We start from the raw sequence: 113095 nt of genomic DNA on the forward strand, positions 1-113095 counted from the left end.
CCGTGCTGCTCAGCTACATCAAGCACCTGGTGCGTGAAGGCGACATGGAGGATGACCACAAGCTGCTGGCAGCAGCCGACTATCTGAGCCTGTTGGCCAAAGCGCTGATGGACGATATCGAGATCGCCAAGAACAGACAGCGTTGATACCCGTCAGGTAAGCGATTGGAGGCCGCTTTGCGGCTCATCGCCGGCAAGCCAGCTCCTACAGGCCCTGTGGGAGTCGGCTTGCCGGCGATGGGCTGCGTAGCAGCCCTGATAACTAACTGACTGGCATTACCGCAGAGCGCCCTTTCTTACATCAGCTCAAAACGCAAAGCACGAACACCCCAAGGCTCCCCAGAAGCCCTGGAAGTCATTCACCGGCACACTCGAATGCCGCGCCTTTTCATGGCTGTGCGCATGCACCCCGCAAGGCCCGCTGCACTGGTGCACCGTTGCAGCCAGTGATGGCGTACCCACGCGCCAGTGCCCAGGCACCTTGGCCACCGGCGACCACTCCGGCAGCACCGGCACCTGTGGCGGGCCAAGCCTGTCGAATTCGCCAGCGCCGTACACCACCTTGCCGTCAACGATAGTCAGTACCGACTCGATGCCCTTGATCGCCTCTTCATCAACGCTGAAGAAGTCCAGCGACAGGGCCGCCAGGTCCGCCAGCTGGCCAACCTTGATCTGGCCTTTCTTGCCCTGCTCACTGGAGAACCAGGCGCTGCCCTGGGTGAACAGTTGCAGTGCGGTGTCGCGGCTCAGCCCTTCCGGGTACAGCTCCATACCGCCTACGGTCTTGCCGCTGACCAACCAGTACAGCGAAGTCCACGGGTTGTAGCTGGAGACCCGGGTGGCGTCGGTACCGGCGCCCACAGGCACACCCATTTCGAGCATGCGCTTGATCGGCGGGGTCTGCTCGGCGGCCTTCGCACCATAGCGATCGACGAAGTACTCACCCTGGAAGGCCATACGGTCCTGGATGGCAATACCACCGCCCAACGCACGCACGCGCTCGATGTTCTGCGGGGTAATGGTCTCGGCGTGGTCGAAGAACCATGGCAGCCCGTTGAAAGGGATGTCGCGGTTGACCTTCTCGAACACGTCGAGCATGCGCGTGATCGATTCGTTGTACGTAGCGTGCAGGCGGAACGGCCAGCGCTGCTCGACCAGGTGGCGCACCACCGGTTCCAGCTCTTCTTCCATGGTTTGCGGCAGGTCCGGCCGCGGTTCGAGGAAGTCCTCGAAGTCGGCTGCGGAGAACACCAGCATCTCACCGGCGCCGTTATGGCGCAGGAAGTCGGTGCCGCTGTGCAGCTTGACGCTGGAGGTCCACTTCCTGAAGTCGTCCAGCTCTTCCTTGGGCTTTTGGGTGAACAGGTTGTAGGCGATGCGCACGGTCAGCTGGTTATTGTCGGCCAGCTCCTGAATCACCGAGTAGTCGTCAGGGAAGTTCTGGTAGCCGCCACCTGCGTCAATGGCGCTGGTCAGGCCCAGGCGGTTGAGCTCACGCATGAACTGGCGGGTCGAGTTGACCTGGTATTCCAGCGGCAGCTTCGGCCCTTTGGCCAAGGTTGCGTAAAGGATCATCGCGTTGGGGCGGGCGATGAGCATGCCGGTCGGGTTGCCGAACTTGTCGCGCTGAATTTCACCGCCCGGCGGGTTTGGCGTGTCCTTGCTGTAGCCCACGGCCTTGAGCGCGGCGCGGTTGAGCAGTGCGCGGTCGTACAGGTGCAGCAGGAACACCGGGGTATCGGGCGCAGCCTGGTTGATTTCTTCCAGGGTGGGCATGCGTTTTTCGGCGAACTGGAATTCGTTCCAGCCACCGACCACGCGCGCCCATTGCGGGGTTGGCGTACGCGCCGCCTGGTCCTTGAGCATGCGCAGGGCATCTGCCACCGACGGCACACCTTCCCAGCGCAGTTCAAGGTTGTAGTTCAGGCCGCCGCGGATCAGGTGCAGGTGCGAGTCGTTCAGGCCCGGGATAACCGTGCGCTGCTTCAGGTCGATGATCTGCGTGGCAGCACCCTTGTGGGCCATGGCCTCGGCGTCGTTGCCCACGGCAATGAAGCGGCCATCCTTGATGGCTACGGCGGTGGCTGTGGGCTTTTCACGGTCCACTGTATGCAACTTGCCGTTGAACAGGATCAGGTCGGCGGTCATGGAACCTCCTTGGATGGATGCGTGGGCGGAGCCGGCGGCGCCGGTGAAGGGCAATGCGGACCAGAGCGCGCCGGCGGCACCGAGCACGGTACTGGTGGCGAGGAACTGGCGACGGGTCTTGTCGTTGGGGTCCTGGGACATCTTCTTCTCCGTCTGGGTGCGGCGGTGGCTGGGGCAACTGCGGAGCATGCCGGTTCAAGCCTGGCCAGGGATTGCAGGGGTGTGCGGTGGGTTGATGAAGGTTAGCCCTGTTCACATTTTGTGCTGCCGGGGCCGGCGATGGGCCGCAACGCGGCCCCCGCTTATTCAGCGGCTCAGGAACGCCAACAGGTCTTCATTGAGCTGCTGCGCATGGGTCACTGCAAATCCGTGCGGCGCCCCGCTGTACGCCTTCAGCTCAGCCCCGCGAATCAACTCCGCAGCCCGCTTTCCGGTGGTCTCGAACGGTACGATCTGATCGTCGTCACCGTGGATCACCAAGGTCGGCACATCGATCTTGGCCATGTCCGGGCGGAAGTCGGTTTCGGAGAACGCACTCACACAATCCAGCGTGCCCTTGATCGAAGCCATCAGGGCAATGTTCAGGGTCTGCGTCTGCACACCCTGAGACACCTGCTGCCCATGGTTCAGCCCATAGAACGGCGTGGCGAAATCGGCGATGAACTGCGCCCGATCCGCCCGCAGTCCAGCCTTGATGCCGTCAAATACCGAGGTATCGACACCGTCCGGGTTGTCGTCACGCCTGCCGAACACCGGCGTCACCGCGCCCAGCAGCACCAAGCCGGCAACGCGTTCGCTGCCGTGGCGGGCAATGTAGCGGCTGACATCGCCGCCACCCATGGAGAAGCCCACCAGGGTCACGTCGCGCAGGTCGAGGTGCTCGATCAGCTGGGCGATGTCGTCAGCGAACGTGTCGTAGTCATAACCGTTCCACGGCTGGCTCGAACGGCCGAAACCACGACGGTCGAAGGCAATGGCGCGGTAGCCGCGGCTAGCCAGGTACTCCATCTGCGAGTCCCACATGTCGGCATCCAACGGCCAGCCATGGCTGAACAACACGGGCTTGCCGGTGCCCCAGTCCTTGTAATAGATCGAAGTGCCATCGCGGGTAACGAGCGTAGTCATGTCGGTATCTCCTTGAAAGGGTCGAGGTCAAAAATTGATCAGCTGCGCAGCCAGTTGGCGCAGCGACGGGTTACCCACGGCATGATGAAAAACACCACGGGCAGGATGACGAACAGGTTGACGATCAGGTTGCCGGTGATCACCCCGCCCAGTTGTGGGAAGCGTGCGAAAAACGGCGCCAGCAGTTGCGGGATGATCATGGTCATCGGGCAGATCACCAGGTAGGTCAGTAGCGCCTGCTTCCAGCGCGGTGGTTGCGCGGAGGTAGTGCTGGGCGGTGTGAACCAGAACTCCGGGTCTTCGTGCACCTGGGTGTGGTCGCCGCCTTCGAGCAGCGGCAGTACTTCGTTGACCAGCGTCTGGCGCTCGCTGGAGTTGACCCAGGCCTGCAGCAGGCTGGCATCTGCGAAGCGCACCACGGTGGTGAAGTGCAGCCCGCCGTCGTCCGGGCGGATCACATTGACATCCAGGTGCCCCGGCTGCCGCCGTGCGGTGCTGACCGTACGCTTGAGCCAAGCCTCGTAGCTGGCCAGCGCCTGGGCGCGGACCTTGTGCTGGATGACCAGGGTCACCACGTTGCGGTTGTCTTGGAGTGCGGTGTTCATCGGCGTTCCTTGGGATGAGCTTGCCCGCATCCACTGTGCAACAACGGACGGGCGCAGGATTGGATGGGTGTGCTGCCCTGCGCGGGCACCGCTGTCGGTGCCCGGGGCGGTCGGCTTACTTGCCGGCGTTGAAGGCGTTGTAACTGGTCATCAGGTTGCGGTAATCCGGAATGTGGTTGGAGCACAGCGCCGCCAGGCCTTCGACGTCGTTGCGCCAGTCGCGGTGCAGCTCACATGCCACGCCGAACCAGGTCATCAGTTGTGCGCCAGCCTGGCTCATGCGGTCGTGGGCGGCGTCGCGGGTCATGGCATTGAAGGTGCCGGAGGCATCGGTCACCACGAACACCTCGAACTCTTCTTCCAGTGCCGACAGCGCCGGGAACGCCACACACACCTCGGTCACTACACCGGCGATGATCAGCTGCTTCTTGCCGGTGGCCTTCACTGCCTTGACGAAGTCTTCGTTGTCCCAGGCGTTGATCTGGCCAGGGCGGGCGATGTATGGGGCGTCCGGGAACAGTGCTTTGAGTTCTGGTACCAGCGGGCCGTTAGGGCCTTGTTCGAAGCTGGTGGTGAGGATGGTCGGCAGGTTGAAGAACTTGGCCAGGTCAGCCAGGGCCAGCACGTTGTTCTTGAACGCATCCGGCTCGATGTCACGGACCAGGGACAGCAGGCCAGCCTGGTGGTCGACCAGCAGAACGGCTGCGTCGTCTTTGTTCAGGCGGTTGTATTTGAAGTTGGTCATGGTCGTGCTCCTAAGGGTTTTGATGTTCAGTAAGTTGGGTGTTTCGCGTTGATGGGAGAAGATTAAAACCATCACCTTTGGAGCGGTAGATAGTGATTTTTGGCTATAGCGTTCTATTTTGAGAACGATGATCTAGCCGTGGATTTGCCGGCACATTGAAGACGGGTAAGCTCTCGAAGGACTTCCCGAGAGCCGAAGGCGGAGAGTTTTCTCTAGTTTGCGTAGGACGTTTCCCAAAGCATCTTCAAGTGACCTCTAGGCCTATTGCGGGGTGCTAGCTTCCAGGTTTGCCTAGGACCTGGATATGAGTCGCATCAAGATGAATGGCAGAGGCCAAGCACTGGAGGGTGATCGCACCACGACGGGCGCTACCTGCCTTGCCAGCATCGGCAGCTTCCGCGTTGGTGGTCGCCGGGTACTGCGCGAAGGCGACGTGACTACCCCTTGTCCGGCCTGCGACAAGAGCGGCACCATCGTGGAAGGGATGCCAGGGTTCGTGGTTGCTGGCCGGCTGGCCGCAATGGATGGAGCTCGAGTAGCCTGTGGTTGTCCGGATGGATGCCGGGTAATCGCGCCCTTGGGGGATTCCTCCCCGTCCAAGCCAACATCCGTGGCCAGGTCTGCTGAAGCAAGCCCAACACCACATGAAGCGGATTCACTGCCTACTCGCTTCAGACGAAATGTTGCAAGCTCCCCGGTGGATACCTTAGAGCCAGGTTTCTTCATCGTCCCGCGCTGCATGACCTACCAGGAAGTCCTGGTTGAACTCGGCGCTCCGCAGGCCAATCTGCCGCGCTCCCTCCTGGAGCGCCTGAATCCTACCTATCAACAGGGTTTCAAAGCGGGCGAACTATTCATCATTGGCGACGGCCTCAGCCGACCGGTCTGTACGCGCGAAGAGCTGCATGCGATGAGCGCGGCGAAACAGGCGCGGGAGGCGTTGGCAAGCCTGACGCCGGAAGAGGCGGATTTCATGGTGCGGCATCAGGCTGAAATTGCAGGATGGCTCAGTGAAGTGAGCCTCTCAGTCGGAGTGAGCGAAGCGATGATGGCAAAGTCGTTGAGTGACATAAACCACATCTTGCGAAAGATCGAAGAATTGCATCAGCAACAATTTGCCAAGCACGGGCACCTGCGCAGTCGTGAGTTTTTCGCTGAACGTATGAAACTCCTCAAGCAATTAGATACGACCCTGAAAGCGACTGTTCTGAATAAGCGCCTGAACCTTGGCAACTATGAAAGACTGCGTCGGGACTTGGGCATCTCATCAAAAAGTCTGGTTCATCATTGGAGCAAAGCAGGGATACCTGGCCAGATCCCCGGATATTCAACACACCTGGATAAATTGGCAAGCATTTCCAAGTATTTGAAGGCAGGGGGACATATAGGCGTTGCTATTGGAGGTGTTGGCTCGATAGTGAAAATTTCCGATGTATGCCGAGCGGGCGATGCCAGGGCCTGCGAAAAAGTCAAAGTCACAGAGGCAGGGAATTTTTCCGGCGGTTTAGCCGGGGGCTGGGCTGGAGGCCAGGCGGGAATTAGAGCTGCTTTAAAAGTTTGCTGGAGAGTCGGACATCCTAAAGGCGTATTCATATGCGGCATAGCCATGACCGGAGCTGGAGCTTACTACGGCAGCACTAAAGGGATGAAGTATGGCGAGGAACTTGCGGACCTGATCTTCGAGACTTTCCACGATGACTGACACACTCGACGTCAACGTTAGGCTCTTTTTACTGGCATCTCCATTCTGTCTCGGCTTGATCGGGCTTTCATTAGACCTCTATATTGCTTGCAGCCGGGACTTCAAAGTAATGACTTCAGCACTTCAAAGGAGTGATTGTCTACCCTTTGCGAAAGGCCTATGTGGACAGCAAGGCTTAAAATCCAGAGTTCTCATCGTCTCCGCGATATCGAGCGAACTCATGTTCCCTAACGCCAGAATTCGCCGAGGATCACTAGATGCTCAGGACTATCTAGAGTTCCCCAAAGGCCTGAGAACAAGGATGGTCATCGCCGCTTGGTTTAATATAGTTGGCTTCACTTGGCTGATTGTAAATGGCTTCATCCTGTAACCTGTATAAATCGGGAGTGAAAAATATCGAGAACAAGGCAAGCCGTTGTCGAGATCGGTCAACGGCCTGGCACTTCGAATCGAGATCGCCCCATTGCCTGCCACCTCAACCTGCTCTATTACTACGCACAACTCTCCTCACCCCCCCGAGACATCCATGCTGGCGTTCATCCAGTCGTCCCCGTTGTTGCTCGGCACAATCCTGATCCTGCTCGACCTCGTGCTCTGGCAACTGATCCCCCCACAGCGCCGGGCCTGGCGCATCGGCACGCGGTTGTTGACGTTCGTGCTGTTCAGCTGGGTACTGGTGGCCGCCGGCATGAGCCCGCTGCAGCCGCCGCCCTGGGTCGACGATGTGTCGCGCAACCTGATGGCCACGGTACTGGCGATCGGCTGGTGGCTGTTTGGCGCGCGTACGGTGACGGTGGTGTTCGGCCTGCTGCTGGTGGCGCGCGGCAGCCATGGCGGGCGGTTGCTGCAGGATGTGCTGGGGGCGTTGATCTTCCTCGCGGCCGTGGTGGCCGCTGCGGGCTATGTGATGCAGCTGCCGGTGAAGGGCCTGTTGGCCACCTCGGGGGTCATGGCCATCGTCATCGGCCTGGCGCTGCAAAGCACCTTGGCCGACGTGTTCAGTGGCATCGTGTTGAATACCACGCGGCCCTACCAGATCGGCGACTCGATCTCCATCGACGGTACCGAAGGCAAGGTGCTGGACATCGACTGGCGAGCAACGCGCCTGCTCACCGGCTCAGGCAGCCTGGCGGTGATCCCCAACTCGGTGGCGGCCAAGGCCAAGTTGCTCAACCACAGCCGCCCGGCCGATGTGCATGGGGTGTCGGTCAGTGTGGTGGTGCCGGCCAAAGTGCGGCCTAAACGGGTGTTCGATGCGCTGGAAAAGGCGTTGCAGGGCACCAGCGCCATTCTTGCCTCACCCAAGCCGAAGGTGACGGTGAAGGTCTCCACCCTGGAGTCGGTGGAATACGAAGCCAGCGGCTTTGTCGCCGACATGGGCGGCAAGACCGAGGCGCGCAACCAGCTGTTTGACCTTGCACATCGGCACCTGGAGGCCAGTGGCGTGATGTGGAACGTTGACCTGGCCATGCCGCCGCGCAGCCGTCAGCGTGAAGTGCTGGACGAGGTACGGGTGTTCCGTTCGCTGACTGACGAGGAGCGCGATGCCTTGAGCCAGCGCATGACTGCCGTCGAGTACCTGGCAGACCAAGTGATTCTGGGCGTTGGCGAGCATTCCGATCATTTGCTGGTGATCGGTAGCGGGGTGGTTTCGGCGGCGATACGCGATGGCGACAAGTTGCTGGAAGCCGGGCGCATGGGGCCGGGGGAAGTGCTGGGGATCGAGGGCATCATCGATGAGGATGACTCGTTTGCCGAATTCCGTACCCTGACCAGCTGCGTGCTGTATCGCATCGAAAAGGAGCAGGTGCGTAGCTGCCTGGTACAGCGCGGCGAGGTGCAGACGGCGTTGACCAAATTGCAACGGTTCCGACGGCAGAGCCGGGAGTCTTTGTTGCTGCAGAAGCCGACCTTGATCAAGAAAGGTGGCTTCCTCAGCTGGTTGCACAGATAAACTGATTTCCCGCACGGCCTTATTTGTAGGAGCGGCCTTGCGTCGCGAAAGGGCTGCATAGCAGCCCGGGCAATTGCTGCAGCGCCGCTGAATACCTGGGGCCGCTGCGCGCCCCTTTCGCGACGCAAGGCCGCTCCTACAGTCAGTGTCGTGGGACAACCTTACAGCACTACCCGCAAACACTGCCCCGCGTGGTACAGGGAGAACCCGGACTCGTAGAACGCCGTGCGCAACGACGGCGCACTCACCCCGGTCATCGGCGAGAACGGGATCGGCAGGCTATCCGCCTCACCCTTGAGCAGAAACTCGGCGAACGCCCGACCAATCACGGTGCCGGTGGTATTGCCCCGCCCGTTGTAGCCCGTCACCGCGACCAACCCGGGCGCCGGCTCGAACAGGCGCATCAGGTGGTCGGGGGTGAAGTCGATGCAGCCGGTCCAGTGCATCTCCCACTCGACCTTGCCCAGCTCCGGGTAGTAATGGCTCTGGATACGGTCAGCCCAACTGCGCACGAACCACGCAGGCTTGTTATCGACCCGTCCAAGGCTGCCGAGCAGCAGACGGCCTCGATCATCGCGGCGGATGCTGCTGAGCACCGTGCGGGTGTCCCACGAGCCCTGACCATGGGGCAGGACCTTGTCGGCTGCAGCGCCGTGCAGCGGTTTGGAGGCCACCTGATAGTAGTAACCGCGGAAAAACTGCTTTTGCAGGTTGCTCCAGTCGCCCTCGGTGTACGCGCCGGTGGAGATCACGACCTTGTCGGCGCGCACCGAACCGCGTGCAGTCTTGACCCGCCAGGCATCGCCGTCGCGCTCCAGGCCTTCGACGGCCGATTGCTGGAACAGTTTGCCACCCAGGCGCGCAACCGCAGCGGCCAGGCCCTGTGTGTAACCCATGGGGTTGATGGTGCCGGCGCGGCGGTCTAGCAGCGCGGCGGAAATCTTGTCGGTGCCGCAGTATTCCTGGCACTGGGCGCCGGTCAGCAACTCCACATCGGCACCGCGGCGGCGCCACTGTTCATGGCGTGCTTCGAGGTCAGCGATGCCTGTGGCGTTGTGCGCCATGTGCAGGGTGCCTTTGTGCTGTGCCTGGCAGTCGATGCCAAGGCGCTCGATCATGGCGAACACTTCGCCAGGGGCCTCACCGAGCACTTTGTTCAGGCGGCTGCCCTGCTTCTGGCCTAGAGTCGCCTCGACATCGTCGGGGCGGATCCAGGTGCCTGCGTTGACCAGGCCGACGTTGCGCCCGGAGCCGCCGTGGCCGATCTTCCAGGCCTCCAGCAGGATCACCGACTTGCCCTGTTCGAGCAGGTGGATGGCCGCCGAAAGGCCGGTAATGCCGCCGCCGATGACGCAGACGTCGGCCTTGTGTTCACCGGCCAGAGCCTGGGCGGCGACGGTCGGTTGGCTGACGTGTTCCCACAAGCATTGTTGACGCAGTTCGGACATGGCCGGCTCCAGCGATATTGTTCTTGTTGGGGCTGCTGCGCAGCCCTGTCGCCGGCAAGCCAGCTCCCACAAGGATCGCACCGAACCCTGTGGGAGCCGGCTTGCCGGCGAACCGGGGGCAAAGCCCCCGGCCATGCAGCATCAGTCGAACACGATACCCTGCGCCAGCGGCAACTCGCGCGAGTAGTTCACGGTGTTGGTCTGGCGACGCATGTAGCCTTTCCAGGCATCGGAACCCGACTCACGACCACCGCCGGTTTCCTTCTCGCCACCGAAGGCACCGCCGATCTCGGCACCGCTGGTGCCGATGTTGACGTTGGCAATGCCGCAGTCGCTGCCCGAGGCGCTCTGGAAGCGCTCGGCCTCACGGATGTCAGTAGTGAAGATGCACGACGACAGGCCTTGTGGCACTTCGTTGTTCAGGCGCAGGGCCTCTTCGAAGTCATCGTAGGCCAGCACGTAGAGGATCGGCGCGAAGGTTTCATGGCGCACCACATCGCTCTGCGCGGGCATCTCGGCGATGGCCGGCGAAACGTAATAGGCGTTCGGGAACTGGTCGGCCAGCTGACGCTCGCCACCGAATACCTGGCCACCCTCGTCGCGGGCCTTGGCCAGCGCGCCCTGCATGGCATCGAACGACAGCTTGTCGATCAGCGGGCCCACCAGGTTGTCTTTGCGTGGGTCACCGATGCGCACTTTGCCGTAAGCCGCTTTGATGCGGGCAACCACTTCGTCCTTGATCGAGCGGTGCACGATAAGGCGGCGCAGGGTGGTGCAGCGCTGGCCGGCGGTGCCAACAGCGGAGAACAAGATGCCACGCACGGCCAGGTCCAGGTCGGCGCTCGGCGCCAGGATCATGGCGTTATTGCCGCCCAGTTCCAGGATGCTGCGGCCGAAACGGGCAGCAACGCGCGGGCCGACTTCACGGCCCATGCGGGTGCTGCCAGTAGCGCTGACCAGCGGCACGCGCGGGTCATCCACCAGGGCTTCGCCGGCTTCGCGGCCACCGATGACCAGCTGTGCCAGGCCAGCCGGGGCATCGCCAAAGGCTTTCAGGGCTTTTTCGAACAGCGCCTGGCATGCCAGCGCGGTCAGCGGGGTCTTCTCGGAAGGCTTCCATACCACCGAGTTACCGGCCACCAGGGCCAGCGCGGTGTTCCAGGCCCATACGGCAACCGGGAAGTTGAAGGCGCTGATCACGCCGACCACGCCCAGCGGGTGCCAGCTTTCACGCATGTGGTGGCCAGGGCGCTCGGACGCGATGGTCAGGCCGTACAGCTGACGTGACAGGCCAACGGCGAAATCGCAGATGTCGATCATTTCCTGGACTTCCCCCAGGCCTTCCTGAGTGATCTTGCCAGCTTCGATCGACACCAGTTCGCCCAGGTCGGCCTTGTGTTCACGCAGCACTTCACCGAACAGGCGCACCAGTTCGCCACGGCGCGGGGCCGGCACGCTGCGCCAGGCTTCGAAGGCACTCTGCGCCTGGTCGATGCGGGCGGTGGTCTCGGCCTTGCCAAGCAGTTTCACCGAGGCGATCTGGCTACCGTCGATCGGGGTGTGAACAGGGTAGTCGCCCTGGGTGTAAGCCGTGGCGGCAACGCCAAGGCGCTCGAGCAATCCAGCAACCATTGTGCTTCTCCTACATCGGGTGATGGGGTGGAAAAATGATGTGGATCAGTATTAATCCGATCACACCAGTGCAACAAACGACCTTTATTCCGCATATCATTCCGTCAGGTAATGATTTGAGCCGCAGAGACCGCTATGTCCAAACGCCTGGTGCCTTCCATGACCGCCCTGCAGTGCTTCGAAGCTGCAGCCCGCCACCTGAGCTTCACCCGTGCCGCCGAAGAGCTGCACCTGACCCAGAGCGCGGTCAGCAAGCAGGTCGCACAGCTCGAAGAAATGCTGCGCCACCACCTGTTCCTGCGTATCCGCCGGCGCTTGCAATTGACCCCCGCCGGCAGCCTGTACCTGGCCGAGGTCAACAAGATTCTCACGCAGGTGGACATGTCCAGCCGCTATGTCCTGACCTATGGCGAGCAGACCGAGATATTGAAGGTAGCCACTCAACCGAGTTTTGGCGTGCGCTGGTTGATCCCGCACCTCAAGGGCTTCGGCAAGCGCCACACGAACATCCACCTGGACATCCGTAACGAGATGGAGCCGTTTGCCTTGCTGCAGGGATCGGCGGATGTGGTGTTTTTCTATGGGCAAGGCACCTGGCCGGGGGCAACCTGCATCGAGCTGTTCCGCGAGGAGGTGGTGCCGGTGTGTGCGCCGGAGCTGCTGGCCGGGCGCACGCTGGGCGATGCTGCGGAACTGGCCGACCTGGTGCTGCTGCAAAGCACGTCGCGGCCGGAGGCCTGGCATGAGTGGTTCTTGGAGCTGGGTTTGCAGAGCGTCAGCGCCTATCACGGGCCGCGCTTCGATACGTTCTATATGGCGTTGAGCGCAGCGCAGGCCGGGTGCGGGGTGGCGCTGGTGCCACGCTATCTGGCGGCGAAGGAATTGAGCGAGGGTAGCCTGGTCATTCCTTGGAATCATGCGATGAACAGTGCCGGGGCGCATTACCTGGCGTATGCCGAGCATGCGGCGGAGGTGCCCAAGGTGCGGGCATTGGTGGAATGGATTCATGAGCAGCTTCAGGCTTGAGATTGCCGGGGCCGCTTTGCGGCCCATTCGCGACACAAGGCCGCTCCTACAAACAGCAGGAGCGGCCTTGTGTCGCGAATGGCCCTGAAGATCGATCAAAAAAGGAATGACACAGCCACTTTTTTTCGCTTGTGGCCATAGTGCATTCCCAGCTTTCATGTAAGCGTCCGAACCCAACCAGGAAGCTAGCGATGCCCGCCCACGATTTCGTCAGCCCCGACAGCATCCGCGCGCAGTTCTCTGCCGCCATGTCGCTCATGTACAAACAGGAAGTGCCGCTGTACGGCACGCTGCTGGAGCTGGTGAGCGAAATCAACCAGCAGGTCATGGCCCAGCAGCCAGAGGTGGCCCAGGCCCTGCGCTGGACCGGCGAGGTCGAGCGCCTGGACCAGGAGCGCCACGGCGCCATACGCGTCGGCACAGCACAAGAGCTGGCCACCATCGCCCGGTTGTTCGCGGTCATGGGCATGCAACCGGTCGGGTATTACGACCTCAGCAGCGCCGGCGTGCCTGTGCACTCCACTGCGTTTCGCGCCGTGCACGAACAGGCACTGCACATCAGCCCGTTCCGCGTATTCACCTCACTGCTGCGCCTGGAGCTGATCGACAATCCCGCACTGCGTGAGTTGGCACAGACCCTCCTGGCCAAGCGCAAGATTTTCACCGCCCGCGCCCTTGAGCTGATCGCCCAGTGCGAGCGCGATGGCGGCCTGAACGCGGCCGACGCCGAAGCGTTCGTGCAGCAAGCCCTGCATACCTTCCGCTGGCACCAGGATGCCACGGTCACCGCCGAGCAGTACCAGCAGTTGCACGACCAGCACCGCCTGATCGCTGACGTGGTGGCGTTCAAGGGGCCGCACATCAATCACCTGACCCCGCGCACCCTGGACATCGATGCGATCCAGTTGGGCATGCCGGCCAAGGGTATCCCGCCCAAAGCCGTTGTCGAAGGCCCGCCCACTCGCCGCCACCCGATCCTGCTACGCCAGACCAGCTTCAAGGCACTGCAGGAGAAGGTTGCGTTCAGTGACCAACACGGTAGCGAAGGCAGCCACACCGCACGTTTCGGCGAGATCGAGCAGCGCGGCGCGGCACTCACGCCCAAAGGCCGGCAGCTGTATGACAAGCTGCTCGACGCTACCCGTGCGGCCTTGGGCGGTGCACCGGCCGAGGCCAATGCCGAGCGCTACATGGCACTGCTAAAAGAGCAGTTTGCCGAGTTCCCGGATGACCTGGCGCAGATGCGTGAGCAAGGGCTGGCGTACTTCCGCTATTTCGCGACCGAAAAGGGCCTGGCTGCACGCGAGCAGGCTGATCGCCCGACCACTTTGGAGGGTTTGATCGAGGCGGGCCATGTGCACTTCGAGGCGCTGGTCTACGAGGACTTCCTGCCGGTGAGTGCCGCGGGGATCTTCCAGTCCAACCTGGGTGACGATGCCCAGGCGGAGTATGGCAGCAACGCCAACCGCGAGGCCTTCGAGGCGGCGTTGGGGCTACAGGTGCAGGATGAGCTGGCGTTGTATGCGCAGAGTGAGAAACGCTCGTTGCAGGCTTGTGCGCAGGCGTTGAACCTGGCGTTGGGGTAAGGGTCAGGATTGTTGGGGGCGCCTTGCGCCCCTTTCGCGACACGAGGCCGCTCCTACCGGGGGGGTGTAGCAGCGGCCCCTGGGGTTTCAACGAAACCGATCGACTTCCTGGCGCAACTGCGCCGCCAGCCCTTCCAGCTCTTTGGCGGTAAAGGCCAGCTCATTGGCCACGTCACGCTGTTCGCTGTTGGCCTGGGCAATGCTCTGCAGGTTGCGGCTGAGCACGGTTGCGGTGCTGCTTTGTTCCTGGGTGGCAGTGCTGATCACGGTAAACTGCTCACCCGCGACGCGGCTTTGCTCGTCAATACGCGCCAGCGCCTCGGCCACCTTGTCGTTGCGTGCCAGGCCTTCCTGCATCAACTGATTGCCCTGCTCCAGGGTGCTGATGGCATGGCCGGTCTGCTGCTGGATACTGGCGATCATCACGGAGATTTCATCGGTCGCTTGACGCGTACGGGCTGCCAGGCCACGTACCTCGTCAGCCACCACGGCAAATCCACGGCCCTGCTCCCCTGCGCGCGCCGCTTCGATGGCCGCGTTGAGCGCCAGCAGGTTGGTCTGTTCGGCAATGGCGGTAATCACCCCGACAATGCCGCCGATTTCCTGGGAGCGTGCACCCAGTGTGTCCATCACGGTTGCAGTGCCACCCAGTGCCTCGGCGATCTGGCGCAACGAACTCGACGCTTCATCCATCGCGCTACGGCCAATACGGGTCTGCTGGGCATTGTCACGGGCCATGCGCTCGGTGCCCGCCATGTTGTCAGCGATGTTCATCGAGGTGGCGCTGAACTCCTCTACCGCACCGGCCATGCTGGTGATTTCGCCGGACTGCTGGTCCATGCCTTCGCAGGCACCGGCCGACAGGCCAGACAGCGAGCGGGCGCGGCCGCTGACCTGCTCGGAGGCCCCGCGAATGTGTTCGACCATGGTCGCCAACGCTTCGCCCATCTTGTTGAAGCTGCGTGCCAGTTGGCCGATCTCGTCATGGCTGGTCACGGCCAGGCGGGCGCTCAGGTCGCCTGCGCCCAGCGCCTCGGCCTGGCGCACCAGGTCATCCAGCGGGCGCAACTTGCGGCGCAACAGCCACAGCGTGGCGGCCACTGCCAGCAACATCGCCAGCAAACTGCCGATGGCCAGGCGCAAGCCAACATCCCAGGTCACCGCGCGGATTTCTTCCAAGGGCATGCTGGCTACTACCGTCCAAGGGCCTTCGGCAAAGGGCGCAGAAGCGCTGTACAGAGGCTGGTCGGCATTGGCCGGGGGTACCAGCCACTTGCCCTGCTCGTCGCGCAAGGCCAGCGAGCCGGTATCGCCAATACGGAAGCGCTTGAGGTTGGCGAACTGCGCGTTCTGCGCGTCGGTATAGTCGAAGCCAACGAACAGCACCGCGATCACCCGCCCGCTGCCATCAGTCACCGGCACATAACGGGTCATGTAATTGCGCTCGAACAGCAGGGCACGGCCGACGTAGGTCTGCCCAGCCATCAGTTTCGCGTAGGCCGGGTGCTGGCGGTCGAGCTGGGTGCCGATGGCCCGGCTGCCATCCTGCTTTTTCAGGTTGGTGCTAATGCGTACAAAGTCGTCGCCGCTGCGTACGAACAGGGTCGCTACCCCTGCGGTCATCTGCTGAAATTCATCGACCTGCTGGAAGTCGTTGTTGAGCAGGTGATCACCCAGGTACAGCGCCGGTGTGGCCTGGCCGGCCACCTGCACGGTTTCTCCGGCATGCAGCGACAGCCCCGAAACGAAGCGGCGCTCGAACAGGCCGCTCAGGCGCTGGGTGTTGTCCTTGAGCGAACCGTGGAAGGTTTCAAGCTGATCGGCCAACAGTCGCGCTTCACTGGCCAGGTGTTCCTGGCGAGTGGTGAGGTTGGCGTCGTCCAGGGAACGCAGGGCGAACAGAGTACTGCCGGTGATCACCAGCGCCAGCACGATGGCGAGGGCGATACCAAGCTGCGAGGCGATTCGGGCACGCGGTTGAGACATGGGAAGCTCCTGGCAGGCGGCCCGGATCATCCTGATCACCCCGACCGACCGCTGTTGTCAACGGAGAATCGCGCCCTCTTCCGGGACGCTGGTGCAACTAGATCGGCGTCGCTGGCAAATACTTGAGTGTCGGACCCGGATATTCGCAAACGTTTTCTTCGTCTGCACCGCCCCACCTGTAGGAGCCGGCTTGCCGGCGACAGGGCCAGTGCAGGCAATCAAATAGCCGGCAGGATGTGCACAGCCGGCAAATTCACCGCCTGCGCCTCTTCCTGCAAAAACACGCTCAACCGCCGCAACCGCTCACCACCCGGCCGGGTCCGCGGCCACACCAGGTAATAATCCATGCCGCTGGGCACCGCCGTCGGCCATGGCAGGCTCAAACGACCATGCGCGACATCTTCGGCGACCATCAGCAGGTCACCCATGGATATCCCGTAGCCACGCGCCGCCGCGATCATCCCCAGTTCCAGCGTATCGAACACCTGCCCACCCTTGAGTGAAACAGTGTCTGCCAGCCCCATGCGCTCCAGCCATTCGCGCCAGTCACGCTTGTCGGGGGTCGGGTGCAGCAGTTCGATCCCGGCCAGCCGGCGTTCGTCCAAAGGGCCTTCCTTGAGCAGCTCGGGCGCGCCCACCGGGATCAGTAGCTCGGAAAACAGCCGGCGTACCTCCCAGTCCGGCGGAAAAACGCCGTCACTGAGCAATACCGCGCAGTCGAAAGGTTCCTGGTTGAAGTCCACGTGGTCGACGTCCATCCAGGCGCTGGTCAATTGCACTTCATTGCCCGGCTGCAAGTGCCGGAACTGGCTCAGGCGCGCCAGCAGCCAACGCATGGTCAGCGTCGACGGCGCCTTCATGCGCAATATGTCGTCCTCTCCGCGCAAGGTGTCGCACGCGCGCTCCAGCGCGGCAAAGCCCTCACGCACGCCGGGCAGCAGCACCCGCGCGGCTTCGGTCAATTGCAGGCTGCGGCCGCTGCGGATGAACAGGCGGCAGGCAAAGTGCTCCTCCAGGGTACGGATGTGTCGGCTGACCGCACTCTGGGTGATCGAAAGCTCCTGGCCGGCACGGGTGAACGAGCTGAGCCGGGCGGCGGCTTCGAATGCGCGCAGCGCATACAGCGCAGGCAGCTGACGGGACATATGGCACCTGCATACGGGGCAGAGAAGGAATGCGTAGAATCATATATGCATGAGTTCAACTCATGCCAATCATCGTTTTTATCCTTTTGTGCAAAGTTGACCGAAGCCTCAGAATCGTCCCTCGCTCACAGAGTCGGAAGGACCGCCCCCATGCACGTTGCGCCCACCACAGAACTCAAGGCTTTGCTGCGCCTGGCCGGGCCGCTGGTTGCCTCGCAGTTGGCGCACATGCTGATGGTGCTGACCGACACCCTGATGATGGCCCGCATCAGCCCCCAGGCGCTGGCCGGCGGCGGGCTGGGGGCGGCGAGCTATTCGTTCGTGTCGATCTTCTGCCTGGGGGTAATCGCCGCGGTCGGTACCTTGGTGGCGATCCGCAAGGGTGCCAATGACATCGAGGGCGCCACCCGGCTGGCGCAAAACGGTTTGTGGCTGGCCTGGGGGCTGGCGCTGGTGGCCGCACTGGCGCTGTGGAACCTGAAACCGGTGTTACTGCTGTTCGGCCAACAGCCTGAAAACGTTGCTGCGGCCACCGAGTTCCTTACCTTGTTGCCACTGGCGTTGCCGGGCTACCTGACTTTCATGGCCCTGCGCGGCTTCACCAGCGCCTTGGGCCGCTCGACCCCGGTGATGGTCATCAGCCTGGTCGGCACGGTGCTCAACTACCTGTTCAACGTCGCACTGATCGAAGGCATGTTCGGCCTGCCCAAGCTTGGCCTGATGGGCATCGGCCTGGTCACCGCCGTGGTGTCGATGGGCATGGCCATCGCGCTGGCCTTGTACATCCGCTGGCACCCGGCTTACGCGGCCTACCCACTGCGCAAGGGCCTGTCGCGCCCTTCGCTGCCAGCCTTGCGCGAGCTGTGGCGCCTGGGCTTGCCGATCGGGGGCACCTACATGGTAGAGGTCGGCCTGTTCGCCTTTGCCGCCCTGTGCATGGGGGTGCTTGGCAGCACCGAGCTTGCGGCCCACCAGATTGCCCTGCAGATCGTTTCGACCGCGTTCATGGTGCCGACCGGGCTCTCGTATGCAGTGACCATGCGGGTAGGGCTGTATTACGGTGCCGGCAACCTGCTGGCGGCGCGCAGTGCCGGGCGGGTAGGCATCAGCTTTGGCGCGCTGATCATGTTCGCCTTCGCGGCACTGTTCTGGCTGCGCCCGGAGATGCTGGTGAGCCTGTTCATCGATGGTGATGATCCGGCGTTTGCGCCGATCTACCAGTTGGCGGTGAGCTTGCTGATGGTGGCGGCGTGGTTCGAGCTGTTCGATGGCGTGCAGACCATAGCCATGGGCTCGATCCGTGGGTTGAAGGACGCCAAGACCACCTTCCTGATCGGGCTTTGCTGCTACTGGCTGGTCGGAGCGCCGAGTGCGTGGTTGCTGACCTTCAACCTGGGTGGCGGCGCGGTCGGTGTGTGGTGGGGCCTGGCGTTGGGGCTGGCGTGTGCTTCGGTGGCGCTGACCCTGGCCTTTGAATGGCGGATGAAGCGGATGCTGGGGAAAGCAGGTGTAACTGGAAAAGCGGTGATACCTGCATGATTGCCGGTGCTGTCTTGCACTGCTTGTAATCGATGGACTCGCCCCCGCCGAGGCATCACAGTGCCACGGTGGCGTTCTAAGAAGCCAACGGCAGCGAGGGCGAGTCCATGAAAAAGCATAGTTCGAGCACGATTCCCTGTCTTCCACTGATGTGGAGCTTTGCACAACCATCTGCGTAGGAGCGGCCTTGCGTCGCGAAAGGAGGGCAAAGCCCTCCCCTACAGCTTCAAAGACTCACCACCTGAGCCGGGGTGCTTCTCGACAGATATTCCACCAGCTCATCCACCGGCAGTGGCTTGCTGACCAGAAACCCCTGCACCTGGTCACAGCCAAACTCACGTAGCAAAGCCATCTGCTCAGGGCTTTCAACGCCCTCGGCCACCACCTCGAGGTTGAGGTTGTGCGCCAGGTTGATCATCGCGTGCACCAGCTTGCGGTTTTCCTCGCGCATCTCCATTTCGGCGACAAAGCTGCGATCGACCTTCAGCAAGGTGATCGGCAGGCTGTTCAGGTGCACGAAGGATGAGAAGCCGGTCCCGAAGTCGTCGAGCGAGAAGCGTACGCCCAGGCGCCCCAGGGCATCCATGGTCTGGCGGACCAGCTCATTGCGGCGCATCACCGCCGTCTCGGTCAGCTCGAACTCCAGCCAGCGGGCATCGACGCCATGCTCGATGATCAGCCGGCTCAGGGTGGCCAGCAGCTGGCTGTCCTGGAACTGGCGAAAGCTCAGGTTGACCGCCATGTGCAGTGGTGCCAGGCCGCTCTCGCGCAAGGCCTGCATGTCACGCAGGGCACGGGAGATAACCCAGTAGCCCAACGGTACGATCAGCCCGCTCTGCTCGGCCAGCGGCACGAACTCGCTCGGCGGCAACAGGCCGCGCTCGGTATGACGCCAGCGCACCAGCGCCTCCAGGCCGACGATGCTGCCATCGGCCAGGTTCAGTCGCGGCTGGTAGTGCAGCTCCAGTTCATCACGGCGCAGGGCCCTGCGCAGTTCGCCTTCCAGGTCGGCAAGGCTGCGGGCGTTGCGGTTGATCCGCTCATTGAACACATGAAAGGTACAGCCCTGGCTGCTCTTGGCCTGGCGCATGGCGATGTGCGCATGCCACATCAACGGGTCGGCGCCACTTTGCGCGCGGGCGTGGGCCAGGCCCAGGCTGCAGCCAAGCAACAGGCTTTCGCCGTCGATCCAGTAAGGCTCGGCCAGGGCTTCGACGATGCGTTCAGCGATGCGCTCGGCCCGGCCGGTGTCGCGACGGGTGTCGATCAGCAGGGCAAATTCATCACTGCCCAGGCGCGCCAGCTGGTCGCCGGCCTCCAGTTGCTGCTTCAGGCGTGACACCACCTGCAGGATCAGCCGGTCGCCACCCTGGTGGCCGAGGGCATCGTTGACATGACGAAAGTTGTCCAGGTCCAGGTGCCCGAGGGCTACCCCGCGCCCGTCATTCTCAGCCAGCCGTGCCGTCAACAGGGCCTGAAAACCCTGGCGGTTGGCGATACCGGTCAGCGGGTCCTGCTCGGCCAGGCGCTGCAAGGTGGCCACCAGCACGCCACGTTCGCGCACGTGGCGCAGCGAACGGCGCAGCGCATCGGCATTGAGCTGGCTGCGCACCAGCCAGTCGCTGACGCCCGTGGGTGGGGCCACCGGCTCATCGTCGAGCAACAGGATGGTTGGCAGCTCGCAGCGCCCCGGCGCGGGTTGCAGGGCCTGGGTGGCCAGGATCACGGCCTGGCGGTCTTGGCTGAACAGGCTGTCGACTGCTGCCCAGTTGGGCGCAGTCAGCAGTACCGCCGCACCGTTCAGCGGCAGCAGGCATTCGCGCAACACGGCGGCCCATTCCGGCTCATCAGCCAACAACAGCAAACGCAAAGGTTCGACAGGCGTGGACAAGCGGGCTCCTTAAAGCGGGGACGGTGGCACGAGGGAGGCCGGGTATGCTACTGCAGAAATGAAAATGATTTTCACTTTTAGACATATCCTTGCCCACAGCGCGTCCCGACACATTTTGACGTGCATCCTGCTCGAAAGTGGTTAAACCAGCAAATACGATTTTTTCCATGAATAGCATGAGCCTGACTAATGCTATGCGCGATACAAAGTCTGACTCAGACGTCAGACGGTCGCGCCACAATGGCCCCATGCCTGTTAGAATGCGCGGCTATTTTCTGGCGACCCCCGGTTTCTAGCATGTCCCGACTCAATCCCAGGCAACAGGAAGCCCGTGACTACGTCGGCGGCCCTCTTTTGGTGCTCGCCGGTGCAGGCTCCGGCAAGACCAGCGTGATCACGCGCAAGATTGCCCACCTGATCCAGAACTGCGGCATCCGTGCTCAGTACATCGTCGCGATGACCTTCACCAACAAGGCTGCGCGCGAGATGAAGGAGCGGGTCGCCACCCTGCTGCGCCCGGGGGAAGGCCGGGGCCTGACGGTATGTACCTTCCACAACCTGGGCCTGAACATCATCCGCAAGGAGCACGACAAGCTGGGCTACAAGCCGGGCTTTTCGATCTTCGACGAATCCGACATCAAGGCGCTGCTGTCGGACATCATGCAGAAGGAATACTCCGGCGACGACGGCATCGACGAGATCAAGAACATGATCGGTGCCTGGAAGAACGACCTGATTCTGCCCGCCGAAGCCCTGGAAAAAGCGCGAAACCCGCGCGAGCAGACCGCCGCCATCGTCTATACCCACTACCAGCGCACGCTCAAGGCGTTCAACGCGGTGGACTTCGACGACCTGATCCTGCAGCCGGTCAAGCTGTTCCAGGAGCACCCCGAAGTGCTTGAGCGCTGGCAGAACCGCGTGCGCTACCTGCTGGTGGACGAATACCAGGACACCAACGCCAGCCAGTACCTGCTGGTGAAAATGCTGATCGGCATGCGCAACCAGTTCACCGTGGTAGGTGACGATGACCAGTCGATCTACGCCTGGCGTGGTGCGCGCCCCGAGAACCTGATGCTGCTCAAGGAGGATTACCCTTCCCTGAAAATCGTCATGCTCGAACAGAACTACCGCTCCACCAGCCGTATCCTGCGCTGCGCCAACGTGCTGATCGCCAACAACCCGCATGCGTTCGAGAAGCAGCTGTGGAGCGAGATGGGCGTGGGCGACGAGATCCGTGTGATCCGCTGCAAGAACGAGGAAGCCGAGGCCGAGCGTGTGGCCATGGAAATCCTCACCTTGCACCTGCGCACCAACCGCCCTTACAGCGACTTCGCCATCCTCTACCGCGGCAACTACCAGGCCAAGCTGATCGAGCTGAAACTGCAGCATCACCAGGTGCCGTATCGCCTGTCGGGCGGCAACAGCTTCTTCGGCCGTCAGGAGGTCAAGGACCTGATGGCCTACCTGCGCTTGCTGGTCAACCCGGATGACGACAACGCCTACCTGCGGGTGATCAACGTACCGCGCCGCGAGATCGGCTCGACCACCCTGGAAAAGCTCGGCAACTACGCCACCGAACGCGGCGTCTCGATGTATGCCGCCAGCGAGGAACTGGGCCTGGGCGAGCACCTGGACGCGCGTTATACCGAGCGTCTGCAGCGTTTCAAGCATTGGCTCGACGGCGTGCGCCACAAGGTCGCCCTGGAAGACCCGATCGCCGCGCTGCACGAGATGATCCGCGAAATCGACTACGAGAACTGGATCCGCCAGCAAACGGCCAGCGACAAGGCTGCTGAGTTCCGCATCAGCAACGTCTGGTTCCTGGTCGAAGCGCTGAAGAACACCCTCGAGAAGGACGAAGAGGGTGACATGACCATCGAGGACGCCATCGGCAAGCTGGTGCTGCGCGACATGCTCGAGCGCCAGCAGGAAGAGGAAGAAAACGCCGAGGGCGTGCAGATGATGACCCTGCATGCGTCCAAAGGCCTGGAATTCCCTTACGTATTCATCATGGGCATGGAGGAGGAAATCCTCCCCCACCGCTCGAGCATCGAAGCCGACACCATCGAAGAGGAACGCCGCCTGGCCTACGTGGGCATTACCCGCGCCCGTCAGACCCTGGCCTTCACCTTCGCTGCCAAACGCAAGCAGTACGGCGAAATCATCGACTGCACGCCCAGCCGGTTCCTCGACGAACTGCCCCCGGACGACCTGGCCTGGGAAGGCCTGGACGATGCGCCAGTGGAAGTCAAAGCCGCGCGTGGCAACAACGCACTGGCCGATATCCGGGCAATGCTCAAACGCTGATCAACCATTACTCTTTAACTCTGCCGCTCTTTGCGGCCACCTTTGCTACATCGGAGATACACAGTGGAAGCACTGCAGCAGAAGATTCGCGACGAAGGCATCGTGCTTTCCGATCAGGTTCTCAAAGTCGATGCGTTTCTCAACCACCAGATCGACCCTGCGCTGATGCAGCTGATCGGTGACGAGTTCGCCCGCCTTTACGCCGATGCCGGTGTGACCAAGATCGTCACCATCGAAGCCTCGGGTATTGCGCCGGCGGTGATGACTGGCCTGAAGCTGGGCGTTCCGGTGATCTTCGCGCGCAAGCATCAGTCCCTGACCCTGACCGAAAACCTGCTGACTGCGTCGGTGTATTCCTTCACCAAGCAGACCGAGAACACCGTGGCGATCTCGCCGCGCCATCTCAACAGCAGCGATCGCGTGCTGGTGATCGATGACTTCCTGGCCAACGGCAAAGCCTCGCAGGCGCTGATCTCGATCATCAAGCAGGCCGGTGCCACCGTGGCCGGCCTGGGTATCGTCATCGAGAAGTCGTTCCAGGGCGGCCGTGCCGAGCTGGACGGCCAGGGTTACCGCGTTGAATCGCTGGCCCGGGTGAAGTCGCTGGAAGGTGGCGTGGTCAGCTTCATCGAGTGACAGCCATTGGGGCCGCTATGCGGCCCATCGCGACGCAAGGCCGCCCCTACAGGACCACCGAGCTTCTGTAGGAGCGGCCTTGTGTCGCGATGGGCTGCAAAGCAGCCCCGGCAATCACCGCGTCGCCGCCAATCCTGCCAGTATCAACCGCTGATACAGCTCGTCTTTGAGCCCTCGTGGCTCATCCAGCTGCATGCGCGCCAACTGCGCCGCATACCCCTCCGGCCCCGGCGCATCCAGCGCTGCCTTGCCCAGCTCCAGCACCTCGCTCAACCTGAACTTGCTTTTGAGCCAGTTCAAAGCCCGCAACAAGTCCCGTTCCTCGGCCGTGAAATCAGTCCCCAACGGATACTCCGGGAACAGCCGCGCATGCCGTGCCCTGATTTGCTCAAGTCGCTCAGGCGTATTGTCGGTAAACCGCGCATCCAGCTGAAAGTCTTTTGCGAGCTTGCCGGCTTTCTTGGCCTGCTCGATCAGCTCGCCCTGGAACCTCGAATCACTGATCGCCAGCAGCCGTGCGATCACTTCGCTGTCGCTCTGCCCACGCAAGTCGGCGATGCCGTACTCGGTCACGACGATGTCGCGCAAGTGCCGGGGGATGGTGCAATGGCCGTAGGCCCAGAGCAGGTTTGAGCTGACCTCGCCTCCCGCCTCGCGCCAACTGCGCAGCAACAGGATGGATCGTCCACCCTCCAGCGCGTGCCCCTGTGCAACGAAGTTGTATTGCCCGCCCACGCCGCTGAGCACGCGGCCATCCTCCAGCTGGTCGGCTACACCCGCGCCGAGCAGGGTCATGGTGAACACTGTGTTTATGAAGCGGGCATCACGCCGCTGGCGGCGCTTCAGTTCTTCCTGGCCATACAGCTCGTTGATGAAGCTGATGCGCGTCATGGCAAACTGAGCGCGCTGCTCCAACGGCATCTCCCGCAAGCGTTGATAGAACGCCTGCGGGCCGAGGAAGAAGCCGCCGTGTACCAGCACGCCTTGCTCGTCAGCAGGGCGCCGCACCACCCCGGCTTCGGCGAGAGCCAGCAGGCCGTTGACGAACATCTCACTGCAACCGTAGAGGCCTTGGCCGAAAGCATCGAGCCCCCCTTCCCGCTCGATCAGGGTTTGCCATGGCCCTACATCCAGCTCACCCATCAGTGCCCGGTAACCAGAATTGTCGCCTTGGCGCGCCAGCAACGCAGCGGCCACGGCATCACCCATGGCGCCGATGCCGATCTGCAGGGTGCCGCCATCGCGCACCAGGGTACTGGCGTGCAGGCCGATGCAATGGTCCTGGGTGGTAACCGGCATGTTCGGTGTGGAGAACAGCCGACGTTGCTCCACCTGATCGATCAGCAGGTCGAACGCTTCCATGCCCAACTCCGAATCACCAGGCATGTAGGGCAGTTCGGCATGCACCTGCCCGAGCATGAGGATGGTTTCACCGGCCTCGCGGCGCTTGGCGATCATCGGCAGCAGGTCGAGGGTGATGTCGGGGTTGCAGGCCAGGCTCAAGTGCACCGGCTTTTCCGGCGTGGCGGCTACCAGTTGCGCAATCAGGTTGAGGCCCTTGGCGTTGATATCGCGGGCTGCGTGGCTGTAGTTGCTACTGACGTAGTCTTGCTGCGCGCAATCACTGTGCAGCAGGCCGCCGGGCTGCATGAAGAACTGCTCGACGCGGATGTTCGGCGGCAACTGGTCGTTGCGCAGGTCGGCGAGATAGGTGAGCTCCTGGTAATCGGCGAACACACGTTCGATGAAGGGCTCGAGCAAGCGCCGTTGCAAGCCGTCGCCCAAAGGTGGGCGGCCAAGCGACAAGGCCGTGTAGATCGTCAGCCGGCGCTCTGGCAGGTCACGCACCCGGGCGTACAACGCATTGACGAAGGCATTGGGTTTGCCAAGACCCAGCGGCAGGCCCATGTGGATATGCGCGGGCAAGCGCGACAAGACCTGCTCGACTGCCTGGTCGATGGAGCATAGGTGCATCGTGGCCTCCTGAATCTTCCGTGGGTTCAGGGGTTGGACATGAACCGGCGCGGGTTCGTTGCCTGCGCAAAGACAAAGCCCGCCATGCAAGGCGGGCTATTGGCAACTCAACCCAGGCTCAAAGCCCGGACATCTTCTGGATGGCCGCTTTGAGGTCTTCATCCGAACAATCGGCGCAGGTGCCCTTGGGGGGCATGGCGTTGATCCCGGTGATGGCCTTGGCCAGGATGCCGTCAAGGCCGCCCTGGTGATCGGCGCGCTCTTTCCAGGCGGCGGTGTCGCCAATTTTCGGCGCGCCGAGCAGGCCGCTGCCATGGCAGGCATTGCAATGCTTGGCGATGATTTCATCCGGTGTCTTGGCACCGCCACCGCCAGCCGAAGCGGCCACCTCCATGCCCTTGCATTCCTGGCCCTGGACGCACACTTGGCCAACCGGCTCAAGGCGTTTGGCAATGTCATCATTGGTCGCAGCGGTTGCGCTCATTGCCCAAAGGGCGAATACGGCTGCTGGTACGGCCAGCATCTTCTTGATTTGGTTCACGCGAACACCCTCATGGTGGCTAATCACGCCCGCGGCCACGGTAATGCGAGCGTTGAAAAGTATAGCGGGAACCCGGAAGCCGTGAAACGACCCTACTCAGGAAAGGGGTATTGCCGAATCAATGCACTGCGCTGGATCAAAAGTTCGACGGCGTTGCAGCACTGATCAGCCGCGCCGGCTCATCGAAAGGGTTGCGAAAACGGTGCGGGCGGGTGCTCTCGAAGTAGTAGCTGTCACCTTCTTCGAGGATGAAGGTCTCGGTGCCCACCACCAGTTCCAGCCGGCCTTCAAGGAGGATGCCGGTTTCTTCGCCATCGTGGGTGAGCATCTCGGCTCCGGTGTCGGCACCCGGCGGGTAGATCTCGGTCAGGAAGGCAATGGCACGGTTGGGATGCGACTTGCCCACCAGCTTCATGGTCACCGCACCGTCGGAAATGTCGATCAGTTCGTGGGCCTTGTAGACAATCTGGGCGTGGCTTTCAGCTTCCAGTTCCACGGAGAAAAACTCGACCATGGACATGGGAATACCGCTTAGCACCTTGCGCAGCGAGCTGATCGAGGGGCTCACACTGTTCTTCTCGATCATCGAGATGGTGCTGTTGGTCACGCCCGCACGCTTGGCGAGTTCACGCTGGGACAGGCCCTTGAGCTTGCGGATGGCTTGCAGTCGTTCGCCGACGTCCAAAGCTGGAGCCTCCTGAAACGGTGAGATGGCGGGGTGAATGTGAACGATATCATGGCAATGCCGTTCAGTATTTACAACACACCGCCCCTCAGGCTGTCCGCTTCAGCGTGTCATTCGCCGAAGTAGTCCAGCGGCACGCGTTTGAGGTTGCAGAAGATCTGGTAGGGGATGGTCCCTGCGTGCATGGCGACTTCACTGGCCAACACGTGCTTGCCCCACAGCTCGACCGGGCTGCCGATGGTCGCTTCGGGCACGTCGGTCAGGTCGATGCACAGCATGTCCATGGAAACGCGGCCAATCAGCTGGCAACGCTTGCCGGCGACCATCACCGGCGTACCGGTCGGGGCCTGGCGGGGGTAGCCATCGGCGTAGCCCATGGCAACCACGCCCACCCGGGTGGGGCGTTGGCTGATGAACTTGGCGCCATAGCCCACCGGCTCGCCAGCAGGCAACTCTCGCACGCTGATCACCCGCGATTGCAGGGTCATTACCGGCTGCAGGCGCTCGGCCTGGGCTTGCGCCACCTCGAACGGTGTTGCGCCATACAGCATGATGCCAGGGCGCACCCAGTCGCTGGGGGCATGCGGCCAGGCCAGCACGCCGGGCGAGTTGCGCAGGCTGCATTCGGCAGCCAAACCCTGCCGGGCGGCCTCGAACACGGCAATCTGTTGCGCAGTGGCGTCGGCATCCAGTTCGTCGGCACGGGCGAAATGGCTCATCAGCACGATGCGCGCAACCTTGCCGCTGGCCAGCAGGCGCTGGTAAGCCTCGTGATAGTCCTTGGGGTGCAGGCCGACACGGTGCATGCCGCTGTCGAGCTTGAGCCAGAGGGTCAATGGCTTGTGCACGGGCGTCTTTTCGATGGCCTCCAGCTGCCACAGCGAATGCACCACGCACCACAGGTCATGCTCGGCGATCAGCGAAAGCTCGCTGGCTTCGAAGAAACCTTCAAGCAGCAGCATCGGAGCCTTGATACCCGCCGCACGCAACTCCAGCGCCTCTTCGATACACGCAACGGCAAAGCCATCGGCTTCGGCTTCCAGCGCGAGGGCGCAACGCACGGCGCCGTGGCCGTAGGCGTCGGCCTTGATCACGGCGAGGGCCTTGGCGCCGGTCAGTTCACGGGCAAGGCGGTAGTTGTGGCGCAGGGCTTGGAGGTCGATCAGGGCACGGGCGGGACGCATGGCGGCAGCCTTATGGTGGTTCAGGTTGAAAACAGTGTTGGATTCATCGCCGGCAAGCCGGTTCCCACAGGGTCAGTGTAGGAGCCGCCGTACCAGCGATGAGGCCGGTATAGCAGGCCGATTACTGATGCACTGGCGCCGTATGGCCTTGCTTGGCGACTTCCCGGGTTTTGCCATACCGTGAAATATCCAGCCCTTCAGCGCTGATTTGCGGCTTTTTGCGCGCAATCAGGTCAGCCAGCAGGCGCCCGGAACCACAGGCCATGGTCCAACCCAGGGTACCGTGGCCGGTGTTGAGGAACAGGTTACGGAATGCGGTGCCACCCACAATCGGGGTTCCATCCGGGGTCGCCGGGCGCAGACCGGTCCAGAAACTGGCCTGGCTCAGGTCACCGCCGCGAGGATAAAGGTCGTTGACGATCATCTCCAGTGTTTCGCGCCGGCGCGGGTTAAGCGACAGGTCAAAACCGGCGATCTCAGCCATGCCACCGACACGGATACGGTTGTCGAAACGGGTGATGGCAACCTTGTAGGTCTCATCGAGAATGGTCGAGGTCGGCGCCATGTCGGCGTTGGTGATCGGCACGGTCAGCGAATAACCCTTGAGCGGGTACACCGGCGCCTTGATGCCCAGCGGTTTGAGCATCTGCGGCGAGTAGCTGCCCAGCGCCAGCACGTAGCGATCGGCGGTTTCCAGCTTGCCGTCGACCCATACGCCATTGATTCGGTCACCGGCGAAGTCCAGGCGCTGGATGTCCTGGCCAAAGCGGAACTCGACACCCAGCTTGAGGGCCATTTCTGCAAGCTTGGTGGTGAACAGCTGGCAGTCGCCGGTCTGGTCGTTGGGCAGGCGCAGGGCGCCGGCAAGAATGTCCTTGACCCCAGCCAGGGCCGGTTCGACGCGGGCAATGCCATCACGGTCCAGCAGCTCGTAGGGCACGCCCGACTGCTCGAGCACAGCGATATCCTTGGCAGCAGCATCAACCTGAGCCTGGGTGCGGAACAGCTGGGTAGTGCCCAAAGTGCGGCTTTCGTAAGCGATACCGGTTTCGGCGCGCAGTTCGTCGAGGCAATCGCGGCTGTACTCGGACAGGCGCACCATGCGCTCCTTGTTCACTGCATAGCGGCTGGCGGTGCAGTTGCGCAGCATCTGTGCCATCCACAGGTACTGGTCAACGTCGCCGGTCAGCTTGATAGCCAATGGCGCGTGGCGCTCCAGCAGCCACTTGATGGCTTTGAGCGGCACGCCTGGAGCAGCCCAGGGCGAGGCGTAGCCGGGCGAGATCTGACCTGCGTTGGCGAAGCTGGTTTCCATCGCCACCGCTGGCTGGCGATCGACCACAGTTACTTCAAAACCTTGCCGGGCCAGGTAATAGGCACTGGCGGTTCCGATTACACCGCTACCAAGTACCAGAACTCGCATCGTTGATCCCTCGCACGCGGCGCACCGCATTTTTGTTGATATGGCATGGATGCGCGCAGTATAAAAATTACAGCCCAGTGCAATTCACTATATAAAAGCCTATATTTGGCGAGAATTCTCGGCAAAATCGCCTTTCACGGAGGGGCATCCCCTATGAGAACCCAGCACCAGAGCAAGCGTGAACTGGACAAGATCGACCGCAACATCCTGCGGATCCTGCAGAATGACGGGCGCATTTCCTTCACCGAACTGGGCGAGAAAGTTGGGCTTTCCACCACCCCTTGCACCGAGCGCGTGCGCCGCCTGGAGCGTGAGGGCATCATCATGGGCTACAACGCCCGGCTCAACCCTCAGCACCTGAAGGGCAGCCTGCTGGTGTTCGTGGAAATCAGCCTGGACTACAAGTCGGGCGACACGTTCGAGGAGTTCCGCCGCGCGGTACTCAAGCTGCCACACGTGCTGGAATGCCACTTGGTGTCGGGCGATTTCGATTACCTGGTGAAGGCACGCATTTCGGAGATGGCCTCGTACCGCAAGCTGCTGGGCGACATCCTGCTCAAGCTGCCGCACGTGCGCGAGTCCAAGAGCTACATCGTGATGGAGGAGGTGAAGGAAAGCCTCTGCCTGCCGATCCCGGACTGACGCTAAACCAGCACCTGCCGGGTGGTGGCGATGAACCGGTGGACGAGCTGCTCGGCTTGCGGCTCGACCATCTGTTGCGGGCCACGGCCGCGTGGGCAGGCCATGCGCGGGGTGGTGCCGAACAGGCGGCAGATCATCGGCCTTTCTTCATACACGGTGCAGCCATTGGGCCCCAGGTGCACACAGTCCAGGCGCTGCAGCGCCGCATCCTGCTCAGCCTGCGACTTGCGCGGCAGACGGGCCATCTCTTCGGCTGACGTGGTAACCGGGCCACAACAGTCGTGGCAACCGGGCTCGCATTCGAAGGAAGGGATGAGTTCACGCAGGAACTGGATCTTGTGGCGGTTGCAGGACATGGCGAGGAATACATTGAAGATTGAGACTGAATTATAGGCCTCATCGCCGGCTTGCCGCGAATGAGGCCGGTTGCCCGACCCCGAAAGCCCGGCTTATCCTCCCACTTCTGTCTCGATACCCAGGACCCGCCAATGATCCACAGCGCGCAGCACGCCGCCTCCTACTACGCCGCCAGCAGCGCGCCACACCCCGATCACCCGTTCCTGCAAGGCGAGCACAGCGCCGACGTGTGCATCGTTGGCGGCGGCTATTCGGGCCTGAACACCGCCATCGAGCTGGCCGAACGCGGCCTGTCGGTGATCCTGCTGGAAGCGCGCAAGCTCGGCTGGGGGGCCAGCGGGCGCAATGGCGGCCAGCTTATCCGGGGCGTCGGTCACGGCCTGGAGCAGTTCCTTGCGGTGATCGGTGAAGAAGGCGTACGCAGCATGAAGCTGATGGGCCTGGAAGCCGTGGACATCGTCCGTGAGCGGGTCGAGCGCCACGCCATCGCCTGCGACCTGGCCTGGGGTTACTGCGACCTGGCCAACAAGCCCGGCGAGCTGCAAGGCTTCGCCGAAGACGCCGATGAACTGCGCAGCCTGGGCTACCGTCACGAACTGCGCCTGGTGCATAAAGACGATATCCACAGCGTGGTCGGCTCCGACCGTTATGTCGGCGGCCTGATCGACATGGGCTCAGGGCACCTGCACCCGCTCAACCTGGCGCTTGGCGAAGCGGCCGTGGCCAGCCGCCTTGGTGTGCAGCTATACGAGCAATCGGAGGTCAGCCGCATCGAGTACGGCCCCGAAGTGAAGGTGCACACCGCCCAAGGCCGGGTGCGCGCCAAAACCCTGGTGCTGTGCTGCAACGCCTATCACAACGGCCTCAACCGCGAATTGGGCGGCAAAGTGCTGCCAGCCGGCAGCTACATCATCGCCACCGAACCGCTGGGTGAGGAACGCGCGCGCCAATTGCTGCCGCAGAACATGGCGGTGTGCGACCAGCGCGTGGCGCTGGACTACTATCGCCTGTCCGCCGACCACCGTCTGCTGTTCGGCGGTGCCTGCCATTACTCCGGGCGCGACCCACAGGACATTGCCGCCTACATGCGGCCGAAGATGCTCAAGGTGTTCCCGCAACTGGCCGATGTGCGCATCGATTACCAGTGGGGTGGGATGATCGGCATCGGCGCCAACCGCCTGCCACAGGTCGGCCGCCTGGCCAGCCAGCCGAATGTTTATTACGCCCAGGCCTACTCTGGCCATGGGCTCAACGCCACTCACCTGGCAGCGCGCCTGCTGGGTGAAGCCATCAGCGGCCAGCAAAGCGGGCGCTTCGACCTGTTCGCCAAGGTGCCACACATCACCTTCCCTGGCGGCAAACACCTGCGCTCGCCGCTGCTGGCGTTGGGGATGTTGTGGCACAGGCTCAAAGAGCTGACTTGAGACCTGAACGGTCCTGCATGGACCGCGCAGTGTCATGTTGATCAGTCTTTCCAAAAGGGTTTACGCCCCTCGGTCAAGGCCTGCTCCCAGCTCAGCCCAACATCGCGCAACTGCTCATCGGTCAACTGCAGCAACGCCCTGCGGGTGTGCCAGCGATGCAGCATCAGGCCCCAACGCCCCATCCCTTGCGGGGCGTTGAACACCTTGGCCTGCTGCCCGGCTTCCAGTTCCCTGGCCAACAGTTGCAAGCGCACATCGCTCATGCCACCCATCGCTGCGTTCTCCCATTCAGTGGTTACTGTGGAGAAAGCATGCGCGCTGCCAGCACCGGCAATACAGATTCAATACAGGCTTATTATTCCCATACAGAATTGGCGGATCTGCGGCTGAATGCTGTATTTTCTACGCAACTGTACTGGTCGTGCTTGCAATCGAGCACAGGAGTATGCCGTGACGCTCTACCTGAACCTCGCCGAGCTGCTCGGCACCCGTATCGAGCAAGGCCTGTACCGCCCCGGCCAGCGCCTGCCATCGGTGCGCGCCCTGAGCGTGGAACATGGGGTCAGCCTGAGTACGGTGCAGCAGGCCTACCGCCTGCTGGAAGACAACGGCATGGTGTCGCCACGCCCCAAGTCCGGCTACTTCGTCAACGACCATCGCCACCTCGCCGCACTGCCCGCCGTCAGCCGCCCTGCCCAGCGACCCGTGGACATTTCGCAGTGGGAACAGGTATTGGAGCTGGTGCGCAGCACACCTCGTCAAGACGTCATACAGCTCGGCCGCGGCATGCCCGACATCGACAGCCCGAGCCTCAAGCCCTTGTTGCGCAGCCTCGCCCAGCTCAGCCGGCGCCAGGACATGCCGGGGCTGTATTACGACAACATCCATGGCAACCTCGCTCTGCGTGAGCAGGTTGCCCGCCTGGTGCTGGACTCTGGCTGCCGCCTGGGCCCGGCGGACCTGGTGGTGACGACCGGCTGCCACGAAGCGTTGTCATGCAGCATCCGCGCGGTGTGCGAGCCGGGCGACATTGTCGCGGTCGATTCGCCGAGCTTTCACGGCGCCATGCAAACACTCAAAGGCCTGGGCATGAAGGCGCTGGAGATCCCCACCGACCCGATCACCGGCATCAGCCTGGAAGCCCTGGAACTGGCGCTTGAGCAATGGCCGATCAAGCTCATCCAGATCACACCAAGCTGTAATAACCCGCTTGGCTACATCATGCCCGAGGCACGCAAGAAGGCGCTGCTGAACCTGGCCCAGCGCTATGACGTCGCCATCCTCGAAGACGATGTGTATGGCGACCTGGCCTACACCTACCCCCGCCCGCGCACCCTCAAGTCGTTCGACGACGACGGTCGCGTGCTGCTGTGCAGTTCGTTTTCCAAGACGCTAGCCCCGGGCCTGCGCATTGGCTGGGTGGCGCCAGGGCGCTATCTGGAGCGGGTGCTGCACATGAAGTACATCAGCACCGGCAGCACCGCCACCCAGCCGCAGTTGGCGATTGCCGATTTCATCGCCAGCGGCCACTACCACCCCCATGTGCGGCGCATGCGCAGCCAGTACCAGCGCGGCCGCGACCTGATGAGCGACTGGGTAAACCGTTACTTCCCGCCTGGCACGCGCGTCAGCCGGCCTCAGGGTGGCTTCATGCTGTGGGTGGAGCTGCCAGAGCATTTCGACACGTTGCGGCTGAACCGCGCTTTACTGGAACAGGGCGTGCAGGTTGCCGTGGGCAGCATCTTTTCCGCCTCAGGCAAGTTCCGCCACTGCCTGCGGATGAATTTCGCCGCGCGGCCAACACCGCAGATCGAGGACGCGGTGCGCAAAGTGGGAGAAACCGCCCTTCGTCTACTGGATCAAAGTAACACCGACGGGTAACTTTGCGCCGCCCTATACGGTCCAACCTCTCAAGCCTTTGCCGCACAGGACGATCCACACTTGAGACTCCAGCGAGCTCTGCCCCTGCTGCTGGTGCTGCTAGGCCTTGCAGGCTGCGCCAGCGTCGGTACACCCCGCGAGACCAGCCAGGCACTGCCGGCTAAAGATTCAGCCTTCGGCCGCTCGGTGCTGCGCCAGGCCGCACCCTATGAAGGACGGTCCGGTTTCCGTCTGCTGCCCAACAGCAACGAGGCCTTCCGTGCCCGCGCCGAGCTGATCCGCAACGCGCAGGCCAGCATCGACTTGCAGTACTACATCGTCCACGACGGCCTGAGCACCCGGGCCCTGGTCCATGAACTGCTGCGCGCCGCCGACCGAGGCGTACGCGTGCGCATCCTGCTGGACGACACCACCAGCGACGGCCTGGACACCATCATGGGCACCCTCGACGCCCATCCGAACATCCAGATCCGCGTATTCAACCCACTGCATCTGGGCCGCAGCACGGGGGTGACGCGCGCGGTGGGCCGCCTGTTCAACCTGTCCCGCCAGCACCGGCGCATGCACAACAAGCTGTTCCTGGTGGACAACAGCATGGCCATCGTCGGCGGGCGCAACCTGGGCGATGAGTATTTCGATGCTGAGCCCAACCTGAATTTCACTGACATCGACATGCTCGGCGTGGGCCCGGTGGCCGAACAGCTCGGGCACAGCTTCGACCAGTACTGGAACAGTGCCCTGAGCCGGCCCGTGACTGACTTCCTCTGGCAACTGCCGGATGCCGCCGACCTGCGCGCCAGCCGCCACCGCCTGGAGGTGTCGCTGGCCGAGGCGCGGGTGCAGCGCAAGGCGCTGTATGACCGCCTGATGGCCTATCAGTCGGAGCCTCGGCTGGATGTTTGGCGCAATGAGCTGATCTGGGCCCACAGCCAGGCCTTGTGGGATGCACCGAGCAAGGTGCTGGCAGACGATGAGCCAGACCCGCACCTGCTGATGAGCCAGCAGTTGGCCCCTGACCTGGCAAACGTGCACCACGAGTTGATCCTGGTTTCGGCCTATTTCGTCCCTGGCGAGCCCGGGCTGCTGTACCTGACCGGCCGTGCGGACGCCGGAACGTCGGTCAAGCTGTTGACCAACTCGCTGGAGGCCACCGATGTACCGGCCGTGCATGGCGGGTATGCGCCCTACCGCCGGGCGCTGCTCGAACACGGCGTGCAGCTGTTCGAGTTGCGCCGCCAGCCGGGTGACCCCAGTGCCGGGCGCCTGAATTTCCATGGCGGTTCGGATTCCAGCCTGCACAGCAAGGCGATCGTGTTCGACCGGCGAAAGACTTTCATCGGCTCGTTCAATTTCGACCCGCGTTCGGTGTTGTGGAATACCGAGGTCGGGGTGCTGGTGGACAGCCCGGAGCTGGCCGAATACACCCGCGAGCTGGCCGTTCAGGGCATGGCGCCTGCGCTGAGTTATCAGGTCAGGCTAGAGAATGACAAGCTGGCCTGGGTGACCGAGGACAACGGCCAACTGCACACCCTGACGGCAGAGCCCGGCGGGCTCTGGCGGCGGTTCAATGCGTGGATCAGCAAGGCCGTCGGGCTGGAGAAAATGCTGTAGCGCAGGGCCTCAGGCGGCAGCAGGCTCGAAGGCACCGCGCCGCCGGGTCAACACCACCAACCCGGCCGCCCCAACTGCCATCAGCAGCGGCAACGCATGGCCACTGAGCCACTGGCTACCCGCACCGGCCAGCAACGGCCCCAGCAGGCAGCCGATACCCCACAGCTGCGCCACATGAGCATTGGCCCGCACAAGTGCATCATCCCGATAACGCTCGCCGATCAGTATCAGCGACAACGTGAACAGGCCACCGGCACTGGCCCCGAACAGCACCCACAATGGCCAGATCGCCGGCGTGTGCACAAGCAACGGAATCGCCAGGCTGGAACACAGCAAGGTCACGGCACAACCGGTGAACAGTGCGCGCCGCGACATGTGGTCGGCCAAGGCGCCAATCGGCAACTGCAGCACCGCGTCGCCAACCACCACGGTACTGACCATGAACAGCGCCAGCTCGGTGGTGAAGCCCTGCTGCAAGCAATACACCGGCAACAGGGTGAGGATCATCGCCTCGAAGGCAGCGAACAGCGCGATGGCCCAGGCGATCACCGGCAGCCGGCGACAGAAGGCGAACAGGTCGCTGAAGGTTACGCTGCAGGCCTCGGTACTCGGCGCGCCGCCACGACCCAACAGCAGCAAGGGCGATAGCAGCAGCAGGCCGGTCGCAGCCCAGAAGCCAAAGTCATCGTCGGAGCCGAGAAAGCCCAGCACCAGCGGCCCTGCCAGTTGGCTCAAGGCATAGCTGCTGCCATACAGCGCCACCAGGCGCCCACGCCACTGCTCGACCACCAACTGGTTGATCCAGCTCTCGCCAAGGATGAACACCACGGTCAGCGACATGCCGATCAGCAAGCGCAGCGCCAGCCACAGCGGGTAGCTGGGCAGCACCGCCAGCAGGCCAATCGACAATGCCCCGCCCCACAGGCACAGGCGCATAGCCGAAGGCACGCCGACCCAGCCGGCCAGGCGGCTGGCCAGGCTGGCACCAATCAGCACGCCCAGCGCGGGCATCGCAGCCATTACGCCGATGGCGAAGCTACCGTAGCCCCAGGCCTCCAGGCGCAGGGACACCAGCGGCATGCTCACGCCGAGCGCGAGCCCGACGCTCAGCACCGATGCCAGCACGGCAAAGTAGGTTCCCCAGCGCATAGCAGCCTCCCAGGCAGAATTCTTGAATGGCAGAAACGACAAAGCCGGGACGGTGTGAACCGGCCCGGCTGTCGTTGGGGCTGTAGCGCAGCCCCCCTGGATTTACAGCTTGATCCAGGTCGCTTTCAGCTCGGTGTACTTCTCCAGTGCATGCAGCGACTTGTCACGGCCGTTGCCCGACTGTTTGAAACCACCGAACGGCGCGGTCATGTCGCCGCCATCGTACTGGTTGACCCAGACGCTGCCGGCGCGCACGGCACGGGCAGTCTTGTGGGCCTTGGAAATATCCGACGTCCAGATGCCAGCGGCCAGGCCATACGGCGTGTCGTTGGCAATGGCGATGGCTTCTTCGGCAGTATCGAAGGCGATGACCGACAGCACGGGGCCGAAGATTTCTTCCTGGGCGATCTTCATGGCGTTGGTCACGCCGTCGAAGATGGTCGGCTCGACGTAGGTGCCGCCAGTCTCTTCCAGGGTGCGCTTGCCACCGGCCAGCAACTTGGCGCCGTCCTTGTGGCCGGCGTCGATGTACGACAGCACGGTATTCATCTGCTGGGTGTCGACCAGCGCACCGACGGTGGTCTGCGGATCGAGCGGGTTACCTGGCTTCCAGCCCTTGAGCGCTTCGACCACCATGGGCAGGAACTTGTCCTTGATCGAACGCTCGACCAGCAGGCGCGAACCTGCGGTGCAAACTTCGCCCTGGTTGAAAGCGATGGCGCTGGCAGCAGCTTCGGCGGCGGCTTGCAGGTCCGGAGCGTCGGCAAAGACGATGTTCGGGCTCTTGCCACCGGCTTCCAGCCAGATACGCTTCATGTTCGACTCGCCCGCATACACCATCAACTGCTTGGCGATCTTGGTCGAGCCGGTGAACACCAGGGTGTCTACATCCATGTGCAGGGCCAGGGCCTTGCCGACGGTGTGGCCGTAGCCTGGCAGCACGTTCAGCACACCGGCCGGGATACCGGCTTCGATGGCCAGCTGGGCAATGCGGATGGCGGTCAGCGGCGACTTCTCGGATGGCTTGAGTACCAGCGAGTTACCGGTGGCCAGGGCTGGTGCGATCTTCCAGCAGGCCATCAGCAGCGGGAAGTTCCACGGTACGATGGCACCGACCACGCCAACTGCTTCGCGGGTAACCAGACCCAGCTGATCACTAGGGGTCGGCGCGACTTCGTCGTAGACCTTGTCGATGGCTTCGGCGGTCCAGTGGATGGCATTGGCCGCGCCCGGCACGTCGATGCTGGAGGAGTCGCCGATCGGCTTGCCCATGTCCAGAGTTTCCAGCAGCGCCAGCTCTTCGACGTTCTTGCGCAGCAGGTCGGCGAAGCGGATCAGCTTGGCCTTGCGTTTGGCCGGGGCCAGCTGCGACCAGACGCCGGAATCGAACGTTGCGCGGGCGTTTTCCACAGCGCGATTGGCATCGGCCAGGTCGCAGCTGGCAACCTTGGCCAGGAAGCGTCCGTCGACCGGGCTCAGGCAGTCGAAGGTTTCACCGGATGCGGCGTCGGTGTATTCGCCGTTGATGAAGGCACGTCCTTCGATCTTCAGTTGCTGGGCACGTTGCTCCCAGTCTGCACGAGTCAGGGTGGTCATACGAAACTCCTCCTCTTGTTTAGGTGCAACGCCGCACTGAGGACTCACAGGCGTTGTCAGAATTCTGGCCGGGCGACAAGCGCACACTGGCAAGCGATACCCTAAACCAGCCAGTGCAAACTATCAATATATTTGACACATAAGGCCTAAAAGCCTACTGATGTGCATTTTATTAAACAAAAATAGGAGCTGCACCATGAACATCGCCAGCATCATCGACTTCGCCCAAGTCCTCACCGAGGCTGAACGCTACCGTCCCGCGGCAGAAAAAATCCTCAAGGGCGAGCCGGACCAGGCTGTCTACAACCATTATTCCACCCCGTGCGGACAGTTCGCCGCAGGTGTCTGGGAAGGTGAGGTCGGGCAGTGGACAGTGAACTACACCGAGCATGAATACTGCGAGATCGTGCAGGGCGTTTCGGTACTGCGCGACCCGGATGGCGGCGCCAAGACCCTGCGTGCCGGTGATCGGTTTGTCATTCCGGCCGGCTTCAAGGGCACCTGGGAAGTGCTGGAGCCGTGCCGCAAGATTTATGTGATGTTCGAGCAGAAATGAGTGCGACGCCGGCGTGGTGATTAATTACCACAGCCCGGCAAGCCAAGAGCGTGATCCTTGCAGCGTCCAATTCAGGACAATCCAGGGAGAATCATCATGACTACCGACATCCTCGGCGCCGCTCGTCACGTGATTGGCTCGCAGTATGTAGAAAGCGTCAAGCCTTACATCCTCGAGCTGACCGGCCTGACGACCGCCGCCGGCCCACACGACATCACCAGCAAGGACATACGCTCCGACAGGGTGATGATCCGTGTCGACGCTGGCGGTACCATCGACGGCCTGCACATCAGCTGATACCCACTGCTGATCGCTACAAGAAAGGGGCTCCAGACGGAGCCCCTTTCTTGTTGGCATCCACGTAAAAAAAAACCCGCGTCCTTTCGGATGCGGGTTTTTTCAGGTCGCCGATCAATTACTTGATCTTGGCTTCCTTGTACACCACGTGCTTGCGAACAACGGGATCGTATTTCTTGATCTCGATTTTGTCCGGGGTGGTGCGCTTGTTCTTGTCGGTGGTGTAGAAGTGGCCAGTGCCAGCACTCGAAACCAGACGGATCAATTCACGCATGACGTTCTCCTTAGAACTTTTCGCCGCGAGCACGCAGCTCGGCCAGCACTACGTCGATACCACGCTTGTCAATGACGCGCATGCCTTTGGCAGATACGCGCAGACGCACGAAACGGTTCTCGGATTCAACCCAGAAACGGTGGTGCTGCAGGTTCGGCAGGAAACGACGACGGGTTTTGTTGTTTGCGTGGGAAATGTTGTTCCCGGTTACTGGACCCTTACCAGTAACTTGACAGACTCTCGACATGACTCAGCCCTCTAAAACCACATGCCCAACCCGGCATGGGTTGGCCGCTTAATCTCTCAGTCTTTGGCGCCAGGCGCCGTGATTCTGGAGGTCTTACCGACCGGATCCGCTGATGCGACAGGCCGAGCCCCTAGAAAAGAGCGCTGCTTTATACCAGAAAGACTGCATTGCAACAACTGCTGATGAGCATCTGTCGGAGACAAATCGTGCGCGAGCAGCATAGCGGCTAGCCCGGCGAACTGTCGACCACTCGTCGCCAGCCGGTAGAAAAAGAGGGTGGTCATTTCCTGATGCGCACACTAGGGTAGGACGTTTCCAGACTGCACTGGCAGATGGGCCACTGACAGCCAAGGAGTCACGATGCGTGCCGCCGCCCTTTCCTTAATGCTCACCTCCCTGCTTGCTGCCGGCATCGCCCAGGCCGCGCCACTGAGCGTCTGCAGCGAAGCCAGCCCCGAGGGCTTCGACGTGGTCCAGTACAACTCGCTGACCACCACCAACGCCTCGGCCGACGTACTGATGAACCGCCTGGTCGAGTTCGACGCAGGCCAAGGCAAGGTCGTCCCCAGCCTGGCGCAAAGCTGGACAGTGTCGGCTGACGGCCTGGTGTACGACTTCAAGCTGCGTGAAGGGGTCAAATTCCACTCCACGCCTTATTTCAAGCCAACCCGCGCCCTCGATGCCGACGATGTGCTATTCAGCTTCCAGCGCATGCTCTACCCCGCCCACGCCTGGCACAAGACCGCACCGGGTGGCTACCCGCACGCCCAATCACTGCAACTGGGCAGCCTGATCAAGTCGATCGAGGCGCCGGAGCCGAACAGCGTACGCTTCACCCTGACCCACCCCGATGCGACCTTCCTGGCCACCTTGAGCATGGGCTTTGCTTCGATCTACTCCGCCGAGTACGCCGACAAACTGCTCAAGGCAGGCACCCCGGAGAAGCTCAATAGCCAGCCGATCGGCACCGGCCCGTTCGTCTTCCAGCGCTACCAGAAGGACGCCGTGGTGCGCTACCGCGCCAACCCTGACTACTTCGATGGCAAGCCTGCGGTCGACCCACTGATCTTCGCCATCACTACCGATGCCAACGTACGCCTGCAGAAGCTCAAGCGTGGTGAATGCCAGGTGGCACTGTCACCCAAGCCCCTGGACATTGCTGAAGCAGGCAAGGACGGTAACCTCAAGGTCGCCTCGACGCCGGCCTTCATGACGGCCTTCGTTGCCATCAACAGCGAGCGCCCGCCGCTGGACAAACCCGAAGTGCGCCAGGCGATCAACCTGGCCTTCGACAAGCAGGCCTACCTCAAGGCCGTTTTCGAAGGCACCGCCACCGCCGCCAACGGCCCCTACCCGCCCAACACCTGGAGCTATGCCAAGGACCTGCCCGGCTACCCGCTGGATCTCAAGCGAGCCAAGGCGCTGCTGAGCAAGGCCGGTTACGCAGAAGGGTTCAGCACCACGATCTGGACCCGCCCGTCGGGCAGCCTGCTCAACCCCAACCCAAGCCTGGGCGCGCAGATGCTCCAGGCAGACCTGGCCAAGATCGGCATCAAGGCCGAAATCCGCGTGATCGAATGGGGTGAGCTGATCCGTCGGGCCAAGGCTGGCGAGCATGACCTGCTGTTCATGGGCTGGGCCGGCGACAACGGCGACCCGGACAACTTCCTCAGCCCGCAGTTTTCCTGTGCGGCGGTAAAGTCGGGGACCAACTTCGCGCGGTTCTGCGACAGCCGGCTGGACCAGTTGATCAGTGCAGGGCGTACCACCAACGACCAGAGCGTACGCAGCCGGTTGTACCAGCAGGCGCAGACGCTGATCCAGCAGCAGGCGCTGTGGGTACCGCTGGCGCATCCGACGGCGGCAGCGCTGTTGCGCGAGGGCGTCGAGGGTTACCAGGCAAGCCCGTTCGGGCGGCTGGATTTCAGCAAGGTTTCGGTGAAGCGCTGAACCCTGGCTTTGCAGGCTCGACCAAATGCCGGCTTGCCGGAGATTGGTCGAGCCTGCAAAAAGGCAGCCACTAAGCGACAATCCACCCCTGCTCCACCATCGACAGCGGCTCCCCATCACCCACGATGATGTGATCGAGCACCCGCACATCGATCAGCGCCAACCCCTGCTTCAATGCAAGCGTCATGTGCACGTCGTCCTGGCTCGGCTCACTGTTGCCCGAAGGATGGTTGTGGCAAAGGATCAACGCCGCAGCGTTGTGCATCAACGCACGGCGCACCACTTCCCGCGGGTAGATGCTGGCCCGGTCGATCGTCCCTCTGAACAGGATTTCGAAAGCCAACGGCCGGTGTTTGCTATCCAGAAACAGGCAGCCAAAAACTTCGCTAGGCTCATGACGCAGCATGGCTTTCAGGTATCTGCGCACCGCAAAAGGGCTCTCCAGAGCGCAGTCGCGCTCGATCGATGTGGCAAGGTTGCGCCGCCCGATCTCCAGCAGCGCCTGCAATTGGCCATACCGCACCGGCCCAAGCCCGAGCGCCCCCACGAATGCGTCCCTGTCAGCTTCAAGCAACTGGCGCAAGCCGCCGAACTTGACGAGCAACCCCCGCGCCAGCTCCACGACGTTGTGGCCCCGCACGCCAGAGCCGAGAAACACGGCCAGCAATTCGGCATCCGAAAGGCTGCCCACCCCGCGCTGCATCAACTTTTCCCTGGGCCGCTCCTCGGCTGGCCACTCGCTTATCTTCATTGCATCTCCTTTGCGCCCTGCTGCGACACGTTTAGGCCCTGTGTTAATCTATTTCGCCTCGTACATGCGACGTTCTGCCGCAGGCAATCCTGTTCGTCGCTGCCCGCTCTCTCTGGAAAAAGGCAAGCCTATGCAGCGGCTGTATCGCAAGCGCATCGTTCTCGGCGTCGGGGGCGGCATTGCCGCCTACAAGAGCGCCGAGCTGATTCGCCGACTCCTGGAGCACGGCGCGCAAGTGCGCGTCGTCATGACCCGTGGTGGTGCTGAATTCATCACCCCGCTGACCCTGCAGGCGCTGTCCGGCCACCCGGTACACATGGATCTGCTCGACCCTGCCGCCGAAGCGGCCATGGGCCACATCGAACTGGCCAAATGGGCCGACCTGGTGCTGATCGCCCCCGCCACCGCCGACCTCATGGCCCGCATGGCCCAAGGCATGGCCGACGACTTGCTGACTACCCTGGTACTGGCCACCGACGCCACCGTGGCAGTGGCCCCGGCCATGAACCAGGCCATGTGGCGCGACCCGGCGACCCAGGCCAACCTCGACCTGCTCAAGACCCGTGGCATCCAGGTGTTCGGGCCGGCTTCCGGCAGCCAGGCCTGCGGCGACGTGGGCCTTGGCCGCATGCTCGAAGCCACCGACCTGGCCTGGTGCGCCGCCGAGAGCTTCAAGCGCCAGGCGCTCACCGGCAAACATGTGCTGATCACCGCCGGGCCAACCCAGGAAAACATCGACCCGGTGCGTTACATCACCAATCATAGCTCCGGGAAGATGGGCTTCGCGCTGGCCGAGGCGGCCGCAGAAGCGGGTGCCCGGGTGACCCTCGTCACCGGCCCTGTGCACCTGCAGACCCCTGACCGGGTCAACCGGATCGACGTGGTCAGCGCGCGGGACATGCTCGCAGCCTGCGAGGCGGCCATGCCGTGCGACCTGTTCATCGCCTCGGCAGCGGTCGCGGACTACCGCCCGGAGGTCGTTGCCACACAGAAGCTCAAGAAAGATCCTACGACCGCCGACGGCATGCTGCTGCAGATGGTGCGCAATCCCGATATCCTTGCCACCATCGCTGGCCGCACCGACCGCCCGTTCAGCGTCGGCTTCGCCGCCGAGACCGAACATTTGCTCGATTACGCCACGCGCAAGCTCAAGGACAAGAACCTCGACCTGATCGTCGCCAATGATGTGGCCAACCCCAGCATCGGCTTCAACAGCGAGGAAAATGCCCTGACCGTGATCGACCGCCAGCAGCATCAAACCCTCTTCGCGCAGACCAGCAAAGGCAAGATTGCCCGGCAACTGGTCGCCTTCATCGCCGAACGGCTCAACCAGGTTCAATAAGTTACATGCACGCTCTTCAAGCCAAGATCCTCGACCCACGCCTGGGCAGTGAATTTCCGCTGCCGCAATACGCCACCCCTGGCTCCGCCGGCCTGGACCTGCGCGCCCTGCTCAAAGAGGACACCGTCCTGGAGCCGGGGCAGACCCTGCTGATTCCTACCGGCCTGTCGATCTACATCGGCGACCCGGGCCTGGCCGCGATGATCCTGCCGCGCTCGGGTCTGGGCCATAAGCATGGCATCGTGCTGGGCAACCTGGTCGGCCTGATCGACTCGGATTACCAGGGCGAGCTGATGGTGTCGTGCTGGAACCGTGGCAACACGCCATTCACCATCGCCGTTGGCGAGCGCATCGCTCAGCTGGTGCTGGTACCGGTAGTGCAAGCGCATTTTGAAGTCGTCGAGGCCTTCGATGAAAGCCAGCGCGGCACCGGCGGCTTCGGCCATTCCGGCAGCCACTGAGCCGACCGGCGACCGTTCAGGCCATGGATGGCGAACTCTCTGATGAAACCACCGTCCAAGCGTTCAGTTTGCGCCTGCCCAGAAAGCCTTTGACTAATGGAGCTTCCAGAGATGAACGACATGGCCCACCTGGTCCCCGCACTGCCCGACAGCATCTTCCGCGCCTATGACATCCGCGGCGTGGTCGGCAAGACCCTGCACGCCGAAACCGCCTACTGGATCGGCCGCGCCATTGGCGCGCAGACGCTCGCCCAAGGCGAGCCGCAGATTTCCGTCGGCCGCGACGGCCGCCTGTCCGGCCCGATGCTGGTCGAGCAACTGATCAAAGGCCTGGCCGATGCCGGTTGCCAGGTCAGCGACGTCGGTCTGGTGCCGACCCCGGCGCTGTATTTCGCTGCCAATGTCCTGGCCGGCAAGTCCGGCGTGATGCTCACCGGTAGCCACAACCCTTCGGATTACAACGGTTTCAAGATCGTGATCGCTGGCGATACCTTGGCCAACGAACAGATCCAGGCCCTGCTGACTCGCCTGAAAACCAACGACCTGACCCGTGGCGAAGGCAGTGTGGAAAAGGTCGAGATCCTCGAGCGCTACTTCCAGCAGATCGTCGCTGACGTGAAGCTGGCGAAAAAGCTCAAGGTGGTGGTGGACTGCGGCAACGGCGCTGCCGGCGTTATCGCGCCGCAGCTGATCGAAGCCTTGGGCTGCGAAGTCATCCCACTGTTCTGCGAGGTGGATGGCAACTTCCCCAACCACCACCCGGACCCGGGCAAGCCTGAAAACCTTGAAGACCTGATCGCCAAGGTCAAGCAAACCGGTGCCGATATCGGCCTGGCCTTCGACGGCGACGGTGACCGCGTCGGTGTGGTGACCAACACCGGCAGCATCGTTTACCCCGACCGCCTGCTGATGCTGTTCGCGCAGGACGTGCTGGCGCGTAACCCGGGGGCCGAGATCATCTTCGACGTCAAATGCACCCGCCGCCTGACACCGCTGATCGAACAACACGGCGGCCGCGCCTTGATGTGGAAGACTGGTCACTCGTTGATCAAGAAGAAGATGAAGCAGACAGGTTCGCTGCTGGCCGGCGAGATGAGCGGGCACATCTTCATCAAGGAGCGCTGGTACGGTTTCGACGACGGTATCTACAGCGCCGCACGCCTGCTGGAGATCCTCAGCAAGGCTGGCCAGGACGCCGAAAGCCTGTTTGCCGCATTCCCGAACGACATTTCCACGCCGGAAATCAATATTGATGTGACCGACGAGGGTAAATTCAGCATCATTGATGCACTGCAACGCGACGCCGACTGGGGCCAAGCCAGCCTGACCACCATCGACGGTGTGCGGGTCGACTATGCCCAGGGCTGGGGCCTGGTTCGCGCCTCCAACACCACGCCGGTGCTGGTGCTGCGCTTCGAGGCCGAAAGCGACGCCGAGTTGCAACGTATCAAGGATGTTTTCCGCGCCCAGTTGCTGCGGGTTGCCCCTGAGCTGCAACTGCCGTTCTGACCGACTATCTGTTCCTTACAGGAGCCCTGCATGACCCTCGATCGCGATGCCGCTTCCCATGTAGCCGAGGTTTTGTCCGAAGCACTGCCTTACATTCGCCGTTTTGTCGGCAAGACCCTGGTGATCAAGTACGGCGGCAACGCGATGGAGAGCGAGGAGCTCAAGACCGGGTTTGCCCGTGACATCGTGCTGATGAAGGCCGTGGGCATCAACCCGGTGGTCGTGCACGGTGGTGGCCCTCAGATCGGCGACCTGCTCAAGCGCCTGTCGATCGAAAGCCACTTCATCGACGGCATGCGTGTCACCGACGCGGCGACCATGGACGTGGTTGAAATGGTGCTGGGTGGCCAGGTCAACAAGGACATCGTCAACCTGATCAACCGCCACGGCGGCAGCGCCATCGGCCTGACCGGCAAGGACGCGGAGCTGATCCGCGCCAAGAAGCTCACCGTGAGCCGCCAGACGCCGGAGATGACCCAGCCGGAAATCATCGACATCGGCCACGTCGGCGAAGTGGTCAGCGTCAACACCGACCTGCTGAACATGCTGGTCAAAGGCGACTTCATCCCGGTGATCGCGCCAATCGGCGTGGGTGCCAACGGTGAGTCGTACAACATCAACGCCGACCTGGTGGCCGGCAAGGTGGCCGAGGCACTGAAAGCCGAGAAGCTGATGCTGCTGACCAATATCGCCGGCCTGATGGACAAGCAAGGCCAGGTCCTGACCGGCCTGACCACCGAGCAGGTGAACGAACTGATCGCCGACGGCACCATCTACGGCGGCATGCTGCCGAAGATCAAGTGCGCGCTGGAAGCGGTCCAGGGTGGCGTGAACAGCTCGCACATCATCGACGGCCGCGTGCCGAATGCGGTGCTGCTGGAGATCTTCACCGACAGCGGCGTGGGCACCTTGATCAGCAACCGCAAGCCACGCTGATCGCCTGCACTGGCCCTATCGCCGGCTTGCCGACGATAGGGCCGTAAAAGGCAACAGATAAAAAAGGCGACCCGAAGGTCGCCTTTTTCATTACCGAGCCGCAATCAGATCCCGTACTGCGCCCGATAGGCCTCGACCGCCGGCAGATGCTGCTTGAGCTGCGGATCATCGGCCAGGAACTCCAGCACCTGGGTCAGCGAAACGATGCTGACTACCGGGATACCGAAGTCACGCTCCACTTCCTGGATCGCCGACAGTTCGCCATTGCCGCGCTCTTCGCGGTTGAGCGCGATCAGCACGCCAGCGGCCTTGGCCTGCTGGGCATTGATGATCTGCATGACCTCGCGGATGGCAGTGCCAGCGGTGATCACGTCATCGATGATCAGGACGTCACCGGCCAGTGGCGCGCCGACCAGGCTGCCGCCTTCGCCGTGATCCTTGGCTTCCTTGCGGTTGAAGCACCACGGCACGTCCAGCTGATGTTGCTCGGCCAGGGCCACGGCGGTGGCCGCAGCCAGCGGGATACCCTTGTAGGCCGGGCCGAACAGTACGTCGAACGGGATCTTGCTGTCGACGATGGCCGCCGCGTAGCAACGCCCCAGCTGAGCCAGGGCAGAACCTGTGTTGAACAGGCCGGCATTGAAGAAATACGGGCTGGTACGCCCCGATTTCAGGGTGAATTCACCGAAGCGCAGAACGCCGCGATCGATGGCAAAACGGATGAAGTCGCGCTGATACGGCTGCATGGAAAGTCCCGGACACCACGGATTTAGCTAAATGGGTTGAGCTCGGGTATCATACACGCACGAGATTTTTGGGGCCATTTATGCGGATCATCAGTGTGAACGTAAATGGCATTCAGGCTGCAGCCGAGCGTGGATTGCTCAGCTGGTTGCAAGCCCAGAATGCCGACGTCATCTGCCTTCAGGATACCCGCGCCTCGGCCTTTGAACTCGACGACCCAGCTTTCCAGCTCGATGGCTATTTCCTTTATGCCTGCGACGCGGAGGTACCCGCCCAAGGTGGCGTGGCACTGTATTCGCGCATGCAGCCCAAGGCAGTCATCACCGGCCTGGGCTTCGAGACAGCCGACCGCTACGGGCGTTATCTGCAAGCAGATTTCGACAAAGTCAGTATTGCCAGCCTGCTATTGCCTTCGGGCATGAACGGCGACGACGACTTGAACCAGAAGTTCAAGTTGATGGACGACTTCGCCAAGTACCTGGACAAGCAGCGGCGCAAGCGTCGTGAGTACATCTATTGCGGCTCGTTCTACGTGGCGCAGCAGAAGCTCGACATCAAGAACTGGCGTGACAGCCAGCAGTCGCCAGGCTTCCTGCCGCCTGAGCGTGCCTGGATGGATGCGATCACTGGCGACATGGGCTATGTGGATGCCCTGCGCGAAGTCAGCCGTGAAGGTGACCAGTACAGCTGGTGGCCGGACAACGAGCAGGCCGAGATGCTCAACCTGGGCTACCGGTTCGACTACCAGATCCTCACCCCGGGCCTGCGCCGCTTCGTGCGCAATGCCCGCCTGCCGCGTCAGCCGCGCTTCTCGCAGCATGCGCCGCTGATCGTCGACTATGACTGGACGTTGACCATCTGAGCACTGTTCAGATACGAAAAAGCCGACATCGAAGTCGGCTTTTTCATACCTGCAGGATCAATCAGTCGGCCAGAGCGACCTGCTGCAGTTCGAAGATCTCGTTCATGCCCTTCTGCGCCAGCGCCAGCATGGCGTTGAAGTCTTCGGGCTGGAACGGCGCACCCTCTGCAGTGCCCTGCACTTCGATGAAACCACCGGCACTGGTCATGACCACGTTCAGGTCGGTCTCGGCAGCGGAGTCTTCCAGATAGTCCAGGTCGAGTACGGCTTCGCCCTGGTACATGCCCACCGATACGGCGGCGATCATGTGCTTGAGCGGATTGCCGCCCTTCAGGCCACCCCGTTTCTTGATCACTGCCAGGGCATCGACCAAGGCGACCATGGCGCCGGTGATCGACGCGGTGCGGGTGCCGCCATCGGCCTGGATCACATCGCAGTCGACGTACAGGGTGATGTCACCCAGCTTGCTCATGTCCAGCGCGGCGCGCAGCGAGCGGCCGATCAGGCGCTGGATTTCCAGGGTGCGACCACCCTGCTTGCCACGGCTGGCTTCGCGCTGGTTACGCTCACCGGTGGAGCGCGGCAGCATGCCGTACTCGGCGGTCAGCCAGCCTTGGCCCTGGCCTTTGAGGAAGCGCGGTACGCCGTTTTCAACGCTGACCGTGCAGATGACCTTGGTGTCACCGAACTCGACCAGTACCGACCCTTCGGCGTGCTTGGTGTAGTTGCGGGTGATGCGGATCGAGCGGAGCTGATCGGCGGCGCGACCACTTGGACGTTTCATCTGGGATACCTGTACTGGGACTTTGAATCTGCCCGGCATTATAAAGCCCGTAGCCCGGTGAGGACATGCTTATTGTCGGGCCGCGCACAGCCTGTCGCCTTTTCCCACCGGCCGATGAGGGCTCTGTAACATGGGCGGATTGGGCGCCAAGGGCGCACTGCGCTACAATCCTGCGCCTTGCAGCCGAAAGGCTTTCCCGTTCACATCATCTACGCGAGGTACTCCCCATGGTGCACAGCATGACCGCTTTTGCTCGTGTCGAGCGCGCAGGCAGCCAAGGCACCCTGGTCTGGGAACTGCGCTCGGTCAACCACCGCTACCTTGAACCTCACCTGCGCCTGCCCGACGCCCTGCGCGACCTGGAAGGCGCCGTGCGTGAGGGTCTGCGCCAAGGCCTGTCGCGCGGCAAGGTCGAATGCACCTTGCGCCTGCACGAAGACAGCAACGGCAAACCACTGAAGGTCGACCGCGAGCGTGCCGCGCAACTGGTTGCCGCCGCCGAAGAAGTGGCCGGCCTGATCAAGCAGCCGGCGCCGCTCAACCCGCTGGAAGTGTTGTCCTGGCCGGGCGTGCTGGTGGCCGACGCCAGCGATCCGCAGGCGCTCAATGCCGAAGCCGTGGCACTGTTCGACGAGGCCCTGGCCGAATTGAAGGCCGGGCGCCTGCGCGAAGGCCAGGAGCTGGCACGCCTGATCAACGAGCGGCTGGACAGCATGGCCACCGAGGTCACCACCCTGCGTGCCCTGGTACCGCAGATGCTGGCCGCACAACGGCAGAAGATCATCGACCGCTTCGGCGACCTCAAGGCCGAGCTCGACCCGCAACGGCTTGAGCAGGAGATGGTGCTGCTGGCACAAAAGAGTGACGTTGCCGAGGAGCTGGACCGCCTCAGCACCCACGTCAATGAAGTACGCCGGGTGCTCAAGTCCGGTGGGGCCGCTGGCCGGCGCCTGGACTTCCTCATGCAGGAGCTCAACCGCGAGGCCAATACCCTGGGCTCCAAGGCCTTCGACCCGCGTAGCACGCAAGCGGCGGTCAACCTGAAGGTACTGATCGAACAGATGCGTGAACAAGTACAGAACATCGAGTAAGGCCACCCCTACCATGAACCACAGCAGCGGCACCCTATATATCGTCTCGGCCCCGTCAGGTGCCGGCAAGACCAGCCTGGTCAACGCCCTGATCAAGGACGACAAACGCGTCAGCGTTTCTGTCTCGCACACCACGCGCGGCAAACGCCCGGGCGAGGAGCACGGCGTCAACTACCACTTCGTCAGCCATGACGAATTCAAGGCGCTGATCGACAAGAACGACTTCCTTGAACACGCCGAAGTGTTCGGCAACTTCTACGGCACCTCGCGTAGCACGCTGCAGCAAGTGCTGGACCGGGGCGATGACCTGATTCTGGAAATCGACTGGCAAGGCGCCCGTCAGGTGCGCGAGCTGATGCCCGAAGCCCGTTCGATCTTCATCCTGCCACCCAACCTGGAGGCGCTGCGCCAGCGTCTGGACGGGCGTGGGCAGGACAGCGATGAGATCATTGCCGGCCGCATGAAAGAGGCCGTCAGCGAGATGCAGCACTACGACGAGTACGAGTACGTCATCATCAACGACGACTTCGATGTGGCGCTGGAGGAGTTGAAGGCCGTGTTCCGCTCGAACCGTTTGCTGTTGAGCAAGCAGCAGGATCGGCACGGGGCATTGCTCAAGCAGTTGATCGGCTGAAGATAGAGACAGTTGGGGCCGCTTTGCGGCCCTTTCGCGACACAAGGCCGCGCCTACCGCGGGGTGTTGGGGCGCAACGCGCCCCACCCAGCATTATTCCTGCAGCTGCAGAGTCGCCTGCTGTCGCAGGGTAGCCCCCAGGAAGTAAGCCGGCGCGCGCATCCGCGACAGCATCATCAGCACTATCCCCAGTGCCGAAATGATCGCCGCAATCACGAACACCAATCCTACGCCAGCCACATGCGAGCCACTGCCGAAATCCGGCGACGCGCTGTCGATGGCGGTGCGCACGAAGATCACCGACAGGATCACACCACCCAACAGGGGGCACAGGCCGCGCATGCAGAAGTGGCGCAGGCTGTCGAACAGGCTGTGGCGGAAATACCACACGCAGGCAAACGCGGTCAGCGAATAGTAGAAGCAGATCATCATGCCCAGGGCGGTGATGGTGTCCGCCAGCACGTTTTCGCTGAGGGTACGCATGGTCACGTAGAACAGGCCTGCGGCAACGCCGGCACAGATGGTTGCGTAACGTGGCGTCTGCGAACGCGGGCAAACCTTGGCAAAGCGCTCTGGCACCGCACCGTAGTAACCCATAGCGAGCAGCGTGCGCGCCGGAGAGACGAAGGTCGACTGCAGCGAAGCGGCGGTGCTGGCCAGCACGGCGATGGACATCAGGATCGCCAGCGGCCCCATGACTGGCCCGGCCAGGTGGGCAAAGACGTTCTCCTGGATACGCGGGTTGTTCAGTCCCAGCCCTTGCTCGCTGATCCCCGCGAATTGCAGGGTGGCGATGGCGGTGAGCAGGTACAGACCAAGAATCAGCAGCACGGTCCAGGTCGCCGCTTTGCCCGGCACCTCGTCGCTGCCGATCGATTCTTCACTGACGGTCAGGCACACGTCCCACCCCCAAAAGATGAAGATCGACAACGACAGGCCGGCGGCAAAGGCCGAGAACGACTCCACGCCGAAGGGGTTGAACCAGGCCAGGTCGAACTCCAGCGGCGCTGGCGCGGTGGTCTCACTGAAGGCGGCGAAGGCAAAGCCGATCAGCACCAGCAGTTGCAAGGCCACCAAACCATATTGCACGTTCATGGTGGTAGCCATGCCGCGACAACAGATCCACACCGCCATGGCGATGAACACGCAACAGGTGGTGATGTTGATCAGCAGGTTATCCGCCAAGGCAGCCAACGCCTGGTTACCGGTGATCTGAGCCAGGAACAGATAAAAGAAATCAACGGCCACCCCGGCCAGGTTGGACAACACGATGGTGGTGGCAACAACCAGCCCCCAGCCACCGATCCAGCCGATCATCGGGCCAAAGGCGCGGGCCGACCAGGTGAACGAAGTACCGCTGTCCGGCTCCGCCGCGTTCAGCTCACGGTAGCCCAGGGCGACCAGCAGCATGGGCAGGAAGCCGACGATGAAGACGGCCGGAAGGTGCTCGCCGACCTCCCGCACGGTGGGGCCAAGGGCACCGGTCAAGGTGTAGACCGGGGCGATAGTCGAAATGCCCAGCACCACGCTGGCCAGCAGGCCAAGACGGCCTTTTGCCAAGCCTTTGCTGCGCTGAGTGCTGCCTGAATCGGCCACATCGGGTGGGCGGCCAGCTTCTGTGTAATCGCTCATGAGTATTTGCCGTAACTATTGGAATTGTTGTCACAGGCCCTGCGAACAAGGCGCTTTCACTCATTGAAAGCTTGCGTATCGGTATCAGTCATCCAAGACCTTCGGGTAACGACCCTACCGTGCAGCATGGGCAATGCAGGCCTCGCGGAACGCCTGGAACAGGCGTGTGGAGACCGGGTTGTCGGCAAAACGCCATTCCGGGTGCCACTGCACGCCAAGCACAAAGCCAGGCGCGTCAGGCATCGACACCGCTTCGATCAGGCCATCCGGGGCCCTTGCCTCGACGCGCAGGCCCGGGGCCAGGCGGTCGATGCCCTGACTGTGCAGCGAGTTGACCTCGAACTGCGCAGCCAGGCCCAGGCGCTCGAATACCCCGCCAGGCGCAATGCCGACGGGATGACGAGGGCCGTATTGCACCTCCAGGGGTGCGTCCTCAGGTTCACGGTGGTCCAGGTAGCCCGGCAGTTCGTGCACGCGCTGGTGCAAGCTGCCGCCTAGGGCCACGTTCAACTCCTGGAAACCACGACAGATACAGAACACCGGCACGCCGGCGGCAATGGCCGCCTGCAACAGCGGCAAGGTCAGGCGGTCACGTGCAAGATCGTGCCGGGTACCTTCCGCGCTGGGGGCGCCATTGTAATGATGCGGCTCGACATTTGAAGGCGAGCCGGTAAAAAGAATGCCATCGAGCCGTGCCAGCAACGCCTGCGTGTCGCTGCCCCCGTCGCGGGCCGGCAGGATAAGCGGGAGCCCGGCAAAGCCGGCCGCCTCGACATACTTGTCGCCCACCGTGTGCGACGAGTTCTTCCCCACCTGCTGACGGCAGGCGCTGACACCGATCAAGGGGACCGCAATTGCGCTCATGGGCTTACACCGTGTGCAGGTACCAGTTGTACTCGAGGTCGGAGATCGATACTTCGAACTCGGCCAGCTCACTTTCCTTGCAGGCCACGAAGATATCGATGTAGTCCGGGCTTATATATTGGTTGAGGACTTCACTGTCATCCAGCGCGCGCAAGGCGTCGCGCAGGTTGTTCGGCAGGCTTTGCTCCAGCTGTTCGTACGAGTTGCCTTCAATCGGCGCGCCAGGCTCGGCCTTGCTGGTCAAGCCATGGTGGATCCCCGCGAGAACTGCCGCGAGCATCAGGTAAGGGTTGGCGTCGGCGCCCGCTACACGGTGCTCGATGCGCACGTTTTCACTGCTGTCGGTCGGCACGCGAACCGCTACGGTACGGTTGTCCAACCCCCAGCTCGGCGCATTCGGCACGTAGAACTGGGCGCCAAAGCGACGGTACGAGTTGACGTTCGGGCACAGGAAGGCCATCGACGCCGGCATGGTCTCCAGCACGCCACCAATGGCATGGCGCAGAGCATCGCTTTGCAGTGGGTCGTCATGGGCAAAGATGTTCTTGCCAGTCTTCTTGTCGAGCAGCGAAATGTGCACGTGCAGGCCATTGCCCGCCTGGCCTGGGTAAGGCTTGGCCATGAACGTGGTGTCCATTTCATGGTCGTAGGCGACGTTCTTGACCAGGCGCTTGAGCAGGATCGCGTAGTCGCACGCCTTCAGCGGATCGGCAACGTGGTGCAGGTTGACTTCGAACTGCGCGGGCGCGCTTTCCTTGACGATGGCATCGGCCGGCAGGCCCTGCTCCTTGGCCGCTTCCAGCATGTCCTGCAGGCAGTCGACATATTCGTCGAGGTCGTCGATGAGGTAGACCTGGGTCGACTGCGGACGCTTGCCCGAAGTGGGCGAGCGCGGCGGCTGCGGACGACCGTTGAGGTTGTCCTGGTCGATCAGGTAGAACTCCAGCTCGAACGCGGCGCAGATGTCCAGGCCCAGGTCATCGAACTTGCTCACCACCTGGCGCAGCACTTCGCGTGGGTCGGCGAAGAACGGCTCGCCCTCGAGCTCGTGCATGGTCATCAGCAACTGGGCAGTCGGGCGCTTCTGCCAGGGTTCGTTGCAGAGCGTGCCGGGGATCGGGTAGCAGATCCGGTCGGCATCGCCGATGTCCAGCCCAAGCCCTGTGCTTTCCACGGTCGAGCCATTGATATCCAGGGCGAACAGCGATGCCGGCAGGTTGATCCCCTTTTCGTACACCTTGTGCAGGCTGGCCCGCTCGATGCGCTTGCCACGTACCACGCCATTCATGTCGGAGATCAGCAGATCGACGTACTGAGTGTCCGGATGGGCCTGGAGGAAGTCTTTCATCTCGCTGGAAGAACTGGCGCACGGGGTGACCGACGTCATGGTGTACATCCTTTGATGTGCTGCGGCGATGTGGGGATACGGCTGGCGCCTCACGGGCGACGATGGTTGCAGCTGTTGTTTTTTTAACTTTCCCATCGTGGGGATTGGTTACCCGACCGGGCGCATTGATTCCCGGGGGCAGTTCCACTATAAAATGGCCTCAACGCAACAGACATTGGCATTTCGGCAAGTAGAGCGTGCACCAATGCAATATCAGATCACCCACGCCGACCTCTCCCTGGTCCTGGCCCTGGAGCGCGGGCGCTCACTGGCCAAGGCCGCCGAACTGCTCAAGGTCGATGTTTCGACCGTGTTCCGTTCGATTCGCCGGCTTGAGTCGGCACTGGGCACCGCACTGTTCGTCAAGAGCCGCAAGGGCTACCTGCCGACCGACACCGCCCAGGCCCTGGCCGAGCAGGCCGAACGGGCCGAGCAGGCGCTGGATGCTGCGCGCATCGCCATGACCAGTGGCGAGCAGGTGGTGAGCGGCACCGTTCGTCTGACATGCACTGAGGCGGTAATGCACAGCCTGCTGCTGCCGGCGCTGGCCGAGTTCATGCCCAATTACCCGGCTCTGTCGCTGGAGATGGGCACGTCCAACACCTTCGCCAACCTCAGCAGGCGCGATGCCGACATCGCCCTGCGCCTGACCAATACGCCGCCCGAGCACCTGGTCGGCCGTTGCCTGGGTTCGACGTCCTATGTGATCTGTGGCCAGCCGCAATGGCGCGAGCGCCTGGACGAGTCCCACAACAGCGTGCCATGGATAGCCCCGGACGACTCCATGCAGGACCACCCCACCGTGGTCTGGCGCAATCAGCAGTACCCCGGGCTGAGCCCGCGCTACCAGTGCAGCAGCATGTCGACCATTGCACAGCTGGTAAGCACGGGGCTGGGCGTTGCGGCGCTGCCCGACTACATGGTCCATGCACTGCCTGGTGTCGAGGCGCTGAGCGGACCGCTGGCCGGTTGCGACACCCAACTGTGGCTGCTGACCCGGCCCGATTGCCGGGCCTTGCGCTCGGTGCAGACATTGTTCGAAGAGCTGACCCCAAGGTTGCGCGGCGCGATGTTGTGAGATACAAGATGAAGGTGTCTGTCGCGGCCCTTTGGCGGTGGTTCGGCGCCCCGGCAAGCCCGCATCCACAGGGTGAGGGATGCAGGCCTGATGGGGTATCCGGCAAAACAGCGCTTCCCTATTGGCTGGTGATTTTTTAAACTATCGAGTCCGCCTGCCCATATTGGGCTGCACGCCCATCGCATTTGCTACTGAGGAAGACCATGGCCCGCGTAACTGTTGAAGACTGCCTGGAACACGTGGATAACCGTTTTGAGCTGGTCATGCTCTCGACCAAGCGCGCCCGTCAGCTGGCTACCGGCGGCAAAGAGCCACGCGTAGCGTGGGAAAACGACAAGCCGACCGTCGTTGCCCTGCGTGAAATCGCAGAAGGCATCGTCACCAACGAATTCATTGCCGCTGAAGAGATCGTCACCGAGGATCCGGTCTTCGCCGCGTTCGAGGACGAGTCCAACGAGGCTGTCTGATCGATGCCTGGTCGACGTCGCGCGGCGCAAGGCCCTCTTCCTCGGCAAGAGGTGAAACCATGCCGGGCATAGAAGCCTTAGCCGAACGGCTGTCGACCTACCTGGGCCCCGAACAGGTCAACCTGGTTCGCCGGGCCTATTTCTACGCCGAACAGGCACACGATGGGCAGCGCCGCCGCAGCGGCGAGCCCTATGTGACCCATCCGCTGGCCGTGGCCAGCATCCTCGCCGACATGCACATGGACCATCAGAGCCTGATGGCGGCCATGCTGCACGACGTGATCGAAGACACCGGCATCGCCAAGGAAGCCCTCAGCCAGCAGTTTGGCGAAACGGTTGCTGAGCTGGTCGATGGGGTCAGCAAGCTGACCCAGATGAACTTCGAGACCAAGGCCGAAGCGCAGGCTGAAAACTTCCAGAAGATGGCCATGGCCATGGCCCGCGATATCCGCGTGATCCTGGTCAAGCTGGCCGACCGCCTGCACAACATGCGCACCCTGGAAGTGCTGTCTGGCGAAAAACGCCGACGCATCGCCAAGGAAACCCTGGAAATCTACGCGCCCATCGCCAACCGGCTGGGCATGCACACTGTGCGCGTAGAGTTTGAAGACCTCGGCTTCAAGGCCATGCACCCGATGCGCTCGTCGCTGATCCACCGGGCGGTCAAGAGCGCACGCGGCAACCGTAAAGAGATCGTCGCCAAGATCGAACACTCGCTGGCCAACTGCCTGGCCGCCGACGGTATTCAAGGCGAGGTCAGCGGCCGGCAGAAACACCTCTATGGCATCTACAAGAAGATGCGCGGCAAGCGCCGCGCCTTCACCGAGATCATGGACGTGTACGCCTTCCGCATCATCGTCGACAAGGTCGACACCTGCTACCGCGTGCTCGGCGCCGTACACAACCTGTACAAGCCGCTGCCCGGGCGCTTCAAGGACTACATTGCGATCCCCAAGGCCAACGGCTATCAGTCGTTGCACACCACGCTGTTCGGCATGCACGGCGTGCCCATCGAAATCCAGATCCGCACCCGCGAAATGGAAGAGATGGCCAACAATGGCATCGCCGCACACTGGCTGTACAAGTCCAACGACGACGAGCAGCCCAAAGGCAACCATGCGCGCGCTCGCCAGTGGGTCAAGGGCATCCTCGAGCTGCAGCAGCGTGCCGGCAACTCGCTGGAATTCATCGAGAGCGTGAAGATCGACCTGTTCCCTGACGAGGTCTATGTCTTCACGCCCAAAGGCAGGATCATGGAGCTGCCCAAAGGCTCCACCGCCGTCGATTTCGCCTATGCGGTGCATACCGATGTGGGCAACAGCTGCATCGCCTGCCGCATCAACCGGCGCCTGGCGCCGCTGTCCGAGCCGCTGCAGAGCGGTTCGACGGTCGAGATCGTCAGCGCCCCGGGCGCGCGGCCCAACCCGGCCTGGCTCAACTTCGTGGTCACCGGCAAGGCCCGTACGCACATCCGCCACGCACTCAAGCAGCAGCGACGCTCCGAGTCGATCAACCTTGGCGAGCGCCTGCTGAACAAGGTGCTGACCGGTTTCGACAGCAGCCTCGAGCAAATCCCTCAGGAGCGTATCAACGCGATTCTCGCCGAGTACCGCCTGGAGCTGATCGAAGACCTGCTCGAAGACATTGGCCTGGGCAACCGCATGGCCTATGTGGTGGCCCGCCGCCTGCTGTCAGCCGAAGGCGAACAGCTCCCAGCACCGGAAGGCCCTCTGGCGATCCGCGGCACCGAAGGCCTGGTATTGAGCTATGCCAAGTGCTGCACGCCCATCCCGGGCGACCCGATCGTCGGCCACCTGTCGGCAGGCAAGGGCATGGTCGTGCACCTGGAGAACTGCCGCAATATCAGTGAAATCCGCCATAACCCGGAGAAGTGCGTACAGCTTTCCTGGGCCAAGGACATCACCGGCGAATTCAATGTCGAGTTGCGTGTCGAGCTGGAACACCAGCGCGGCCTGATTGCCCTGCTGGCCAGCAGCGTCAATGCCGCCGACGGCAACATCGAGAAGATCAGCATGGACGAACGCGACGGCCGCATCAGCGTTGTCCAACTGGTGGTCAGCGTGCACGACCGCGTGCACCTGGCTCGTGTGATCAAGAAGCTGCGTACGCTGACCGGCGTGGTCCGCATCACCCGCATGCGTGCGTAGTCCGCCAACCGCAAGGAGTCATCATGAGCAAGACCGTCATCAACAGCGACAAGGCCCCTGCCGCCATCGGTACCTACTCGCAAGCGATCAAGGCCGGCAATACCGTTTACATGTCGGGCCAGATTCCGCTGGACCCGAACACCATGGAACTGGTTGAGGGCTTCGAAGCCCAGACCGTACAGGTCTTCGAGAACCTCAAGGCCGTTGCCGAAGCTGCGGGCGGTTCGTTCAAGGACATCGTCAAGCTGAACATCTTCCTCACCGACCTGAGCCACTTCGCCAAGGTCAACGAAGTGATGGGCCGCTACTTCGAGCAGCCGTATCCAGCCCGTGCCGCCATTGGCGTTGCCGCGCTGCCAAAAGGCGCCCAGGTAGAAATGGACGCCATCCTGGTCATCGATTGATGCCGCAGGTGACGGGCGCCTTGCCCGTCACCTTTCAGTTCAAGGTTAACCTACCATGCGTCAAGCACTGCCCCTCGCGCTGGCAGCCCTGCTTCTGAGCGGCTGCGCCAGCCACAAACCCGAAGATTTCAACGGCACCTGGATCAACCAGGACGCCATCAACGCCGCCGTCAAAGGTGGCAGCCTGCGCCAGGCCCTCAATGAACACGGCCCCATCTTCGAGTGGAAACTCGATGTGGCCAGCCAGCAGGCCAGCTACAGCAATGGTTTCGAGGCCGCCGACGGCCAATTGAGCGCCGCTGACAAGCAATGGCAGGCCAACTTCCCGGGCGGCCAGACCGAACAGCTGGCGCTGGATGGCGACGAGCTGAAAGCCACGGACACAACAGGTGCCGAACGCAGTTTCGTCCGCGCCAAACAGCTCGGTAATGTGCCCTTGGGCAGCAGCTTCGAGAAAGCACTGTACCAGGCGTACCTCGGCGGGGACTGGAAGATTGTCGAAGGCCAGGGCACAGGTAGCGTCGTCCGGTTCACCGATAACGGCGGCGTCACCGGCCTGCCCGGCCCTGACCGCTACGCCCTGTGCCTGGCCGGCGATTGCGCAAGCATGGGGGGCAGCAACGACAGCCTTTGGCTTGAGCGCAACCAACGTGGCGCGCCATTCATCTTCAAGCGCGATGGCGACAAGCTGGAGATCTTCCAGGCGCTCAACCGCGCACAGCCCGATGAAATCCCGCAACTGGCAGCCGGTACCCGCCAGTGGGTGCTGGAGAAAGACTGACCCAAGTCGCGCCTGGTTTCACTGGCCTAATCGCCGGCTTGCCGGCGATAGGGCCAGCAGCGATACAGCAGGCTTCAGCCTTCGCCTTTCAGGATCGCCGCGTAACCTTCCTTGTAACTCGGATACTCCGGCACCCAACCCAATGCCCGCACCCGGGCATTGCTGCAGCGCTTGCTGCCGGTGCGGCGCACCCGCTGCTCATCGGACCATTCGGTAACGCCCATGTAAGCTCGCAACCAGCCAACCACATCGGCCAGTGGCGCAGGGTCGTCATCAACGCCTATATAGCAATCGTCCAACGCCACACCATCGCCATCGGCCTGCAGCAGGAACGCCAGCAGGCTTGCGGCATCCTCGGCATGGATACGGTTGCCATACAGCGGCGGCTCGGTCGCCACCCGATAGCCCTGACGCACCTGGCTGAGGAGCCACTCACGCCCGGGGCCGTAGATCCCCGTCAGGCGCACGATGCTTGCCGGCATGCCGCCAGCCAGGGCCAGCCGCTCAGCCTCCAGCATCACACGCCCCGAATAGCCTTGCGGCTCGGTAGATGCGGCCTCATCGATCCACTCCCCATCCTTTTGTGCAAACACACTGCTGCTGGACACGAACAGCAGGCGGCGCGGGCGCTGCCCACGCTCGGCCAGCCAACCCAGCACGTGACGCAAGCCTTCAACGTAAGCGCTTTGATAACCCGCCTCATCGTGCTGGCTGGCGGCTACGCAATACACCAGATAATCCGGGGAATGCTGTGGCCAAGCCTGGGGCATGCCCGAATCGGACAGGTCGGCAGCGATCGGTACAACACCCTGTGGCAGGTGTTCGACCGAACGGCGCAGGCCGCTTACCTGCCAGCCACGGGCGAGCAATTGGCGGGCCAGCCGGCCGCCGACATCACCACAACCTACGATCAATACGGAACGGTCTGACATCACTTAACTCCCTAGACCAAAGGATCAGGCTAGCCGGATTACACGATAGGCGGCTAGACCATGGGCGAAAAAAGCAACGAGATTACTTTTGTTAACAAGAATTACTTGCAATAATGGCACCCCTATCTGTTCTCGGCCTATCTCGAGGCCTTGGAGAACGCACACTTTTTTCTTCATCAGGTCCGGCCAGCATGACACCTACTCACACTTCCGCTTCGCCAACCCCGTCACGCGCCTGGCGCGCCATTGCCGCGCTGATGTTCAGCCTGGTGCTGGCCCCAGCGGCTATGGCCGATGAGCCCAATACCAACGTCAGCGCCCCAGCAGCTGCAAGCGCACCGACCACCCCAGCCACCGAAAGCCAGGCACCTGCTGGCGACGTTCAGGCCGCTACGCCGGTCGATGCGCCGGCGGCAGCGGCCCCAAGCACCGAAGCCGTGGTCGAGAAAACTTCGCTGGGCATGGCCCATGACCTGTCCCCATGGGGTATGTACAAGAACGCCGACGTGGTGGTGAAAGCGGTCATGATCGGCCTGGCCATTGCCTCGATCATCACCTGGACCATCTGGATCGCCAAGGGCTTCGAGCTGATGGGCGCCAAGCGTCGCCTGCGCGGCGAAATCGCACAGCTGAAGAAGTCTGCCAGCCTCAAGGAAGCCAGCGAGGTCTCAAACAAGGAAGGCACCCTGGCCCACACGCTGGTCCACGACGCCCTGGAAGAAATGCGACTGTCGGCCAACGCCCGTGAAAAAGAGGGCATCAAGGAACGCGTGAGCTTCCGCCTGGAGCGCCTGGTGCATGCCAGCGGCCGCAACATGAGCAGCGGCACCGGCGTGCTCGCCACCATCGGCTCCACCGCGCCGTTCGTCGGCCTGTTCGGTACCGTGTGGGGCATCATGAACAGCTTCATCGGCATCGCCAAAACCCAGACCACCAACCTGGCCGTCGTTGCCCCCGGTATCGCCGAAGCACTGCTGGCCACCGCCCTGGGCCTGGTCGCAGCGATCCCGGCCGTAGTTATCTACAACGTCTTCGCCCGCTCCATCGCCGGCTACAAAGCCCAGGTTTCCGACGCTTCAGCGCAGGTCCTGCTGCTGGTCAGCCGAGACCTGGACCACCAGGGTGGCGAGCGCGTCGCCCCGCACATGGTGAAAGTGGGGTAAGCCATGGGCCTGCATCTGAACGAAGGTGGCGACGACCTCGCCGAAAACCACGAAATCAACGTCACGCCGTTCATCGACGTGATGCTGGTACTGCTGATCATTTTCATGGTGGCCGCGCCCCTGGCCACGGTCGACATCAAGGTCGACCTGCCGGCCTCGACCGCCAAGCCGGCACCGAGGCCGGAGAAGCCGGTGTTCGTCAGCGTCAAGGCCGACCAGAAGCTGTATGTCGGTGACGATCAGGTGCCTGCACCCAGCCAGCTTGGCCCGATGCTCGATGCCAAGACCAAGGGCGACAAGGAAACCACCATCTTCTTCCAGGCCGACAAAGGCGTGGATTACGGTGACCTGATGGAAGTGATGAACAACATGCGCGCGGCCGGCTACCTCAAAGTCGGTCTGGTAGGTCTCGAGACGGCAGCCAAGAAATGACGAAGACGCGGCACAATCTGGCGCGTTACAGCGGCAGCCTGGCACTTGTGCTGGGTGTCCATGCCGTCGCTGTGCTGCTCACGCTCAACTGGTCGGTGCCCCAGGCCGTCGAGCTGCCCCCGGCAGCCATGATGGTCGAACTGGCACCGCTGCCCGAGCCCGCACCGCCACCACCACCGAAGGCCGCTCCACAGCCACCGGCACCAGTCGAAGAGCCGCCGCTGCCCAAGGTGGCCGAAGCGCCCAAACCAAAGATCGCCATCGCCAAGCCGCCCAAGCCCAAACCCAAGCCTCAACCGCCGAAGCCTGAGAAAAAGCCTGAGCCGCCCAAGGATGAGCCACCGACCAAAGAACAGGTCGTGGACACGCCGCCAACCAACACGCCACCGCAGAAGTCCGCGGCACCGGCACCCAGCATTGCCGCGAACAGCAAAGCGTTGCCGACGTGGCAGAGCGACCTGCTGCGCCACCTGGCGAAGTACAAGCGCTACCCGGAAGACGCACGCCGCCGGGGCCTTCAGGGCATCAACCGCCTGCGCTTCGTGGTCGACGCCGAAGGCAAGGTGGTCTCGTACTCCATGGCCGGTGGTTCGGGCAGCGCGGCACTGGACCGGGCAACCCTGGAAATGATCCGCCGGGCCGGCAAGGTACCCAAGCCGCCTGCCGAATTGCTGAACAATGGCACGATCGAAGTAGTGGCACCGTTCGTCTACTCGCTGGACCGTCGCTGATACTTTTGTTTCTGTCACAAATCGGCAAGTCTGATAACGTGCGTCTATCGATTGCAGCCGCTATGCTGGGCTCGCAACTTCATGGACGCACGTTATGACCCTCACAGAATTACGCTACATCGTCACTCTCGCCCAGGAGCAGCACTTCGGCCACGCCGCCGAGCGTTGCCATGTCAGCCAGCCCACCCTGTCCGTCGGTGTCAAAAAGCTTGAGGACGAGCTTGGCGTGCTGATCTTCGAGCGCAGCAAGAGCGCGGTGCGCCTGACGCCAGTCGGTGAAAGCATCGTCGCCCAGGCACAGAAGGTACTGGAGCAGGCGCAGGGCATCCGCGAACTGGCCCAGGCCGGCAAGAACCAGCTCACCGCCCCGCTCAAGGTCGGTGCTATCTACACCGTCGGCCCTTACCTCTTCCCGCACCTGATCCCGCAGCTGCACCGCGTGGCACCGCAGATGCCGCTGTACATCGAAGAGAACTTCACCCATGTGCTGCGCGAAAAACTGCGCAATGGTGAACTCGACGCAGTGATCATCGCCCTGCCGTTCAACGAAGCCGACGTGCTGACGCTGCCACTGTACGATGAGCCATTCTGTGCCCTGATGCCCGCCGACCACCCCTGGACGGCGAAAAAGACCATCGACACCGCCATGCTCAACGACAAGAGCCTGCTGCTGCTCGGCGAGGGCCACTGCTTCCGCGACCAGGTTCTGGAGGCCTGCCCAACGCTGAACAAAGGCGGCGAAGGCGCCAAGCACACCACGGTGGAGTCCAGCTCGCTGGAAACCATCCGCCATATGGTCGCTTCGGGCCTGGGCGTGTCGATCCTGCCGCTTTCGGCGGTGCACAGCCACCACTACGCGCCGGGGGTCATCGAAGTGCGCCCGCTTACCGCACCGGCACCCTTCCGCACCGTAGCCATCGCCTGGCGCGCCAGCTTCCCGCGGCCCAAGGCCATCGAGATCCTTGCCGACTCGATTCGCCTCTGCTCGGTAGCCAAGCCCGCTGTGGAACAACCGGCCTGAGTCATGACTGAGCTGTCGAAGGTCTCTGTCACCGCGCTCAAGGGCGTAGGCGAAGCCATGGCGCAGAAGCTCGCCAAGGTCGGCCTGGAAAACCTGCAGGACGTGTTGTTCCACCTGCCGCTGCGCTACCAGGACCGCACCCGGGTGGTGCCTATCGGCGCCCTGCGTCCCGGCCAGGACGCCGTGATCGAAGGCGTGGTCAGTGGCGCCGATGTGACCATGGGCAAACGCCGCAGCCTTGTCGTGCGCCTGGGCGATGGCAGCGGCGTGCTCAGCCTGCGCTTCTATCACTTCAGCAATGCGCAGAAGGAAGGCCTCAAGCGCGGTACCCACCTGCGCTGCTATGGCGAGGCCCGCCCCGGTGCCTCGGGCCTGGAGATCTACCACCCGGAGTACCGTGCACTCAATGGCGACGAGCCGCCGCCGCCGGTCGAGCAGACCCTGACGCCGATCTACCCGTCCACCGAAGGCCTCACACAACAGCGCCTGCGCCTGCTCTGCCAGCAGAGCCTGGATATGCTTGGCCCACGCAGCCTGCCGGATTGGTTGCCGGACGAACTGGCCCGGGACTACCACTTGGCACCGCTGGACGATGCCATCCGCTACCTGCACAACCCTCCGGCCGATGCCGACCTTGATGAGCTTGCCGAAGGCCAGCACTGGGCCCAGCATCGCCTTGCCTTCGAAGAGCTGCTCACCCACCAGCTGTCGCAACAGCGCCTGCGTGAAAGCCTGCGCAGCTTGCGCGCTCCGGTTCTGCCCAAGGCCAATAGCCTGCAGGTGCAGTATCTGGCCAACCTGGGCTTCAAGCCGACCGGCGCACAGCAGCGGGTAGCCGATGAAATCGCCTACGACCTGAGCCAGGCCGAGCCGATGATGCGCCTGGTACAGGGCGATGTCGGCGCCGGCAAGACCGTGGTTGCCGCACTGGCGGCGCTGCAGGCACTGGAGGCCGGCTACCAGGTGGCGCTGATGGCGCCCACCGAGATTCTCGCCGAGCAGCACTACATCACCTTCAAGCGCTGGCTGGAGCCGCTGGGCCTGGAAGTCGCCTGGCTGGCCGGCAAGCTCAAGGGCAAAGCCCGCGCCAGCGCCCTGGAACAGATCGCCAACGGTGCGCCGATGGTGGTGGGTACCCACGCGTTGTTCCAGGAAGAAGTGCAATTCAAGCACCTGGCCCTGGCGATTATCGACGAACAGCACCGTTTTGGTGTGCAACAACGTCTGGCCCTGCGCAAGAAGGGTGTTGCAGGCGAACTGTGCCCGCACCAGCTGATCATGACCGCCACGCCGATTCCGCGCACGCTGGCGATGAGCGCCTATGCCGACCTCGACACCTCGGTGCTCGACGAACTGCCGCCAGGGCGCACGCCGGTGAACACCGTGCTGGTCGCCGACAGCCGGCGTTTCGAAGTGGTGGAGCGGGTGCGCGCCGCTTGCGCCGAAGGGCGCCAGGCCTATTGGGTCTGCACCCTGATCGAAGAGTCCGAAGAGCTCACCTGCCAGGCAGCCGAGAGCACCTACGAAGAACTGGGCAGCGCCTTGGGTGAACTGCGCGTGGGCCTGATCCACGGGCGCATGAAGCCTGCGGAAAAGGCCGCAGTGATGGCCGAATTCAAGCAAGGCGGCCTGCAACTGCTGGTCGCAACCACGGTGATCGAGGTGGGTGTGGACGTGCCCAACGCCAGCCTGATGATCATCGAGAACCCTGAACGCCTGGGCCTTGCCCAACTGCACCAGTTGCGCGGCCGGGTTGGCAGGGGCAGTGCGGTGAGCCACTGCGTGCTGCTGTATCACCCGCCCCTGTCGCAGATCGGCCGCGAACGCCTGGGGATCATGCGCGAAACCAACGACGGTTTCATCATCGCTGAAAAGGACCTGGAGCTGCGCGGCCCCGGCGAGATGCTCGGGACGCGTCAGACCGGCCTGTTACAATTCAAGGTCGCCGACCTGATGCGCGATGCCGACCTGTTACCTGCCGTGCGCGACGCCGCACAGGCCCTCATTGCACGCTGGCCCGAGCACGTCAGCCCACTGCTCGACCGTTGGCTGCGCCACGGCCAGCAATATGGCCAAGTGTGACGCCAGTACCAGAATGGATCCAGCTTTGCGACCAGACTGGTTATACTTCGCGTTTAAAAGAATCAGTGGATACGGACCATGACTGAAGCTGCCCTGGACACCGCAACCCCACACGCACCGTCTGTTATCCGGCTGTTGCTCGAAAAACTGGGCGTTGCCTATCGCGAGGTGCCAGAGCATACGCAACTGCCGGCTGCTTCACGGGTACAGGCGATCCTGCTGGATGACGAGATCGGCGCATTGATGGTGCTGTTCCCGCAGAGCAAGCTGCTGGACCTCAATCGTCTGGAAGAGCTGACGGGCCGCAAGCTCAAAGCCGTGCCGGTACAACGCCTGAAACAGATGCTCGACAAGCACCATCTGAAGGCCTTGCCTGCGATTCCGGCGCTGACCAGTTCGCCCTGCCTCTATGAAGGCAAGTTGCTCGATGCCGAACGCCTGCTGATCCAGTCCGGTGAAGCCGGTCTGTTGCTGGAAATCCAGCGTGACGACTTCAAGCACATGATGCAAAAGGCCAGCGCTGGCACTTTCGGCCAACCCGTCAGGGAAATACGCCCCAATCTCGACCGCCCGGATGATGACTCCAGGGAGATTACCCTAGCAGTGCAGGCATTCACCGCCCGCCGCATCCAGAAGCGCCTGGAAGAAACCATCGAGATACCGCCGCTGGCCGATACGGCGCAGAAAATCATCAAGCTGCGGGTCGACCCCAATGCCAGCATCGACGACATCACCGGCGTGGTCGAAACCGACCCGGCCCTGGCCGCACAGGTGGTCAGCTGGGCTGCTTCACCCTATTACGCCTCCCCAGGCAAGATCCGCTCGGTGGAAGATGCCATCGTCCGCGTCTTAGGCTTCGATCTGGTGATCAACCTGGCCCTGGGCCTGGCATTGGGCAAGACGTTGAGCCTGCCCAAGGACCACCCGCAACAGGCGACGCCGTACTGGCAGCAGTCGATCTACACCGCGGCCATCATCGAAGGCCTGACCCGGGCCATGCCGCGGGCCGAACGCCCTGAAGCCGGCCTGACTTACCTGGCCGGGCTGTTGCACAACTTCGGCTATCTGCTGCTGGCGCATGTGTTCCCGCCGCACTTCTCGCTGATCTGCCGCCATCTGGAGGTCAACCCTCACCTGTGCCACACCTATGTGGAGCAGCACCTGCTGGGTATCAGCCGCGAGCAGATCGGCGCCTGGCTGATGAAGCTGTGGGACATGCCCGAAGAGCTGTCGACCGCGCTGCGCTTCCAGCATGATCCTGCCTATGACGGCGAATACTCGGCGTACCCCAACCTGGTGTGCCTGGCGACCCGTCTGCTGCGCTGCCGCGGCATCGGCTCGGGGCCGCAGGAGGCGATCCCCGACGAATTGCTGGAGCGCCTGGGCATTACCCGGGAGAAAGCTGAGGACGTCGTGAACAAGGTGCTCGAGGCCGAGAGTTTGCTGCGCGAACTGGCGTCGCAGTTCAACGCACCGCACTGAAAACGTTGGGGCTGCACAGCAGCCCCAGCTGTTCAGCCTTTTTTCTTCTTCGGTTTCAGGTATTTCATCAAACCCTGGAACCACATCACCAGCGCCGGATTGCCCTTGATCTGGATGCTCTTGTCCTGAATGCCCTGCATGAACGCCAACTGCTTGTTGCTCGCCTGCATCGTGGCGAAGCCATAGGCAGCGTCCTTGAAGGCAATGGCAAAGGCTGGCTGCGGATGAGCGCCACCTTTACTGCTGATGCGTTCGCCACTGACGATGAAGTGCCGGGCAACCTTGCCATCGAGCGTCTGCATCTGGAACACCAGGTCCTTGTCCTTGAGTTGCTGCTGAAATGCCGGGTTGTTACGGCTGGCCTTGGCCATCAACAACCCCATGGCCCAGAGAAGAAAGCGGAACTTCATCAACGCGCCTCGAATATAAAATGACCGAAGCGCACAGTTTATCCGTTTCCTGAACTATTTACGCACATTCGCAGCTCGATGCTTTCCGAAAGCACAACGGGCGCACTGAGGCGCCCGTTTGAGCAGAGGCTGCAAGTCAAGCGTCGGTCATTTGGCTTTCTTGGCCGGCTTGGCGGGCACATTGACGCTGTCACGCAGGTTTTTGCCAGGCTTGAAGGCCACAGTATTGCTGGCCTTGATCTTCACCGGCTCACCGGTCTGAGGATTCTTGCCGGTACGGGCGCCGCGATGCCGTTTTTCAAAAGTGCCGAAGCCGACGAGGGTCACGGTGTCTTTGTCCAGCGCACCGGTGATGCTGTCGAGAATGGCATTGAGCACCTGATTGGCCTTTTCCTTGGTCAGATCGGCCTTTTCGGCGATGACGGCGGCGAGTTCTGGTTTACGCATAATGAAGCCTCTTTGACGGGAATTCTTGTTGTTATTGCCGTGCTGCCCGTGAAGCAGCGTTCAAGGCACCGCAGGCTCTAATCTGCGGCAGACGGAAGTGAGAATGGCACGCCGACCGGGGCCGCGCCAGTATCTGGGCGGCCATTGTGCGGTCAACTACAGGATAAATCCGACAGAACGCCCGTTGTTTACGCCATCAGCGCAGGCAGCTGCCGGTTCAGGGCCAGTTTTTCCATGACGGCGCTGCCTGTCAGGGCATAGCCCAGCAACTGGCCGTCAGCAGCGTGACAGAGCACTTTCAGGTCACTGCCCTGCCCTTGCACCTGCCAGGTACCTTCGCAACCAGGCGGCGGCGGCGAAACCACCAACGGGCAAGCCGGTGTTTTCACAGTGATGGGCATCGGCCCGTAACTGACCTGCGCCGGGTTGCCTGTCAAAGTCTGGGCCAGGGCTCGAGCGCAGGCCATCAATGGCATCACATAGAGCAGGTTGATACCTTCGACTTCAGCGCAGTCGCCCAGCGCGAAAATGTTGCCGTGGGAAGTGCGCAGTTGGCGGTCCACGACTACGCCGCGGTTGGTCTGCAGGCCCGCTGCAGCGGCCAGGTCGGTACGCGGGCGCAGGCCGATGGCCGATACCACCAGGTCGCAGGCGATCACGCTGCCATCGGACAAATGCGCCTCAAGGCCCTCACTCACCTGCTGCAGGCGAGTGAGTACGGGGCCCAGGTGAAAACGCACGCCCAGCCCTTGCAACCCACCCTGAACGGCAGCGGCAGCGGCAGGATGCAGCAGGGTAGGCATGACCTGCTCGCACGGCGCCACCACATCGACCTCAAAACCACCCAGGCGCATGTCATTGGCGAACTCGCAGCCGATCAGGCCGGCCCCGAGGATCAATACACGCTGCTTGCCAGCCGCGGCAACACGCAAACGTGCGTAGTCTTCCAGATCATTGACCGGGAACACATGATCAGCCCCGTCACCGTCCACCGGCACCTGCACGGTCTGCGCGCCCCAGGCCAGCACCAGATCGCGATACTCCACCGCTTCTTCACCAATCCACAGGCGCTTGTGGCCAGGGTCGATACCGCTGATGCGCGTGTGGGTGCGGATAACCGCCTTGAGTTGCTCGGCCATGGCCCCCGGCTCGGCCATGCACAGGCCGTCCGCGTCCTTTTGCTTGGCGAAGCCGGTGGAAAGCATGGGCTTGGAATAGGAGCGACCGTCGTCGGCCGTAATCAGCAGCAGCGGCGTATCGCCATCGAGCTTGCGAAACTCACGGGCGAGGTTATAGCCGGCCAGGCCGGTCCCGATGATGACCACGGGGGACGTCATGTCGTGCTTTCCTCTTGGTTGAACAGCATGGCGATCAGCCGATGGCGATCATTTCAAAGTCGCTTTTGCCGACGCCGCAATCGGGGCACAGCCAATCTTGCGGCACATCCTCCCAGCGGGTACCCGGCGCGATGCCGTCATCCGGCCATCCTTGGGCCTCGTCGTAGATCAGGCCACAGACAATACATTGCCACTTCTTCATGATTTGTCGTTCCTCGGTACAGGCTCAGGCTTTGTCATTCGGGCTCAGGGCCCTTACGCGGGCATTATGCAAGCAGTTGGGGCAATCATGCTAAGCTCGCCGCCTCTATGGCTGTAATCAAGCATACCGACGTGTCGTACGAATCCCCGCAAGCAGCCGCTGTCGCGTGGCTGGCGTATCCACAACTGGCGGTCGATACCGACCAGCCTGCCCTCGACTGGCTGTTCGACGAAGGTTCCCTGACTCGCCGCCTTACCCGACTGTCTCACGATCATTTCAGCGTCACTCCGCTGTTCGAGGGCTGGCAGGCGCTGCGCGATGACGAATGCCTGGCGCTGGGTATCGCGCCAGGCGCTGAAGGCTGGGTGCGCGAGGTGTACTTGCGCGGCCATGGTCAGCCGTGGGTCTTCGCCCGCAGTGTGGCCAGCCGTAGCGCCTTGGAACACGGCGGTTTGCACCTGGAAACCTTGGGCAGCCGTTCGCTGGGCGAGTTGTTGTTCTGCGACCAGGCGTTCATCCGTCACCCCATTGAAGTGTGCACTTATCCACAGCAGTGGTTACCTGTCGAAGCGGCCCATGCAGGGTTGTGGGGGCGGCGCTCGCGCTTCGAGCGCGATGGCCTCGATCTGCTGGTGGCCGAAGTATTCCTGCCGGCACTGTGGCAAGCAGCCAAGGAGGAAAACTGCTGATGTACCTGCAACTGCTCAAGTCGCTCAACCGCGTGCACCCGCGCGCCTGGGACTTCATCCAGCTCAGCCGCATGGACCGGCCGATCGGCATCTACCTGCTGCTGTGGCCGACCCTGACGGCGGTGTGGATTGCAGGCCTTGGTTCGCCCACCTTGGCCAACGTGCTGATCTTCGGCCTAGGCGTGGTGCTGATGCGTGCCGCTGGCTGCTGCATCAATGACTTCGCCGATCGCAAGGTCGATGGCCACGTTAAACGCACCGCCGACCGCCCGCTGGCCAGTGGCCGGGTCAAGCCACGCGAGGCGCTGGCGCTGTTCGGGATCCTGGTGGCGGTGAGCTTCCTGCTGGTGCTGTGTACCAACAGCAAGACTGTGTGGCTGTCATTCGGCGCGGTGGCTTTGGCGTTCTGTTACCCGTTCATGAAGCGCTACACCTATTACCCGCAGGTAGTGCTGGGGGCTGCGTATTCCTGGGGTATCCCCATGGCCTTCACTGCCGCCGGCGGCGAGTTGCCGGCCAGCGCCTGGCTGCTGTACATCGCCAACCTGCTGTGGACGGTGGGTTACGATACCTACTACGCCATGGTCGACCGGGACGATGACCTGAAAATCGGGGTGAAATCGACTGCGATCCTGTTCGGCGAGTCCGACCGGGTGATCATTCTGACCCTGCAGATGCTGTCGCTGGGCTGCCTGTTGCTGGCGGGAAGCCGCTTCGAGCTGGGTGGCTGGTTCCACCTTGGGCTGCTGGGTGCCGCACTGTGCTTTGCCTGGGAGTACTGGTCGACGCGCAAGCTGGACAGAGAGTCGTGCTTCAAGGCGTTTCTGCACAATCACTGGGCGGGGCTGCTGGTATTCATGGGTGTGGTGCTCGATTACGCCCTGCGCTGAACACAACCTCGGCAAGCCACCCTGTGGAAGCCGGCTTGCCGGCGATTGGGCCGCAAAGCGGCCCCAGCCATCTCAAGGCTTGGCGACGTGCCAGACGTCTTTCAAACCATCACCGGTCATGTCCCCAGCCTTCTTGTCCTTCACGAAGGTATACAGGGGCTTGCCGTCATATGCCCACTGCTTCTTGCCATCGTCGCGCATCACCACCGACCACTTGTCCTTGGCAGGCTCGTCATCGGCCTTGACCAGCAGCGGCGGCCAGTTGGTGGCGCACTCGCCATTGCACATCGACTTGCCGCCAGCATCCTTGTCGAAGGTGTACAGCGTCATGCCCGCGTGATCGACCCACATGCCGTCCTTCTCCATGGCATGGTGGGCCGACGCTACCCCGGGCAGTGCCAGTGCAGCGCAAAGGGCCATCCAGCTCAGCGTGTGTCGTGTCATTGGAATCACCGTGAATTCGGGGGGTGGAATGAGTTCGAACAGCCGCCGCAGCGGCCCCTCAAAGCCTAGCCCAGTCATGCAATGTCGCCAGAATGGCCAACACCCTGTCACACAGCTGCAATAATTCCGTTATCTAATGCGGGCCAGACCCGATATTCCAGGAGAGGTTTAAAGCATGGTTGGCAGAAACATTCTGATCGTCGACGACGAAGCGCCCATTCGCGAGATGATCGCCGTTGCATTGGAAATGGCCGGCTATGACTGCCTGGAAGCCGAGAACTCCCAACAGGCCCACGCAATCATCGTCGACCGTAAACCGGACCTGATCCTGCTCGACTGGATGCTGCCGGGCACCTCCGGCATCGAGTTGGCTCGCCGCCTCAAGCGCGATGAGCTCACCGGCGATATCCCGATCATCATGCTCACCGCCAAGGGCGAAGAGGACAACAAGATCCAGGGCCTGGAAGTCGGCGCCGACGACTACATCACCAAACCCTTTTCGCCTCGTGAACTGGTGGCGCGCCTGAAGGCCGTGCTGCGCCGCGCCGGCCCAAGCGACAGCGAAGCCCCTATCGAAGTCGGCGGCCTGCTGCTCGACCCGATCAGCCACCGCGTGACCATCGACGGCAAGCCGGCCGAAATGGGCCCTACCGAATACCGCCTGCTGCAGTTCTTCATGACCCACCAGGAACGCGCCTACACCCGGGGCCAGTTGCTCGACCAGGTCTGGGGTGGCAACGTCTACGTCGAGGAACGCACCGTCGATGTGCACATCCGCCGCCTGCGCAAGGCACTGGGTGAAGCCTACGAAAATCTGGTACAAACCGTCCGGGGCACTGGCTACCGCTTCTCGACCAAAAGCTAGCTGCGAGCTTCCAGCCTCAAGCTGCAAGGAAAAGCCAGCAGCATCCAGGCTGGAAAAAGGACTATCAGCATCACCGATCCGCTTCTTCTTGCAGCTTGTAGCTTGCAGCTTGCGGCTGGATCCGAAGGATCTGTCAATTGAACCAGAACTGGCACGCAACCCTGATTCGCCACCTGCTCCTGCTGATCACTGTCTGCCTGGTAGGCGGCCTGGTCAGCGGTTTTTACGGCTGGAGCCTGGCCATCGGCCTGGGCCTGTACCTGGGCTGGACCCTCAAACAGTTGCTGCGCCTGCATGACTGGTTGCGCAACCATCAGCCCGACGAAGCACCGCCCGACGGCTATGGCCTGTGGGGCGAGGTGTTCGACAGCATCTACCACCTGCAACGCCGCGACCAGCGCGTACGCGGCCGTCTGCAGGCAGTGATCGACCGGGTACAGGAGTCCACGGCCGCACTGCGCGACGCGGTGATCATGCTCGACAGCGACGGCAACCTGGAATGGTGGAACCGCGCCGCAGAAACCCTGCTGGGCTTCAAGACTCCGCAAGATGGCGGCCAGCCGGTCACCAACCTGGTACGCCACCCACGCTTCAAGGAATACTTCGAGTCGCAGAACTTTGCCGAACCGCTGGAAATTCCCTCCCCCATCAATGACCGCATGCGCGTGCAGCTGCACCTCACCCGCTACGGCAACAACGAACACCTGATGCTGGTGCGCGACGTTACTCGCATCCATCAGCTCGAACAGATGCGCAAGGACTTCGTGGCCAACGTCTCGCACGAGTTGCGTACACCGCTGACGGTGATAGCCGGTTACCTGGAAACCCTGCTGGATAACGTCGAAGACGTGAACCCGCGCTGGAACCGGGCGTTGCAGCAGATGAGCCAGCAAGGCTCGCGCATGCAGGCCCTGCTCAACGACCTACTGCTGCTGGCCAAGCTGGAAGCCACCGATTACCCGTCGGACAACCAGCCGGTGGCGGTCGACACCCTGCTCGGTGCGATCATGAGCGACGCCCAGGCGCTGTCCGGGCCGCGCAACCAGCGCATTACCCTGGAGGCAGCGCCGGGCCTTCGCCTCAAAGGCAGCGAGTCGGAGTTGCGCAGCGCTTTCTCCAACCTGGTGTTCAACGCGGTGAAGTACACCCAGGACGAAGGCAACATCCGTATCCGCTGGTGGGCCGACGACCAGGGCGCCCACCTGTCAGTGCAGGACTCGGGGGTCGGTATCGACGCCAAGCACCTGCCGCGGCTGACCGAACGTTTCTACCGCGTCGACTCCAGCCGCGCTTCCAACACAGGAGGCACCGGCCTGGGGCTGGCGATCGTCAAGCATGTGCTCATGCGCCATCGCGGGCGCCTTGAGATCAGCAGCGTACCGGGCCATGGCAGTACCTTCACCTGTCACTTTGCCCCCGTACAACTGGCTAATGGCAACGCTTGATTCCAAGGGCCACTTTGCTTTTGCCGCCCCAGCCGCTACATTGACCCCCCTGTGCCAGCAAAAGCTGGCACTTTTTTTCTACCTTCCCCAAAGACGGACCCCGTAAAAAATCCATCATGGACCCTTCCCCTGGTATCAGCCTCACCTCGTTATTCGCCGATTTCGGCATGATTCTCTTTGCCCTGTTCCTGGTGCTGCTCAACGGCTTTTTCGTAGCCGCCGAGTTCGCCATGGTCAAGCTGCGCTCAACGCGTGTCGAATCCATTGCCGAGCAGCACGGCTGGCGCGGCAGCATCCTGCGCAAGGTACACAACCAGCTCGACGCCTACCTGTCGGCCTGCCAGCTGGGTATCACCCTCGCCTCCCTGGGCCTTGGCTGGGTCGGTGAGCCGGCATTCGCCCACCTGCTCGAACCGCTGCTGGCGTACCTGGGCGTGGACACGCCAGAGTTGATCAAGGGTGTCTCGTTCTTCGTCGCGTTCTTCGTCATCTCGTACCTGCACATCGTGGTCGGTGAACTGGCGCCCAAATCCTGGGCGATCCGCAAGCCCGAACTGCTGTCGCTGTGGACCGCGGTGCCGCTTTACCTGTTCTACTGGCTGATGTACCCGGCCATCTACCTGCTCAACGCCAGTGCCAACACCATCCTGCGCTTTGCCGGCCAGGGCGAGCCTGGCCCGCACCACGAGCACCATTACAGCCGTGAAGAGCTCAAGCTGATCCTGCACTCCAGCCGTGGCCAGGACCCGAGCGACCAGGGCATGCGTGTGCTGGCCTCGGCCGTGGAGATGGGCGAGCTGGAAGTGGTCGACTGGGCCAACTCGCGCGAAGACATGGTCAGCATCGACGCCCATGCGCCACTCAAGGAAATCCTGGCCCTGGTGCGCCGCCACAAGTTCAGCCGCTATCCGCTGTACGACGCCGAGCGTGAGGAGTTCACCGGGCTTTTGCACATCAAGGACCTGCTGCTGGAACTGGCCGAGCTCGAGCACCTGCCCGAAACCGTCGACCTGGAAGACTTGGCCCGCCCGCTGGAGCGTGTATCGCGGCACATGCCGTTGTCTCAACTGCTGGAGCAGTTCCGCAAGGGTGGCGCGCACTTCGTGCTGGTCGAGGAAGCCGATGGCAAGGTGATTGGCTACCTGACCATGGAAGACGTGCTGGAAGTGCTGGTGGGCGACATTCAGGACGAACACCGCAAGACCGAGCGCGGCATCCTGGCCTACCAGCCAGGCAAGCTGCTGGTGCGTGGCGACACGCCGCTGTTCAAGGTGGAGCGCTTGCTGGGCATCGACCTTGACCACATCGAAGCGGAAACCCTGGCCGGGCTTATCTACGAAACGCTCAAGCGCGTGCCTGAGGAAGAGGAAGTGCTGGAAGTCGAAGGCCTGCGCATCATCATCAAGAAGATGAAAGGGCCCAAGATCGTGCTGGCCAAGGTGCTCAAGCTCGGCTGAGCTGGCGGGGCCGCTTGGCGGCCCCGTGGATGCTTGTGTTCAGTGTGCAGATTTCACGTGCTTGCGAGACGTCAGGTCCAAACCAACGGCCCTCATCACGGCCAGCATAGTTTTAAGCGTAGGGTTACCCTTTTCCGAGAAGGACCGGTAAAGGTGCTCTCGGGATACACCTGCCTCATTCGCAATGGCAGACATTCCTTTAGCCCGAGCTACTACGCCAAGGGCCTGTGCGATGTAGGCAGCATCACCCGTTTCAAAAGCGTCTTCCATGAAGACGGCAATGGACTCAGCGTCCGTCAACGCTTCGGCTGGGTCATAGTCATAGAATTGCTCTTTCACTCGTCGTCCCTCCACTGACTGGCCAAGCCTTTAGCTGTCTCGATATCTCGCGCCTGGCTGCTCTTGTCTCCACCACACAACAACAGGACAAGCTGATTTCCACGCTGCTGGAAATACACTCGGTAACCGGGGCCGTGGTGGATGCGCAGTTCACTAACGCCTTGGCCCACCGGCTGGACATCACCAGCTAAACCATGCGCTAAACGAAATACACGTGCAGCGATGATCGCCCTTGCCTGTTTGTCTCGGAGCTTCTGCTCCCAGTTTCTGAAGGTGGTCGTTTGTTTGATACTCTTCATAAGCATTTATGTAGCTTATAAATCACAGCCAGGCAAGCAATTTCAGGGATTTCCCGCAGTAAAGTTCGGCAAACCGCCAATCGGCCGGTCGAACTGGAAGGGGATCGACTCCAGCGCCAAGCCGACGTTGCGCTGCACCACGAAATGCAGGTGAGGGCCTGTGCTGTTGCCGGTATTGCCCGACTTGGCCAACGCCTGCCCCAACGCCACCTGCTGCCCCTCGGCCACTACCACTGAACCGCGCATCAGGTGCAGATACACTCCCATCGTGCCGTCCGGGTGAAGAATGCGCACGAAATTGCCCGAGGGGTTGGTACCTCGTCCGCTCTGGTTGTTCTCGATCTTCACCACCATCCCACCCCTCGCCGCAATGATCGGGGTGCCCTCCGGCATGGCGATGTCCATGGCATGACGGCCCTTGGGACCGTAATGGCTGAAGCGGCCGTTGGGCCCTTGAGTCAGGCGGAAAGGGCCGCCTTTCCATGGGAAAGGATAACGATAAGCCTGCGAGCGCTGACCAGGGTCACCCATGGCGTACTGAAATTTGCTGGCATAACGGAGCGGCCCGCCGGGGGCCGCCAACACCGAGCTGAGCACCTTGGTCGAGCGTGGCCCGACTACGGCTCGCACGATCCGCGGGCCGTTGCCGCCGAAGGCATTGGCCAACTGATCGACGCGCAGTTCAACCTGCATGGGCACGTACAGCTCATTACGCACCAGGAAGCGCACGCCGCCCGGAAACGGCTCGGTTTGCAGGCGTACCTGACCCTCAACCTGCTCGAACATCGGCTCGCCCAGCTCCAGAGCCTTTGCCCCTGGGCTGGGGCGCTCGGAATAGGAAGCCACCCCGAAATTGTCAGTGGTCTTGTAAATGGTCATGCCCAGGCTCGACGCCGAGGCCGTGAGCGAGGCACAGAACAGCAGCAGGCGGGCGGCGGCGGGCATGATAGTGGCTTTTTGACAGTGATGTTCTGTCGAAGCCTAGCAGTGGGATCTGGGAGCGGTATGACAGTTGGTCGGAAGACCGCCGCAGCCCTGTAGGAGCGGCCTTGCGTCGCGAAAGGGCCGCACAGCGGCCCCGTTTTGCAGCGCGGCAAGAATGGCTGGGGGGCTGCGCTGCAGCCCTTTCGCGACACAAGGCCGCTCCAACAGGGTCGGAGTACGACGAAACTAGGCGCCGGGGGTGAAGTGCTTCTGCGTAGTGCCGCGGGCAATCAGCCGCGACAGGTAGTCGAGCTTCTGTGCATCCTGGTCGACGAATTTGAAGGTCAGTTGCAGCCAGTCGCTTTCAGGTTTCGGCTCCAATGCCGCAATGGCATGCAGGTAACCATTCAGGCGGGCAACTTCAGCGCTCTCGCCCTGCTCAAGGTCCAGTACAGCGCCTTCGAGCACCTGTGGCAGCACTGCACTGCGACGTACCACCAGCAACGCCTCCTTAAGGCTCAGCGCCTTGATCACACAAGGCTGAGTACCACTGGAAAGGCGCAGCTGGCCTTGTCCACGCCCGGTCTGCGCAGCGGCTGCGGCGGCCGTCTGCGGTTTCGGTGCATTGATCAACGGCTTGGCCGGCGCAGCCGCAGCAGGCGCGGCCTTGACCGCTTCAGGTTTGCCCCCGGTCAGCGCGCTCAGCGAATCGTTGGCGAACGCCGAATTCACCCGCGCCTGGCCACCGGCGACCAAGCTTTCAAGCTTGCCGATCTTGGTCAGGGCTTTCTTCACCTTGGTCAGCAACTGCTCGTTGGTGAATGGCTTGCCGACAAAATCGGAGACGCCCGCCTGAATGGCCTGGATGACGTTTTCCTTGTCGCCGCGGCTGGTCACCATGATGAACTGCAGGCTCTTCATTTCTGGCTGCTGGCGGCACCAGGTCAGCAGCTCAAGGCCGGACATCTCGGGCATTTCCCAGTCGCACAGCACAAGGTCGAAGGTTTCCTTGCCCAGCATGGCCATGGCCTTGCGGCCGTTGACCGCATCTTCGATGACCATGCCCGGGAAGGCATTACGCAGGCACTTCCTCACCAGATCACGGATGAACGGGGCGTCATCCACGACCAGCACATTGACTTTACTCATCGATACTCCTCTTGAATCCCGACTAGCCTACCGCCGATTGGTGGCCATTTGCCAACACCTGGATCACGCCGGGACTTCTTTGCATCGTTCGCGGGTGCCTGCTGACTGCTCAAGCGCAAACGAAAACGCCCGGCGAAGGCCGGGCGTCGATGCTCGGGAGCAATCTTATTTATCGTCCGGTTCAGCCGGAACATTAGCAATTTCGGCCTCATCGCCAGCCGTGCCCTGAACTTCGGCTTTCATGCGCTTGAGGCCCATGTGGCGTACATCGGTACCGCGCACCAGGTAGATCACCAGTTCCGAGATGTTACGCGCGTGGTCGCCGATACGCTCCAGCGAACGCAGGGCCCAAATGACGCTCAGCACCCGCGAGATCGAGCGCGGGTCTTCCATCATGTAGGTCACCAGTTCACGCAGGGCGGTCTTGTACTCGCGGTCGATGGTCTTGTCGTACTGGGCAACCGACAGAGCCAGGTCGGCATCGAAGCGGGCGAAGGCATCCAGTGCGTCGCGCACCATGTTGCGCACCTGGTCGCCAATGTGGCGCACCTCGACGTAGCCGCGCGGCGACTCGCCTTCTTCGCACAACTGGATGGCGCGGCGGGCGATCTTGGTCGATTCGTCACCAATACGCTCCAGGTCGATCACCGACTTGGAAATGCTGATGATCAGGCGCAGGTCGGAGGCCGCCGGCTGGCGACGGGCGAGGATGCGCACGCACTCCTCGTCGATGTTGCGCTCCATCTGGTTGATCTGCTCGTCGACTTCACGCACCTGCTGGGCCAGGCCCGAGTCGGCCTCGATCAGCGCGGTGACCGCGTCATTGACCTGTTTCTCGACCAGCCCGCCCATGGCCAGGAGGTGGCTGCGCACCTCTTCGAGTTCGGCGTTGAACTGCTGGGAAATGTGGTGCGTCAGGCTTTCTTTGTTGATCATCGTTTAGCTCCGCGAAGCTGCAAGCTGCAAGCCTCAAGTAGTTCGTGTCGTTTCCTGGCTCCGCGCTGGCTGCTTTTTCTTGAAGCTCGAAGCTTGAAGCTCAAAGCCCGCAGGCGCGCCCAACAGCGCCGTTAGCCGTAGCGACCGGTGATGTAGTCTTCGGTCTGCTTCTTCGCCGGGTTGGTGAACAGGGTGTCGGTATCACCGAATTCGACCAGTTTGCCCATGTACATGAACGCGGTGTAGTCCGAAACACGGGCCGCCTGTTGCATGTTGTGGGTCACGATAACGATGGTGTACTTGGATTTCAGTTCGTAGATCAGCTCTTCGACCTTCAGCGTCGAGATCGGGTCCAGTGCCGAGCAAGGCTCGTCGAGCAGCAGCACTTCAGGCTCGACGGCGATGGTACGGGCGATCACCAGACGCTGCTGCTGGCCGCCGGACAGGCCCAGCGCCGAGTCATGCAGGCGGTCCTTGACCTCCTCCCACAGGGCCGCGCCCTTCAGTGCCCACTCGACCGCTTCGTCCAGCACGCGCTTCTTGTTGATGCCCTGGATACGCAGGCCATACACCACGTTCTCGTAGATGGTCTTGGGGAACGGGTTTGGCTTCTGGAACACCATGCCCACGCGGCGGCGCAGCTCGGCCACGTCCTCGCCCTTGCGGTAGATGTTGTTGCCGTACAGGTTGATGGCGCCTTCGACACGGCAACCGTCAACCAGGTCGTTCATGCGGTTGAAGGTGCGCAGCAGGGTCGACTTGCCGCAGCCGGACGGGCCGATGAAAGCCGTCACGCGTTGCTTGGGGATGTTCATGCTGACATCGAACAACGCCTGCTTGTCACCGTAATACAGGCTCAGGCCGGGTACTTCGATGGCCACGGTCTCTTCGGCCAGGCGCAGGCTCTGCTTGTCGCGGCCCAGGGCAGCCATGTCGATGCCGTGGGTGTGGGATTCTTGCTGCATGGTCTCACTCCGTTTGTAGCTGCAAGCTTTGAGCTGCAAGCTGCAAGTTAGGGCAAAGCGGCACTCCTCTTGGAGCTTGCCGCTTGTGGCTTAAAGCATCAATCAGTGGTCGAGGGCCTTGTACTTCTCGCGCAGGTGGTTACGGATCCACACCGCCGAGAGGTTGAGGGTGGCGATTACCATCACCAGCAGCAGCGCAGTGGCGTATACCAACGGCCGCGCGGCCTCGACGTTGGGGCTCTGGAAGCCGACATCGTAGATGTGGAAGCCCAGGTGCATGATCTTCTGGTCCAGGTGCAGGTACGGGTAGTTACCGTCCAGCGGCAACGACGGCGCCAGCTTGACCACGCCGACCAACATCAGCGGCGCCACTTCACCAGCGGCACGGGCCACGGCGAGGATCATGCCGGTCATCATCGCCGGGCTGGCCATTGGCAGCACGATTTTCCACAGGGTCTCGGCCTTGGTCGCGCCAAGCGCCAGCGAGCCTTCACGCACGGTGCGTGGAATACGCGCCAGGCCTTCCTCGGTGGCCACGATCACCACCGGCACAGCCAGCAGCGCCAGGGTCAGCGATGCCCACAGCAGGCCTGGCGTGCCCAGGGTCGGTGCCGGCAGCGACTCGGGGAAGAACAGACGGTCGATCGAACCACCCAGCACATAGACGAAGAAGCCCAGGCCGAACACGCCGTAGACGATGGCCGGAACGCCCGCCAGGTTGTTCACGGCGATGCGGATCAGGCGCGTCACCGGGCCTTGCTTGGCGTATTCGCGCAAGTAGACCGCCGCCAGCACGCCGAACGGGGTGACGATCACGGCCATGATCAGGGTCATCATCACGGTACCGAAAATAGCCGGGAAGATACCGCCTTCGGTGTTGGCTTCACGAGGATCGTCGCTGAGGAACTCCCAGACCTTGGCGAAGTAGGTGCCCATCTTGGTAAAGCCGGACATGGCGTTAGGCTGGATGGCGTGCACGACCTTGCTCAGGTTGATCTCCACTTCGCGGCCGTTGCCGTCGCGAGCGACCAGGCTGTCGCGGGAGAAGGCCTGATGCAGGCTGCTGAGGCGGTCTTCGATGGCCTTGTAGCGGCTGTTCAACTCGGCACGTTCGGCATCCATGTCGGCCTGGGCCGTAGCGTCCAGCTTGCCTTCCAGCTCCAGCTTGCGGCCATGCAGACGCAGGCGCTCAAGGCCATGGTTGATGGCACCGATGTCTTTTTTCTCAAGCTGCTGCAGCTCGCTGTTGAGCTGGTTGGCGCGTTTCAGGCGTGCCTGCAGCTCGTCCCAGGCGCCAGCGCCCTCGGCGACCACGCGGCCTTGTTCCTTGACGCTCACCAGGTAGCCGTAGAAGTTGCCCCATTCGCGGCGCTCCAGGGCGATCAGGTCGACCGGGCGCTGCTCATCGACCAACCATTCACCGACCACCCAGGTGAAGTCACTGCCGTTGAGGTCACGGTTACCCACCTTGATCAGCTCACGGGTCATGAACTCCGGGCCTTCGTCAGGAACCGGCAGGCCGGCACCCTTGAGGCGGACGCGGGGCACTTCTTCTTTCTGAACCACTTCACCGACGATGACGTGGTCACCCTGGCCCGGCACCTTGTAGGTGGCCTGGACCAGGTCGGCGGGCCAGAAGTGGCCCAAGCCGCGTACAGCGATCACGGCCAGCAGGCCGACGGTCATGATGACCGCCATGGCGACCGCGCCACCGCTGATCCAGACGCCTGGGGCGCCGCTCTTGAACCAGCCTTTGAGGGAATCCTTTTTCACGGATCTCTACCTTTCTATCAAAGCGACGAGTATTTCTTGCGCAGACGCTGGCGAATCAGCTCGGCCAAGGTGTTCATGATGAAGGTGAACATCAGCAGCACGAGAGCGGCGAGGAACAGCACACGGTAATGGCTGCCGCCGACTTCGGATTCGGGCATTTCCACCGCCACGTTGGCGGCCAAGGTACGCATGCCTTCGAACAGGTTCATCTCCATCACCGGGGTGTTGCCGGTGGCCATGAGCACGATCATGGTCTCGCCCACCGCTCGGCCCATGCCGATCATCAGCGCCGAGAAGATACCCGGGCTGGCAGTGAGGATGACCACACGAGTCAAGGTCTGCCACGGCGTCGCACCCAGGGCCAGGGAGCCCAGGGTCAGGCTGCGCGGCACGCTGAACACGGCGTCTTCGGCGATCGAGTAGATGTTCGGGATGACCGCAAAGCCCATGGCGATACCCACTACCAGGGCGTTGCGCTGGTCGTAGGTGATACCCAGGTCATTGGTGATCCACAGGCGCATGTCGCCGCCGAAGAACCAGGTTTCCAGGTACGGGCTCATGGTCAGGGCGAACCAGCCGGTGAACAGGATCACCGGGATCAGGATGGCGGCTTCCCAACCATCCGGCACGCGCAGGCGAATCGACTCAGGCAGGCGGCTCCAGGTGAAGCCCGCCAGCAGGATGCCGAACGGCATCAGCAGGAACAGGCTGAACACACCCGGCAGGTGCCCTTCCAGGTACGGCGCGAGGAACAGGCCAGCGAAGAAGCCGAGGATCACCGTCGGCATCGCTTCCATCAGTTCGATCACCGGCTTGACCTTGCGGCGCATGCCCGGGGCCATGAAGTAAGCGGTGTAGATTGCTGCAGCGATGGCCAGCGGAGCCGCCAGGATCATCGCGTAGAAGGCGGCCTTGAGGGTACCGAAGGTCAGGGGCGACAGGCTCAGCTTAGGCTCGAAGTCGGTGTTCGAAGCCGTCGACTGCCAGACGTACTTGGGCTCGTCGTAGTTCTCGTACCAGACCTTGCCCCACAGTGCGCTGAAGGAAATTTCCGGGTGCGGGTTCTTCAGGTTCAGTGGCAGCAGCTTGCCGCCCTCTTCGATGAAGATACGGTTGGCACGCGGCGACAGGGCCAGGATACCCGGGCCTTCGGCAGCAGGCTCGACCAGCAGGGTGCGGTGCGCGGTGCTGTGGAAGACGCCCAGCTTGCCTTCGGCGTCCAGGGCGATGAAGCCCTTGCGGCGCTCTTCGGCGTCGATCTGGACGATCGGCGCCTTGCCCATCTGGAAGGTACGGATCTGCTTGAAACGCGATTCGCCATCCGGGTCACGGGCCATGAACCACTGGGCCAGGCCACCTTTGGAGTCACCGATGATCAGCGAGATGCCGCCGACCAGTTGCGCGGTGGCGGTGATCTCGGTGTCAGCGCTCTCGGACAGCTTGTAGCGGCCATTGAGGCTCTTGTCGCGCAGGCTGAAGACATCCGCGGTGGCTCGGCCGTTGATCACGTACAGCCACTGCTGGCGCGGGTCGATGAAGATGTTCTTCACCGCCTCGGTCATTTGCGGCAGCTCGATGCGGTTCTGCTCGGTGGTGACCTCTTCGGTCATCAGGTTTTCGGTGCGCGTCAGCTCGACCACCTGCAGGTGCGCGCCGGTGGAACCGGCCAGCATCAGGGTATCGCCGTTTACGTTGACGCTGACGTGCTCCAGCGCGCGGCCCTGCTCATCCAACACGAACGGCTCCTGGCCGTACGGGTAGTCGATGCCTGGGGTGATGGTCTTTTTGTTGTCCGGGTAGGTGATCTTGTAGGTGTGGTGGAACACCAGCGCCTGACCATTGGACAAGCCCAGCACTACCAGCGGGCTGCCCGGCTGGTCGGTGCTGATCGAGCTGACCTGGGTGCCTGCCGGCAGCGGCAGGTCGACGCGGTTGAGCTCGTTACCAGTCTTGGTATCGAAGAACAGTGCCTGTCCCTTGTCCGAGACGCGCATGCCGACCAGGTTCTGCTCTTCGAGCGCGATCATCAGCGGCTTGCCGGCATCCTGCTGCAGCCAGGTCGGCTCCAGGGCCTTCTTGCTGGTCAGCTCGGCGCCCTGGAACAGCGGCAGCACCACATAGGCCAGATAGAAGAAGATCAGCGTGATGGCTGCCAGCACGGCAAGCCCGCCCACCAGTACATACCAGCGGGTCAGGCGGTCCTTGAGCGCGCGCATGCGGCGCTTGCGTTGCAACTCGGGCGTATTGAAATCAATCCGCTCGGGAGGGGATTTTTGGGTCATGGTGGAGTTGGCCAGATCATTCATGCGCACACCCTAGCGGTCCCGTATGACAAAAACATGACAGTGCGTTGACGCAAAAAAGCCCGCCGCTCAGGAGCCCTGGCTTCGGACCGAGAATTCGTGGAAAAGGCCGGCTTCAGTGCCGGCCTTTTCCTCAGTTACTTACTTCTTTGCAACGTTACCGGCGTGGGACAGGCCCAGGTCAGCCAGGGTCTTGTCGACCACCTTGGCCGGCAGCGGAATGTAGCCGTCCTTCACCACGACCTGCTGGCCAGCCTGCGACAGCACCAGCTTGACGAACTCGGCTTCCAGCGGGGCCAGAGGCTTGTTCGGGGCCTTGTTGACGTAGACGTACAGGAAGCGCGACAGCGGGTAGGTACCGTTCAGGGCATTGGCTTCGTTGTCTTCGATGAACTCGCCGCCTTCCTTCTTGGCCAGACCTACGGTCTTGACGCTGGCAGTCTTGTAGCCGATGCCCGAGTAGCCGATGCCGTTCAACGAGGAGCTGATCGACTGCACGACCGACGCCGAGCCGGGCTGTTCGTTGACGTTAGGCTTGAAGTCGCCTTTGCACAGGGCTTCTTCCTTGAAGTAACCGTAGGTACCCGATACCGAGTTACGGCCGAACAGCTGAACTGGCTTGTTGGCCAGGTCGCCGGTCACGCCCAGGTCGCCCCAGGTCTTGACGTCGGCCTTGGCGCCGCACAGGCGAGTGGAAGAGAAGATCGCGTCGACCTGAGCCATGGTCAGGCCCTTGATCGGGTTGTCCTTGTGTACGAACACGGCCAGGGCGTCAACGGCGACCGGGATGGCGGTCGGCTTGTAGCCATACTTCTGCTCGAAGGCCTGCAGCTCGACGTCCTTCATCTTGCGGCTCATCGGGCCAAGGTTGGCGGTGCCTTCGGTCAGCGCGGGTGGCGCGGTGGAGGAGCCAGCAGCCTGGATCTGGATGTTGACGTTCGGATATTCCTTCTTGTAGGCCTCGGCCCACAGAGTCATGAGGTTCGCGAGGGTGTCGGAACCGACGCTGGAGAGGTTGCCCGAAACACCGGTAGTCTTGGTGTAGGTCGGGATCGCAGGGTCGACGGCGGCTACCGCGTTGGCGGTTGCAACGCCAGCGGCGGCAAAGGTGAGGGCCGCCATCAAACGCTTCAGTTTCATGCCTTGCTCCTAGCAGGAATATTGGGATGTTGGATGGATCGGGCCCAAGTATCTGCAGGCCGCATGAATACGATATGACTCCAATGTGACAATTGGATGAAAGGCCATCACTGGATACCCAGGATGGCCTTTCAAAATGTTGCAGGAGCGGTGGCTAGAGCGTTATCAGCGTTTTTTAGACAGCAAGTACAGCCCGACAACCAGACCGACGGCGCACAGGCCCGCTACGTAATAAGCAGGCGCCATCGGGCTGACCTTGAGCAGCGCGGTCACCACCATCGGCGTCAAGCCGCCGAAGATGGCGTAGGCCACGTTGTAGGAGAACGACAGGCCGCTGAAGCGCACCGCCGCCGGGAACGCCTTGACCATCACATAGGGCACCGCGCCGATCACGCCTACGCACAGGCCGGTGATGGCATACAGCGGGAACAGCAGTTGCGGGTGGGTCGGCAGGCTGTGGTAGAAGGTCCAGGATGTCACCAGCAGCAACAGGCTGCCGATCACGAAGACGCGGCCGGCACCAAAGCGGTCGGCCAGGCTCCCAGAGCCGATGCAGCCAAGGCTAAGCAGCACGATCGCCAGGCTATTGGCCTTGAGCGAGTCGGTGGGGCTGATGTGGTAGATGCTCTGCAACAACGCCGGTGTCATCAGGATGACCACTACGATGCCGGCAGAAAGCATCCAGGTCAGCAGCATCGACAGGATGATCGGCCCGCGGTGATCACGCAGCACGGCCCGCAGCGGCAGCTCTTCGGCAAGCGCCTTGCGCTGCTGCATCTCGGCGAATACCGGAGTTTCGTGCAGCCAGCGGCGCAGGTACACCGAGAACAGGCCGAACACGCCGCCAAGCAGGAACGGGATACGCCAGGCGTAGTCGGCGACTTCTTCAACGCTATAGACCGTGTTGATCAGTGTCGCCACCAGCGAGCCAAGCAGAATGCCAGCGGTCAGGCCGGCGGTCAGGGTGCCGCAGGCATAGCCGGTATTACGCGCTGGCACATGCTCGGACACGAACACCCAGGCGCCAGGCACTTCGCCCCCGATCGCCGCACCCTGGATCACGCGCATCAACAGCAACAGGATCGGTGCCCACATGCCGATCTGGGCATAGGTCGGCAGCAAGCCCATGATCAGCGTTGGCAGGGCCATCATGAAGATGCTCAGGGTGAACATCTTCTTGCGCCCAAGCAGGTCGCCGAAGTGGGCCATGATGATGCCGCCCAGCGGCCGGGCCAGGTAGCCAGCGGCGAAAATGCCGAAGGTCTGCATCAGACGCAGCCACTCGGGCATGTCGGCCGGGAAGAACAGCTTGCCGACCACCGTGGCGAAAAACACGAAAATGATGAAGTCGTAGAACTCAAGGGCTCCGCCTAGCGCGGACAGTGAGAGGGTCTTGTAGTCACTGCGGGTCAGCGGCCGCGAGGGCTGCTCGATACTGCTCGGCACGGAGGTCATTGCTTGTTCTTCTCTTGTAGGGCATGCAGGCCGCTTGGCACGCGGCTTCTGGCGGTGACAGGCGAAGATAGCAAATTGCCGGGGCGTGCTGAAAGCGATACAAAATCCATACAGATATTCATGACTGCACGGTCGTCGCTGAGCGTTTGGCTATATATACTGCCCGTTCGTAGGAAAACGTTGCCGCCACGGTGGGATGTTGTGCGAAAACGCCGGTCTTTTAAGTCAGGCGGTTTCGCAGAATTTCCCTACGGCCGTCCAGCGAAACGAAATCGGCGTAGTATGTTTCAAGCTGAATCGTTTACTCGGCCTTTGCGCCACACCAACGAAAGCGTCACGGGTCAGAGGCCCCACCGCATGATTGAGCTCGAACAAGAAGATCCTATCCCGCAAGGCGACCTGGCCCTGCAAATCACTGCGTTGCCCCGCGAAACCAACGGTTTTGGCGACATCTTTGGCGGCTGGCTGGTCGCCCAGATGGACCTGGCAGGCACTGCCATGGCGAGCCGCGTCGCGGGTGGCAGGGTGGCAACAGTGGCCATTGACCGCATGGCCTTCCTGGTGCCTGTGGCCGTGGGCGCACAACTGTCGTTCTATACCCAGACGCTGGAAATCGGCCGCAGCTCGATCCAGATGATGGTCGAAGTGTGGAGCGACGACCCGCTGTCCAGCGAATGGCGCAAGGTTACCGAAGCAGTGTTCGTCTTCGTCGCCATCGATGGCAGCGGCCGCACCCGCTCGGTGCCTCGTCGCTAAGCCATACGAGCGGTAAACTCATTGCAAGCCACCGGGTCGAAGGCCCACAGGCAATCAATGAGACGAGCGCAATGGCTACCTTCCAGGTTGTAACCGAGCAACACGGCGAACTCAACTGCTGGCGTATCACCAGCGACCGTGCCGAACTACTGATCGCCCAGCAAGGCGCCCAGATCCTCAGCTACCAGCACATTGGCGAGCCGCCACTGCTGTGGCTGAGTGACCAGGCCATGTTCCGTCAGGGTAAGTCGGTGCGCGCAGGTGTGCCGGTGTGCTGGCCGTGGTTCGGCAACCTGCAGCGCAACCCCGAATCCGTTCAGGGCATGTACCGTGGCACGCAGGCTCCCGCCCATGGGTTGGCCCGCACACGTGACTGGCAACTGTTGGGCATCGAAGAGGCAGCCGGCGCGCTGCGCATCGAATTCGAACTGCCAAAGGCCCAGGGCGATCTGCCAGAGTGGCCGCATGATGTGGAGCTGAAGCTGCTGATCGTCATGGGTGATGCGCTTGAACTGACCCTCACCAGCCGTAACAGGGGCAATACCCCTGTCACCATCAGCCAGGCCCTGCACAGCTACTTTGCCGTCAGCGATGTGCGCCAGGCGCGCGTCGAGGGTGTCGACGGGCTGGGCTACATCGAGACCCTGGCTGACTGGGAACAGCGCCAGCAGCAGGGTGCGCTGACGTTCACCGGTGAGACCGATCGCATCTACCTGAATACGCCTGCACAACTGAGCATTGTCGACCCGCACTGGAACCGGCGCATTACCCTGACCAGCAGCGGTTCACGTTCAGCGGTGATCTGGAACCCATGGACCGACAGAGCCCGGGATTTGCCTGACATGGCCGATGATGGCTGGCAGCGGATGCTGTGCATCGAGACGGCGAATGTCTGGGACGATGTGGTGGAGTTGAAGCCTGGGGCGGTTCATTCCCTGCAAGTGGCAATTGGCAGCGTAGCGCTTTGATTCAACTGCCTGGGACCGCTGTGCGGTCCTTTCGCGACACAAGGCCGCTCGGAGATCGCGCATACCTGCAGGAGCAGCCCCTTCACAGGTCAGCGTCCTCCACTACCCTCACCTTCCGGGCTTCCAGCGCATACGCCGCATCGGCCAGGTCGTTGCTGACCTTTTCCACCTTCAACGTCCCGCTGACCCACAACGGCGTGTAGATGTCATCGATCTTCAAGCCCTTCGGATAGCGCACCAGCACCAGCTGGTTGGGTGGCGGCGGCGGTACATGGATGCAGGCGCCCGGGTACGGCACCAGGAAGAACAGCGTGCTGTTGCCCTTGGCATCGCTTTCAAGCGGCACGGGGTAACCACCGAGACGAATTTCCTTGCCGTTCATGGCGGCCACGGTCTTGGTCGAGTACATCACCGCCGGCAGGCCCTTGCTTTGCTTCAAGCCGCCCTTGTCGGTGAAGGTACCCATCGCCTCCGGCGAGTTGTGGTCGATCTCGGGCATTTGCTCGAGGGCTTTCTGGTCCGACTTGGGCATCAGCTCGAGCCAGTCGGTTTCAGGCAGTTCGGCATGGGCCAGGGAGCTGGCCAGGAGCATGGGGATGAGGAATAACGCACGCATGAAGATGCTCGGCAACTCGGATGAATTGCCGGGCATTCTAACCAGTATTCAGCGTTTCTTGATGAATCCGTAGATCACCAGAAGGACGATGGCACCCACCAGCGCGCCGAAGAAGCCCGCTGCCTGCCCGGCCTGGTAAATACCCAGCGCCTGGCCGCCATACGTGGCGATCAAGGAGCCGGCAATACCCAGCAGGATGGTCATGATCCAGCCCATGCTGTCGTCGCCGGGCTTGATGAAGCGCGCCAGCAGACCAACGATGAGGCCGATGAAGATAGTTCCAATGATACCCATGGCAATCCCTCTGCAGTGAAGATGGAGCAAGCCAAAGCCTAGACAGCGCTTTGGCTTGTTGCCATTTCAGAGGGCGAACCGCTTGCAGAAGTTCGATCAGATGCCCGATCAGTTGCTGATCAGGGCCTCTACTTCGGCAATCTTGCGCTCGAGGGTGGCCATGTCCTGGCAACGCAAGGTGGCGTGGCCTACCTTGCGCCCGGCCTTGAAGGCCTTGCCATAGTGATGCAGGTGGCAGTCATCGATGGCGATGACCTTGTCCACTGCCGGCACTTCACCGATGAAGTTGAGCATGGCGCTCTCGCCAACCTTGGCAGTCGAACCCAGCGGCAGGCCGGCAACGGCGCGCAGGTGGTTTTCGAACTGGCTGCACTCGGCGCCTTCGATGGTCCAGTGCCCGGAGTTGTGCACACGCGGCGCGATCTCGTTGGCCTTGAGGCCACCGTCGACTTCAAAGAACTCGAAGGCCATCACACCCACATAGTCCAGCTGCTTGAGCACACGGCCGACATAATCTTCGGCCAGGCCCTGCAGAGGGTGCGCCTGGCTTGCCACGGACAGGCGCAGGATGCCGCTCTCGTGGGTGTTGTGCACCAACGGGTAGAAGCGGGTTTCGCCATCGCGTGCTCGCACGGCCACCAGGGATACTTCGCCGGTGAACGGCACGAAGCCTTCCAGCAGGCACGGCACGCTGCCCAGCTCGGCAAAGGTACCCACCACATCTTCAGGGGTGCGCAGAACCTTCTGGCCCTTGCCGTCGTAACCCAGGGTCCGGGTCTTGAGCACGGCCGGCAGGCCGATGCTGGCCACCGCCGCATCAAGGTCGGCCTGCGAGAGGATGTCGGCGAAGGCCGGGGTTGGAATGCCCAGGTCGCGGAACATGCTCTTCTCGAACAGGCGGTCGCGGGCGATACGCAGCGCTTCGGCGCTCGGGTACACCGGGACGAACTGCGAGAGGAAGGCGACGGTCTCGGCCGGGACGCTTTCGAACTCGAAGGTCACCAGGTCGACTTCGTCTGCCAGCTGGCGCAGGTGGTCCTGGTCGCCGTAGTCGGCACGCAGGTGCTCGCCAAGTGGCGCCGCGCAGGCGTCCGGCGCCGGGTCGAGGAAGGCGAAGTTCATGCCCAGCGGGGTGCCCGCCAGAGCCAGCATGCGGCCCAGCTGGCCGCCACCGATAACACCGATCTTCATGGGTTCAGCCTCAAGCCTGACGTGGGTCTGGATTGTCCAGCACAGTGTCGGTCTGCTCGGTGCGGAACTGCTTGAGCGCCGCGTGATACTGCGGGTATTTGGCACCGAGGATGCTCGCCGACAGCAGCGCGGCGTTGACCGCGCCGGCACGGCCGATGGCCAGGGTGGCAACCGGTACGCCGGCAGGCATCTGCACGATCGACAGCAGCGAGTCGACACCCGACAACATCGACGACTGTACCGGCACACCCAGCACCGGCAGGTGGGTCTTGGCGGCGCACATGCCAGGCAGGTGCGCAGCGCCACCAGCGCCGGCGATGATCACCTCGATGCCACGCCCTTCTGCTTCTTCAGCGTACTGGAACAGCAGATCCGGGGTGCGGTGGGCGGAAACCACCTTCACTTCGTAGGGAATGCCGAGTTTTTCCAGCATATCGGCGGTGTGGCTAAGGGTGGACCAATCGGACTTGGAGCCCATGATCACGCCAACCAGTGCACTCATCGTCGAGCCTCTCCTGCAAGCGCCTTCTGGCGCGCTAAAAGCAACAAGCCACGCAGGTGGACCGGCGTGGCTTGTGATACGGATTCTGAATCGACCGGGTCGGCCGAAGGCGCGGGATTGTAGCGTATTTCAAGTCGGCCCGCCCACCCCTACAAGCACATGTCGGATCAAAGGGCAAGCTGTCTCGTGGGACAACTTTTTCCCACTGCCGAAAGGCATTCCGGGTGGTGACGATTGCGCCCGCCAATTTCAATCTCCTTGGAGAATCGCCATGCCCAAGACCCTCACGTTCTTTTTCAGCCTCCTGCTGTCCCTGCAGCTGCCTTGCGCAGTAGCGGCCAAGTCGCTGGTTGTGACCGTTTACCTTCACGACGAACTGGCCAGCATCAGCGACGAGCAATTGCACAACGATTACTTTCAGCACTGGCTCGATGAGATGCGCAGTTTCACCTCCCACCCCACGGAACTGATCTTGCGACGCAACGTGCCCGGCATCACCGATATTGATTATCAAGGCGTGCCATCGAGTCAGATTCTTGAGGCGTTCACCCAAGGAGTGCTTGAACTGACCTCGAACCACCCCTTCTCGTTCATGAACAAGCACCTGCTGATGACGCGCAACAGCTATGACCACAGCGGGCTTAACTACAATGCGGGCCTGGCGTACTTCAAACAGAACACCGCCATCGCCTCATTGGCCGCTTACAGCAGCGCCGCCCATGAAATCGGCCATCTGCTTTCCGCCACGCATGAAGACGCCGAACTGAAGTTCAACGGATGGGTGTGCGAAACCTACACACACCCCCGAATTCCGGCCCGATCGAACTGCTACCGGTACAGCGACAAGAACCGGGCGAACATCGCCGACTACCTCAAGTACAACTCACACTGAGCCTTCACCTTGAGCACCAGCGGACTCGAGCTTGCGCCAGAGCAGGCGCACGTTGGCCTTGCGCACCAATGCACAGCGATACAAGCGGATTTCCAGTGGCACATGCCACTGGGCCCCTCCGCAGATGGCCAACTCGCCACGCTCCAGTTCGCCACGCATTGAAAGCCGGGGCACCCAGGCAACGCCCATGCCTTCCAACGCCATGCTCTTCAAACTGTCAGCCATGGCTGTTTCATAGACCGTGGTGTAACGCAAATTACGCTGGCGCAGCAGCAGGCTCACGGAGCGGCCAAGGAAGGCGCCGGCACTGTAAGCAAGCAACGGTACGCTGGCATCGCCCTCAAGGTCGAACATCGGCTTTCCATCGGCCCCCACGGCGCAGACGGGAAGCATTTCGGTGGTCCCCATGTGCAGCGACGGGAAAATTTCGGCGTCCATCTGCAGCGCCGCATCCGGGTCATAGAAAGCCAGCATCAAATCGCAGCCGCCTTCGCGCAAGGCATGCACAGCATCACCGACGTTGGTGGCTACCAGCCGTGTGGCGATGTTCAAACCATCGTTACGCAGTTGTGCAACCCAGCGAGGGAAAAAGCCTGATGCCAGCGAGTGCGCCGCCGCCACCTGGATCACCTCGCCCTGGCCACCTTCAAGATGATGCAAATGGCGTAGAACTTCGCTCAACTGGTCGACAACTGTGCGCGCCGTAACCAGAAAAAGTTGACCAGCCGCCGTCAGCTCGATGGGCGTGCGGGAACGATTCACCAGCGTCAGGCCAAGCGCCGCCTCCAAGCTACGAATACGTCGGCTGAACGCCGGCTGGGTGACGAAACGGCGCTCCGCCGCCTGGGAAAAACTACGGGTGGCGGCCAGCGCACTGAAGTCTTCCAGCCATTTGCTTTCTAGGTTCACTAAGCGAATCTCCCGGCATGCACCAAAATGGAACACGCTCGAATGTCAATTGGCGTCACATCAAACACTATGCCGTTTGTGCATAGGTTAGCGTGCAACAGCATTGGCCGCAAAATCCCCTTAAGGCCTAGGATTGGCGCCATTCCGGCATGTGCCGGGTCAAAATCGAGATGATATCCATCATGTCCTCCGCTGCATCGTTCCGCGTCGAAAAAGATCTGCTTGGTACCCTTGAAGTCCCTGCCGATGCCTACTACGGCATCCAGACTCTGCGCGCTGCCAACAACTTCCATCTCTCCGGTGTTCCGCTGTCGCACTACCCGAAGCTGGTCGTGGCACTTGCCATGGTCAAGCAGGCCGCTGCCGACGCCAACCGCGAGCTGGGGCACCTGAGCGATGCCAAGCACGCCGCCATCAGCGAGGCCTGCGCCCGCCTGATCCGCGGTGACTTCCACGACCAGTTCGTTGTGGACATGATTCAAGGTGGCGCTGGTACTTCCACCAACATGAACGCCAACGAAGTCATCGCCAACGTCGCACTGGAGGCCATGGGCCACCAGAAGGGTGAGTACCAGTACCTGCACCCGAACAACGACGTGAACATGGCGCAGTCGACCAACGACGCTTACCCGACCGCCATCCGTCTGGGCCTGCTGCTGGGCCACGACGCGCTGCTGGCCAGCCTCGACAGCCTGATCCAGGCCTTCGCTGCCAAAGGTAAAGAGTTCGACCACGTACTGAAGATGGGCCGCACCCAACTGCAGGACGCCGTGCCGATGACCCTGGGCCAGGAATTCCGCGCCTTCGCCACCACCATGACCGAAGACCTGCAGCGCCTGCGCTCGCTGGCCCCGGAACTGCTGACCGAAATCAACCTGGGCGGTACCGCCATCGGCACCGGCATCAACGCCGACCCTGGCTACCAGGCCCTGGCCGTACAGCGCCTGGCGACCATCAGCGGCCAGCCGCTGGTACCGGCTGCCGACCTGATCGAAGCCACCTCCGACATGGGCGCCTTCGTGCTGTTCTCCGGCATGCTCAAGCGTACTGCGGTCAAGCTGTCGAAGATCTGCAACGACCTGCGCCTGCTGTCCAGCGGCCCACGCACCGGCATCAACGAGATCAACCTGCCAGCGCGCCAGCCAGGCAGCTCGATCATGCCAGGCAAGGTCAACCCGGTCATCCCGGAAGCCGTCAACCAGGTTGCCTTCGCCATCATGGGCAACGACCTGGCCCTGACCGTCGCCGCCGAAGGTGGCCAGCTGCAGCTGAACGTGATGGAGCCGCTGATCGCCTACAAGATCTTCGACTCGATCCGCCTGCTCCAGCGTGCCATGGACATGCTGCGCGAGCACTGCATCGTCGGCATCACTGCCAACGAACAGCGCTGCCGTGAACTGGTCGAGCACTCGATCGGCCTGGTCACCGCCCTGAACCCCTACATCGGCTACGAAAACGCCACCCGTATCGCCCGCGTAGCCCTGGAAACCGGCCGTGGTGTGCTGGAACTGGTGCGCGAAGAACAGCTGCTGGACGAAGTGATGCTCAACGACATCCTGCGCCCGGAAAACATGATCGCTCCACGTCTGGTTCCGCTGAAGGCGTAACCCGGCTGCTGCAAACAGTCTCACCAGGTTTGAGGGACTAGACACCTCTCGACCTTTCAAGGGCCCGAGCGCACGCTCCGGGCCCTTTTTTTGTTCTTCACGCAATCCGGGAAAGACGCAAACAAGGACGCCGGATTGATGGGTGATATTCGTGCGAGCAAACCAAAGCCCCACCACCGCTTGGGATTGTGAAGCGATGACTGCGCCTGCCTAAGACAAGCGGAACAGCAGGTTCTTTCTCTTGGGGGTGAGAAATCTCTTTCCGGAAGCCCACCACCTTTTATATCTGAATGTCGTTTCGAATAAGAGCCTCAAATTAGCTTAGCGCCACTGCCCTTGTTTACCTGTCAAAACTATCATTTTTACCAGTTGCCGCAGCCATTGAGTGAAATTAGCATTCGGACTACCAACTCCTCAAAGAGACGTGTCATGAAAAACTATAAAATCACTCGCATCGTAAAGGCTCCTCGGACAGGCTTTGAAACTCATCCTTATGTTATTGAAGACCCCGCCAGTCCGCACTCCCCTGAACATCGCCTGGGCGACTATAGTTTAGGCAATGCTTCCAGCTACGAGGGGCTACTCGATAAAAACTTCATTTATGATCCCTCTGATACCACCCTGCTGATGGGCACCTGGAATAGCGGGGAAGCAAAAAGGCAAGGTGATACCTTCGTTCTGCCAGTCCTCGCCCATAAGCTTTTTCCTGGATCCGTAGTCGAATTAGGAGAAAAAATCAGAAAACTACGCATGGTGGTGATCGTGAAAAGCAACACCATCCCTGCAAATATTTATGACAGCAGTTACATGCTTTTGCCACTAGAGTTCTATATAAACCAGGCTGACACCATCAATGAAGTTTTAGCGCCAGTTATCAAATCATTGAGAGGGCAGGACGTTTTCCTGGAGCGGATAGCCAAGCCAAAATGGGATACGATTGATAGTCAAGCTGCAAAAATGAAAGCGGCAAAAGAAGAAAACGACCGTATTATGTGGATGCGGGGAAGTTCCATGCCAGACCACGGGATACCCTGGCCCATCAAGAACGCGGATCAAGGTCGCTCGCTGAATAGGTCAAAAACCTACGATGAAAACTCGATAGCAGATGATGAAGTTGTTGTTTGCACCCTCTACCGCAGCGGAAACGGAATGACGAGTTATGGAGGCGCCGGTAAATTCGACACAGCAAATTTCTGGACAGATACGTTGGCGGATATGTTGGCCGTCGTCATTTCGAGTGCCGTCTAAGCGCCAAGATGATTATCGTTGCTTTCCAGGTGAACCCGATCGCCGGCAAACCAAAGCGGATGACGCTTGGCCAGGCAATGCCGGGACGTCGCGCCAATGTAACCAAGCCTTTCTGGCTGCATCCTTAAGCCCCTCGGCGGGAGCCAAGTGCGTAGCGCAGTCACACTGGGCTCCTGGCCGGTGGCTTTAATGATCGCCACGGGCATTGTACCTTCCGCGAGTCAACGCCGATTGCGATAACGGCATGCAAATTGCTCATCTATTCATACCTGTCCCGGGAATAGCGAGCATGCTGCACAGCCACCTGACCACCCTCAACGCGGTTTCGCTGATCCTCAACCTGTTTCAGGAACAGGGGTGCGAGGCAACGGCGCTGCTGGCTGGCAGCGGTATAGGCCCGGCAGACCTTGGCCATGCCGATGCCCGCATCACCACCCAGCAAGAGCTGCAGGTATGCGCCAACGCCGTGGCACGGCGTGAAGACATTGGCCTGGAGCTGGGCAGACGCATGCATGTGTCGTGCTACGGCATGCTGGGTTACGCCCTGCTCTCCAGTGCCACTTTGGGTGACGCCTTGCGCCTTGCTTTGCAGTATCCGGCACTGCTGGGAACAGTCTTTCGCTTACGCCTGATAGACGATGGCCAGCGCATCTGGCTTAGCGCCGATGAATACCGCGACCTCCCGGCGCTGGCCGCTTTCAATGCCGAGTTCTGCCTGGTCTCGCTCAAAGTCATCTGTGACGACCTGCTGGGCCGCCCGCTGCCGCTGCTCGGCGCGCGTTTCGAACATGCTCGGCCCGACTATCACGCCCGCTATACCGATGCTTTCCCGTGCCCGCTCGGGTTCGACGCGCCGGACAACGCTTTTGCTTTGGAGCGGCGCTGGCTGGACGCCCCACTGCCCCTGGCCGACCCGATCACCCACAAAGCCATGAGCGAGCGCTGCCGGCGCCTGAACCTTGAATTCACCGGGCGCCAGGCCTGGCTGGGGCGGATACGCCAATTACTGCTGCAGCAACTGGACGCTGCCCCCGGCCTGGAAGGCTTGGCGCGGCAGATGAACTGCTCGTCTCGTACCTTGCGCCGGCACTTACAGGCGCTGGGCAGCAGTTATCAACAGCTGCTCGATGAGCTGCGATTCGAGCGAGCCAAGCAGCTGCTGGCCGAGGGGCAGATGCCGATCTACCGAATTGCCGAGCGCTTGGGGTTCAGTGAGACGGCAAGCTTCCGGCATGCCTTCCAGCGTTGGAGCGGTGTGGCGCCCAGCCATTTCCGAGGTTGATCAAGGCCGGCGAGCTTGGCCACATCGATCCCCTTTTGGCCGTTTGCGTCGTTCTCCCGCGCCCGGCAGCCCGTGAAAATGGGCCAACGCCAGTACTACCGGAGAACAACAATGCTGACGATCTATTCCGATGACCACCGCCTGCACCACGGCCGCTGCGAGCTGATCGACGGCAAGCTGATGCCCTGCTTCGAAATGCCTTCGCGTGCTGACCATGTGCTCGAGCAGGTGAAAAAGCGCAACCTCGGTGATGTCCAGGCCCCGACCGATTTTGGCCGTGCACCACTGCAGCGCATCCACAGCGCAGACTATCTCGACTTCTTCGAAGGTGCCTGGGCACGTTGGGCGGCGCTGGGTCAGGAGGGCGACTTGTTGCCCTTCACCTGGCCGGCACGCACCTTGCGCCAAGTCAAACCCACCGGCCTGCATGGCGAGTTGGGCTACTACAGTTTCGATGCCGGCGCGCCCATCACCGCAGGCACCTGGCAGGCCGCCTACAGCGCAGCACAGGTTGCCCTCACCGCCCAAGCTGCAATCGAGCAAGGCGCCCATGCGGCCTTCGCCCTGTGCCGCCCACCAGGGCATCACGCCGCCGCCGAGGTCATGGGAGGTTACTGCTACCTGAACAACGCCGCGATTGCTGCCCAGGCCTTCCTCGACCAAGGCAGGGCCAAGGTGGCTATCCTTGACGTCGATTACCACCATGGCAATGGCACCCAGGACATCTTCTACCAGCGCGATGACGTGTTCTTCGCCTCGATCCACGGCGACCCGCAAGACGAGTTCCCGTTCTTCCTGGGCTACGCGGACGAAACCGGCGCAGGCGCGGGCGAAGGCTGCAACATCAATTACCCGCTGCCTGCCGGCAGCGACTGGGCAGCCTGGAGCGCCGCGCTGGAAGACGCCTGCCGGCGCATCGCCGATTACGATGCCGACGTTTTGGTCATCTCTCTGGGCGTGGACACCTTCAAGGATGACCCTATCTCCCAGTTCAAGCTGGACAGCCCGGACTATCTGGAGATGGGCAAACGCATCGCCCAGCTCGGCAAGCCGACCTTGTTCGTGATGGAAGGCGGCTACGCAGTGGAAGAAATCGGTATCAACGCGGTCAATGTGCTGGAAGGCTTCCAGCTCGCCCAGCCAGGAGCCCGATAATGGCCCGACTCAAGCGCCTGCTCGCCCCACTCATAGCTGCCACCCTGTTCACCGGCGCCGTCCAGGCACAAGCCGAACAGCGCACCTTGCGCGTCTACAACTGGTTCGATTACATCACCCCGCAAACCTTGACCGGCTTCCAGAAGGACAGCGGCGTCAAGCTGGTCTACGACATCTTCGACACCAACGAAGCCCTGGAAGCGAAGCTGCTAACAGGCAACTCCGGCTACGACGTGGTAGTACCGTCCAACGTCTTTCTCGCCAAGCAGATCGAGGCGGGGGTGTTCCAGCCACTGGACCGCAGCAAGCTGCCGAACTGGCAACACCTGGACCCGGCACTGATGAAGCTCATCGAGGCCAACGACCCAGGCAACAAGTTCGCCGTGCCCTACATGTACGGCACGGTGCTGATCGGCTTCAACCCGGACAAGGTCAAGGCGGTACTGGGCGACAAGGCCCCCGTGGACAGCTGGGACCTGCTCTTCAAGGAAGAGAACATCGCCAAGCTCAAGCAGTGCGGCGTAGCGCTGCTCGACTCGCCATCAGAGATCCTGCCGCTGGCGTTGCAATACCTGGGGCTGGACCCCAACAGCAGCAAGCCGGATGACTACAAGCAAGCCGAGGCTCTGCTGCAGAAGATCCGCCCCTACATCACCTACTTCCACTCTTCCAAGTACATGGCGGATATCGCCAACGGTGACATCTGCGTTGCCGTTGGTTATTCCGGCAGCTTCTCCCAGGCAGCAAACCGCGCCCGGGATGCGAAAAACGGTGTGGTGGTGGACATGCGTTTGCCCAAGGAGGGCGCGCCGATCTGGTTCGACATGCTGGCGATTCCGAAGGGCGCTGCCAACCCGGAGGATGCGCATACGTTCATCAACTACCTGCTGCGCCCAGAGGTGATTGCGCCGATCAGCGACTTTGTCGGGTACCCGAACCCGAACAAGGATGCGACGGACCAGGTCAGCCCAGCGATCCGCAACAACCCCAACCTGTATCCAACGGCGGAGGCGATGGCCAAGCTGTATACGCTCAAGCCTTTGACGCGTGAGGCAGAGCGGGCGAGGACGCGGGCCTGGACCAGGATCAAGTCCGGGACTTGATACCGTCTTGCAACAGGACCGCGCGCTCCTGCAGAAGAGCGCGGTTCCTTGTTGAGCGGCCTTGTGTCGCGATGGCCTGCAAAGCAGGCCAGCAATCTCAATCCCGCTTCACAAGGCCCGGCAACTGCGCCACCAGCTTCTGGTTGTTGAACGGCGCGCGTATGAACCCACGCTGACGTCCATCCGGCCCGACAATCGCCAGGTTACCGCTGTGATCCACGGTATATCCGGGCTTGCTGGTATCCGCCGGAATGAACGGAATGCTCAAGGCATTGGCCAGCTTCTGGGTATCCTCGATCGACCCCACCACCCCGACGAAATCCTTGTCGAAATAACCCAGGTACTGCTTGAGCTGGTTCGGCGTGTCGCGGTTCGGATCGACACTCACCAGTACCACCTGCAGCCGGTCGACCGCTTCCTTGGGCAGCTCGCTCTTCACCTGGCGCAACTGGGCCAGGGTGGTGGGGCAGATATCCGGGCAATAGGTATAGCCAAAGAACAGCAGCGACCACTTGCCCTTGAGATCGTCGAGCTGCACCGGCTGGCCGTCCTGGTTGGTCATGGTCACGTCGGCAACTGTGCGGCTCTGCGGCAAGAGGATGATGCCGGCATCGATCAGCTCGGTGGGGTTTGGCTGGTCACTGCCATTTAGCACCTTGTTGACGGTCAGGCCCATGATCAACGCGACCAGGGCAACGAGGATGAAGACGGTTTTCTGGGTTCGGGTCATAGGTTCAGCAACAGATAGTGGTCAACAAGCAACGCAATGAACAGCGCGAACAGGTAGCCGATAGAGTACTTGAAGGTGCCGATCGCCGCGTGCGGCCGGCTGCCACGGTACAACACCCAGGCCCATTGCAGGAAGCGCAGGCCAAGGGCGAGGGCGCAGGCCAGGTACAACGGGCCGCTCATGTGGATGGCGTAGGGCAGCAGGGTCACCGCCAGCAGTATCAGGGTATAGAGCAGGATGTGCAGCTTGGTGTAGCGCTCGCCGTGGGTTACCGGCAGCATCGGGATATCGGCCTTGGCATACTCCTCCTTGCGGTGAATGGCCAGGGCCCAGAAGTGCGGCGGCGTCCAGGCGAAGATGATCAGCACCAGCAACAAGGGCTCGGCACTGACTTGGCCACTTACTGCCACCCAGCCAAGCAGCGGCGGGGCCGCGCCTGCAAGGCCACCGATAACGATGTTCTGCGGCGTCGCACGCTTGAGAAAGCCGGTGTAGAGCACCGCATAGCCGAGCAGGGAGGCAAGCGTCAGCCAGGCGGCAAGGGCGTTGGTGAACATCAGTAACAGGGCCATGCCCAGCAGCGCCAGGGCGAGGGCGAACAGCAGCGCCGGCAGTGGCGCGACCCGCCCTTGGGCCAGCGGCCGCTTGTGGGTGCGGGCCATCAGCGCATCGATGCGCCGGTCCAGCACATGGTTGACCGCCGCAGCGCCCCCGGCGCACAGGGCAATCCCCAGGTTGCCGAACAACAGCACGCTCCAAGGTACCCCGGCACGGGTCGCCAGGAACATGCCCACCAGCGAGGTGATCAGCATCAGCACCACCACCTTGGGCTTGGTCAGCTCCAGATAGTCGCGCCAGCCTGCACGCTGCGCAGTTAGAAGCGTCGCCACGAGTCGTTCCTCAAGTGATGGGCCGCGCCCACGCCTGTCACCGGCGTCAGGCGCCAGCCCTGGCCCACGCGCACCTTGTCGACGACGCGGATACGGTAGTTGACCAGCACCATGCTCAGCAGCAACAGGGCGCCGCCTGCGTTATGCGCCACAGCCACCGCCAGAGGCAGGTGCAGCAGCACATTGCTGATGCCCAGGCCTACCTGCAGCGCCAGCACCAGCAGTACCAGGCGCCCCAACCCAGGCAAGCCACAGCGGTGCAGCTTCCAGCTGAGCATCAGCAGCACACCAGTGACCAGCAGCGCGCCCAGGCGGTGGCTGATGTGGATGGCCGTGCGCGCATCGCTGTCCAGTTGCCCGCCCAGGTAGTTGGGGCCGACGTGCTGGGTCAGGTGGAAACCGTTGCTGAAGTCCGCTGCCGGCCACCACTGGCCATGGCAGGTCGGCAAGTCTGTGCAGGCAACGGCCGCATAGTTGGAACTGACCCAGCCGCCCAAGGCAATCTGGCCGATCACCACCAGCAGCGCCAAGGCAGCAATCCGCCGCAAGCTCAGCGGTAATTTAGGCAACGGTGCAAAGGCCCGTGACAGGCGCAGCGCCAGCAGGAACAACAAGGCCAGGGTAGTGAAGCCACCCAGCAGGTGTGCGGTGACGACCTGCGGCCACAGCTTGAGGGTCACTGTCCACATGCCGAATGCCGCCTGGGCCAGTACAACGCCTAGCAACAGCACCGGCAGGCGGTAGGGCTGGCCGTCGCGCGAATGCCGGCGCACGGCCTGGAAGGCGAGCAAGGCAATCACCAAGGCGAGCGTGCCGGCAAAGTAACGATGGACCATCTCGGCCCAGCCCTTGGCGACCTCCACCGGGTGCTCGGGGAAGTGCAGCTCGGCATGGGCCAGCTGCGCGTCGGTTTTCGGCACGCTGATGAAGCCATAGCAGCCAGGCCAGTCGGGGCAGCCCAGGCCAGCATGGGTCAGACGGGTATAGGCACCGAGCAGTACGACCAGCAGCGCCAGCAGGGTGGCGAACACAGCGAGGCGGAATCCGGGTCTGGCCATGGCAGGGCTCCTAGCCGATGTTGGACAGCTTGAGCAGGTGGCGCAGGTCATCCAGTACATGCTTGCCGCTGACCTTGCCGTCATAGCGCAGCACCAGGTTGCCGTGCGGGTCGACGATCCACAGCTGCGGCGCGGGGTCTCCTACCTTCTGAAGGTAGCGCTGTGTATCGAGTGGATAACGCTGCAGCTGTGGGTACTCGCGCCCCAGCAAGGCCTGGTAGCCGGCACTCAACGGTTGGGCAGCGGCCAGGGCATGGCTGGCACGGCTGGCGTCCCGGCCAAGGCCAATCTGGATCTGCCGCGCCAGGTAAACCAGGCGCTGGCAGTCTTCGGCACAGCTTTCTGGGGCGCTGACCAGCAGTTGCCAACGTGCGTCTTCGCCAGCGATGCCGATATCGCTGCGGCTCTGGCCATTGCCGATCATCGTCCCGTGATAGCTTCGGCCTTCCGGCACCCAGAACTTGAGCTTGTACATGCTGGTGGCCAGGATCATCGGGCCGAGCACCACCAGCAGAATCAGGATCAGCTGCAAACGCCCGCGGGCCCTGGGTTTGCGACGTTCAGGCAGGTCCAGTGGAGTGGTGGTGGCGGCCATGGCGGTTCTCCTTTTTGTTGTGCCAGCCAAAGTAGAGGTAGAGCAGCACCAGTGCGGTGGCCAGGGCGAACCATTGCACCGCATAACCCAGGTGTTTTTCCGGGCCCATGGCGACCACCGGCCAGTCCAGGCGGTAAGCCGCCGGGCCGGGCTGCAGGCGCAATTCATGGGCGAACCCTTCGCGCCGAAGCTGTTGCCACAGTTGTGTGGGGTTCACGACCGTCAGCAGGTGCGGCCATTGGCCGCCAACGGGGTCGGGGTGCAATTGAAAGGTGCTGCCGGGCGCTACGTATACCGAGGCATCCAGGGCCAGAGCCTGCGCAGGGGTGTCGAAGGGCACCGGTACGCGGCGGTCGGGCCAGGGCAGCCACCCGCGGTTGACCAACAGCCACAAGCCGCTGGGCTGGTCGAGAAAGGGCTGCAGCAACTCGACGCCTGCCTGGCCGTCGCGCATGCGATTGTCCAGCAGCACGCTGTGCTCGGCATCGAAGCGGCCGTAGAGGTGCACACGGCGGAAGGCGGTATCGTTGCTCAACTGCAACTGGGCCGCGGAAAGCGGCGCGTCGACGCTGCGCTCGGCATGGTTGGCCAGCAATGCGCGCTTTTCGTCGGCTCGGCCCAATTGCCAGCAGCCAAGGGCAATCAACCCCGGCAGCAGCGCAAGCACTACCAGGGTGGGTACCCAGCCCGGGCGAAACGGCCTCACGGGCGCCTCGCTATACTTATCCACATCACCGCATCCCCCCGGAGAAACGCCATGCTCAAGGCCGCGATTGTCATGATGCTGTTGGCCACCATTGCCAGCCTGTTCAGCGGCCTGGTGTTTCTGGTCAAGGACGATGAGAACTCGACCCGCCTGCTCAAGGCACTGACCGTGCGTGTCACCTTGGCCTGCCTGACCATCGCCTTGGTTGCTTATGGCCTCATCAGTGGCCAGTTGGTCTCCCACGCTCCTTTTTAAGCTTCTCTGCGCCACTTGTGTCGCGAAAGGGGTGCAGAGCAGCCCCGGCACTTTATGCGTTTGAGCCGACATCCAGGGTCCGCGCTGCGGCCCTTTCGCGACACAAGGCCGCTCCTACAAGGGCTTGCGTCGCCCTTCACAGCACATATACAAAGATGAACAAACCGACCCACACCACATCGACGAAGTGCCAATACCAGCTTGCCGCCTCGAAGCCGAAGTGTTTGTCCGGGTTGAAGTGCCCACGCAGGATGCGCACGAACATGACGATCAAAATGATCGTGCCCAAGGTAACGTGGGCACCGTGGAAGCCTGTGAGCATGAAGAAGGTTGCGCCGTAGATCCCCGAGCCCAGCGTCAGGCCCAACTTGGTGTAGGCCTCGAAGTATTCGTAGGCCTGCAGCGCGATGAAGCTCAACCCCAGCAGGATGGTGATTGCCATCCACAGCTTCAGCGCCCCACGGTGGTCACGTCGCAGTGCATGGTGGGCGATGGTGATGGTCACGCTCGAACTGACCAGCAAAATGGTGTTGATCAAAGGCAGGTGCCAAGGGTCGATGACGTCCTTGGCCGGCGGGAACAGCTTGGGGTCCGGGGTATTGAGCAGGGGCCAGGTGAATTCGAAACTGGGCCACAGCATGTGTGCGACCCCCTTGTCGCCTTCACCACCGAGCCATGGCCCGGCCAGTACCCGCACGTAGAACAACGCGCCAAAGAAGGCCAGGAAGAACATCACCTCGGAGAAGATGAACCAGCTCATGCCCCAGCGGAACGAGCGGTCCAGCTGCGCGCTATACAGCCCGGCGTGGCTTTCCTTAACCACCGCCCCGAACCAGCCGAACAGCATGTAGGCCAGCAGCAGCGCACCGACGAAGAAAATCAGCGGCCCATGGGAGTCGGGGTGGCCAGCCTTGAGGTCGTTGAACCACGTGCCAAGGCCGTACACCGTGACGAACATGCCGATGGTGGCAATGATCGGCCACTTGCTCTGCGCAGGGACGTAGTAGTGGTCATGACTTGCCATTGCTGTTCTCCTTCCCTTAACGGGCGCCCTGAACGTCCTGGGGCGCGACATGCGCGACCGGCGGGTGACGAGCGGTGATGTCGAACAAGGTGTAGGCCAGTGTCAGGTGCTTCACGCTGGCCGGCAGGTCCCGGTCGACGATGAAGCGCACAGGCATCTCGATACGTTCGCCGGGCTGCAGCACCTGCTGGGTAAAGCAGAAGCACTCGGTCTTGTGGAAATACGCCGCGGCCTCGGCCGGTGTGATGCTGGGTACGGCCTGGGCGCTCATCGGCCGGTCAGTGGTGTTGTGAGCCACGAAGATCATCTGGTTGACGGCCCCCGGGTTGACCGCGAGCTGGTCGGCAGTGGCGTAGAAGTCCCAGACCATGTCACCGGCATTGGTCGACATGAACTGCACCCGCACCGAACGCGTCGGATCGCTGACCTGGCTACCCTCATACTGCCCGCCAGTCTTGCCATTGATGCCGAAGGCCCTGCACATGACGTCGTAGATCGGCACCAGGGCAAAGCCGAAGGCGAACATCACCACCGTCAGCATCAGCAGGCGCAGCACCAGACGTTTGAGCGGTTGGCCGGTCATGGGCGGTTACCTATTTCACATCCGGTGGCGTCTGGAAGGTGTGATACGGCGCCGGCGAAGGGACCGACCACTCAAGGCCCTCTGCACCATCCCAGGGTTTGGCCGGGGCCGGCGCGCCGCCGCGAATGCACTTGATGACGATGAACAGGAAGAAGATCTGCGTGGCACCAAACATGAACGCACCGACCGATGACACCATGTTGAAGTCGGCGAACTGCAGGTTGTAGTCAGGAATGCGCCGCGGCATGCCGGCCAAGCCAACGAAGTGCATGGGGAAGAAGGCCAGGTTCATGCCGATGAACGACAGCCAGAAATGCAGCTTGCCGAGGGTTTCGTCGTACATGTGGCCGGTCCACTTCGGCAGCCAGTAATAGGCCGAGGCGAAGATGCCGAAGATCGCCCCAGGCACCAGCACGTAATGGAAGTGCGCCACCACGAAGTAGGTGTCGTGGTACTGGAAGTCTGCCGGCGCGATGGCCAGCATCAGCCCGGAGAACCCACCGATGGTGAACAATATGACGAAGGCGATGGCGAACAGCATCGGCGTCTCGAAGGTCAGCGAGCCTTCCCACATGGTGCTGACCCAGTTGAACACCTTCACCCCGGTGGGCACGGCAATGAGCATGGTCGCGTACATGAAGAACAACTCACCCACCACCGGGATGCCGACCACGAACATGTGGTGCGCCCAGACGATGAACGACAGGAATGCGATCGCACCCGTGGCATAGACCATCGAGGTGTAGCCGAACAGCGGCTTGCGCGAGAACGCCGGGATGATCGAGCTGACCGCGCCGAAGGCCGGCAAGATCATGATGTACACCTCTGGGTGGCCGAAGAACCAGAACACATGCTGGAACAGCACCGGGTCACCGCCACCGGCGGCGCTGAAGAAGCTGGTGCCAAAGTGGATATCCATCAGCATCATGGTCACCACACCGGCCAGCACCGGCATCACCGCGATCAGCAGGAAGGCCGTGATCAGCCAGGTCCAGACGAACAGCGGCATTTTCATCAGGGTCATGCCCGGTGCGCGCAGGTTGAGAATGGTGGCGATGACGTTGATGGCCCCCATGATCGAACTGATACCCATCAAGTGGATGGCAAAGATGAAGAAGGTCACGCTGGCGGGGGCATAGGTGGTCGATAGCGGGGCGTAGAAGGTCCAGCCAAAGTTCGGCCCGCCACCAGGGCTGAACAGGGTCGATACCAGCATCAGAAACGCTGCCGGCAGCAGCCAGAAACTGAAGTTGTTCATCCGCGGGAGGGCCATGTCCGGCGCGCCGATCATCAGCGGGATCATCCAGTTGGCCAAGCCGACGAAGGCCGGCATCACTGCGCCGAACACCATGATCAGGCCGTGCATGGTGGTCATCTGGTTGAAAAATGCCGGCTCGACGATCTGCAGCCCGGGCTGGAACAGTTCGGCGCGTATCACCATGGCGAACGAGCCGCCAAGAAGGAACATGATGAAGCTGAACCACAGGTACATCGTGCCGATGTCCTTGTGGTTGGTGGTCAGCACCCAGCGCATCAAGCCCTTTGCCGGGCCGTGGGCATGCTCATGGCCGTGGGCGTGGTCGTCGATCACTGCACTCATGTCCTGTCTCCTGCAGCCCACTGACTGCCGCGAGTAACCCGGTTCATTGCGCTTGTGCCTGCTTGAGCGCCAGCACGTCCTTCGGTGTGACCATGTCGCCTTTGTCATTGCCCCAGGCGTTGCGCTCGTAGGTGACCACGGCGGCGATATCGACTTCAGACAGTTGCTTGCCGAAGGCCGCCATGGAGGTACCGGGCTTGCCGTGGAAGACGATGTTCAAGTGGGCATCTATGGGGCCGGTGGCGATCTTCGAGCCCTTGAGAGCCGGGAACATCGGCGGCAGGCCCTGGCCTTCTGCCTGGTGACAGGCCACGCAGGTGGTGTGGTAAACCTTGTCGCCGCGCGCGACCAACTCTTCAAGGGTCCATTCCTTGCTGGTCAGCTCCTTGAGTTTGGCCGCCTCGGCCTTGCGCTCGCCGAGCCAGGTGTCGTAGTCGGCCTTGGACTTGACCTCCACCACCACCGGCATGAAACCGTGGTCCTTGCCACACAGTTCGGTGCATTGGCCGCGATAGATGCCGGGCTTCTCGACGCGCGTCCAGGCTTCATTGACAAAGCCTGGGATGGCGTCACGCTTGACCGCGAAAGCCGGTACCCACCAGGAATGGATCACGTCGGCGGCCGTCACCAGAAAGCGCACTTTCGCCCCTACCGGCAGCACCAGCGGCTGGTCGACCTCAAGCAGGTAGTGCTCATCCTTGGGCGCCTTGTTCTGGATCTGGTCGGCAGGGGTGGCCAGGTTGCTGAAAAACTCCACGTCCTGGCCCAGGTATTTGTAGTGCCATTTCCACTGGTAGCCCGTAACCTGGATATCAATGTCCGATTCGCTGGCGTCGTAGATATCGATCAGGGTCTTGGTGGCGGGGATGGCCATGGCCACCAGGATGAGCAAGGGGACCACGGTCCACAGGATTTCCACCCAGGTGTGCTCGTGAAAATGCGCAGCTTGCTGGCCGGTGGAACGGCGGTGGATGACCATGGACCAGAACATCGCGCCGAACACCACGACGCCGATGATCACGCAGATCCAGAAGATGGTCATGTGCAGGTCGAACACGGCGTTGGAGACTTCCGTCGCCCCCGGCGCCATGTTCACGGTCCAGGCGGCGTTGGCCTGACCTAAAACCAACCACAACAGGAGGCCCATCCAGACTGGTGGATGTCGCATCATTGCGGGTTCCCCTTCTAATTCTTGTTGTCCCGGAGGCGTGGCCTGCGGCAAGAGGGAACGGCGGTCAAGACTGCCTGGCTTCGACGACCGAGCCCCTGCGAAAAGCAGTCGGGCCTCATCAGCGAATCACGTTCAACCCGAGTATAGACAGCGACCAATGGCACGCAACGACGCAGGTGAAATGATCTTCATGAAATCGCGAAATCGCCTGCAAGGCCTGCTCTAGACGCTAAGTGGCATAATGGTGGCATCTGCATATACCCAACAGCGCACACGTTTGCGCGATTTATAACAAATGCGTCTTAGGTATTCTGTATACCGAGCTAATTTAGTGTCTTCCGTTTGAAACGTATTGTCCCTGGAGTTGTCATGAACATCGCTGCTGTACGCGAGCAAATAAGCCAAGCCCACGATCACGAACGCCATACCGGCCAACTGAAAGAGCGTCTCGAGCTGCAACTGCCCCATCTGCACCCCTCGATCCAACTGCCTGAGCAGGACGCCCAGGGTACTTTGGCGCGCTTCGTCAGCGCCTATATCGACCAGGTGCCGGAGTTGCTGGAGGCTGCCCACGCGGTGGCGCTCGAGGCCGGTATCGAGTCGCAGATCAAACCTGTACTGAAGATCGCCGAAGCCTATTTCCTGCAGCCGCCGAGCGTGATGCAAGGGCACGTGGGCCTGGACTGCCTGCTGGATGAAGCCTACCTGGCGCACCGTCTGGTGGAGGAGGTGAACGACCTTTATATCCGCCACTTCCAGCAACCACTGATCCCATTCGATACCACCATGGCCAACTTGATTGCCCATCAACTGATCGGAGAGACCTTCGCCAACCAGCTCGATGAGGTGGTGCACCATTCGGTGGATGAAATGCTCAACGAGGAAAGCTTTGCTACCGAATCCGTAGAAGCCTACCGGGAAACCTTGAGCAGCCCGAAGACTGGCGAGGCCTGGAAACGCTGGCCATGCCTGTCGCGCCAGCTGGGTGTCGAACTGGGCCAGCCGGCCTGAGCGCTGCCAGCAGCCCCATGGGAACAGGCTCCAACTGATCGGCTGTACCGCGCACGGATAGATTCTTCCCGCCCCCCCTATCGGGTAGGCATTGACCTAACAAGGCGAGGAAGAACCATGAGCATCAAATGGAACAGGCTCTACACGGACCTGTTACGCGGCAGCCGCTCCACCCTTTGGGGCAACTGGGCCCTCAACCCGGTCATCAAACCCGGTGCAGTGGGCATCATCGACCCGGCTTCCGGCGATTTCACCCTGGTCAACGAAGCGTTGCCCACCGTGCAGATTTCCAATGTTCAGCAAGGGCGCCGCTGGGCCATCAGCTCCAAGGATGTATCCCGCAGGGAGACCAAGGCCAATGTTTCAGGGACGGTGATCGACCCTGCCACCGGCGCTCAGGTCAAGCCAGACCTGACGCTAGAGTGGAACTTCGGTAAAGAGGAGTCGATCGCTTCGGAGTTTGCCCTTCATGGTGAGCAACGTCTGAGTGACCTGGCCTTGATCCACGACCAGTACGATTGGCTATATGCACAGGCCGAGAAAGTCGGCATGGCCAGCAATGGCAGGATTGCAGAAGGTTTTGGCGTGGTAACGAGCGTCATTCTGGCCAGTAGCGGCGTGAATGCCGGGGCCAAGAGCAAGAATGCCAAATTCGCCCTTTCGGGTTCAGCCAGCGGCCTGAACACCTTGCTGGGCGAAGACGGTATTTCAGGCAAAGGTGGGGCAACGTTCATTTCCATCCGCGATACCGCTTCGGTGGAATCGCACACGCTGCCTGCGCAAGATGGCCAGGTTGCGACCATCCCGCTGCCTGTGGCCTACAGCTTTGCCTCTTTTGGCCCCGACAGAATGATCATTCCGATCTGGGTGCGCAAAGTTGGCAGCTTGCAACTGCATGTCGACAGCAAGGCCACTTCCGCCACCACCTACATCACCAAGGTATCGATTGCCTATGATCTGCCAGGTGAACGCCGCACCACGGTTGGCCCGATGACCATTTCCGGCGGCCTGTCGCATAACTTCACCATTCCGCTCGGCGCCAGGAATCTCGACTTCAGCGCCGAATTCGTCAACCTGGGCGCCAATCAAACGTTGAAGCGGCACTGGGCGACGCCCCTCAGCCAGTGGGTTGGCGGCAGCCGGACCATCAACCTGTACGGTACCTGGCCCGGCTCGCCCTCCATGCGTGTCGTCGAGGAAGACTGACCTCAACACTCTGCCGCAGTGCGCAAGCCCCCTTCGATACGCCGCTTGAGCCCACGCGGCTCTATGAGCAGGCGTGATCCGGCGCTGCGCTGTGTACGCCCCCAATCTTCCAGTAACTCAAGTACCGAGTGGTCGATGTAACTGAGGTTGGCCAGAGGTACGTGCAGCTGAGTGCCAGGGGGCACCGTTTCCAGCACCTGGGTCAGTGCCGGCACCTTGAGAAAGGTGGCGGCGCCGGTGAGCCGCAGCTCCATGTGCCCCGGCCGGTCCAGGCTGAGCAGGTTGATCTTCAGGCGGGCCGCTTTGAGTGCCAGCTTCAGCAGCGTCAGGGCAAAGCCCAGCAGTACACCGGTCAGCAGGTCCGTGAAGATGATCGCCAGCGCGGTAGCTGCATAGGTGAACATGGGCATGCGACCGTAGCGGCCAAGCCCACGAAAGGCCTTGAAGTCCACCAACTTGATACCGGTGTAAACCAGCACGCCCGCCAGGCTTGCCACCGGGATCTGCTGCAGCACACTGCTCAAGACCACCACGAAAGCCAACAGCCACAAGCCGTGGAGGATCGCCGATGCACGGGTTTGCGCGCCTGCCTGCACATTGGCCGAACTGCGGACGATCACTCCGGTCATCGGCAGCGCGCCCAATACACCGCATAGCATGTTGCCGATACCCTGCGCGGAAAGTTCACGGTCGAAGTCCGAGCGCTGGCCGCTGTGCATGCGGTCCACCGCCGCGGCAGACAACAGCGTTTCGGCACTGGCGATGAAAGCCAGGGCGAAGGCGGCCACCAGCAAGGTCGGATCAGCCAGTTGCAGCAAATCTTCGGGGCGCAGCCAGTCGATGGCCTCGGTCAAGTCTGCCGGCACTTGCACGCGATTGACGGGCAGTGCCAGCCACAAGCTGACCAACGTCATGCCCGCCACACCGAGCAAGGCCCCAGGTACGAACCGCAGCCGCTGTGGCCGCAAGCGTTCCCAACCCCACATCACGGCGATGGTCCCCACACCGAGCAGGCCGGCCTGCCAGCCACTGCCGGCACTTTCAAAGGGCAGGGCGCTAGCCACTGTAGCGGGGAACCCGATCAGGTTCTGCAAGCCCGAAGGTTGCGGCGCGGTGTCGAACATCACATGCACCTGTGACAGCACGATCAGCACACCGATACCTGCCAGCATGCCGTACACCACCGCCGGGGCGGTGACGCGGAACCAGCAGCCCAGGCGCAAACGCCCGGCCAGCAATTGCAACACCCCCGCCAGCAGCAGGATCGGCCCGAGCATGGCAACGCCGTGTTGGCGCACCAGTTCGAACACCAGCACGGCCAAGCCCGCGGCAGGGCCACTGACCTGCAGTGGCGAACCGGCCAGAAAGCCCACCACGATACCGCCGATGATGCCGGTTATCAGGCCTTTGGCAGGAGGCATGCCCGAAGCGATCGCAATGCCCATGCACAAGGGCAGGGCCACCAGGAAGACCACAACCGACGCCAGCAACTCTCGCGGCAAGGCCGCTTTCAACTGTGTAATGTTCACCGTGTTTCTCCTTTCTCTGTCACATGGCCTTTCCTCTGGCCATGGGCACGTTTGGCCCCTGACAAACGCGCAGGCGCGGGCCGCCAGCGAGCATGCCGGCAGGGCAGTCAGGGAATTCAAGGCAGCCGAAGGCCGCGCCACACCCCTGCGGGGTGCAGCCGGCTATCAAGGTTCTAGCGGTGGATGGGTCGCTTAGTAGCGGCCTCTCGGAGTCGCGCAGGGCACCGGCTCACCGGCGGCCAGGGGCATGAAGCTGTCGCTGGCGGCATCGTAGGCTTCGATCCGGCTGGTCTCGATGTCATAGACCCAACCATGGATGTACAGCTCGCCAGCCGCAAGGCGCGACGCCACCGACGGGTGGGTGCGCAGGTGGTGCAACTGGGCAATGACGTTTTCGCGGGTCAGCACCTGCATGGTTTCATGCTCGCTGCCGCAGGAGCAGTTGTTCTCGACCACGGTGCGTGCCACTTCGGCATGACGCAGCCAGGCGGAAACGGTCGGCATCTTGGCCAGCGATTGCGGGTTGAGTACCGCACGCATCGCGCCGCAGTCGGAGTGGCCACAGATGATGATGTGGTGCACGCCCAGCGCCGACACGGCGTACTCGATGGCGCTGGAAACGCCGCCGTTCATCTGGCCATACGGCGGTACCACGTTGCCAACGTTACGGGTCACGAACAGGTCGCCTGGCGAGCTCTGGGTGATCAGCTCGGGGACGATGCGCGAGTCGGCACAGGTGATGAACATGGCGCGCGGCGTTTGCGCGGTGGCGAGCTTCTTGAACAGCTCTTGCTGCTCGGGGAAGACGTCATGGTGGAAACGCAGGAAGCCGTCGACGATGTGCTTGAGGGCGGCATCGGCGCTCTCCGCGGGGGCCTGCGGAACGACCTTGGATGGGTCCTTGACGGGCATGATTCATCCTCTTGACGGTGAGTTGGTAAATCCATTTTACCGGTGAAAGATTCTGGCTATGCGAGGAATTAGATGACACGCACAGGCCATAGATCACAGTCTTCGTGGACTGGTTTCCTACGCTAGCGGGGAAAACTTAACTGAAACTTAATTCGGAGGCTCTAGAACGGGTGTTCCAGATAGATAAGGCGGGAATTGAATAATAGCAAAAACACATCAAATGCCAAGAGCCCTGAATAAGATTATGTGCTTGGATTAGTTGCATTGAGGGTCAAAACAATGCCATTTGCCCACCGGGGGGACAGAACGCCGAACAATCCAGCATTTGCCCCTCCCGTCCCTCCATGCCCAGCTTGCGCATGGCCTTGGCAAAGCGTTGCGCCAGCAGCTCTGCGAAAATACCCTCACCACGCATGCGCGCACCGAAGCGGCTGTCATACAGCTCGCCACCCCGGCTCTGGCGAATCAGGCTCAACACATGGCTGGCGCGCTGCGGGTAATGGTCCTGCAGCCACTGCTCGAACAGCGGTGCCACTTCCAGCGGCAGGCGCAACATCATGTAGGCTGCGTTCTGCGCGCCAGCCTCCTTGGCGGCGTCCAAAAGGTGCTCCAGTTCGCTGTCGTTGATCATGGGAATCATCGGCGAACACAACACGCCCACCGGCACACCCGCCTCGCGCAGCACCCGGATTGCCCGCAACCTGGCCTTGGGCGAGGCCGCACGCGGCTCGAGCACCCGCTTGAGGCCGTCGTCCAGCGTGGTCAGGCTGATCATCACCCGCACCAACCGCTGGCTGGTCATTTCGGCCAGCAAATCCAGGTCACGCAAT

General features: G+C 62.1%; 107 protein-coding genes and 1 pseudogene (2 of these 108 running past the window's edge). 49 read left to right on the plus strand and 59 right to left on the minus strand.

The window, feature by feature from the left end; genetic code table 11:
- Positions 1–146, plus strand: the 3' portion of a protein-coding gene (locus tag IWW33_RS10325) for a DUF3077 domain-containing protein (RefSeq protein ID WP_119688056.1). The gene continues 127 nt to the left of window position 1, outside the view; 146 of the gene's 273 nt are visible here — the last part of the coding sequence; the start codon falls outside the window, past its left edge; the stop codon is at positions 144–146.
- Between the two features lie 159 nt (positions 147–305).
- On the opposite strand, the gene IWW33_RS10330 is transcribed toward IWW33_RS10325, so the two are convergent.
- The 4 genes from IWW33_RS10330 to ycaC form a co-directional block, all read right to left on the minus strand.
- The gene (locus IWW33_RS10330; protein WP_174141116.1) at positions 306–2147 is read right to left on the minus strand and encodes an amidohydrolase; all 1842 of its coding nucleotides are present in this window, start codon (positions 2145–2147) and stop codon (positions 306–308) included.
- Positions 2148–2453: 306 nt separating this feature from the next.
- On the minus strand, positions 2454–3272 hold the full coding sequence (locus tag IWW33_RS10335) for an alpha/beta hydrolase (RefSeq protein WP_174141063.1): 819 nt from the start codon (positions 3270–3272) through the stop codon (positions 2454–2456).
- Positions 3273–3310: 38 nt separating this feature from the next.
- Positions 3311–3877 carry an antibiotic biosynthesis monooxygenase gene (locus IWW33_RS10340; RefSeq protein WP_012312167.1) on the minus strand — a complete coding sequence of 189 codons (567 nt, stop codon included), beginning with the start codon at positions 3875–3877 and terminating at the stop codon, positions 3311–3313.
- 115 nt (positions 3878–3992) lie between these two features.
- A complete protein-coding gene (ycaC, locus tag IWW33_RS10345; protein ID WP_012312166.1) occupies positions 3993–4622 on the minus strand; it encodes an isochorismate family cysteine hydrolase YcaC in 630 nt (209 codons plus the stop codon).
- Positions 4623–4926: 304 nt separating this feature from the next.
- Here ycaC and IWW33_RS10350 point away from each other — a divergent pair, with 304 nt between their 5' ends.
- Both IWW33_RS10350 and IWW33_RS10355 read left to right on the plus strand, forming a co-directional pair.
- Positions 4927–6324, plus strand: coding sequence for a PAAR domain-containing protein (locus tag IWW33_RS10350; protein WP_174141064.1), 1398 nt, complete (start codon positions 4927–4929; stop codon positions 6322–6324).
- 526 nt (positions 6325–6850) lie between these two features.
- Positions 6851–8278, plus strand: a complete 1428-nt coding sequence (locus IWW33_RS10355; protein ID WP_174141065.1) for a mechanosensitive ion channel family protein — start codon at positions 6851–6853, stop codon at positions 8276–8278.
- 161 nt (positions 8279–8439) lie between these two features.
- Here the strand turns inward: IWW33_RS10355 and IWW33_RS10360 are convergent, their stop codons facing one another.
- Both IWW33_RS10360 and IWW33_RS10365 read right to left on the minus strand, forming a co-directional pair.
- Positions 8440–9726: an FAD-binding oxidoreductase gene (locus IWW33_RS10360; RefSeq protein WP_046786896.1), complete on the minus strand. Its 1287-nt coding sequence runs from the start codon at positions 9724–9726 to the stop codon at positions 8440–8442.
- Between the two features lie 141 nt (positions 9727–9867).
- Positions 9868–11358 carry an aldehyde dehydrogenase family protein gene (locus IWW33_RS10365; RefSeq protein WP_039603927.1) on the minus strand — a complete coding sequence of 497 codons (1491 nt, stop codon included), beginning with the start codon at positions 11356–11358 and terminating at the stop codon, positions 9868–9870.
- 135 nt (positions 11359–11493) lie between these two features.
- Between IWW33_RS10365 and IWW33_RS10370 the strand changes: the two genes are divergently transcribed.
- Together IWW33_RS10370 and IWW33_RS10375 are read left to right on the plus strand one after the other, a co-directional pair.
- Positions 11494–12384, plus strand: a complete 891-nt coding sequence (locus IWW33_RS10370; protein ID WP_115273295.1) for a LysR family transcriptional regulator — start codon at positions 11494–11496, stop codon at positions 12382–12384.
- Positions 12385–12575: 191 nt separating this feature from the next.
- Entirely contained in the window at positions 12576–13970 is a 1395-nt protein-coding gene (locus IWW33_RS10375) for a VOC family protein (RefSeq protein ID WP_115273294.1), read from the plus strand.
- Positions 13971–14057: 87 nt separating this feature from the next.
- Here the strand turns inward: IWW33_RS10375 and IWW33_RS10380 are convergent, their stop codons facing one another.
- Together IWW33_RS10380 and IWW33_RS10385 are read right to left on the minus strand one after the other, a co-directional pair.
- Positions 14058–15956: a methyl-accepting chemotaxis protein gene (locus IWW33_RS10380; RefSeq protein WP_125924388.1), complete on the minus strand. Its 1899-nt coding sequence runs from the start codon at positions 15954–15956 to the stop codon at positions 14058–14060.
- A gap of 218 nt (positions 15957–16174) precedes the next feature.
- Entirely contained in the window at positions 16175–17101 is a 927-nt protein-coding gene (locus IWW33_RS10385) for a LysR substrate-binding domain-containing protein (RefSeq protein WP_174141066.1), read from the minus strand.
- Positions 17102–17251: 150 nt separating this feature from the next.
- On the opposite strand from IWW33_RS10385, the gene IWW33_RS10390 reads away from it, so the two are divergent.
- A complete protein-coding gene (locus IWW33_RS10390; RefSeq protein ID WP_046786890.1) occupies positions 17252–18640 on the plus strand; it encodes a NorM family multidrug efflux MATE transporter in 1389 nt (462 codons plus the stop codon).
- Between the two features lie 226 nt (positions 18641–18866).
- Here the strand turns inward: IWW33_RS10390 and IWW33_RS10395 are convergent, their stop codons facing one another.
- Positions 18867–20531 carry a GGDEF domain-containing phosphodiesterase gene (locus IWW33_RS10395; RefSeq protein WP_115273291.1) on the minus strand — a complete coding sequence of 555 codons (1665 nt, stop codon included), beginning with the start codon at positions 20529–20531 and terminating at the stop codon, positions 18867–18869.
- Positions 20532–20828: 297 nt separating this feature from the next.
- Between IWW33_RS10395 and rep the strand changes: the two genes are divergently transcribed.
- Together rep and IWW33_RS10405 are read left to right on the plus strand one after the other, a co-directional pair.
- Positions 20829–22838, plus strand: coding sequence for a DNA helicase Rep (gene rep, locus IWW33_RS10400; RefSeq protein WP_174141067.1), 2010 nt, complete (start codon positions 20829–20831; stop codon positions 22836–22838).
- A 63-nt stretch (positions 22839–22901) separates the two neighbouring features.
- Positions 22902–23474 carry a xanthine phosphoribosyltransferase gene (locus tag IWW33_RS10405; protein WP_012312153.1) on the plus strand — a complete coding sequence of 191 codons (573 nt, stop codon included), beginning with the start codon at positions 22902–22904 and terminating at the stop codon, positions 23472–23474.
- 114 nt (positions 23475–23588) lie between these two features.
- Here the strand turns inward: IWW33_RS10405 and IWW33_RS10410 are convergent, their stop codons facing one another.
- The 5 genes from IWW33_RS10410 to dadA all read right to left on the minus strand — a co-directional run bounded on the left by IWW33_RS10410 (position 23589) and on the right by dadA (position 29281).
- A complete protein-coding gene (locus IWW33_RS10410) occupies positions 23589–25448 on the minus strand; it encodes an acetyl-CoA hydrolase/transferase family protein (RefSeq protein ID WP_174141068.1) in 1860 nt (619 codons plus the stop codon).
- Positions 25449–25566: 118 nt separating this feature from the next.
- Positions 25567–25971 carry a c-type cytochrome gene (locus tag IWW33_RS10415; RefSeq protein ID WP_046787067.1) on the minus strand — a complete coding sequence of 135 codons (405 nt, stop codon included), beginning with the start codon at positions 25969–25971 and terminating at the stop codon, positions 25567–25569.
- A 154-nt stretch (positions 25972–26125) separates the two neighbouring features.
- Positions 26126–26674, minus strand: coding sequence for a cupin domain-containing protein (locus tag IWW33_RS10420; RefSeq protein ID WP_174141069.1), 549 nt, complete (start codon positions 26672–26674; stop codon positions 26126–26128).
- A gap of 110 nt (positions 26675–26784) precedes the next feature.
- Complete coding sequence (gene alr, locus IWW33_RS10425) at positions 26785–27858, minus strand: alanine racemase (RefSeq protein WP_174141070.1); 1074 nt, start codon at positions 27856–27858, stop codon at positions 26785–26787.
- A gap of 121 nt (positions 27859–27979) precedes the next feature.
- On the minus strand, positions 27980–29281 hold the full coding sequence (gene dadA / locus IWW33_RS10430; protein ID WP_046786885.1) for a D-amino acid dehydrogenase: 1302 nt from the start codon (positions 29279–29281) through the stop codon (positions 27980–27982).
- Between the two features lie 153 nt (positions 29282–29434).
- Here dadA and dadR point away from each other — a divergent pair, with 153 nt between their 5' ends.
- The gene (gene dadR / locus IWW33_RS10435) at positions 29435–29923 is read left to right on the plus strand and encodes a transcriptional regulator DadR (protein ID WP_003258963.1); all 489 of its coding nucleotides are present in this window, start codon (positions 29435–29437) and stop codon (positions 29921–29923) included.
- A gap of 2 nt (positions 29924–29925) precedes the next feature.
- Here dadR and IWW33_RS10440 read toward each other — a convergent pair whose 3' ends face one another.
- A complete protein-coding gene (locus IWW33_RS10440) occupies positions 29926–30279 on the minus strand; it encodes a YkgJ family cysteine cluster protein (protein ID WP_174141071.1) in 354 nt (117 codons plus the stop codon).
- Positions 30280–30411: 132 nt separating this feature from the next.
- Here IWW33_RS10440 and IWW33_RS10445 point away from each other — a divergent pair, with 132 nt between their 5' ends.
- On the plus strand, positions 30412–31704 hold the full coding sequence (locus tag IWW33_RS10445) for an FAD-binding oxidoreductase (RefSeq protein WP_174141072.1): 1293 nt from the start codon (positions 30412–30414) through the stop codon (positions 31702–31704).
- 41 nt (positions 31705–31745) lie between these two features.
- Here IWW33_RS10445 and IWW33_RS10450 read toward each other — a convergent pair whose 3' ends face one another.
- Complete coding sequence (locus tag IWW33_RS10450; RefSeq protein WP_046786882.1) at positions 31746–31976, minus strand: DUF1127 domain-containing protein; 231 nt, start codon at positions 31974–31976, stop codon at positions 31746–31748.
- A gap of 178 nt (positions 31977–32154) precedes the next feature.
- On the opposite strand from IWW33_RS10450, the gene IWW33_RS10455 reads away from it, so the two are divergent.
- Together IWW33_RS10455 and IWW33_RS10460 are read left to right on the plus strand one after the other, a co-directional pair.
- Positions 32155–33585 (plus strand): PLP-dependent aminotransferase family protein, encoded by a 1431-nt coding sequence (locus IWW33_RS10455; RefSeq protein WP_161872405.1) that lies wholly within the window; start codon positions 32155–32157, stop codon positions 33583–33585.
- 60 nt (positions 33586–33645) lie between these two features.
- Entirely contained in the window at positions 33646–35196 is a 1551-nt protein-coding gene (locus IWW33_RS10460; protein ID WP_115273284.1) for a phospholipase D family protein, read from the plus strand.
- A gap of 9 nt (positions 35197–35205) precedes the next feature.
- On the opposite strand, the gene IWW33_RS10465 is transcribed toward IWW33_RS10460, so the two are convergent.
- Together IWW33_RS10465 and IWW33_RS10470 are read right to left on the minus strand one after the other, a co-directional pair.
- The gene (locus tag IWW33_RS10465; RefSeq protein ID WP_046786879.1) at positions 35206–36345 is read right to left on the minus strand and encodes an MFS transporter; all 1140 of its coding nucleotides are present in this window, start codon (positions 36343–36345) and stop codon (positions 35206–35208) included.
- A gap of 102 nt (positions 36346–36447) precedes the next feature.
- Entirely contained in the window at positions 36448–37941 is a 1494-nt protein-coding gene (locus IWW33_RS10470; RefSeq protein WP_046786878.1) for an aldehyde dehydrogenase, read from the minus strand.
- A gap of 196 nt (positions 37942–38137) precedes the next feature.
- Between IWW33_RS10470 and IWW33_RS10475 the strand changes: the two genes are divergently transcribed.
- Together IWW33_RS10475 and IWW33_RS10480 are read left to right on the plus strand one after the other, a co-directional pair.
- Positions 38138–38497, plus strand: coding sequence for a cupin domain-containing protein (locus IWW33_RS10475; RefSeq protein WP_115273282.1), 360 nt, complete (start codon positions 38138–38140; stop codon positions 38495–38497).
- A gap of 96 nt (positions 38498–38593) precedes the next feature.
- A complete protein-coding gene (locus tag IWW33_RS10480) occupies positions 38594–38794 on the plus strand; it encodes a hypothetical protein (RefSeq protein WP_115273281.1) in 201 nt (66 codons plus the stop codon).
- A 118-nt stretch (positions 38795–38912) separates the two neighbouring features.
- On the opposite strand, the gene rpmG is transcribed toward IWW33_RS10480, so the two are convergent.
- Positions 38913–39068, minus strand: a complete 156-nt coding sequence (gene rpmG / locus IWW33_RS10485) for a 50S ribosomal protein L33 (RefSeq protein WP_003253507.1) — start codon at positions 39066–39068, stop codon at positions 38913–38915.
- A gap of 10 nt (positions 39069–39078) precedes the next feature.
- On the minus strand, positions 39079–39315 hold the full coding sequence (rpmB, locus tag IWW33_RS10490; protein ID WP_012312138.1) for a 50S ribosomal protein L28: 237 nt from the start codon (positions 39313–39315) through the stop codon (positions 39079–39081).
- A 360-nt stretch (positions 39316–39675) separates the two neighbouring features.
- Here rpmB and IWW33_RS10495 point away from each other — a divergent pair, with 360 nt between their 5' ends.
- Positions 39676–41265 carry an ABC transporter substrate-binding protein gene (locus IWW33_RS10495; protein WP_174141074.1) on the plus strand — a complete coding sequence of 530 codons (1590 nt, stop codon included), beginning with the start codon at positions 39676–39678 and terminating at the stop codon, positions 41263–41265.
- Positions 41266–41335: 70 nt separating this feature from the next.
- Here the strand turns inward: IWW33_RS10495 and radC are convergent, their stop codons facing one another.
- Complete coding sequence (radC, locus tag IWW33_RS10500; RefSeq protein WP_119688048.1) at positions 41336–42016, minus strand: DNA repair protein RadC; 681 nt, start codon at positions 42014–42016, stop codon at positions 41336–41338.
- A gap of 130 nt (positions 42017–42146) precedes the next feature.
- On the opposite strand from radC, the gene coaBC reads away from it, so the two are divergent.
- From coaBC to argB, 4 genes and pseudogenes are all read left to right on the plus strand, one after another.
- Positions 42147–43358: a bifunctional phosphopantothenoylcysteine decarboxylase/phosphopantothenate--cysteine ligase CoaBC gene (gene coaBC, locus IWW33_RS10505; protein WP_174141075.1), complete on the plus strand. Its 1212-nt coding sequence runs from the start codon at positions 42147–42149 to the stop codon at positions 43356–43358.
- Between the two features lie 5 nt (positions 43359–43363).
- Positions 43364–43819, plus strand: coding sequence for a dUTP diphosphatase (gene dut, locus IWW33_RS10510; protein WP_012312134.1), 456 nt, complete (start codon positions 43364–43366; stop codon positions 43817–43819).
- Between the two features lie 141 nt (positions 43820–43960).
- Positions 43961–45328 (plus strand): annotated as a pseudogene (locus IWW33_RS10515) (phosphomannomutase/phosphoglucomutase); the annotation flags it as partial.
- A gap of 30 nt (positions 45329–45358) precedes the next feature.
- On the plus strand, positions 45359–46264 hold the full coding sequence (gene argB, locus IWW33_RS10520; protein WP_046786869.1) for an acetylglutamate kinase: 906 nt from the start codon (positions 45359–45361) through the stop codon (positions 46262–46264).
- Positions 46265–46368: 104 nt separating this feature from the next.
- Here the strand turns inward: argB and pyrE are convergent, their stop codons facing one another.
- Positions 46369–47010 carry an orotate phosphoribosyltransferase gene (gene pyrE, locus IWW33_RS10525; protein ID WP_011536401.1) on the minus strand — a complete coding sequence of 214 codons (642 nt, stop codon included), beginning with the start codon at positions 47008–47010 and terminating at the stop codon, positions 46369–46371.
- 80 nt (positions 47011–47090) lie between these two features.
- Between pyrE and IWW33_RS10530 the strand changes: the two genes are divergently transcribed.
- Positions 47091–47870, plus strand: coding sequence for an exodeoxyribonuclease III (locus IWW33_RS10530; protein WP_012312131.1), 780 nt, complete (start codon positions 47091–47093; stop codon positions 47868–47870).
- A 61-nt stretch (positions 47871–47931) separates the two neighbouring features.
- Here IWW33_RS10530 and rph read toward each other — a convergent pair whose 3' ends face one another.
- Entirely contained in the window at positions 47932–48654 is a 723-nt protein-coding gene (gene rph / locus IWW33_RS10535; RefSeq protein WP_046786868.1) for a ribonuclease PH, read from the minus strand.
- Positions 48655–48881: 227 nt separating this feature from the next.
- On the opposite strand from rph, the gene IWW33_RS10540 reads away from it, so the two are divergent.
- Positions 48882–49745, plus strand: coding sequence for a YicC/YloC family endoribonuclease (locus tag IWW33_RS10540; protein WP_039604571.1), 864 nt, complete (start codon positions 48882–48884; stop codon positions 49743–49745).
- Between the two features lie 13 nt (positions 49746–49758).
- Positions 49759–50379 carry a guanylate kinase gene (gmk, locus tag IWW33_RS10545; RefSeq protein ID WP_174141076.1) on the plus strand — a complete coding sequence of 207 codons (621 nt, stop codon included), beginning with the start codon at positions 49759–49761 and terminating at the stop codon, positions 50377–50379.
- Between the two features lie 93 nt (positions 50380–50472).
- Here gmk and IWW33_RS10550 read toward each other — a convergent pair whose 3' ends face one another.
- The 3 genes from IWW33_RS10550 to IWW33_RS10560 form a co-directional block, all read right to left on the minus strand.
- The gene (locus tag IWW33_RS10550) at positions 50473–52011 is read right to left on the minus strand and encodes an APC family permease (RefSeq protein ID WP_115273277.1); all 1539 of its coding nucleotides are present in this window, start codon (positions 52009–52011) and stop codon (positions 50473–50475) included.
- A gap of 114 nt (positions 52012–52125) precedes the next feature.
- Positions 52126–52875 (minus strand): gamma-glutamyl-gamma-aminobutyrate hydrolase family protein, encoded by a 750-nt coding sequence (locus IWW33_RS10555; protein WP_115273276.1) that lies wholly within the window; start codon positions 52873–52875, stop codon positions 52126–52128.
- 4 nt (positions 52876–52879) lie between these two features.
- On the minus strand, positions 52880–54262 hold the full coding sequence (locus IWW33_RS10560; RefSeq protein WP_174141077.1) for a glutamine synthetase family protein: 1383 nt from the start codon (positions 54260–54262) through the stop codon (positions 52880–52882).
- Positions 54263–54467: 205 nt separating this feature from the next.
- Between IWW33_RS10560 and IWW33_RS10565 the strand changes: the two genes are divergently transcribed.
- From IWW33_RS10565 to IWW33_RS10585, 5 genes are all read left to right on the plus strand, one after another.
- Entirely contained in the window at positions 54468–55340 is an 873-nt protein-coding gene (locus IWW33_RS10565) for a LysR family transcriptional regulator (protein ID WP_046786863.1), read from the plus strand.
- Between the two features lie 203 nt (positions 55341–55543).
- On the plus strand, positions 55544–55807 hold the full coding sequence (gene rpoZ, locus IWW33_RS10570; RefSeq protein WP_012312123.1) for a DNA-directed RNA polymerase subunit omega: 264 nt from the start codon (positions 55544–55546) through the stop codon (positions 55805–55807).
- 59 nt (positions 55808–55866) lie between these two features.
- Positions 55867–57975, plus strand: coding sequence for a bifunctional GTP diphosphokinase/guanosine-3',5'-bis pyrophosphate 3'-pyrophosphohydrolase (gene spoT / locus IWW33_RS10575; protein ID WP_046786862.1), 2109 nt, complete (start codon positions 55867–55869; stop codon positions 57973–57975).
- A 23-nt stretch (positions 57976–57998) separates the two neighbouring features.
- Positions 57999–58379, plus strand: coding sequence for a RidA family protein (locus IWW33_RS10580; protein ID WP_012312121.1), 381 nt, complete (start codon positions 57999–58001; stop codon positions 58377–58379).
- Between the two features lie 55 nt (positions 58380–58434).
- On the plus strand, positions 58435–59160 hold the full coding sequence (locus IWW33_RS10585; RefSeq protein ID WP_046786861.1) for a hypothetical protein: 726 nt from the start codon (positions 58435–58437) through the stop codon (positions 59158–59160).
- A gap of 74 nt (positions 59161–59234) precedes the next feature.
- Here IWW33_RS10585 and IWW33_RS10590 read toward each other — a convergent pair whose 3' ends face one another.
- Positions 59235–60092 carry an SDR family oxidoreductase gene (locus IWW33_RS10590; protein ID WP_174141078.1) on the minus strand — a complete coding sequence of 286 codons (858 nt, stop codon included), beginning with the start codon at positions 60090–60092 and terminating at the stop codon, positions 59235–59237.
- A gap of 191 nt (positions 60093–60283) precedes the next feature.
- Between IWW33_RS10590 and exbB the strand changes: the two genes are divergently transcribed.
- The 6 genes from exbB (at position 60284) to IWW33_RS10620 (ending at position 67003) form a co-directional block, all read left to right on the plus strand.
- Entirely contained in the window at positions 60284–61255 is a 972-nt protein-coding gene (gene exbB / locus IWW33_RS10595; protein WP_174141079.1) for a tonB-system energizer ExbB, read from the plus strand.
- Between the two features lie 3 nt (positions 61256–61258).
- Positions 61259–61687 (plus strand): TonB system transport protein ExbD, encoded by a 429-nt coding sequence (exbD, locus tag IWW33_RS10600; RefSeq protein WP_012312117.1) that lies wholly within the window; start codon positions 61259–61261, stop codon positions 61685–61687.
- Entirely contained in the window at positions 61684–62418 is a 735-nt protein-coding gene (locus tag IWW33_RS10605; RefSeq protein ID WP_039604282.1) for an energy transducer TonB, read from the plus strand. Before exbD ends, IWW33_RS10605 begins: the two co-directional genes overlap by 4 nt.
- A 94-nt stretch (positions 62419–62512) precedes the next feature.
- On the plus strand, positions 62513–63439 hold the full coding sequence (locus IWW33_RS10610) for a hydrogen peroxide-inducible genes activator (protein ID WP_012312115.1): 927 nt from the start codon (positions 62513–62515) through the stop codon (positions 63437–63439).
- A 3-nt stretch (positions 63440–63442) separates the two neighbouring features.
- A complete protein-coding gene (gene recG / locus IWW33_RS10615) occupies positions 63443–65521 on the plus strand; it encodes an ATP-dependent DNA helicase RecG (RefSeq protein ID WP_174141080.1) in 2079 nt (692 codons plus the stop codon).
- A 78-nt stretch (positions 65522–65599) separates the two neighbouring features.
- Entirely contained in the window at positions 65600–67003 is a 1404-nt protein-coding gene (locus IWW33_RS10620; protein ID WP_115273271.1) for an aminoacyl-tRNA deacylase and HDOD domain-containing protein, read from the plus strand.
- Positions 67004–67035: 32 nt separating this feature from the next.
- Here the strand turns inward: IWW33_RS10620 and IWW33_RS10625 are convergent, their stop codons facing one another.
- The 4 genes from IWW33_RS10625 to IWW33_RS10640 form a co-directional block, all read right to left on the minus strand.
- Positions 67036–67413 (minus strand): helicase, encoded by a 378-nt coding sequence (locus tag IWW33_RS10625; RefSeq protein ID WP_039605049.1) that lies wholly within the window; start codon positions 67411–67413, stop codon positions 67036–67038.
- A 147-nt stretch (positions 67414–67560) separates the two neighbouring features.
- Complete coding sequence (locus IWW33_RS10630) at positions 67561–67860, minus strand: HU family DNA-binding protein (RefSeq protein WP_039605050.1); 300 nt, start codon at positions 67858–67860, stop codon at positions 67561–67563.
- A 188-nt stretch (positions 67861–68048) separates the two neighbouring features.
- Positions 68049–69197: an FAD-dependent oxidoreductase gene (locus tag IWW33_RS10635; protein ID WP_115273270.1), complete on the minus strand. Its 1149-nt coding sequence runs from the start codon at positions 69195–69197 to the stop codon at positions 68049–68051.
- A 34-nt stretch (positions 69198–69231) separates the two neighbouring features.
- Entirely contained in the window at positions 69232–69399 is a 168-nt protein-coding gene (locus IWW33_RS10640) for a rubredoxin (protein WP_012312109.1), read from the minus strand.
- 131 nt (positions 69400–69530) lie between these two features.
- Here IWW33_RS10640 and IWW33_RS10645 point away from each other — a divergent pair, with 131 nt between their 5' ends.
- On the plus strand, positions 69531–70088 hold the full coding sequence (locus IWW33_RS10645) for a chorismate lyase (RefSeq protein WP_119688041.1): 558 nt from the start codon (positions 69531–69533) through the stop codon (positions 70086–70088).
- Positions 70088–70978, plus strand: coding sequence for a 4-hydroxybenzoate octaprenyltransferase (ubiA, locus tag IWW33_RS10650; protein WP_115273269.1), 891 nt, complete (start codon positions 70088–70090; stop codon positions 70976–70978). The genes IWW33_RS10645 and ubiA overlap by 1 nt, the downstream gene beginning before the upstream one ends.
- A 72-nt stretch (positions 70979–71050) precedes the next feature.
- Here ubiA and IWW33_RS10655 read toward each other — a convergent pair whose 3' ends face one another.
- Complete coding sequence (locus IWW33_RS10655; protein WP_039604143.1) at positions 71051–71422, minus strand: hypothetical protein; 372 nt, start codon at positions 71420–71422, stop codon at positions 71051–71053.
- A 175-nt stretch (positions 71423–71597) separates the two neighbouring features.
- Between IWW33_RS10655 and phoB the strand changes: the two genes are divergently transcribed.
- From phoB to IWW33_RS10670, 3 genes are all read left to right on the plus strand, one after another.
- On the plus strand, positions 71598–72287 hold the full coding sequence (phoB, locus tag IWW33_RS10660) for a phosphate regulon transcriptional regulator PhoB (protein WP_012312105.1): 690 nt from the start codon (positions 71598–71600) through the stop codon (positions 72285–72287).
- Positions 72288–72424: 137 nt separating this feature from the next.
- Entirely contained in the window at positions 72425–73732 is a 1308-nt protein-coding gene (gene phoR / locus IWW33_RS10665) for a phosphate regulon sensor histidine kinase PhoR (protein ID WP_174141081.1), read from the plus strand.
- A 116-nt stretch (positions 73733–73848) separates the two neighbouring features.
- Positions 73849–75189, plus strand: a complete 1341-nt coding sequence (locus IWW33_RS10670) for a hemolysin family protein (protein ID WP_046786848.1) — start codon at positions 73849–73851, stop codon at positions 75187–75189.
- A 39-nt stretch (positions 75190–75228) separates the two neighbouring features.
- On the opposite strand, the gene IWW33_RS10675 is transcribed toward IWW33_RS10670, so the two are convergent.
- From IWW33_RS10675 to IWW33_RS10720, 10 genes are all read right to left on the minus strand, one after another.
- Complete coding sequence (locus tag IWW33_RS10675; RefSeq protein WP_046786847.1) at positions 75229–75528, minus strand: addiction module antidote protein; 300 nt, start codon at positions 75526–75528, stop codon at positions 75229–75231.
- A complete protein-coding gene (locus IWW33_RS10680) occupies positions 75525–75827 on the minus strand; it encodes a type II toxin-antitoxin system RelE/ParE family toxin (RefSeq protein ID WP_046787063.1) in 303 nt (100 codons plus the stop codon). Before IWW33_RS10680 ends, IWW33_RS10675 begins: the two co-directional genes overlap by 4 nt.
- A gap of 42 nt (positions 75828–75869) precedes the next feature.
- On the minus strand, positions 75870–76772 hold the full coding sequence (locus IWW33_RS10685; RefSeq protein WP_115273267.1) for a peptidoglycan DD-metalloendopeptidase family protein: 903 nt from the start codon (positions 76770–76772) through the stop codon (positions 75870–75872).
- Positions 76773–76997: 225 nt separating this feature from the next.
- On the minus strand, positions 76998–77900 hold the full coding sequence (locus IWW33_RS10690; RefSeq protein WP_046786845.1) for a response regulator: 903 nt from the start codon (positions 77898–77900) through the stop codon (positions 76998–77000).
- Positions 77901–78065: 165 nt separating this feature from the next.
- On the minus strand, positions 78066–78836 hold the full coding sequence (phoU, locus tag IWW33_RS10695; protein ID WP_012312100.1) for a phosphate signaling complex protein PhoU: 771 nt from the start codon (positions 78834–78836) through the stop codon (positions 78066–78068).
- A gap of 131 nt (positions 78837–78967) precedes the next feature.
- Positions 78968–79801, minus strand: coding sequence for a phosphate ABC transporter ATP-binding protein PstB (gene pstB / locus IWW33_RS10700; RefSeq protein WP_012312099.1), 834 nt, complete (start codon positions 79799–79801; stop codon positions 78968–78970).
- 102 nt (positions 79802–79903) lie between these two features.
- Entirely contained in the window at positions 79904–81574 is a 1671-nt protein-coding gene (pstA, locus tag IWW33_RS10705; protein ID WP_115273266.1) for a phosphate ABC transporter permease PstA, read from the minus strand.
- A 17-nt stretch (positions 81575–81591) separates the two neighbouring features.
- Positions 81592–83880: an ABC transporter permease subunit gene (locus IWW33_RS10710; RefSeq protein WP_046786843.1), complete on the minus strand. Its 2289-nt coding sequence runs from the start codon at positions 83878–83880 to the stop codon at positions 81592–81594.
- Between the two features lie 138 nt (positions 83881–84018).
- Positions 84019–85017, minus strand: coding sequence for a phosphate ABC transporter substrate-binding protein PstS (locus IWW33_RS10715; protein WP_012312096.1), 999 nt, complete (start codon positions 85015–85017; stop codon positions 84019–84021).
- A gap of 165 nt (positions 85018–85182) precedes the next feature.
- Complete coding sequence (locus tag IWW33_RS10720) at positions 85183–86472, minus strand: MFS transporter (protein WP_012312095.1); 1290 nt, start codon at positions 86470–86472, stop codon at positions 85183–85185.
- 357 nt (positions 86473–86829) lie between these two features.
- On the opposite strand from IWW33_RS10720, the gene IWW33_RS10725 reads away from it, so the two are divergent.
- Together IWW33_RS10725 and IWW33_RS10730 are read left to right on the plus strand one after the other, a co-directional pair.
- Entirely contained in the window at positions 86830–87228 is a 399-nt protein-coding gene (locus IWW33_RS10725; protein WP_003253317.1) for an acyl-CoA thioesterase, read from the plus strand.
- Positions 87229–87299: 71 nt separating this feature from the next.
- Complete coding sequence (locus tag IWW33_RS10730) at positions 87300–88196, plus strand: D-hexose-6-phosphate mutarotase (protein ID WP_174141083.1); 897 nt, start codon at positions 87300–87302, stop codon at positions 88194–88196.
- 82 nt (positions 88197–88278) lie between these two features.
- Here IWW33_RS10730 and IWW33_RS10735 read toward each other — a convergent pair whose 3' ends face one another.
- From IWW33_RS10735 to purE, 4 genes are all read right to left on the minus strand, one after another.
- Positions 88279–88848 carry a DUF3299 domain-containing protein gene (locus IWW33_RS10735; RefSeq protein ID WP_174141084.1) on the minus strand — a complete coding sequence of 190 codons (570 nt, stop codon included), beginning with the start codon at positions 88846–88848 and terminating at the stop codon, positions 88279–88281.
- 12 nt (positions 88849–88860) lie between these two features.
- The gene (locus IWW33_RS10740; protein ID WP_046786839.1) at positions 88861–89106 is read right to left on the minus strand and encodes a GlsB/YeaQ/YmgE family stress response membrane protein; all 246 of its coding nucleotides are present in this window, start codon (positions 89104–89106) and stop codon (positions 88861–88863) included.
- 108 nt (positions 89107–89214) lie between these two features.
- Positions 89215–90297, minus strand: a complete 1083-nt coding sequence (locus tag IWW33_RS10745; RefSeq protein ID WP_046786838.1) for a 5-(carboxyamino)imidazole ribonucleotide synthase — start codon at positions 90295–90297, stop codon at positions 89215–89217.
- 10 nt (positions 90298–90307) lie between these two features.
- Positions 90308–90799: a 5-(carboxyamino)imidazole ribonucleotide mutase gene (purE, locus tag IWW33_RS10750; RefSeq protein ID WP_003253304.1), complete on the minus strand. Its 492-nt coding sequence runs from the start codon at positions 90797–90799 to the stop codon at positions 90308–90310.
- Positions 90800–91070: 271 nt separating this feature from the next.
- Between purE and IWW33_RS10755 the strand changes: the two genes are divergently transcribed.
- The gene (locus IWW33_RS10755) at positions 91071–91691 is read left to right on the plus strand and encodes a hypothetical protein (RefSeq protein ID WP_115273263.1); all 621 of its coding nucleotides are present in this window, start codon (positions 91071–91073) and stop codon (positions 91689–91691) included.
- On the opposite strand, the gene IWW33_RS10760 is transcribed toward IWW33_RS10755, so the two are convergent.
- Positions 91683–92600 (minus strand): LysR substrate-binding domain-containing protein, encoded by a 918-nt coding sequence (locus tag IWW33_RS10760; protein WP_046786835.1) that lies wholly within the window; start codon positions 92598–92600, stop codon positions 91683–91685. The two genes, IWW33_RS10755 and IWW33_RS10760, sit on opposite strands and share 9 nt — an antisense overlap.
- A 182-nt stretch (positions 92601–92782) precedes the next feature.
- On the opposite strand from IWW33_RS10760, the gene aspA reads away from it, so the two are divergent.
- The 5 genes from aspA (at position 92783) to IWW33_RS10785 (ending at position 98995) form a co-directional block, all read left to right on the plus strand.
- Entirely contained in the window at positions 92783–94207 is a 1425-nt protein-coding gene (aspA, locus tag IWW33_RS10765; RefSeq protein ID WP_042111854.1) for an aspartate ammonia-lyase, read from the plus strand.
- Positions 94208–94636: 429 nt separating this feature from the next.
- A complete protein-coding gene (locus IWW33_RS10770; RefSeq protein WP_174141085.1) occupies positions 94637–95455 on the plus strand; it encodes a hypothetical protein in 819 nt (272 codons plus the stop codon).
- 289 nt (positions 95456–95744) lie between these two features.
- Entirely contained in the window at positions 95745–96737 is a 993-nt protein-coding gene (locus IWW33_RS10775) for an AraC family transcriptional regulator (protein WP_174141086.1), read from the plus strand.
- A gap of 111 nt (positions 96738–96848) precedes the next feature.
- Positions 96849–97892 (plus strand): histone deacetylase family protein, encoded by a 1044-nt coding sequence (locus IWW33_RS10780; protein WP_046786833.1) that lies wholly within the window; start codon positions 96849–96851, stop codon positions 97890–97892.
- Positions 97892–98995 carry a polyamine ABC transporter substrate-binding protein gene (locus IWW33_RS10785; protein ID WP_115273260.1) on the plus strand — a complete coding sequence of 368 codons (1104 nt, stop codon included), beginning with the start codon at positions 97892–97894 and terminating at the stop codon, positions 98993–98995. Before IWW33_RS10780 ends, IWW33_RS10785 begins: the two co-directional genes overlap by 1 nt.
- 97 nt (positions 98996–99092) lie before the next feature.
- Here the strand turns inward: IWW33_RS10785 and IWW33_RS10790 are convergent, their stop codons facing one another.
- Genes IWW33_RS10790 through IWW33_RS10810 form a run of 5 tightly spaced genes read right to left on the minus strand, consistent with a single transcriptional unit; the run spans position 99093 to position 102974 of the window.
- Positions 99093–99725, minus strand: coding sequence for an SCO family protein (locus IWW33_RS10790; protein WP_115273259.1), 633 nt, complete (start codon positions 99723–99725; stop codon positions 99093–99095).
- Complete coding sequence (gene cyoE / locus IWW33_RS10795; RefSeq protein ID WP_119688035.1) at positions 99722–100615, minus strand: heme o synthase; 894 nt, start codon at positions 100613–100615, stop codon at positions 99722–99724. Before cyoE ends, IWW33_RS10790 begins: the two co-directional genes overlap by 4 nt.
- Positions 100600–101673, minus strand: coding sequence for a COX15/CtaA family protein (locus tag IWW33_RS10800; protein ID WP_115273257.1), 1074 nt, complete (start codon positions 101671–101673; stop codon positions 100600–100602). The genes cyoE and IWW33_RS10800 overlap by 16 nt, the downstream gene beginning before the upstream one ends.
- Positions 101674–101683: 10 nt before the next feature.
- On the minus strand, positions 101684–102268 hold the full coding sequence (locus IWW33_RS10805) for a hypothetical protein (RefSeq protein WP_046786830.1): 585 nt from the start codon (positions 102266–102268) through the stop codon (positions 101684–101686).
- Positions 102234–102974 carry an SURF1 family protein gene (locus IWW33_RS10810; protein WP_174141087.1) on the minus strand — a complete coding sequence of 247 codons (741 nt, stop codon included), beginning with the start codon at positions 102972–102974 and terminating at the stop codon, positions 102234–102236. The genes IWW33_RS10805 and IWW33_RS10810 overlap by 35 nt, the downstream gene beginning before the upstream one ends.
- Positions 102975–103025: 51 nt before the next feature.
- Here IWW33_RS10810 and IWW33_RS10815 point away from each other — a divergent pair, with 51 nt between their 5' ends.
- The gene (locus tag IWW33_RS10815) at positions 103026–103229 is read left to right on the plus strand and encodes a twin transmembrane helix small protein (RefSeq protein ID WP_012312078.1); all 204 of its coding nucleotides are present in this window, start codon (positions 103026–103028) and stop codon (positions 103227–103229) included.
- 136 nt (positions 103230–103365) lie between these two features.
- Here IWW33_RS10815 and IWW33_RS10820 read toward each other — a convergent pair whose 3' ends face one another.
- Genes IWW33_RS10820 through coxB form a run of 4 tightly spaced genes read right to left on the minus strand, consistent with a single transcriptional unit; the run spans position 103366 to position 107607 of the window.
- Complete coding sequence (locus IWW33_RS10820; RefSeq protein ID WP_046786828.1) at positions 103366–104253, minus strand: cytochrome c oxidase subunit 3; 888 nt, start codon at positions 104251–104253, stop codon at positions 103366–103368.
- 16 nt (positions 104254–104269) lie between these two features.
- Positions 104270–104836 carry a cytochrome c oxidase assembly protein gene (locus IWW33_RS10825; protein ID WP_046786827.1) on the minus strand — a complete coding sequence of 189 codons (567 nt, stop codon included), beginning with the start codon at positions 104834–104836 and terminating at the stop codon, positions 104270–104272.
- 10 nt (positions 104837–104846) lie between these two features.
- Positions 104847–106436 carry a cytochrome c oxidase subunit I gene (ctaD, locus tag IWW33_RS10830; RefSeq protein WP_012312075.1) on the minus strand — a complete coding sequence of 530 codons (1590 nt, stop codon included), beginning with the start codon at positions 106434–106436 and terminating at the stop codon, positions 104847–104849.
- A gap of 43 nt (positions 106437–106479) precedes the next feature.
- Entirely contained in the window at positions 106480–107607 is a 1128-nt protein-coding gene (gene coxB, locus IWW33_RS10835) for a cytochrome c oxidase subunit II (protein WP_115273255.1), read from the minus strand.
- A gap of 369 nt (positions 107608–107976) precedes the next feature.
- Between coxB and IWW33_RS10840 the strand changes: the two genes are divergently transcribed.
- Together IWW33_RS10840 and IWW33_RS10845 are read left to right on the plus strand one after the other, a co-directional pair.
- A complete protein-coding gene (locus IWW33_RS10840) occupies positions 107977–108618 on the plus strand; it encodes a hypothetical protein (RefSeq protein ID WP_012312073.1) in 642 nt (213 codons plus the stop codon).
- Between the two features lie 117 nt (positions 108619–108735).
- Positions 108736–109824: a hypothetical protein gene (locus tag IWW33_RS10845; RefSeq protein ID WP_115273254.1), complete on the plus strand. Its 1089-nt coding sequence runs from the start codon at positions 108736–108738 to the stop codon at positions 109822–109824.
- A 2-nt stretch (positions 109825–109826) separates the two neighbouring features.
- On the opposite strand, the gene IWW33_RS10850 is transcribed toward IWW33_RS10845, so the two are convergent.
- The 3 genes from IWW33_RS10850 to IWW33_RS10860 form a co-directional block, all read right to left on the minus strand.
- Positions 109827–111353, minus strand: a complete 1527-nt coding sequence (locus IWW33_RS10850; RefSeq protein ID WP_174141088.1) for a SulP family inorganic anion transporter — start codon at positions 111351–111353, stop codon at positions 109827–109829.
- A gap of 192 nt (positions 111354–111545) precedes the next feature.
- Positions 111546–112265 (minus strand): carbonic anhydrase, encoded by a 720-nt coding sequence (locus IWW33_RS10855; protein WP_012312070.1) that lies wholly within the window; start codon positions 112263–112265, stop codon positions 111546–111548.
- A 271-nt stretch (positions 112266–112536) separates the two neighbouring features.
- A protein-coding gene (locus IWW33_RS10860) for a PA0069 family radical SAM protein (protein ID WP_174141089.1) crosses the window boundary here: on the minus strand, positions 112537–113095 show its 3' portion. The gene runs 500 nt beyond the window's last position; only the last 559 of its 1059 coding nucleotides appear in the window; its start codon lies beyond the right edge, outside the window — the gene reads right to left on this strand; it ends in the stop codon at positions 112537–112539.

Source organism: Pseudomonas sp. M2 (assembly GCF_015751845.1).
In the GTDB taxonomy this organism is placed as follows: Bacteria; Pseudomonadota; Gammaproteobacteria; order Pseudomonadales; family Pseudomonadaceae; genus Aquipseudomonas; species Aquipseudomonas putida_E.

Coding starts and splice junctions, on each gene's coding strand:
- recG (WP_174141080.1), top strand. CDS start 63,443: ATGACTGAGCTGTCGAAGGTCTCTGTCACCGCGCTCAAGGGCGTAGGC.
- phoU (WP_012312100.1), bottom strand. CDS start 78,836: ATGATCAACAAAGAAAGCCTGACGCACCACATTTCCCAGCAGTTCAAC.
- IWW33_RS10410 (WP_174141068.1), bottom strand. CDS start 25,448: ATGCACCTATGCTCCATCGACCAGGCAGTCGAGCAGGTCTTGTCGCGC.
- IWW33_RS10360 (WP_046786896.1), bottom strand. CDS start 9,726: ATGTCCGAACTGCGTCAACAATGCTTGTGGGAACACGTCAGCCAACCG.
- dadA (WP_046786885.1), bottom strand. CDS start 29,281: ATGCGAGTTCTGGTACTTGGTAGCGGTGTAATCGGAACCGCCAGTGCC.
- IWW33_RS10415 (WP_046787067.1), bottom strand. CDS start 25,971: ATGCTGGCCGTACCAGCAGCCGTATTCGCCCTTTGGGCAATGAGCGCA.
- IWW33_RS10480 (WP_115273281.1), top strand. CDS start 38,594: ATGACTACCGACATCCTCGGCGCCGCTCGTCACGTGATTGGCTCGCAG.
- purE (WP_003253304.1), bottom strand. CDS start 90,799: ATGAGTGCACTGGTTGGCGTGATCATGGGCTCCAAGTCCGATTGGTCC.
- spoT (WP_046786862.1), top strand. CDS start 55,867: ATGCCGGGCATAGAAGCCTTAGCCGAACGGCTGTCGACCTACCTGGGC.
- IWW33_RS10495 (WP_174141074.1), top strand. CDS start 39,676: ATGCGTGCCGCCGCCCTTTCCTTAATGCTCACCTCCCTGCTTGCTGCC.
- IWW33_RS10380 (WP_125924388.1), bottom strand. CDS start 15,956: ATGTCTCAACCGCGTGCCCGAATCGCCTCGCAGCTTGGTATCGCCCTC.
- IWW33_RS10730 (WP_174141083.1), top strand. CDS start 87,300: ATGGCTACCTTCCAGGTTGTAACCGAGCAACACGGCGAACTCAACTGC.
- alr (WP_174141070.1), bottom strand. CDS start 27,858: ATGCGTCCCGCCCGTGCCCTGATCGACCTCCAAGCCCTGCGCCACAAC.
- ctaD (WP_012312075.1), bottom strand. CDS start 106,436: ATGAGTGCAGTGATCGACGACCACGCCCACGGCCATGAGCATGCCCAC.
- IWW33_RS10630 (WP_039605050.1), bottom strand. CDS start 67,860: ATGCGTAAACCAGAACTCGCCGCCGTCATCGCCGAAAAGGCCGATCTG.
- IWW33_RS10450 (WP_046786882.1), bottom strand. CDS start 31,976: ATGGGTGGCATGAGCGATGTGCGCTTGCAACTGTTGGCCAGGGAACTG.
- IWW33_RS10840 (WP_012312073.1), top strand. CDS start 107,977: ATGAACATCGCTGCTGTACGCGAGCAAATAAGCCAAGCCCACGATCAC.
- IWW33_RS10330 (WP_174141116.1), bottom strand. CDS start 2,147: ATGACCGCCGACCTGATCCTGTTCAACGGCAAGTTGCATACAGTGGAC.
- pyrE (WP_011536401.1), bottom strand. CDS start 47,010: ATGCAGCCGTATCAGCGCGACTTCATCCGTTTTGCCATCGATCGCGGC.
- IWW33_RS10365 (WP_039603927.1), bottom strand. CDS start 11,358: ATGGTTGCTGGATTGCTCGAGCGCCTTGGCGTTGCCGCCACGGCTTAC.
- IWW33_RS10745 (WP_046786838.1), bottom strand. CDS start 90,297: ATGAAGATCGGTGTTATCGGTGGCGGCCAGCTGGGCCGCATGCTGGCT.
- IWW33_RS10610 (WP_012312115.1), top strand. CDS start 62,513: ATGACCCTCACAGAATTACGCTACATCGTCACTCTCGCCCAGGAGCAG.
- IWW33_RS10635 (WP_115273270.1), bottom strand. CDS start 69,197: ATGACGTCCCCCGTGGTCATCATCGGGACCGGCCTGGCCGGCTATAAC.
- IWW33_RS10375 (WP_115273294.1), top strand. CDS start 12,576: ATGCCCGCCCACGATTTCGTCAGCCCCGACAGCATCCGCGCGCAGTTC.
- IWW33_RS10540 (WP_039604571.1), top strand. CDS start 48,882: ATGGTGCACAGCATGACCGCTTTTGCTCGTGTCGAGCGCGCAGGCAGC.
- IWW33_RS10740 (WP_046786839.1), bottom strand. CDS start 89,106: ATGGGTATCATTGGAACTATCTTCATCGGCCTCATCGTTGGTCTGCTG.
- IWW33_RS10590 (WP_174141078.1), bottom strand. CDS start 60,092: ATGTCAGACCGTTCCGTATTGATCGTAGGTTGTGGTGATGTCGGCGGC.
- coxB (WP_115273255.1), bottom strand. CDS start 107,607: ATGATGCGACATCCACCAGTCTGGATGGGCCTCCTGTTGTGGTTGGTT.
- exbD (WP_012312117.1), top strand. CDS start 61,259: ATGGGCCTGCATCTGAACGAAGGTGGCGACGACCTCGCCGAAAACCAC.
- IWW33_RS10855 (WP_012312070.1), bottom strand. CDS start 112,265: ATGCCCGTCAAGGACCCATCCAAGGTCGTTCCGCAGGCCCCCGCGGAG.
- IWW33_RS10385 (WP_174141066.1), bottom strand. CDS start 17,101: ATGTCCCGTCAGCTGCCTGCGCTGTATGCGCTGCGCGCATTCGAAGCC.
- IWW33_RS10605 (WP_039604282.1), top strand. CDS start 61,684: ATGACGAAGACGCGGCACAATCTGGCGCGTTACAGCGGCAGCCTGGCA.
- IWW33_RS10340 (WP_012312167.1), bottom strand. CDS start 3,877: ATGAACACCGCACTCCAAGACAACCGCAACGTGGTGACCCTGGTCATC.
- IWW33_RS10725 (WP_003253317.1), top strand. CDS start 86,830: ATGATTGAGCTCGAACAAGAAGATCCTATCCCGCAAGGCGACCTGGCC.
- argB (WP_046786869.1), top strand. CDS start 45,359: ATGACCCTCGATCGCGATGCCGCTTCCCATGTAGCCGAGGTTTTGTCC.
- dadR (WP_003258963.1), top strand. CDS start 29,435: ATGAGAACCCAGCACCAGAGCAAGCGTGAACTGGACAAGATCGACCGC.
- coaBC (WP_174141075.1), top strand. CDS start 42,147: ATGCAGCGGCTGTATCGCAAGCGCATCGTTCTCGGCGTCGGGGGCGGC.
- IWW33_RS10580 (WP_012312121.1), top strand. CDS start 57,999: ATGAGCAAGACCGTCATCAACAGCGACAAGGCCCCTGCCGCCATCGGT.
- gmk (WP_174141076.1), top strand. CDS start 49,759: ATGAACCACAGCAGCGGCACCCTATATATCGTCTCGGCCCCGTCAGGT.
- exbB (WP_174141079.1), top strand. CDS start 60,284: ATGACACCTACTCACACTTCCGCTTCGCCAACCCCGTCACGCGCCTGG.
- IWW33_RS10815 (WP_012312078.1), top strand. CDS start 103,026: ATGCTCAAGGCCGCGATTGTCATGATGCTGTTGGCCACCATTGCCAGC.
- IWW33_RS10475 (WP_115273282.1), top strand. CDS start 38,138: ATGAACATCGCCAGCATCATCGACTTCGCCCAAGTCCTCACCGAGGCT.
- IWW33_RS10820 (WP_046786828.1), bottom strand. CDS start 104,253: ATGGCAAGTCATGACCACTACTACGTCCCTGCGCAGAGCAAGTGGCCG.
- IWW33_RS10770 (WP_174141085.1), top strand. CDS start 94,637: ATGAAAAACTATAAAATCACTCGCATCGTAAAGGCTCCTCGGACAGGC.
- IWW33_RS10465 (WP_046786879.1), bottom strand. CDS start 36,345: ATGCGCTGGGGAACCTACTTTGCCGTGCTGGCATCGGTGCTGAGCGTC.
- IWW33_RS10440 (WP_174141071.1), bottom strand. CDS start 30,279: ATGTCCTGCAACCGCCACAAGATCCAGTTCCTGCGTGAACTCATCCCT.
- IWW33_RS10620 (WP_115273271.1), top strand. CDS start 65,600: ATGACTGAAGCTGCCCTGGACACCGCAACCCCACACGCACCGTCTGTT.
- IWW33_RS10555 (WP_115273276.1), bottom strand. CDS start 52,875: ATGAGCGCAATTGCGGTCCCCTTGATCGGTGTCAGCGCCTGCCGTCAG.
- IWW33_RS10445 (WP_174141072.1), top strand. CDS start 30,412: ATGATCCACAGCGCGCAGCACGCCGCCTCCTACTACGCCGCCAGCAGC.
- IWW33_RS10355 (WP_174141065.1), top strand. CDS start 6,851: ATGCTGGCGTTCATCCAGTCGTCCCCGTTGTTGCTCGGCACAATCCTG.
- IWW33_RS10565 (WP_046786863.1), top strand. CDS start 54,468: ATGCAATATCAGATCACCCACGCCGACCTCTCCCTGGTCCTGGCCCTG.
- IWW33_RS10790 (WP_115273259.1), bottom strand. CDS start 99,725: ATGACCCGAACCCAGAAAACCGTCTTCATCCTCGTTGCCCTGGTCGCG.
- IWW33_RS10670 (WP_046786848.1), top strand. CDS start 73,849: ATGGACCCTTCCCCTGGTATCAGCCTCACCTCGTTATTCGCCGATTTC.
- phoB (WP_012312105.1), top strand. CDS start 71,598: ATGGTTGGCAGAAACATTCTGATCGTCGACGACGAAGCGCCCATTCGC.
- IWW33_RS10825 (WP_046786827.1), bottom strand. CDS start 104,836: ATGACCGGCCAACCGCTCAAACGTCTGGTGCTGCGCCTGCTGATGCTG.
- IWW33_RS10560 (WP_174141077.1), bottom strand. CDS start 54,262: ATGACGTCGGTCACCCCGTGCGCCAGTTCTTCCAGCGAGATGAAAGAC.
- aspA (WP_042111854.1), top strand. CDS start 92,783: ATGTCCTCCGCTGCATCGTTCCGCGTCGAAAAAGATCTGCTTGGTACC.
- IWW33_RS10625 (WP_039605049.1), bottom strand. CDS start 67,413: ATGAAGTTCCGCTTTCTTCTCTGGGCCATGGGGTTGTTGATGGCCAAG.
- IWW33_RS10655 (WP_039604143.1), bottom strand. CDS start 71,422: ATGACACGACACACGCTGAGCTGGATGGCCCTTTGCGCTGCACTGGCA.
- IWW33_RS10585 (WP_046786861.1), top strand. CDS start 58,435: ATGCGTCAAGCACTGCCCCTCGCGCTGGCAGCCCTGCTTCTGAGCGGC.
- rpmB (WP_012312138.1), bottom strand. CDS start 39,315: ATGTCGAGAGTCTGTCAAGTTACTGGTAAGGGTCCAGTAACCGGGAAC.
- IWW33_RS10715 (WP_012312096.1), bottom strand. CDS start 85,017: ATGAAACTGAAGCGTTTGATGGCGGCCCTCACCTTTGCCGCCGCTGGC.
- IWW33_RS10775 (WP_174141086.1), top strand. CDS start 95,745: ATGCTGCACAGCCACCTGACCACCCTCAACGCGGTTTCGCTGATCCTC.
- IWW33_RS10800 (WP_115273257.1), bottom strand. CDS start 101,673: ATGGCCAGACCCGGATTCCGCCTCGCTGTGTTCGCCACCCTGCTGGCG.
- IWW33_RS10755 (WP_115273263.1), top strand. CDS start 91,071: ATGCCCAAGACCCTCACGTTCTTTTTCAGCCTCCTGCTGTCCCTGCAG.
- IWW33_RS10350 (WP_174141064.1), top strand. CDS start 4,927: ATGAGTCGCATCAAGATGAATGGCAGAGGCCAAGCACTGGAGGGTGAT.
- IWW33_RS10550 (WP_115273277.1), bottom strand. CDS start 52,011: ATGAGCGATTACACAGAAGCTGGCCGCCCACCCGATGTGGCCGATTCA.
- IWW33_RS10780 (WP_046786833.1), top strand. CDS start 96,849: ATGCTGACGATCTATTCCGATGACCACCGCCTGCACCACGGCCGCTGC.
- dut (WP_012312134.1), top strand. CDS start 43,364: ATGCACGCTCTTCAAGCCAAGATCCTCGACCCACGCCTGGGCAGTGAA.
- IWW33_RS10470 (WP_046786878.1), bottom strand. CDS start 37,941: ATGACCACCCTGACTCGTGCAGACTGGGAGCAACGTGCCCAGCAACTG.
- IWW33_RS10370 (WP_115273295.1), top strand. CDS start 11,494: ATGTCCAAACGCCTGGTGCCTTCCATGACCGCCCTGCAGTGCTTCGAA.
- IWW33_RS10735 (WP_174141084.1), bottom strand. CDS start 88,848: ATGCCCGGCAATTCATCCGAGTTGCCGAGCATCTTCATGCGTGCGTTA.
- radC (WP_119688048.1), bottom strand. CDS start 42,016: ATGAAGATAAGCGAGTGGCCAGCCGAGGAGCGGCCCAGGGAAAAGTTG.
- IWW33_RS10690 (WP_046786845.1), bottom strand. CDS start 77,900: ATGAGTAAAGTCAATGTGCTGGTCGTGGATGACGCCCCGTTCATCCGT.
- IWW33_RS10785 (WP_115273260.1), top strand. CDS start 97,892: ATGGCCCGACTCAAGCGCCTGCTCGCCCCACTCATAGCTGCCACCCTG.
- IWW33_RS10530 (WP_012312131.1), top strand. CDS start 47,091: ATGCGGATCATCAGTGTGAACGTAAATGGCATTCAGGCTGCAGCCGAG.
- IWW33_RS10640 (WP_012312109.1), bottom strand. CDS start 69,399: ATGAAGAAGTGGCAATGTATTGTCTGTGGCCTGATCTACGACGAGGCC.
- IWW33_RS10390 (WP_046786890.1), top strand. CDS start 17,252: ATGCACGTTGCGCCCACCACAGAACTCAAGGCTTTGCTGCGCCTGGCC.
- IWW33_RS10335 (WP_174141063.1), bottom strand. CDS start 3,272: ATGACTACGCTCGTTACCCGCGATGGCACTTCGATCTATTACAAGGAC.
- rpoZ (WP_012312123.1), top strand. CDS start 55,544: ATGGCCCGCGTAACTGTTGAAGACTGCCTGGAACACGTGGATAACCGT.
- ycaC (WP_012312166.1), bottom strand. CDS start 4,622: ATGACCAACTTCAAATACAACCGCCTGAACAAAGACGACGCAGCCGTT.
- pstB (WP_012312099.1), bottom strand. CDS start 79,801: ATGCAGCAAGAATCCCACACCCACGGCATCGACATGGCTGCCCTGGGC.
- IWW33_RS10710 (WP_046786843.1), bottom strand. CDS start 83,880: ATGAATGATCTGGCCAACTCCACCATGACCCAAAAATCCCCTCCCGAG.
- ubiA (WP_115273269.1), top strand. CDS start 70,088: ATGTACCTGCAACTGCTCAAGTCGCTCAACCGCGTGCACCCGCGCGCC.
- rep (WP_174141067.1), top strand. CDS start 20,829: ATGTCCCGACTCAATCCCAGGCAACAGGAAGCCCGTGACTACGTCGGC.
- rpmG (WP_003253507.1), bottom strand. CDS start 39,068: ATGCGTGAATTGATCCGTCTGGTTTCGAGTGCTGGCACTGGCCACTTC.
- IWW33_RS10680 (WP_046787063.1), bottom strand. CDS start 75,827: ATGAAGAGTATCAAACAAACGACCACCTTCAGAAACTGGGAGCAGAAG.
- IWW33_RS10720 (WP_012312095.1), bottom strand. CDS start 86,472: ATGACCTCCGTGCCGAGCAGTATCGAGCAGCCCTCGCGGCCGCTGACC.
- IWW33_RS10805 (WP_046786830.1), bottom strand. CDS start 102,268: ATGGCCGCCACCACCACTCCACTGGACCTGCCTGAACGTCGCAAACCC.
- IWW33_RS10845 (WP_115273254.1), top strand. CDS start 108,736: ATGAGCATCAAATGGAACAGGCTCTACACGGACCTGTTACGCGGCAGC.
- IWW33_RS10685 (WP_115273267.1), bottom strand. CDS start 76,772: ATGCCCGCCGCCGCCCGCCTGCTGCTGTTCTGTGCCTCGCTCACGGCC.
- rph (WP_046786868.1), bottom strand. CDS start 48,654: ATGAAACGTCCAAGTGGTCGCGCCGCCGATCAGCTCCGCTCGATCCGC.